Here is a 115,343-nt window from a genome sequence, read left to right on the forward strand (position 1 = left end):
CGCATGGTGCAAGGTAGAGAGCTTGGCCAGTGGATTGTGGATGGTTCAGACACCATGATCAGCTCAGCGATTCTCTCACTGCAAACCATGCCGTTAACGGATTTTGATTTTGAGATACGCCCTGCCCCAACCAAAACCTTTGAAGTTGCGCTGTATTACAACCCGAGTCGGCGCTCGGCGGTGAACATTGTCCCCGGTTTATTGGGCGTGATTCTAACCATGACGATGATCTTGTTCACCAGCGCAGCCATTGTTCGAGAACGGGAACGTGGCAATTTAGAGTTACTGATTACTACGCCAATCCACTCCATCGAACTCATGGTAGCGAAGATCATTCCCTACATCTTTGTTGGTCTGATACAGGTGTTTATCATTTTAGGCTTGGGTCATTGGATATTTGGTGTACCGATAAACGGCGCCATTAGTCAGATACTGTTTGGCACGCTGTTGTTTATCGCCGCGAGTTTAACCTTAGGTTTGGTGATATCCACCATTGCGACGACGCAGCTTCAAGCAATGCAGATGACGGTGTTTATTCTTTTGCCATCGATTCTTCTGTCCGGATTTATGTTCCCTTATGAAGGAATGCCCATCGCGGCACAATGGATATCCGAAGCGCTGCCTGCCACCCACTTTATGCGAATTATTCGTGGTGTGGTGCTGCGTGGTGCAGACCTCATGGAGCTATGGCGAGATACAGTTTGGTTACTTGGATTCACCGTTATCGGCCTTATTGTCGCTTCATTTCGCTTCAAAAAATCACTCGACTAATCCCACGATATTGCGTTCATTCCTTAAAAACAAAAATAGCCCCAACGAAGGGCTATTTTTTGTTTCTGTATTCATACACTGTGCTATCGAGCTCAACTCTCAGACAATATTAATAGTACTCACCGTAGGAACAATCTCGTAAATCGGAAATATTGTAGTTTTTCAAAGAGTTTATTTTAAAGTTGAACACTACCTGTTTACAGACAACGCCTTCGCGATCCGTATACGTGATAATACCTTCACTGTACGCACGCTGACCATCAGAGGATGTCACGTCAGCAACAAGTTCCAAATGGCCCTTATGCGCGTCTACGCGATTCATCATCTCAAACACATCTACCCACTCTTCGCGATTTGCCATTTGTATTAGCATGGACTTCGCCTGTGTTTCCAACTGCTGGGGGTATACATAATAACGGTTGTAACCAAAGTATGCGCACATAAGTAATAAAACGAGTGCAAATGAGGTTGTTCTTGTCATACAAGCTTCCTCTTGTTGTTATAAAAATCTTGCTTCGTTAATTCAGTATAGGAAGCGAGCAAAGTTTAGGTTATAGAACTTGCCCAAATAACAGAGGACAGTCAGAGACAGTCAATTCTATGACAAGCTCAACAACAAACTTTATTGCACTCTCATCATGGGCTTGAACAAAAATACGCCACAGAGACAGCAAGAAGTAAGAAGGGAAAACTAACCGGAGCGCGGTGATAACAGAAAAGTAAAAGGAGTTGGAAGAAAAAGACAATCGAGTGAATGTAGTGAGAGCGGAAATCAAGATTAGATTATCCGCCCATCAACTAGGCTCAAATTGTCAGTGCCCACAACAACGTGACTCGCCGAATTTAAACGTGTTGGTAACTATCTTCGAGAGACTCTGTCTGCGTTGTCTTTTCGCTCACTTCCACTTTAACCGCAGCGACCTTGAACTCAGGGATCTTCGCATGCGGGTCAGTTGCCGTTGTCGTTAGGCGGTTGACTGGCGATTCAACAAAGTGGAATGGAATGAACACCACTCCTTTTTGAATACGCTTAGTCACAAAAGCATCAATCTCAATGCTGCCGCGACGTGTAGACACCGTCAGACGCTGACCATTACTGATGCCAAGCGTTTCTGCGTCTTCCACGCTCACCATCGCGCGAGGGCCAGCAAGATTATCCAACCCTTTGGTCTTACGCGTCATGGTGCCAGTGTGGAATTGCTCAAGTACACGACCTGTAGTAAGCACCAGTGGATACTCTTCATCTGGCAGCTCAGCCGCATAACGGAACGGTACGCCCACCATTTGCCCTTTACCACGAGTAAACTGGGTTTGGTGCATGATGCGAGTACCCGCAGGGTTGTTCTTATTGCTCGGCCATTGCACACCGTTTGGCGTAATGGCGTCCCAACGAAGACCCGCGTATTGAGGTGTCACTCGTGCAATTTCGTTAGTGATATCAGACACACAGTGGTAGTCCCAATCACTGCCCATGGCATTGGCGATTTCTTGAATAATCCACCAATCTTCTTTTGCCTCACCCGGTGCCGTGACAACCGGATTCACACGCTGAACACGACGCTCCGTATTGGTGAAGTGCCCCGCTTTCTCTGCAAACGAGCAAGAAGGCAGAACCACATCCGCGTATTGAGCGGTTTCCGTTAGGAAGATGTCTTGAACAACCAAGAAGTCGAGCGCTTCTAAACCTTCAATCACATGCGCTTGGTTCGGGTCACTCAATACTGGGTTCTCACCCATGATGTACATACCACGAACGTCACGATGGCAAGCCGCGTCAATGATTTCTGTCAGGGTTAAACCTTGCTCAGAAGGCAGATTTGGTGCGTTCCATTCAATAGCAAACTTCTGTCGCACAATTGGGTTGTATACCTTTTGATAGCCCGGGAAGCTGTTTGGCAAAGCGCCCATATCACACGCGCCTTGCACGTTAGATTGACCACGTAGCGGGTTAATACCACCACCTTCAATACCGATGTTGCCACACAGCAATTGCAGGTTAGCGATAGAACGCACGTTGTCATGACCTGTCGTGTGCTGAGTAATCCCCATCGAGTAGTAAACAGCCGTACGATCTGCTGTACCGATCATGCGCGCCATTGCTTGAATGTCTTCGGCTTTTACGCCCGTAACCAACTCCACTTTATCGAGGTTATAAGCTGGTGACATCACTTCTTGCAGTAAGGTATCAAAGCCGTCGACACGTTCTTCGATGTACTCTTGATCGTACCAGCCGTTCTTAATGATCTGCTGCATGACACCGTTTAGGAGCATCACATCCGTACCCGGACGATGCGCCATATACAGCTCAGCATGCTCTGCCATATCGACACGTTTCGGGTCAGCCACAATCAAGCGAGCGCCGTGGTGACGAATTGCTTGTTTGATGTGTGAAGCGATGATCGGGTGCGCCGATGTGGTATCCGAACCGATAATAAAGATCACATCCGAGTGCTTAATGCTTGGAATGTCGTTGGTCATTGCACCACTACCGAGTGATGCCTCAAGACCGGTTACACTCGATGCGTGACACAAGCGCGCACAGTGATCGACGTTATTGGTGCCTAGTTCACGACGGACAAATTTTTGGAACGCGTAGTTGTCTTCGTTGGTGGTTTTCGCTGAAGAGAAACCCGCCAATGCGTTGCTGCCAAAATCTTGCTTGATGCCAGAGAACTTGCTTGCAATCAGTTGAATCGCCTCTTCCCAACTCGCAGGCTGCAACCAACCGTCTTTACGAATCAAAGGCGTGGTAAGACGCTCTTCACTGCCGATGAAATCAAAACCAAAGCGCCCTTTCACACACAGCATGCCTTGGTTCACTGGCGAGTCACCGCCCTTCACGTAACGAATCGTATTGGTTGCTTCGTCCACGAACATAGTCAACTTACAACCCACACCACAGTACGTACAAATGGTGTCGACCGCTTTCAGATCTTCAGTACGGCCTTGCGAACGGTCACGACTATCGACCATTGCGCCCGTTGGACACACTTGAACGCACGCGCCACATTGCACGCAGTTCGAATCACCCATTAGGGTTAAGCCATTCTTGTTACTTCCAAAGTGTGGACGATCGTCAGGACGTAATGCCGGACGACCTTGTTTATCGCACACGAAGTTCAGTACACCGTGTACGGCTTTGTCGCGGCACGCTTGGATGCACTGACCACAGCTAATACAGCGGTTAGCATCAAACTCAATAAACTCAGAGCTGCGGTCAACTTCGTACTTATGACGCAAGTCTTTCGCACGAAGATCTAACCAATCTTGATGCGATTTAATCTGCAAAGAGAAGTCAAAGCTTTGCTCAGCCTCATATTCGGTGGAGTAATCACGCAGCACACAATCAGTATTTGCCTGACAGCCACATTCTAGACAGCGCGCAGCTTCCTTCATTGCTTCTTCGTTATCAAAGCCCAACTCCACTTCAGCGAAGCTTTGCTCGCGTTGTGCTGGAGTCAGCTCAGGCATGATAGATCGAGCAACTTTCTGGATGTTCTCGAAGTGAAGCGGATCGACTTGAGAGAGCTTCTTCTCTTTGCGCGAGTTGAACGCCGCCTTTGGCATGTCTGCCATATCACCATTCAAAAACAGGTCAATGGCTTTTGCCGCAACGCGACCATCACCCACCGCTTCAACTGCCGTTGCTGGGCCGCGGCGGAAATCACCAATACTGAAGATGTTGCCCGTGCCAGTGTGCATGGTCTTTTCATCTGCATCTGAGGTGTTCCAACGCGTAAGCGGAATCGACAAATCTTCACCTTCGAGGAAGCTCAGGTCTGGCTTTTGCGATACTGCTGCAATCACGGTGTCGAACTCTTCGGTGAAGAACTCGCCAGTTGGTTTAGGGCTTCGACGACCAGATGCATCCGGCTCACCCAACGCCATGCGCTCTAGGCGAATCGCACTCACGCGTCCAGTTTCATCGGCAAGGTTTTCTGCCGGGTTGGTCAAGAAGTGGAATTTCACCCCTTCGTGTTCCGCTTCGACAATCTCGTAGTCTTCTGCCGGCATTTCGTCACGGGTACGACGGTAAATCAACGTGGTGTCTGCACCAGCACGACGCGCAGTACGAGCACAGTCAATTGCCGTGTTACCACCACCGATCACCGCGACTTTCTGACCCGTTACATAGTTTTGCTCGGTAACGTAATCTTTTAGGTAATCAACGCCTAAGTAGCAACCTTCAAGGTCACTGCCTGTGTAATGCATTTCGACCGCTTGAGACGCGCCGACCGCCAAACACACCGCGTCGTATTCTTCGCTCAATTGAGAAAGCGTGAAATCCACACCTAGCTTTTGATTGGTGTGAACTTGCATGCCATTGCGGCACATCAGTTCGATTTCTTTATCGAGAATGTCTTTTGGTAAACGGTATTCTGGAATACCGTAACGCAACCAACCGCCCGCTTTTGGCATGGATTCAAAGACCGTAACGTCGTAGCCTTCGTTCGATAGGTAGTAGCCAGCTGTCAGACCACCAGGACCACTGCCGACGACGGCAATGTTCAAACCTTTGCTTGGTTTCTTTTCTGGTACGTAGGCTTCATGCGCAGACAAATCCGCATCCGCGGCATGACGTTTTAGCTGACGAATTGCAATAGGCTCATCGACTAACGAGCGGCGACATTCACTCTCACAAAATGCCGGGCACACACGGCCAATCGATAACGGCATAGGCAACGTACGCTTAATCACTTCAATCGCTTTTTGATGATCGTTCTGTGCGATGTGATATAGGTACGACTGGATATCCACGCCCGCTGGACATGCTGTTTTACATGGCGCTTCACAATCGGCGTAATGATCCGTCATGATACGGTTAAGTGCTTTTCTGCGGTGCTCGCTTAATTGTTCTGATTGCGTGACCACATTAAGGCCGCGGTAAACTTCAAGTTCACACGCACGCTTAGTACCGCCGCTTTCGACTTCAACCACACACAAGTCACACGGTACTTTTTCATTACTTTTGTTCATTCCGCACAGCGATGGGATCTCGACCCCACACACTTTTGCTGCTTCTAAAAGGGTTAGACCCTCTTCTACAATTCTATATTTTCCATCGATGACAATTTCTATCATGCAACCCCCGCAGCAAAGCAAATCCAAATCTGCACAAGTAAAACCATGCATTCTATAAGGATAATCATTTGTAAGACAAGTTAGTGTGATGTAAAACTTATAAACCACATTTTTCACGTGTCATAAAAAGCGAGAGCTTCTTTCGCTAACTTTCAACACTCGGTGTTTAACAAACGTTTAAGTGCGAAAACAGAAGGGTTGGACTATTTTGATAATAAGAGTAATAAATGATTGACCTTACCCTTAGGTTAACCTTTAGAATCGAAGGGTTTTCATCATTTTCATCAAACACATGGGAAAGGGTATGCACTTAAAATCGCTGCATACAATCTGGTTAACTCTCTTCACGACGCTAGTGCTATTGGTATCTAGTGTGGCGAACAGTGAGCCGTTGATGAATATTCAAATGATGTCTATTGGCATGGCTCACCATCCTTCTATGATGAGTGACAGCGAACACTGCGGTATGCCTGGCATGATGGACGTCTCCATGACAGACGCTTCTATGTCCGAAGATGGCGATGCAAGAGAAACCAGCATGAACTGTGGTGGAGGCTCCGGCATGGTTCATACCTGCTGTACTGCCGCGTGTACGATAGTTTTCGTCCCCCTACCGAATCCTATCAATAGCCCAATGCCCGTCGTCTATCGCGCAACTATTACTCCTGAAGTTGCTTCCCCAGTCGTACACGTCAGCCGCGACCTATACCGACCTCCTATAGCCTAAATCCGTCCTAGCATTCGACCCTGCGCGTGTATCGCAGGTTGTTTTAATGCGCCTGAGCGATGAGGTAACAAGGCTTTACTGTTCCCGCAATAAAATCCGCACCTCCATCGATCCGGCGAACACTGGATTTAGATTATGGATATCAAACCATACCGCTTAGCTGCACCTATTTTTATGGTGGCTCTGGTCGCTGCGCCAACCTTGGTTAACGCCGCTGGTAAAGAGACGCACGCAGCGCAAAATTCCGCATCAAGTGAGCGAGCTTCAACGACCAAGCTTGCCCAACTGATCAACGTCGCTTTGAGTAACGATGGCAATCGTAAGCAATACTCTGCGCAATCTGCTGCCATGCGTGAAACGGGCGTCGCGAGCGCGACCTTGATGGACCCAAAACTGAAAGTGGGTTTTGGTGGCTTGCCTGTCGACAGCTTCAAATTCGATGAAGACCCAATGACCAATATCTCCGTTGGTTTAATGCAACAATTTGAGCGTGGGTCGACGCTTGATTTACAGCAGAAGAAAGCCAATCAACAAGCTGACGGCCTTGGGCTTCAAGTCCATGCTCGTGAGCTTGAGGTAGCCAACAGCATGACTCAACTTTGGTTAGAGCTTGGTTACCAGCAACGCGCGGAGCAAATCATGCTTGAGAACCGCAAGTTGATGAAGGAGATGGAAAGCTTTATTCAAACCAACTATTCGATTGGTAAGAGTGAAGCGCAAGACCTACTCAACGCTCAATTACAAGTCAGCAAGTTGGATGAGAAACTGCAAGCCAATGCACAAATGCAACGTCGTCTTATCTCTCAACTCTCCGAATGGTTGGGTTCAGATTGGTTGGCGAATGAACAGGCTCTGCACGCGAGCAACCAACTTAATTGGGACACACTGAACGGCAAACTTGCTGCTAGTCAGGGTTCCACCAAGCATTATCAACAACTCAGCCAACACCCGATGGTTAAGATGGCCGACGTCAGCATCTCTGCCAATAAAACTCAGGTGGAAATTGCTGAGCAAGCCTACAACCCACAATTTGGCGTCGAAGTAATGTACGCCTACCGCCAAGCCGACAACATGATGGGTGAGCCAGCATCAGACTTGGTCAGCGCTTACCTAACCATGGACATTCCGTTGTTTACGGGTGACCGCCAAGATCGCAATCTTGCTGCCGCTCAATACCAAGTTGGCGCGGCACAATCACAAAAAGACACCTTACTAACGCAGATGAATGCCAAGGTGAACACTTTGCTGGTTGATCGCGGCAACTTAACCCAGCGTTTAGAACGTTATCAATCCACCTTATTGCCTCAAGCGAAAGCGCGCATTCAAGCCGTTGAGCGGGGTTATCAAAACAACACAGCGCAGTTTAACGATGTGATTTCTGCCACGACTGACGAGTTGGCTCTGCAATTAGAGCAACAACGTCTGCTGACCGATCTCAACATCGCAAACAGCAATTTAGCCACCCTACTCGGTGGTTTCGACTACCAAGTGGCTTCACCGGAAGCTCGCTCTATTTCGACATATTAATTTGTGATTCCCCAAGACAGTTGGGGCTGCAGCTAGGCGGAAAACGAGAGAATCCCATGAGCATAGATCTGCTATGTGATTTGGGTGAACGAGAGCAGGCAACAACGCTGTAGCGTCAAATGTGAAGGGGAAAATAAGGTAATACAATGAAAACATTAAAAATTGCAACCATCGCGCTGATTGTTGGTGGTGCTTTAGGGTTTGGTGCTAATCATTTTCTTACGGGTTCGGCTCACGACATGAGTGCGATGGGTGGCGAACCTACTGCAAGCTCTAATGATCCGCTTTACTGGGTTGCCCCAATGGATCCGAACTACAAACGCGACAAGCCGGGTAAATCCCCAATGGGCATGGATTTGATTCCGGTTTACGCAGAAGACCTATCCGGTGAACAAGACGCACCGGGTACAGTGACTATTGACCCTTCAGTAGAAAACAACCTCGGGGTTAAAACCGCAAACGCGACACTACAACAGCTATCACCACGCATCGAAACGGTTGGCTATATTGCCTTTGATGAAAGTCTGTTATGGCAAACCAACGTTCGTGTGGCGGGTTGGGTAGAAAAACTCTACATCAATGCCGTCGGTGAGAAAGTGAAGAAAGGCGATGTGCTTTTCACGCTCTACTCTCCTGAACTGGTTAAAGCACAAGAAGAATTGCTAAATGCGTACCGCACTGGCCGCAAAGGTCTTGTAAAAGGCGCGACCGAACGCTTGGTAACGCTTGGGGTTGACCGCGCTCAAATCAAATCCATTACTCGTAGCGGTAAAGCATCGCAAACCATTGAAATCAAAGCGCCTGCTGATGGCGTTATCGCGAGCTTAAACGTGCGTGAAGGTGGCTATTTATCCCCTGCTCAAGCGGTGATCAGTGCAGGTCCTTTGGACAATGTTTGGGTTGATGCAGAAGTCTTTGAGCGTCAAGCGCACTGGATGAAAGCGGGTTCTCAAGCCACGATGACCCTTGACGCGATTCCGGGCAATGAATGGCAAGGTGTTGTCGATTACGTGTACCCAATCCTTGATCCGAAAACACGTACGTTGCGTGTGCGCCTTAAATTCCCTAACCCAGATGGCGCATTGAAGCCAAACATGTTCGCCAATATTGCCTTGCAGCCTGTTACTGACGACGCAGTATTAACGATTCCTAAATCATCTGTTATTCGCTCTGGCGGTATGACTCGCGTTGTTCTGGCGGAAGGTGATGGCAAATACCGTTCTGCTCGAATTGAAGTTGGCCGCGAAGCTGGAGAACAAATCGAAGTATTACAAGGGCTTAAGCAAGGCGACAAGATCGTTACTTCATCTCACTTCATGCTCGATTCTGAATCAAGCCAGTCGGCGGATCTGTCTCGCATCAATGGTGTAGAAGCGGCAGTAGAAACGGCATGGGCTAAAGGTGAGATCACGGATGTGATGAAAGATCACCGTATGCTGACCATCAACCACCAGCCTGTACCAGAATGGGATTGGCCGGGCATGGTAATGAACTTCACTTTCGCAGATGGCGTTGAGATGGGTGACTTGAAAAAAGGTCAGGCTATCGAATTTGAAATGCAAAAGACGGAGTCCGGTCAGTACCAAATCATCGACTATAAGGCAGACAACAGCGTCATTGCCGCAGAAGTTTGGCTAACTGGTGACATTAGCATGCTGATGGCTGATTTTGGCATGATCACCTTAAACCACCTACCGGTTGCAGAATGGAACTGGGATGCAGGTGAGATGAACTTCTCTGTGGGTGAAGATGTTGATCTATCGGGTTTTGAAGAAGGACAGAAAGTTCGGTTTCTAGTTGAAAAACAAGGATCTGACTACGTTCTTAAACAGCTAGTTCCTGCAACAATAGCCGTCGAGGGTTAATTATGATCAATGCAATTATTCGTTGGTCACTGAGCAACCGATTCCTAGTGTTGGTCGCGACCTTAGCCCTTGTATTAGGCGGACTTTACAGTGTAAAGAATACGCCTGTTGATGCGATTCCGGATCTTTCTGATGTGCAAGTGATCATCAAGACAAGCTATCCGGGTCAAGCTCCTCAAGTCGTCGAGGATCAAGTTACTTACCCACTCACCACCGCCATGCTTGCCGTGCCAGGTGCTGAGACGGTTCGTGGCTACTCTTTCTTTGGTGATTCTTACGTTTATATCATTTTCAACGATGATACCGACATGTACTGGGCACGTTCACGCGTGTTGGAGTACTTGAGCCAAGTAGCACCAAAGCTGCCACCGAACGCAAAACCAACCCTAGGTCCTGATGCAACGGGCGTGGGCTGGGTTTACAGCTACGTATTACAAGACAAAACTGGCAAGCATGATTTGGCGGATCTTCGCAGCCTGCAAGATTGGTTCTTGAAGTACGAATTGCAAACCGTTGATGGCGTTTCTGAAGTTGCGACCGTGGGCGGCATGGTGAAGCAGTATCAAGTGCAGATTGACCCTGCCAAGCTGCGTGCGTACAACCTCACTCTGCAACAAGTGAACATGGCAATCCAAAACGGTAACCAAGAAACCGGCGCGTCCGTTATCGAAGTGGCCGAAGCCGAACACATGGTTCGTACCACGGGTTACTTAACCAGCATTGAAGACATCAAATCACTGCCTCTCAAAGTCACCGAGAAAGGCACGCCGTTGCTATTAGGTGATATCGCAGACATTAACCTTGGCCCACAAATGCGCCGTGGTATCTCAGAGCTGAATGGCGAGGGTGAAGCGGTCGGTGGCGTTATCGTGATGCGCTTTGGTGAGAACGCCAGTGAAGTGATTGCGAAAGTCAAAGACAAACTCGCAGACCTACAACGCAGCCTGCCAGAAGGCGTGGAAATTGTTGCTACTTACGATCGCTCTACCCTTATCGATTCAGCGGTAGAAAACCTCTGGAAGAAGCTTGCAGAAGAGTTCATCGTCGTTGCGATTGTGTGTGCGTTGTTCCTGTTCCACATTCGTTCTTCATTGGTTATCGCTCTGAGCCTACCGGTTGGCATTCTCACTGCGTTTATCGTAATGCATTGGCAAGGCATCAATGCCAATATAATGTCCCTTGGTGGTATCGCGATTGCCATCGGTGCCATGGTAGATGGTGCAATCGTGATGATTGAAAACGTTCACAAGCACATTGAACGAACGCCACTTACCGACAAAAACCGCTGGCAAGTAATTGGCAAAGCCGCAGAAGAGGTTGGCGCACCGCTGTTCTTCTCATTGCTGATCATTACTCTTAGCTTCGTACCGGTGTTCGCCTTAGAAGGCCAAGAAGGCAAGATGTTCTCGCCGCTTGCGTTCACTAAGACTTACGCCATGGCAGCGGCAGCAGGTTTGGCGATCACACTCGTCCCTGTTCTTATGGGCTACTTCATTCGCGGTAAGATGTTACCGGAACACAAAAACCCAGTTAACCGCGGCTTGGTCGCGCTGTACCGCCCGCTGTTGAACACCAGCTTAAAATACCCTAAGACCATGATTGTTATCGCATTAGGTCTAATGGCATCGGCTTACTACCCAACCAGTAAACTGGGTAGCGAGTTCATCCCGCCGCTGGATGAGGGCGACTTGATGTACATGCCAACGACCTATCCGGGTATCTCAATTGGTAAAGCGCGCGAGCTTCTACAACAAACCAACAAGCTGATCAAAACCGTTCCAGAAGTGAAAACCGTATGGGGCAAAATTGGCCGAGCTGAGACCGCAACCGATCCAGCGCCACTCACCATGATTGAAACCGTGATTCAGTTGAAGCCACGCGACCAATGGCGCGAAGGGGTAACAACCGAGTCACTGCGCAAAGAGTTCGACAAGTTGGTTCAGTTCCCTGGTCTTACTAACGCTTGGGTAATGCCTATCAAAACGCGTATCGACATGTTGGCAACGGGCATCAAAACCCCTATCGGCATTAAGATCGCCGGACCTGATCTGAAAGTGATTGAGAAGATCGGTTCTCAGCTAGAGCCAATTCTTAATGGCGTACAAGGCACGGCATCGGTTTATGCAGAACGTGTAGCAGGTGGTCGTTATGTCACGATCGACATTAAACGTCGTGCAGCAGCGCGTTACGGCTTGAGCATCAAAGACGTTCAGCAGGTGATCTCCACTGCGGTGGGCGGCATGAATGTGGGTGAAACCATCGAAGGCTTGGAGCGTTACCCAATCAACGTTCGTTACCCACAAGACTACCGTGATTCAGTGGTTAAACTGCAAAACCTACCATTAGTCACACCAAATGGTGCTCGTATTGCGCTGGCTGATGTAGCGGACATTCGTTACGAAGACGGCCCTCCGATGATCAAGACGGAAAACGCGCGTCCAAACGGCTGGGTATTTGTCGACATCGATGATCGTGACCTTGGCTCTTACGTCGTGGAAGCACAGCAAGTCGTGGCTGATCAATTGGAACTTCCTGCGGGTTACTCACTGGCTTGGTCTGGTCAATACGAATACATGGAACGTGCGAAAGACCGCTTGAGTGTCGTGGTACCAATCACCATCGCCATTATTATGCTGCTGCTTTACTTCAGCTTCCGTCGCGTTGGCGAAGTGATGATCATCATGCTTACGCTACCACTCGCTATGGTTGGTGGTTTGTGGCTCATGCATATCCTCAACTACAACTTCTCGATTGCTGTTGGGGTCGGCTTTATTGCCCTCGCAGGCGTCGCGGTTGAAATTGGGGTCATCATGCTCGTCTACCTCAACCAAGCATGGCACTACAAAAAGCTGGATGCGGAAGAGAGCCAACAGAAGCTTGAGGCGAAAGACCTAACCGATGCCATTCGTGAAGGTGCAGGCCTGCGTGTCCGCCCAGTAATGATGACGGTACTGACGGTCATTATTGGTCTGATTCCGATCATGTACGGCGAAGGTACAGGATCAGAAGTAATGCAACGCATCGCCGCACCAATGATTGGCGGTATGGCATCGGCACTGCTGCTGACGCTGTTGGTACTTCCAGCCATCTTCAAGCTGTGGAAACAACGTGAGTTGCGCCCAAACAACTCAACTCCGAGCCAAACAAGCACGCAAACTGGCAACCAAATCGAAAACGCCGACAGCACAGATCGCACTGGCAACAAGGCTTAATCCCTACCTTCCCCTCAATCAATTCGTTTGGGGGGAAGCAACCAAGTTATTAATGAATTAAAACAAGGATATAAAAATGAAAAAGACACTAATCACTCTTGCTCTAGCCCTAACAACAACGACTGCGTTTGCCCAAATGGATCATTCAAACATGGACCACGCGAACATGGCTCATAGCAACATGAAGCATGAAAATATGGACCACGGCAGCATGAAGATGGACCACAGTAAAATGGACCATTCAAACATGATGGATATGCCGGGCATGTCGGCAGTAGGTATGCCAGCAAAAGGGGCAAAGCCAGACAAGGTGGTACACGTTATCTTGGGTGATGACATGACCATCAAGTTCAAAAAAGACGTTAAGATTGAGCCAAACGATGTGGTGCAGTTTGTAGTCATGAACACAGGTAAGATCAACCACGAGTTTACGATTGGTTCGGCTAAAGAGCAGCTAGAACATCGCGAAATGATGAAAACAATGAGTGGTGATCACATGCACGACTCGGGCAACTCTGTGACGGTCGAACCGGGTAAAGCGAAGCAGTTGTTGTGGCATTTCCACGGTGACAACAAGATTGAGTTCGCGTGCAACATTCCGGGCCATGCAGAAGCGGGCATGGTTAAAAAGATTGAACTGTAAGTAATTATCCAAATAGGCAAAAGGAGCTGATGATTCAGCTCCTTTTATGTCTCTGGAGCAAACTATTCGTTAGCTCATGACAAGGAATTCTGAGCCAGTGTCTCACGCTAAGATATTTTTGTGACCGAATCACTGACGTAATATATAAGCCAAACTACAGGCCTTGATAGCAACACTCTTCTCCCCATATTGAGACTGTTTAAGCGTATTGCGAAGAATCCTACATAAAATAGACATAGATTTAACAGTGCTTAGAGTATTGGCTCGTTATAGTTTACGTGACATCGCTATGGTGCGAACTAAAACTAAAATTGAAGAACACGATCCATGAAAAAGTTATTTTTGTTGGCTGGGCTAATGGTTTGCTCAACCCTAAGTTACGCGTCCCAACTGAATGAGGACATTTCTCTCCTCGAGCAACAAACCTCAAGCAGAATTGGGGTGTCAGTTTGGGATACCCAAGCAGACGAGCGTTGGGATTACCGTGGCGATGAACGCTTCCCACTCATGAGCACATTCAAAACCCTAGCTTGTGCCAAAATGCTAAGTGATATGGACAGCGGTAAGCTAAGTAAAAATGCGACCGCAAAAGTCGATGAGCGCAGTATCGTTGTATGGTCTCCAGTGATGGATAAGCTCGCAGGCCAAAACACACGCATAGAGCACGCGTGTGAAGCCGCTATGTTAATGAGTGATAATACCGCAGCCAACTTAGTATTAAATGAAATTGGCGGCCCTAAGGCCGTAACAATGTTTCTGCGAACAATTGGAGATAAAGCAACGCGCCTAGACAGAATAGAACCTCGCTTGAACGAAGCCACACCAGGCGACAGCCGCGACACAACCACACCTAACGCCATACTAAACACTCTTCGAACTTTGGTCGAAGGCGAAACGTTGTCTTATGAGTCTCGTGTACAATTAAAAATCTGGATGCAGGACAACAAAGTTTCAGACTCGTTAATGCGTTCTGTATTACCAACAGGTTGGTCTATTGCAGACCGTTCTGGTGCGGGAGGTCATGGTTCGCGTGGCATTAACGCGATTATATGGAAGGAAAATCATCGACCTGTTTACATTAGTATTTATGTCACAGAAACCGAGCTCTCACTTCAAGCTAGGGACCAACTCGTTGCGCAGATAAGTCAGTTGATTTTACAAAAGTACAAAGACAATTAAGTCACCACTCACCTGACCCTATTTGTATCCTTTTCTAGCCCTTCTATTCCAGAAGGGCTCATTCTGTACTTCCATCTTAAAAACACCACTTATTGAGTAATGACTTACTTATAAATAGGTATAAGATTTACTTATTTAGGGTGAGTTAACGCCCACATTAAGCAACCAAATGCACACAAACGGCGATAATTAAACCATACTCTTACCAAGAAGCACATTTTCTACAAAATAGCTTCACGTAATTTATTGTTGGTATTTGCAACATTGCCAAGGAGATGTCTATTGAGACTTGAAAGAACTTTTAACCCTGATGACTTATCGATGCAAAACATGGAAAGTCCGATATGTATGCCGATAGGGTTTGTTCACTTTTTAGCTCAATCGGAAACACTACAGCAAGTACTTGATACGGTGGCAGAATGGATAAATCGTATATTTAATTCTGACCGTGCGAGTATCACACTTTATGAAAACAATGATCATTTAAAGGTCTACTCTTTCTCTGGTAGTAAAGCGATTCCCGCTGAATTTTTAGTGCCCATTCATCAAGCGTTTGTTGGCCGAGTGTTCAAAAAGCAACAACTGATGATCTGCGACGATGTTACGCAATCTGATGAGATCGATTGTGTGATGCTCGCATCCAATGGTATGGGTACGTGTATGGACGCGCCTTTAATGCACGGTAAAGTCTGCCTAGGAACGCTTAATGTTGCGCATCATCAAACGCACATTTACACAAACGAACAAGCGGCACAGCTTCAGTGCATCGCTAATTGGATTGCTTTAAACATTGCCCTTCATATACAGATTATGAAAATGGAACACCTCGCCACGACGGATGATCTAACAGGTATTCCAAACCGCAGAGAGTTCATGCGACAAATCGAAAGCCGCCTAAATGAATACCGAACCCAGGGCATTGACTTCCATGTTGCTATTTTAGATCTCGACAATTTTAAAAGCCTCAATGACCGATTTGGTCATGACGCAGGCGATAAATCACTGATCCATGCAGTTAATACTATTAAAAGTCATCTACTTGATTGTGACTTACTTGCCAGAGTTGGCGGTGAAGAGTTTGCCATCGTATTAAGAAGTCGCTCATCACAGCAAGCTCTAGACACATTAGAAACGATTCGTAATGCACTAGAAACGACGACCGTTCAACATTCAGGTTGTGATATGAGCTTCACCGCGAGTATTGGGGTAACTCAAGTCTGTCGTCTCGACGACTCATTTGAACCACTCGTTAAACGCGCCGACTTAGCACTTTACAAGGCAAAAGAAACCGGAAGAAATCGCGTTGAGTTTCATATTGGTAAAGAAAGGTAGAAAAAATAAAAAAAGGTAGCGACTCATTGCGCTACCTTTTATCGATTCTAACCCGCTTAAAATAACTAATACGAACTTTAAGCCAGTTAAAAATAAGAATGAGCAAATTTAATTATGCTTTCTTAAGATCTTTAGCTGGGTAAGTTAGTGTTTTTTCGCCTGCTTTTACATGTGTGTAAAAACCGCCACTGCTTAAACCTGTAACAACCATTTCGCCAAGATCGATACCTTTAGTCGCTACTACTACGTCACCGATTGAAAACATATTGAATACCTTGTTTGTTTAGATTAAGACACTAAGTCGTTGCGCGGTATTTAATACGATATTAGGCAAAGCACCTAATCGAGTTTTTTATCGTAAAGATTAATTTATATTTGTCGTGAACTCTAAGTTTCCACATTGAAAATCACAGGATATTTTCCAAAAAAAGATGCGCTATTCTTGTGAAATACGGTAATATTTTCTAGCATCAAGTGCGGAGGTATTCTCCGCCCTCATTGGAGAAAAATGATGAAGAAAGGCCTAAAAATGCGTGCATTAGAACGTTCTGATTTGCGCTTTATTCATGAACTGAATAACAACCGAAATATCATGGCCTACTGGTTCGAAGAACCTTACGAGTCTTATGACGAGCTCGAAGAACTTTATCGAAAACATATACATGATGACGCTGAAAGACGTTTTGTCGTCGAAGATGAAGACGGCATCGTAATTGGCTTAGTTGAGCTGATCGAGATTAACTACATTCACCGCAGCGCGGAATTTCAGATAATCATCGCCCCAGAGCATCAAGGCCGAGGTTATGCGACAGAGATGATTAATCGTGCGTTAGATTACTCATTCTCAATTCTTAATCTACGTAAAATCTACTTATTAGTCGCAGTGGATAACGAAGTCGCTATTCACTTATACAAAAAGTGCGGCTTTATCGAAGAAGGTCACCTTGTAGAAGAATACTTTATTAACGGCGCTTACAGCGATGTTAAGCGCATGTATATATTAAAACACCAGTACCAGAAAAAGATCGAAGAAAACAACTCAATTCACTAGTTCATTCTATCAAAGTAAAAACGCAGCTATTTGGGCTGCGTTTTTATTTATTCAAATTGATATTGATATGATAATACGATGCGCTTGTCTACTTCATCCAAATAGGTGTTGTTGTCCATGACAAACGTCATTACGTTAAAAGAGTGGCGTTTGTTCACAAGGTAACCAAGGCCGATACCACCAAAGAAGCCTTTGTAGTTCTCTCCTTCACTGTTTTCTGAGCCGTAAGTGCCTGCAGCGAAGCTGATTAACGTCAGTTCTTTGGTAAACGATTTCAGCGCAAATGCACCAACGTAACCGCTGCTGCCTGAAGAGCTCATCATATTGAAGCCATTCTCTGCACTTGGAGTGCCCGTAAAGTTAGGCTCGCTACAGTGGCTACTTTCTGCACCGTCACAAACAGGAACATCACCAGTGTTGTACGTATAGCCTGCCATTGGGAAAATTTGGAAGCCTGCTGGCTCAATCCCGAAATAACTTAGCGGCATAAAGGTACCAACGCTGTAGTTGGTTTGATCCGCGCCGTTTACGTATTCATTTTTACCGAAGTTGAAGTTCACGATACCGATCGGAAACAACCACGAGCCACCAATACGCCACTCGCTCGCATCATCATTGATACGCAGGTTAATTTTGCGCGCTTGGTCAAGCGCAAGTGAGCCCGAGAATGAGATGTTTTGATCATCAAAATCGTAGTTGTTTGCGTAAGACGCGCCAAATTTCGTGATGACTTTTGTTGGGTCATCCGCCAACTTGTTTTTATTGTCTTTTACTCGATGCTCGGCACCATGAGCCAGCGTACTGACCAACAAAGTCGTACACACTAACGCTAGTTTATTTTTCATTTTTTAGTCCTTTGAGATGTTGAATACCCGCACTTAGCTGCGCAGATACTTTTTGAATCATCACTCACTGGATGTGACAGAAGCGCCCTAACTACCTTAGATGGCATGACAGCATCCAGTGCAGGTAGTTAGGGTAGAATGGCCTGTAAGGAAGGCGTTTTAGCGATTAGGAATGATTAGTTTTTCCAGTTGTAGCTCATGCTCATGAAGTACAGCGCAGGCTCATCAAAGCCCGCTTGGAAGCGTGGAGTTTCTGACGATTCCATCAAGATCGCTTCAAACGCGAAACCAATTGAGTTTTCTGAATCCAATTTGTAATCAATGCCTGTACCAATGCGGTACGCCTTGCCAGTAGGAACGGTAATGTCACCGTTTGATTGACTTTCATACATGCTGGTATCGAATGCAAAACCTGCATTCCACATCATTTTTTCATTCAGTTTGTACTGAGTACCCAATGCGATTTGGTAAGTGTCTTGTGTCTCTACGTTCAGCGTGGTTGTGTATTCGCTCCAGTCTTGCCAGTTCACGTTCCACATCACCGCTAGGTCATCATTCACTTCATGGTAAGCACTGAAGATCAGTTGTTGTGGAGCAATGGAGTTACTCTTGTCGAATTCAAATTCGGTTTCAGAAGAGTAAGACAGGCCAAGACGCGTGCCTGGTGTTGCTTCATAAAGCACACCTACTCGGCCGTTGAGCTGAGTATCTTGGTCTTCGTCATTGAAGTTCAAGGCTCCCTTCGTTTCCACTTCATACATACCGTACTGAATGCCAAGCGCCGCACCCACAGACCAGTGATCATTGATGCGGTAAGAAGCGGAAGGTTGAATGGTCAAGGCTTGCGTCGTTGCTGTAGGAATATCTAAATGATCACCCAAAAGACCTTCGTACTCGAGGCCAAGACCGTAGTTGCCATACAGACCAATACCCAGCGTCCATTTGTCGTTCACTTGTTGGCTGTAAAATGCCGACGCCATAGGAACAAAACCAATCACGTTGCCCGCATCGCCAGTCATCGTGTCTAGTTGCGCGTCACCGTAAAGGCCAATCAGGTTACCAGAGAAAGATTTACCAGAAACATTCGCCAGACCAGCCGGGTTTGCTGCCATTACTGAGGTATCTTGCGCACGAGCCGCCATACCAGCGGATGCCAAACCAATATCCGATGCTGTAGTTTCGTAAAGGTATAACCCACCCGCTTGCGCGGCAGCACACGTCAGTAGAGAGCTCGCTACGACGATTTTTGAAAGATTTTTCATGCTAAAACCTATTATTGTTAGGGGAACCCACGCTGCGACGGTGGTTGTATATCAATGCAAGGCATTGGCCAATCGCACACAGCGTGGGGGTGTTGTGAAGTCAGTCAGTTGAAATCAGCGTTATTGCTCGCTCACCTCAAGTTCAGTGGGTTTCTTTCGCTTAAACTTCTCGCGCAGAGATTGCATCATCACGAAGAACACTGGCGTCAGTAACGTGCCTACAAACGTAGAGAGAATCATGCCGCCGAATACTGCAAAGCCCAGTGAGTGACGAGATGCCGCACCGGCACCCGATGCAATCACCAACGGGAATACCCCCCAAATGAAGGCGAATGCGGTCATCTGTACTGCACGGAAACGAATTCGAGCAGCTTCTTTGGCAGCATCAATGATGGATAAGCCCTTTTCTTCTCGCAGAACTTTGGCAAATTCCACGATAAGAATCGCCACTTTGGCGGACATACCGATCAAGATGACCACACCAATCTGCACGTACAAATCGAACGGTTGTCCCACCAGCAGTAGCGTGCCCATTGCGCCGAGAATCGCGACTGGAACCGCCATCATTACCGCAGCAGGAATAGTCCAGCTTTCGTACTGAGCCACCAAGAACAAGTAGGTGAACAGCAAAGACAATGCGAACGCGATTGGCGCCATGTTGCCTGCTTTCATCTCTTGGTAAGTCATGCCTGACCACTCGTACGAGTAACCACTTGGCAAAGATTCCGCAGCCAGTTTTTCAATGGCTTTTACAACATCACCCGAGCTGTAACCTGGCGCTGGCGCACCGTTCACGGTTGCAGAACTGAACATGTTGTAGTTCGATAAGGTATCAGGGCCGAAGATCGGCTTCACTTTCACTAGCGTTGCCAGTGACACCATTTTTCCAGAGCTTGAGCGAACAAACAGATGGTCGATGTCGTCGATGTTGTCACGGTATTGCTCTTCTGCTTGCACTTTCACTTGGTACGAACGACCAAACAAGTTGAAGTCAGAAATGTAGGCACCGCCCAACTGCGCTTGCAGTGTGCTGAAGATTTCATTCAACGGTACGCCCATCGAAATCGCTTTATCGCGGTCAATATCGATGTAACGTTGCGGAATGTTCGCACGGAAAATCGAGAACGCACGCGCCACTTCAGGCAGTTGATTGATTTGGCCAACAAAATCAGCGGTTGTTTTTGCCAACTCTTGTGGAGAACGGCCCAAGTTGTCTTGCAGCACAAGGTTGAAACCATCCACCGCACCCATGCCTTTGATTGCCGGCGTCGCGAAAACGAACGAAGCGGCATCTGGCGTTGAGTTCAGCATTTGGTTAACTTTGCTCATCAACGCGCGTTGGTGTAACTCAGGGTCTTTACGTTTGCTCCAGTTATCCAGTTTGATGATCAACATGCCCGAGTTTGGAATCGACGCCATGTTAATTACCGAGAAGCCCGCAACCGAAACCACGTTCTCCACACCTTCCATCTGTTTTAGCTCATCAACGTACTTCTTCATTAATGGTGCAGTACGCTGCAATGCTGCTGCGTCTGGCAAACGCATTTCGACCATGAACACGCCTTTATCTTCGTTCGGAACGAAAGAAGAAGGTACGGTCATGAACGCAAATGCCAGCACCGCAATAAGCGCGCCATACACACCGATACTCAGCACAATGCGGCGGCTCAAGAAGCCAACTAAACCTTGGTATTTGCGCGTTATTGCTTCAAAACCGCGGTTAAACGCACGCAAAGGCGCAATAGGTTGCGAGTGAGTAGATTTCAACATCAACGCACAAAGCGCTGGCGTTAACGTTAATGCGTTGATCGCAGAGATCAGCACCGACACACAGATGGTGACCGCGAACTGGTTGAACATCCGACCAGAAATACCCGGCAATAGCGCAACCGGTACGAATACTGCCAACAAAATGAGCGTTGTTGCCAATACTGGCCCCGTCACTTCTTTCATAGCTTGGATCGTGGCCGGAATCGGGTCTAAATGCTCTTCATGGATAACCCGCTCCACGTTCTCTACCACGATGATCGCATCGTCCACCACGATACCGATGGCGAGGATCAAGCCAAACAACGAGATGGTGTTGATGGTCATGCCCATCACGCCCATGATTGCGAACGTCGCAATGATGGAAACCGGAATCGCTAAGGTTGGTATGATGGTCGCTCGCCAGTTCTGCAAGAAAACGTACACAACGAAGGTTACAAGAAGTACCGCAATCACTAGCGTCTCATACACTTCATCAATCGATGTCTCTACGTATTCGGTAGAGTCATACGCGATGTCGTAGACCAAATCATCTGGGAACGATTTCTCGTACTCTTTCATGGCCTCTTTCACGCGTTCCATCACGTCTAGCGCGTTCGCTGTCGGCAACTGGTACAAGGCCAGAACGGCGGCTGGTTCGTTATTCATACGACCATCAGCTTCGTAACCTTGTGCGCCAACTTCGACACGAGCCACATCTTTCAAGCGAATCAAAGAACCTTTCTTGCTCGCACGGATGATGATGTTCTCGAACTCTTCCGCAGAAGTAAGGCGGCCTTTGGTTTGCAAAACATATTGATATTGCTGGTCACCCGGAGCTGGCATACCACCGATCTTACCCGCCGCCACTTGGATGTTTTGCGTTTTAATTGCGCCGATAACATCGCTAGCAGAAAGCTTCAAGGTGGCCAATTTATTTGGGTTCAACCAAATACGCATTGAGTAGTCTTTCTTACCCAGCAGCGTAATGTCACTCATACCTTCGATACGTTTTAGACGCTCAACGATATTGAGATCCGCGTAGTTAGAAAGGTAGATACTGTCGTAAGACTGTTTCGGAGAACGCAGTGTGATAACGCCCAGCATGTCGGAAGATTTCTTCTTAACCGTCACACCGATTTGGTTTACTTCTTGTGGTAGAGACGACGTCGCCTGTGCCACCAAGTTGTTCACACGAACCTGTGCCATATCGCCATCTGCGCCCACTCGGAAGTAAATACGCAATGTGTATGAGCCATCGTTACCAATCACAGAAGACATGTAAATCATGTCTTCAACGCCGTTGACTTTGGCTTCTATCGGTTGTGCTACCGTCTTTTTAACCACATCCGCGTTTGCACCCGGATACATGGTGCTCACCGTAATTACCGTTGGAGAGATTTGAGGATACTCAGAAATTGGCAAGACTTTCAGGGCGATCATACCCATCAATGTCATCGCCAGTGAGATCACCAAAGCAAACTTCGGCCGGTGAATGAAAAATTTACTTAACATCAGTACTCACTCAGCCTTGTTCACTCTGTAGCTCAACGTCTTTCACCGTTGCACCCGGACGCACTTTTTGTAGACCATTGACGATGACTTTTTCGTTAGCCGCCAAACCAGTCAGTACAGCACGTTTCACACCGTAGGTCTGACCGAGCTCAACGTTACGACGAGACACCACGTGATCATCACCAACCACCATGACGTAGTCACCCGCTTGGTCTTGCTGAACAGCCACCGATGGGATAAGCAAACCATCAATGGTTTTGTTGCGCAGCTTGATGGTCAAGTTGCCATATTCACCCGGCATAAGCGCGTAAGTTGGGTTATCGAATTGTGCTTCTGCTCGAATTGAGCCTGTTTCTAAATCGATCTTGTTGCCAACGGCGTAGATCTTGCCATCCAGCGGATACAATGAACCGTCTGAAAGCGTCAGTGTTAAATCAACATCCAGTTTGTCATCGTTACGATGAGCCACATCAATAGCACTTCTTACGCGGCGGTAGAGCTTCTCATCCACATCAAAGCCAAAGCGAATTGGGTCTATTTGAGTGATCGAAACAAGAGGAACGAGTTGAATTTTCGAAATACGGTCACCTACTCGGAAGTTGCTGAAACCCACACGGCCAGAGAAAGGAGCACGTACAGAGCTAAATTCAAGATCGAGTTTTGATGAAACCAGCGTCGCTTTCGCCTCTTCTACCGAAGCAATCGCTGCGGCTTGCGCGGCAATGGCGTCATCGTATTGCTGCTCACTGATGCTTTTATCTTTGATGAGTTTCTTCACACGTTCTGCATCACGCGTAGTTTGAACGAGTTGCGCTTTTGCTTTTTGCAACGACGCTTTTGCATACGCCAGTGCCGCTTTGTAAGGACGGTCGTCGATTTCAAACAACAATTGGCCTTTTTCGACCATATCGCCATCTTTAAAATAAATCGCGGTTAATTCTCCACCGACTCGCGGCATAATATCAACGTCATTTACCGCTTCAGTTCGACCGATAAAAGTATGATAAGGAGTGATTTTTGTTTCGGTTAGGGTAACGGTTTCAACAGAGGGTGCTTGGGCAGTTTTCGTTGCGATATCGCCAGTTTTGCATCCTGATAGTAATGCAGAAGATATAGCAATAGATACCAACGCAAATTTATATTTTGCTTTCATGATAAACCTACTTTATGTAGAAAGTGCTTTGGCCTAAATATTTAAATATATGGATAAACACACTTTCTATTCTGGAAATAAACGAGGGAGTTAGAATTGGTAGTTAAATTCGATACGGTGATCACCATCACCGAAATTAACGTGCTCATTCCAGTTTGCAAAGTAACGAATATTTGCGCGAGGATTAATTTGATAAGACAACGCAAACTCATGAGTCAAGATATTATCTTCACCCACGTAATAAGTATCTTTATATTGACTAGACCCTGACAACGTATGCATATACATTGGGTTGTAGTTAATCCAGATTTTATCGGTTAATTCAATTTTTGAGTACATACCCACAACGGTGAAAGTACCTGGAATTTCATAACCTTTGTCATCACCACTAAAATCATTAGCAATAGTGACACCCGCACCAGCTAAAGGAAATATCTGCAACATACCAAACTTAGGTAGACCTTGAATAAAGCTGTAAGATGCATCTAATTTATCGTTATCAACGTCGTAGTTTACATCTAATTGACGGCCTAGACCTTTTGCGACTTCTACTTGGAAATTACGTAGTCGGAAAGAGTCAATGCTGTCATCAACGTTGGCATATATTGGATCATCATTGTCGCGAATGCCAAATAGCTCACCACCAATGCCTTTCATTTCAATGATGTTCATCGCCATGGTACCAGGCTGGCTAGATTGGTAAGTTTGACCGATTTTGATGTTCGCGCCTTTATCAGTAATACCAAAGCCCGCTTGGGTGTATACCGCAAGTGGGTCAGACATATCTTGTAGTTCTTCGTTATTGTTTGTCTGCGCATAGGCAGAAGACGCGAGTTGTAGGGCTGCAACCATAATGGCAACAGACGGTTTCACTAAATTCATAAAACTGTATCCATTTTAATGATTATAAAATTATTCACGTCATGAGGTCATCATAAATAGCAAGCAACACAACTCGCTTTGGATAACATAAATTATCAAAGAAAATTCAATAATGACGAAACATTCGACGCTTTAATTAAAATAAAATAAAGAATCGTAAAAGTTCAATCACCGCTACTTATATCTTATATAACTTGAAATTTGGTAATACTAACGAAGAAGGAAATATTAAAACTTATGAAAATTAAATTATCATTAGAACAAATGATTAATTAATTTTACCATATAAATAGAGAGTGCAATGGATTTAGGTGATCGCGATCAATGTTTCATTTCGATCGTACAACACTCTTCAGATTAATTAGAACATTATAATAATTTAAAAAAACCTTAGTTTGATTAGCCTAGCATCAGATTAAAATAGTAGGCCTATAATAAATAAAAAGGGAATCACTCTCTGTGATTCCCTTTTATTATCGAGCGATAAAGCGCAGATGCGTTTCGATAACTAAAACGCAAACAATTCGCACTATTGCAGTTTCTCTATTCCCATATTGAACAGTGCAAAACTATAAATATCTGCATTTGTCTCAATTATTTTACGCGTTGGTGTGCCTGCACCATGTCCTGCATTGGTTTCGATGCGAATTAAGGTCGGATTTGAACCCGCTTGCTTCGATTGCAACTCAGCAGCAAATTTGTATGAGTGAGCAGGAACAACACGGTCATCATGATCACCGGTTGTAATCAATGTTGCTGGGTATTCCACCCCTGCTTTTACATTGTGCACCGGCGAGTAACTTTTCAGATATTGGAACATCTCTTTACTTTGCTCTGCCGTGCCGTAGTCATACGCCCAACCAGCACCTGCGGTAAAAGTATGGTAACGCAGCATATCCAGTACGCCGACTGCTGGCAGCGCCACTTTAAACAGCTGTGGACGTTGCGTCATAACGGCCCCCACTAACAAGCCACCATTCGATCCACCGTTAATGGCTAACTTGTTTGATGACGTTATCTCTTCATCAATTAGGAATTCAGCCGCAGCAATAAAGTCATCAAACACATTTTGCTTTTGCATTTGAATGCCAGCGTTGTGCCACTCTTTACCATACTCCCCACCACCACGAATGTTCGCTACCGCGTAAACACCACCAAGCTCTAACCAAGCCGCACGTGTCGGGCTAAAAGATGGCGTGAGGCTAATGTTGAAACCGCCATAACCATATAGGATGGTTGGTGCACTGCCGTCCATCGGTGTCCCTTTTTTATAGGTGATGATCATCGGCACTTTTGTTCCGTCTTTTGAGGTGTAAAACACCTGGCGAGATTCATACAAAGCAGGATCAAATGGCGCCTTAGATTTGTAGTACACCTCGCTATCACCATCTTTGATGTTCAGACGGTAGGTAGTGCTTGGCATCTTGTAGTTGGTGAAAGAGTAGTAGACTTCGGTTTCTTCTTTTTTCCCCGAGAAACCGTATGCGCTGCCAATATCAGGCAATTTGATTTCTCGGATGAGTTTGCCGTTCATATCGTATTGCTTCACCATTGAGATCGCATCAACAATATAGCTCGCAAACAAATTGCCACCCGCGGTAGAAACACGTAACACGTTCTTTGTTTCAGGAATCACATCTTTCCAGTTTTTGGGCTGCGGCTGACTTGCATCCACCGTCACGACGCGTTTTTTCGGCGCATTAAGGTTCGTAACCAAGTACAGTTTCGTGCCTTGGTTGTCTATCACCCAAGTATCAGAACTGGTGTTATCTAAAATGGTTTTGAGCGAGCTATTTGGCTTACTCAGGTCTTTGAAGAACAGTTTGTTGCCCGACGTCGATACGCTGGCTGAGATAAACAAGTAGCGTTCATCTTCCGACGTGTAACCCCCAACGTAGCGATACTTTTCGTCCTTTACACCACCGAAAATTAATTGGTCTTCACTTTGTTTCGTCCCTAGTTTATGAAAGTAGAGCTTGTGTTGGTCTGTCTTCGCAGAAAGTTCACTCCCTTTTGGCTTGTCATAACTTGAGTAATAGAAGCCTTGATTGCCGAACCAACTGATGCCACTGAACTTAATATCCACCAGCGTTTCGCCGACGGGCTTTTTGGTTTCTGTGTCTAACACAATGACTTTGCGCCAATCGCTACCGCCTTCCGAAATGCTGTATGCAACCAAAGAACCATCACGTGAAAAGCTCACTCCCGCTAACGATGTGGTGCCATCTTCACTAAAAGTATTTGGATCGAGGAAAATTTCTGCTTCGCCATCACCTAACTGCCGATAAAGCACATCTTGGTTTTGTAGCCCGTCATTTTTGTAGAAATAAGTGAACTTACCCTCTTTGAACGGTTGGCTTTGCTTTTCGTAGTCCATGAGCTTAGTGATGCGCTCTTCAATCTGCTCGCGGTAAGGGATTTTCGACAGATAATCAAACGTCACTGCATTTTGTGCCTTAACCCATTCTGCGGTTTCTGGGCTGAGATCGTCTTCCAACCAGCGATAAGGATCACTCACTTTTGTACCAAAGTAGTCATCGACAACATCCACTTTTTGTGTGGTTGGATACGTGATGGTTTTCGGGGTTACCTGTTCAACCGACGATTGCGCCGCTTCATTTGCATACGCCACAGACAACACACTTCCGAGTGCGAGAGCCGTTGTGAGTGCTAGGGTGTTCTTTTTCATGAAATTCCTTTTTATTTTTCTGTTGTCTTTTTGTGCAATACATCAGAACTCTACTATATATCGACAAAATGAATCTAATTTCATTAAACGAGTTGTGAAAGCCATCCTAACTCCCTCATTTCCTTCCAGTTCTACAAACTAGTAAGTGGCGGTGTAGAACTTGGGAACAATACTGAAGAGCTACGATGGCGTTTACTCTCTTTCGTCTAAGTCAGCTCGATTTGGCGCAAAACCCCAGACTCAGAAGCGAAATCTTGGTCGTGACTGATCAGAACAAATCCACCTTTGTATGTATTTAACGCCTGACTAAGCATTATTTTTGACTCGAGGTCGAGATGGTTATCTGGTTCATCAAGCAGCAGCAAAGGCTGAGAATTTTGGTGGCTGACTATCAGCATCGCGAGCTTCATCTTCTCGCCACCGCTCAGTAGGCGCCCCAATCGAAACACAGCATCTCGACGAAAACCGATCCCGGCCAATAAGGTCCTCGCTTCACTTTCCGTCATCTCTTGGCAGCTCTCCATTACGTTCTCAAGTAACGAAAGATTTGGATTCACTGCACCAAAATGTTGGTCGAGATAATACAAAGGCGTATTCACTTGCAACTCACCACTCTGCAACGATAACTCGCCAAGCAACGTCTTTAACAAGGTTGATTTTCCGCAGCCATTTCTCCCTTTGAGATGGACTTTGTCGTTCGCAAAAATCTGCAACGTGATAGGCGTAGAATTCCCAAAAGGTAATATACCTTCTTGTATCGACAACACTTTTCGCGAACGGTTCGGATTATCTGTAAGAGAAAGCTTTTGCGCCTTGAGTTGCTCATGTCGCGATTGCAACGCCTGTTCTTTGGCTTGTAAATGCGCTTGTCTGAGTTGCTCATTCTTATTGCGATTTGAAGCGCTGGCGGTCGCGCTATCCTTTTTTCCATCAAGCAAAATTTTGGGCTGACTGCCGTCTTTGCGCAGTTTGTTCCCTTGCGCGGCGCGTTGGTCTGCTTTTTCGCGATTTTTCTGGGCTTGCTCGGCTAACCGTTTTTTCTGTTTATCGACTTGCGCTAACTGCCTCTCGACCGCTTGCAGTTCAGTGCGTTTTTTCTCGGCGTACACATCGTAATTTCCACCAAAAGCCTGTAAACCTAGGCCCGATAGCTCCCAAATTTCCTCCATCTCTCGCAGCAGCTCACGATCGTGACTGATGAGTAAAATCGCGCCGCTGAAATGCGTCATAGACTCTATCAACCATTGTTTCGCCTCGGTATCGAGGTGATTGGATGGTTCATCGAGAATCAAAAGCTCCGTTTCGTTTTCAAATAACTGCCATAACTGCAAACGCGCCAACTGACCACCACTGAGCCGAGCACAAGAGAAATCAGGATCTTGCGGTAATCCCATCGCAGCGAGCTGCTGTTTGAGTTTTAATTCAATATCCCACTGCTCGCCAACCAGTTCGAACCAATGTTCAGAAACATCACCTTGTTCAATCTGCTTTAAAGCATGCAAGACCGCATCTTTGCCCAGAAACTGGGCGATCGATTGCTGACCTGAAAGCAGGTCAGACGGCTGCTGGCGATACATCATGAAAGAAGAGGGAGCAGTCACAACACCGCTGGCAGGCTGAATTTCTCCCGCTAAAATGGAAGCCAAAAGCGACTTGCCAATGCCATTGCGCCCAACCAAACCAACACGTCGTTTAGTCATGGAACAAGAAATAGACTGGAATAGCGTATCGCCATTATCAAACTGATGGCTAACATTAAAAGCTTGTAAAACTGGCATAATTTGCCTCCTGTATGACAGGGACAACAGCCGTAGCTATGATTTGAAATTGCAACAAAACGCGTGCACAAACGCATTAAGCTCTATGTAAAGTTCGACGATATACGTCAAATCAAAAAGTCGTCTTGTTGCAAAGAAATATCGGAAAGTGAGCTACGCCTACTAACCCTGCAGATCCAAAAAATAAGTAAAAATATGGATGACAGGTTTAGTTCTTCATGTTGGCGTAATCTCCTAGAGAAATGATGCGCAGAGTGTAGCCGCTTTTTTGTTCAAAAAGCAAGCTTTCTAACCAAATGTGAACAAAAAGAAAGTTTCACAGTAAGTTGTTATATCACATTAACTTTTTAACAAGTCTTTGAACAATTTCGAGATCTTAGCAACACAATTTTTATCCAAGCCATACTATGCTTAGGGTAAAGATAATCCACATAAGGGCGTGGTTATGAAATACAAACATATCCTTGTTGCACTCGAACTGTCAGATGAAAGCACCGTGCTTATCGACAGAGCGGTATCAATGGCAAACTATCTCGACTCCGATATCTCCTTTATTCATATTGATGGTACGCACGGAGAAATCTATCGTGAGCTTGTAGACATTAAAGAAAACCCGGATCAAAGGCCGTTGAATGAGCATTCAATGGAATGTTTAAAAACATTTAGTGATTACATGGACTACCCACTTAAACACTTCTTTGTAGGTACGGGTGATTTGGCTGATAAATTGGAAGTCACCATTAAAGAGCAAGAAGTGGATCTGCTGATTTGTGGTCACCACCAAGATTTCTGGAGCAAGATCATTTCTTACTCCAGACACTTAATTAACAAGTCACCGGTGGATATTCTAGTCGTCCCTATTCATGATTAGTAAAACGTAACGCTTCCCAAAACCACCAATTTATTTGGTGGTTTTTTATTGATATTGAAACAGCTTAAACAGTTTTCCAAACTAGCTTGGCGATCATTTATGAGTTACATTTTCTAACCAACCCGCGCTCCTACTGGGCATGGTTACTTAGATAGCAAGGATCCCTATGGCAAATAAAAAAGTACTCATTCTCTTTGCTCATCCTTCCCAGCATCGTTCAGAAGTGAATACTCCACTTTTCAAAGAAGCTCAAAAAATTGAAGGCGTGACATGTGTTGATCTCTATGGCGAATACCCTCGTTTCGATATTAATATCGACCGTGAGCAGCAACGCTTACGTGAGCATGACGTGGTGATTTTCCAATTCCCACTATATTGGTATTCAACGCCTGCGATTTTAAAAGAGTGGCAAGATCTGGTTTTGGAATATGGCTTTGCTTACGGTACAGATGGCACAGCACTGCAAGGCAAGACCATGCTTTGTGTGCTGTCTGCAGGGGGTAAAGAAGAAGCTTATAAGGCAGAGGGCTACAACCACTTTACGATTCGTCAACTGCTTGCGCCTATTGAACAAATGTCCGCACTGACAGGCATGAACTACATTGCCCCTCTCGCGATGTTTGGTGCACGTACAGCAGATGAAGAAGGGCGAATCCCTCGTCATGTTGAGCGGTACAAGAGCCTGCTAACAGCTTTAGTCGAAGATAGGTTGGATGTTGAAGCTGCGGCGTCATTAATCAAGCTTAACAGCGCATTGCCAGAGCTCATTAAGGAGGCTTCATGACAGGAATATTCTTACAAGCCTTCGTATATTTGATTGCTGCTGTAATTGCAGTCCCACTTGCTAAGCGTTTGGGACTTGGGTCCGTTTTAGGCTATCTCATCGCAGGTGTGGTCATTGGCCCAATTATCGGTTTAGTCGGTGAAGAAACAACAACAATCCAGCACTTTGCCGAGTTTGGCGTGGTGATGATGCTGTTTCTCGTTGGCTTAGAGCTCGAACCCAAAATGTTGTGGGCGATGCGCAATCGCTTAATGGGCTTAGGAGGTCTGCAAGTCGGCGGTACCGTCGCGGCGATTATGGGTATTGCCTTATACTTTGACCAGCCTTGGACCATAGCCTTAGCCATAGGTTTGATCTTCGCCCTCTCTTCTACTGCGATTGTTTTGCAAACTTTTAGCGAAAAAGGATTAACGAAGACGGAAGGTGGACAAAACGCTTTCTCCGTGTTGCTTTTTCAAGATATTGCCGTGATACCAATGTTGGCGTTCATTCCCCTATTGGCCTTACCTGAATTAATTGAACAGGCACAGTCCGCGGCTCAAACAGCCGCAGCGCACCATGAAGAATTAAGCCTCGTTGCGGGGTTGCCAGGCTGGGCATACGGCATCGTAATCACAGCATCGATTGCAATCGTCGTCGTTGGTGGACACTTTTTAAGTCGACCTCTGCTCAATTATGTGGCTAGCTCTGGTTTGCGAGAAATCTTTACCGCAACTGCACTCATGCTGGTCATTGGTATCGCTGCGCTGATGAGCTTAGTGGGCTTATCTCCTGCCTTAGGAACCTTCTTGGCTGGCGTTGTATTGGCGAACAGTGAATTCCGCCACGAGTTAGAATCCAACATCGAACCATTTAAAGGCTTATTGTTAGGTCTGTTCTTTATTACCGTTGGCGCAGGGATCAACTTCTCGGTCCTTTTTGGTGATTTCTGGTTGGTCATGGCATTGACCATTGGCGTGATGGTTTTGAAAGCCTTGGTGCTGTTTATTCTTGCACTGATATTTAGGGTGAAAGGCAGCAACCGCTGGCTGTTTACCCTAAGCTTGGCTCAAGCAGGTGAATTCGGCTTTGTGCTTCTAAGCTTTTCAGTGCAAAACCACGTCATCCCATTTGAACTTTCACAAACTCTTGCGTTAGTGGTTGCGATTTCGATGTTCCTGACACCAGGTTTGTTTATTCTGTTTGATAAAGTGATTCTACCGCGCTTTGAAAGCCAGTCAAATGAACGCGAAAGCGATACGATTGAGGAAACAGGCACGGTGATCATCGCCGGCATCGGCCGCTTTGGACAAATAGTGAATCGCCTATTGGTATCAAACGGCGTGACTACCGTGGTACTTGACCATCAATCTGACCAAGTCGATAACATGCGCCAGATTGGCACTCGCGCCTATTTTGGCGACGCGACTCGACCAGATATGCTACATACAGCCGGCATTGAGCACGCCGCTGCGTTGGTTGTGGCGATTGATAACCAAGAATCGAGTGTAGAACTGGTGAAGTACGTTAAGCACACATACCCAAAAGTAACAGTGATTGCACGTGCCTTTGACCGTGGACATGGCTATCTTTTGCGTCAAGCGGGAGCTGATATTATTGAATCAGAGACCTACCATTCTGCATTGGAGATGGGCGGTCACACAATGAAAGCCCTTGGCATTCACCCCTTCTTTGTTGAACAACAGAAGGCGACATATAAGCGTGTTGAAGCACGTAAGTCAGAAATACTCTACAAAGCTTGGGAAGATGATTCTGAAGGTGAACGCTATGACAACAATTTCCGACAACTGTTTATTCAGTTAGAGGAGAAAATGGCGGAAGAGATGCAAAAAGATCGTCATGACAAACTATCGCGGTCAGAACGTGGTTGGACCCCGCCACCTAAAGGTTACGCCGATGACTTTAATGAAGATAACGTCCAAGAGCTAATACCACCAAGAGAAGAGCCTATCCAACGATAACGCACTCCATATTAAAAACCTCCCGCTTGGGAGGTTTTTATTTTTTCAGTACAGAGCCACACGCCGTGCAGAATAAAATGATCTTCTCGATATTACATAAGATCATTCATTAAAATCTCATACTCTTCGTTTGCTTCTTCCACTAAATGAGAAAGCTCTAACGCATCAGTAACTGCAAGATTGAACTGCCACGGAGTTGTGTCTTCTTTACCACAGATTCGAGTTTCACACCCACGACTCTCAAAAGACAAATCATCAAACTCTGTGGTGTGGCGCTCTTGAAGTTCAACAATCTCAACTTCTAATTTACCGACAGGATTGACTTTAACGTGGGCATGTAACTCCGAACTGTTAGACAAACAATAATCTCTATGAACCGCAATCATGGCCGCCTCCTTGGTCTGCCAACTGACAACTCAACATTGAGTGTAGACGAGGGATTTTGAACGTGGCGTGAAATAATAATGAAGATTGATCTGTCTCATTAGAACAGACAATTGTTGTCATGAAGGCATGAGCCAGCATGAATCTCACCTGATTTAAATTGTTCTGAGATCGTAATAGTTGGCATTTACTGAGACTTTCCCTATTATCGAAACAAAATTACTGTGGTCATTCTTTAGAGGTCAGTATGGAGCTTGAAGCCGTTGCTAAAGCACTAAAAGAGTTAGGGCATCCGACTCGTTTAAGTATTTACAAAGAAGTCGTCAAAGCGGGATACAAAGGTATCGCGGTAGGCGGCGTACAAGAAAAGCTTGGCATTCCAGCATCCACTCTCTCTCATCATATCTCTAGCCTTGCTTCAGCCGGTCTTCTCACCCAGCGCCGTGAGGGTAGAACCCTTTTTTGTGTTGCAGAATATCAGTGCTTAGATGACGTAATTGGTTTTTTAAAAGCAGAATGTTGCGTTAACGAGTGCTCATAAATTTCTAGCAAAAACGAGAGAGTTTGAGTTTATATTGAATTTCAGCAGAACGTGAATGACGATGAAAAACATACACACCGAAATTGCTAACCTCGGTGTGTACATCTTCTAGTTCGCGACGAGTAACATTGACGACTTAGATGGTACGATTAACTTACCGTCAGTTGGAATGATTTGTTCTGTCATCAAATCAACCCAATTACCATCGATTTTTAATGTCAAAGACTGTTGACGCTGTGATTTATTAAGCACCACAATACCTTTGTCACCTCGCTTAAGTACGAGCATGTCATCGTTACCTTCAAGAACACTCATCGGCTCGCCATGCGTCATATTATGGAACTGGATCATTTTTGCCATTCTCGGATCGCTCCATGCACCCTGCCATCTTGGCTGACCATTTTTGCCTTTAATACCGCTGGTGTTTAAGTCGGTATAAATCAACGGCACACCACCATCTCGGCCTAGAATATAGGCATAAGCTAACCATTCGTTTTCCTCGTCCATGATGAGATCAAGAAAGACATCATTGTTAGGAATATCATGTGTGATAGCAAATGTAATCGCACGACCGGGGGACAGAGCCTGACCAAAACAATAGGGATCAATCAGAGACTTGAAACTGCCCTTTTTAGCAAACGCCTTAAGCATGGTTGAGAACAAAGGGAAATCGTACGCACCTAGGCGAGTTTCCTGTAGATACGGCTCAAGAAACAGCTGATACTCTTCTTCCGTCGCACCGCCATCGGTAATAATTTCACCAAATATATGCACATCCCGCGTGATGTCGTCTGTCCAAACACGCTTAAGATGCTCTAACGTCATGTGTTTCGCAGCGTCAATACGAAAACCTTTCACACCAATAGCTTTCAGCGCTTTGAGGTACGCTCGCTGCTGCTCAACGACATGGTCACAAACACGAAGAGTTGGCAAGCCAGGGTCGGTTGGCCCACCTGTGATACGTCCATTTTGAACCTGCCACTTATCTTTCCAGTCTTTAATGCCGAATGCTTCAACAAAGTCCTCTTCATCAAAAAGTGGTTGAGATAGATCGCCAAACAACGTTAGCGACTGATATTTCTGTTTGTCGTTCTGGTATTCCTCCAAGACCTCTTGTCTTGGGTACTGAAGGTCTCTGCGAAGGTGGGCCTCATTTGCCATATGGTTAAACACTACGTCGGCATAAACCCACACACCAACTTGCTCCAGTTCACGAACCATATGAATAAAATCTTTGGTATCACCCAAAGCATTATCGATAACACGATAATCCTGTGGTTGATAACGCTGCCACCAGCGCTCATCGTGTGCGCTTTTCATTGGTGGCGAAACCAACACAGAGCCATAACCAAGCTCGCGGATTTCTTTTGCTCGTTGGGCAATGTCAGCATACTTCCAATCAAACGCATGTAAGATAACGTTTGCACCGAATGATTGTGTTTCCTGTGAGCCACTCATGTTGTTCTCCTGCTCGTTTCCACTCACGATTACTTGTTTGCATTTTTTTGTGAGTGAATTCAATAATCGAAATTATAAAAGCTATTCATCAGAGGCACTCACCCTTTTAGCACTAACTCAAGGCTGAAATCGAAGGCGTAGCAACTCATCCATTGCACAGCGATAAATCGTTCTGAGTGAATAACGGGCACACAACATACAACCCAAATAGCCCAACACAAACCTAAAATATTGTTTTTATTGGCAAAAACATCAATCAAAAAAGATGCAACATAAGACCTACGTACGCCCTAAAATAGGCCCAAAGGATAAAAATAGCCAAGCCAACCCGTTTAGTAATCAATTGTTAATAAAACGAAACTGGCAGGTGGATCACGTTTGGCGCGTTTCAAAAATCCAGTAAATCACCATACCTAGCGTTAAAAGACTAAAGATTTCTGTTTGTATCTGTCCCGAAATGACTTCAAAATGCGAAACTTAGCTTATCTCTATGGGGTATGCTCTACCTTGGAGGATAATAATGAATATCAAAGAATTTTCTGACCTCGTCGGGCTATCTGCTCATACACTTCGATACTATGAAAAAATCGGTTTACTTAAACATGTCCATAGAAACGCGAGTGGACATCGAATGTATAGTTCGAAAGATCTAAACTGGATAAGCTTTGTTAAACGTTTAAAAGAAACTGCAATGCCACTTGAAGAGATTCTAGAATATGCCAAATTAAGGGAAGTCGGCTCTCAATCTGTACCACAACGTCAAGCCCTGTTAGAACAACACCAAGAAAACCTCAAACGCCACATTGAGCAACAGAAAAAGCACTTATCGGCTCTAGAAGAAAAAATTGCCTTGTATAAAAGCGGAAAAGTTCGTTGACTTAGAGTTAACTCTAACGATTAAGGTGTGTTTACGTTTATTCACTAGGAACATACCGATGGAACAATCACGCTTTAACAAAGGATTAGAACTACTCTCTCAAATTGATGGCGACGCTGGTCATAATGTCATCGAAACCTTACAAGATATTTGTCCAGATTTAGCTCAGTACACCATTGAGTATCCGTTTGGCGATATTTATGCTCGCCCGGGCTTAGACCTAAAATCGAGAGAAATCGCAACCGTCGCCGCGCTAACGGCAATGGGGAATTGCGCGCCGCAACTAAAAGTGCACTTAAATGCAGCGCTGAATGTAGGCTGTAGCGAGGATGAGATTAAAGAGATCATTTTGCAGATGTCCGTCTACGCAGGGTTTCCCGCGGCATTAAACGGCATGTTTGCATTCAAAGAAGTGTTAGCGGAAAGAGCAGAGTAATAACAACGTTGAAATCAATTTAACCGCAGTTAAAAACGGCCCTTGGGGTTCGGGCCGTGATTAAAACAACGAGTGAATTAGCGCTCAGGAGTTTCAAGCAGTTTAACCGCGCAATCTACCGCGTTGTTAATGCCTTGACTGCTCTCCAACTTGCCTGAACTTGCAGGACCAAGGGCACAAGAATACAAAGCCAGCTGCTTATCGAACGGCAGATCCAACTGTTCATAGAGATTTTGTCGGATTCTTGCATGTTGTTCTGGTTCTTGGTTAGCAAGGCTAATCAACGTTTCATAAATAAGCGTTTTCATGTCTTTCCCTTTTCACTTTATTGCACGGGGTGCATATATATTGTATCCATTTGGGAATCACAAATCAGAAGCTAGGTCACAGAACGCGTCGCTAAAAAAGTTTATGTGCGCGGTAAATTGCAATACAAACCTAAAGCCGTTTAGAAAAAGGGCAACTGATAACTCGATAGATCAGCCGATTAACTAGCATTCGCCGCTGTTTGTTTATAATCGTGTCCGATATAAACAAAAACGTCGCTGTATCAGCGACGTTTTATCTCGACTTTAGCTAATCGAACCTGTTTAGTTGAAGTGCACTAGCATTTCAACGTCATCACCTTGCTCTGGAGCCTGAAGAGCGAAGTACACGTACCCTGCTTCAGTAACAGGAATCGCAAGGTATTCATTGCTGCCTGCATAGTTGGACGCATACTCGTGCTGCTCTACTGTAGGCCAATGTTCCCTACTCGCGTATAGATCGACATTACCAGTTTGAGAGTGAGCCGTTAGCCATACACGAACCTCTTCAACACCTTCAGGCACATAAACTGCTGCATAACGCTGCTTGTGAACGGTAAGCATTTTGGCTTCACCAGACTCTAATACCACAGGTGCTAAATCATCTTGCACTTGGGTTGGCGGTGTTTGCGCTTCCACTTCTAACGCAGCCACAAGATTCACTGAGTCATAGCTATCACGTCCAGTTAAGCTGATGTAGTAACGACCCGCTTTAACGTAACCATCTTGCTTTGGTTCAAACACAATCTCTTCATTGCTGCCATCAGCATATTGACTCATTTCGAAATCATAGTAATGCGCGACTTTGTTGTAGCTCATGTAAAGATCCGCATCACCCGCACCCTCAATAGATACATTGAAGTTAACGGTGTTGGCTGGAACATCAACGTAGAACAGTTTTTCGCTGTATGCTTCGCCACTGAGCTGAAGGCTTTGGTTCGCCGTCAATTCAGTCACTTTTGCTTCAGGGCTTGTTGGTTCTGTTGGTTCTTCTGGGTCTGTATCAGGTTGCTCAGGTTCCACTTTTAATGTGTCCAACCAACGTTCAAACTCAGCATCGTATTGTTGACCTAAAGACGTCACCTGCTGTGCCCATTGTTCGAACTGGCCAGAGCGCGACAATGCCAACAAGCTTTCGACGTCTTGTGGATGATTTTCTAACATGAATCGAACAGCTAGATAACCCCAACGATAGATACGATTGGTATCGTGAGAGTACGTGGTATCAAACACAGTGGAAAGGCTCAGTTTACCATCTGCAATCAGCTCAATCGCAGCTTGGTAACCTTGCTTGTAATGCATGTATTCAGCAAAACCTTCTAGCCACCAAACAATATGACCATGAGCCAAGTTATCGCTGAACGAACCGTATTGGTTAAATCGTGCATCTAAATAGTGCGTGTATTCATGTTCTAGGTTCAAGATAGAGAGATCTTCACCATTCGCGTAGCGATAAGCGACGAAACGCGCAGTATTTTCCGCTTTTGAAGGGTCACCTTCTAGGTACTGACCACCGTTGTCCGTTGTATTACCAAATAGGAATGAAGAGTAATCAACGTAACTAGCGTTACTCGCGAATACCGCCACTTCAACACGATCATTCAAATCATCAGCGACAGGTTGATTACCCGTATTCGCAACTCGATGGAAGTCGGCTTCTTTTGCCGCTAGCACTTCACACGCTTTCGCTGCTTGAGCATCGGTCAGATCTTCAGAGCGAATAATGGCAGGTCCCTGACATTCAAAACGATTTGGCATTACACGTGCAGCTAAATCTTGCTTGGCTTGCTCAATATTCAGACCATTTAGGCCTTCTGGTGCGTAGTAGCTCATCATTTCAACGGCAGCAAGCCATAGTTTGTCATGCTCACTACCCAGTGGATAACGCTGCATCACCTGTTGCATTACTGCCAATGCTTTGCGTTTGGTCTCCTGATCTGGGCTCGCGAGCAAACGACCAGTTTCACGTAATGCATTGAAAACGATAAAGCTTGCATCCGTATCTAATGCCCAAGCATTATCAGATGCGAATTTCACCAACGTATCAATATGGTGTGTATTGTTTGCCATGTATCGGTAGAACGCATCGTTCGCCGCATGGCCTGCCATAGAGCGGAACAAGTTGTTTAAACCATCAACCCATTGCGTGTCCTGCGCGGTTTCACGATTAAAGTGCATCAACGCGGCCATCATGCTATCCATGGTCAGCGGCAACTGCTTAACGTTATCAACCATCAAAGTCAGGCTCTTCATTGCACCAACTTGTTCACGACCTTGATCCAAAGCATGAGGGTTGTTTAGGAATAGGTTCGTCGACTGAGCAAAACGCTGACTCAACGCTTGCGAAAACTCAGGTGTACCAGTACCAGCGTTGTAGCGAACGTAGTAGGCCGCTCGAATAAATTCGCCTAGGTTCTCTAGAATACGAGCTTGATCTACTTCACCACGATAGCGAGCGATTTCTTGATCCAGCGCGACTTGGATACGGCTTAGGCTCGCTTCACTATAGATATCATTCAGCGTTTCTGAAGGTGCTGAAAACCAAGCGTGGTAGCAATCATATTCAGCACCAGAAACGGCAGTAGCCAGATCTCGCGATTGTTGTAAATCAGCAACAGCACACTGATTTTGTGCAAAAGAGAAGCCAGACACACTCGCTAGCATACAAGCAAGCGCCAAACGATGGCGCGGGAAAAAACGGATATGAGACATAACAACACTCATTGATTATTAACATACATTGAGTGGGGGTTTATATTCTTTACAGCTCAAACAGTGAAATCAGTGTCATAAAATTTATGAAACCGCTCCCAAAAATAGGTCTTTTACTCTAATTAAATGGGAGCAATCCCACTCCAAAAAAACTCACAATTATCAATAAAAACATTAATTTACCTTTTTCTAAATAACGACTTTATGAGGAAAATTGCCCTTAAACGCCCCCCTTAACTCTTCCAGATAGAGTTCACGACAATCAAAGGTTCTAAATTAAATTTTGATGCTTGATACCATCTATTTTTATTTGTGACTCATTCCCAATAAGTCATAGAGTGCATATCAAAAGGTTGGCATTAATGGTAAATTCTCCGCCAAATCAAACACATTTACTCCTCCAGTCATTGATGAGTAAATAAAGCAGATATTTGGCTAGGGATAATACATGTCACTTTGGGGATTTTTGGGAGCGGGGATTGCCTACTTCATGACAACGTTTGCCTTTGTTTTTGGCGGCATTTTTTGGTTATGTGCTGAAGGTAATACATTAAGAGAAACAAAGCGCCAATCATCAATAATGTCCGGGGTTATTGCTTGTACTATTGGAACTTGGGTGCTTGCTTTTGGTGTTTACGTTTACGGTTACTTTTGGGATAACTCTTCTCACTATTATTTTTATTTGCTCGCTCCATGGGGACTTGCCATTTTTGGGGTAAAACTTCGTAACCGCTGGGTTAAGCAATACGCGCGTGTAAAACACGCAAAAGAAGAACAGTGGCAAAAGCGCTGGCGAGAATTATTAGGGGAAGATACTGAAGAGCTTCCACCATATACACATGATTACGAGCTCTACTCGGGCATTTGGCAAGCCAATGAAGCGCTCCAAGAACAGTGTTTTGCAGCCCTTCCTCACGGGAAAGCAGTCTACGAGAGAGTGAAAGCCTTCCAAAAGATGGCCTCCCCCGCTGGTGGCATAAACAATCAAGTTTTGCTGAGTAAACTCGATCAACTAGAGGATGAAATCATTCAAGTTCTTGAGCAACACTCGCAAAAGAAAGTAAGCATTGAAACTGGCGCAGGTACTTTACACAAAGAGTCAAAACGCAATGTTTATCACCATGAGAATGGCCCAACAGAAGAGCAACTGTACGACTCAATCAACCTCCAACATGATTTGGATCGAGAGCTACGCAACATTATCTATGATCGGCTCGGTTACGATGGCGAAGATGAGTACTTTTTCCTCCAAGCGCCACTCGAAGAGCTTACCGAGAATGAAACCGCAATCAACTGGATGCTCTGGGGGTTAGTAAGCGACCATTTTGCTGTTGACCCATACCAAACGGCGTTGGATCTCAGCCTAATGAATGCGGAACCAAGATGGGGGCAAAATGAACGGTTTGTAATGATTACGGCTCAATAAACGCAAGTACTAAGTCTAACTTTAATACAACCTATTCTGAGACCACCCTCGCGTTGGTTAACTTAGCCAGTAAGCGGCCAACGCGATCGCGCATTTCACGTCTATCGACAATCATATCTAGCGCACCATGCGCTAGTAAAAATTCACTTCGCTGAAACTCGTCTGGTAGCTTTTCACGTACCGTTTGCTCAATGACCCGTCTTCCCGCAAAGCCAATACTTGCTTTAGGTTCACCAATATTGATGTCTCCTAACATGGCTAAACTCGCCGAGACGCCACCATAAGTTTGGTCCGTCAATACTGAGATATAGGGTAATCTGTGCTCAGATAAGTGGTTTAACGCGGCGCTGGTTTTTGACATTTGCATGAGTGCCACCAAAGACTCTTGCATGCGCGCCCCTCCGCAAGCGGAAAAACATACTAACCCAGACTTTGTATTAATTGCGCTTTCAACTGCTCGGACAAACTTCTCGCCAACCACTGCGCCCATCGAGCCTGCCATGAAAGAGAATTCGAATGCACACGCAACAACAGGCAGCCCCAATAACTTGCCCTCCATCACCACCAACGCATCTTTTTCTCCAGTCGTTTTCTGTGCTAAAGCAATTCGCTCTTTATATCGCTTTAAGTCTTTAAAACCCAAAATATCTTGTGGCTCCAACTCACTTGCCAACTCTTGTTGTGTTCCATGGTCCAGAAAAGAGATCAACCTTTGACGCGCAGCCATTCTCATGTGATATGAGCATTTAGGGCATACTTCCAAATTTTCTTTTAACGAGGCACGATAAAGTATTTGTTCACACTCAGGACACTTTGTCCAAACGCCCTCAGGGATAGACGCTTTGCGCGAACCTATTATATTTTTATTCTCAAATAACCGTTCTAACCAGCTCATAAATTCACCACTATTGATTACGTTCTAGCGCGATATCTCGTTGTTTGTTCGCTTAAACTTGTAAATAAAATTGTATGTAACTTAGTACAGGGATAAAGTGCGATATGCTGGCTTGATAATCCAATAAAGTGGGATAATGAAATGTTTGATAACGTTGACCAAATCTGGTTAAAAAGTTTTCACTGTGTTTATGAGAACAACAGCTTTAAGCGAGCCGCTGAGTGTTTGAATATACCAACATCAAATATCAGCCGACACATTGCCCTGCTTGAAGAAAAGTTAAACATTAGGTTGTTCAATAGAACAACAAGGCGAATGACGCCTACCGAGGCTGGAGAAGAGCTCTATAGCAGCACTCGTCCGTTATTGGAGCAACTCAACGCCGCACTAGAAACTGTAACGCGCCACTCGCACACGGTAACAGGGGAACTGCGAATTCTTATGCCAGACACACCTGTACTGGCCAAAGCGGTTGTCACCTTTTGCACGCAATACCCGTCAATCTCTTTGTCTTGCGATACAACGCTAAACCCTAAAGATGATGTTATTGACAGCTTTGATGTCATTTTGAGTTTTCATAGAGGGACTTTGTCAGACAGTAACTGGGTGGTGAGAGAGATAAAACGCTGGCCCAGTGCCATTTTAGCCGCGCCTCAATTAATTGAGAAATACGCCACCCCTTACAAAATTACGGATCTAAGTCATGTTCCCTGCATCACGACGCTTACCGCAGTAAATGGTGCACCATGGGTATTCAGAAACCCTGCTGGGGGCCATATTACTCAAACTGTGCAATCTTCATTCAAAGTAAACAGCGGTCATCTCGCCAGATATGGCGCGTTATCAGGGCTTGGATACGCAATATTGCCAATTGAGTCATGCCAAAATGAGATCAAAAATGGTGAGCTAGAAATCGTCACTCTAGAGTTCGAACCTGAGGATTTAGTGCTTTACGCCTTTTACTCGTCTAGAAAACATGTAGCTAAGAAAATATCTATGTTTGTTGAACATTTAAAGCAAAACGCAAAACTTAACGCCTAGCTAAGCTTTACTCAACTAATTTATCGTATTCTGTTTTATCGTCTAGAAAGGACAAACACCGCTAAGCGATTTGAGACTCGATTTTTTCAAATAAAAAAGCCAGCAATTAACATTTACTGGCTTTTATTAAAGAGGGTCAGTTGGCGTTTAGATTCTAAACGCTCCTACGTGACGATCGAGTGTTCGCGATAGCTCCGCGAGTTGTTGACTTGATTCTTCTAGTTGCTCACTCGCTGTTAGCGCACTTTTCACTGAGTGGCTGACGGTATCCATGTTCATATTAATTTCGTTTGCTACCGTTGATTGCTGTTCTGTTGCGGTTGCTACTTGAGTATTGATATCTGAAATAGTCGTCACTTGTGCAGCTATTGCTTCTAAAGCCTGTCGAGCTAACTCAGTTTCTGCCGTTCCTTCTTCAATAAGAGTCTTACTATTACTCATTGAATTCACCGCACTTTGAGCTTCAGTTTGTAGCTGGTGAATCATATTGTCAATTTCATCGGTAGAATGAGCCGTTTTAGTCGCTAGGTTGCGAACTTCATCAGCTACGACTGCAAAACCTCGGCCGGCATCACCAGCGCGTGCAGCTTCGATAGCCGCATTGAGAGCCAATAGATTGGTTTGCTCCGAAATACCTCTAATCACCTCTAGAATACTACCAATCGACTGAGTATTTTCAGCAAGACTCACGATAATGTTGGAAGTGCTGTTCATCTCGTTTTCAAGATTAGTCATCGCCGTTTTGGTTCTTTCTAGCGTCGTGTAGCCATCTTGCGCTTCATTACTTGCTGCACTCGCAGCATTTGCCGCTCCAGCAGCATTGGAGGCAATTTCATTGACCGTCGCAATCATTTCGTTCATGGATGTGACAACCAGCATGGTTTGCTCGTTCTGCTCTTGCCCTCTTGTGAGCGCTTGTTGAGATTGCCCACGCAAAGCGACAGCTGAACTATTAAGCTCCACACCAGTATTTACAACTTGTGTAATAATCTCATGTACTTTCCCAACAAAAACGTTGAAAGCAGAAGAAATTTGCGCGACTTCGTCATTACCTTTCGCTGGCAAACGAACGGTTAAGTCTCCGTCTCCTTTTGAGATGTCTTGTAGAGCGTCTTTAAGCGCAGAAAGCGGTCTCATCAGTTTATTTAGCAGAAGTGACAGAATCAAAACACACATAACGAAGATCGCCACCATAGAGATCAACTGGTAAGTAATAATTCCATTCGTCGCTTGGCTCACTTCGGTAATGGGAATACCAATATCAAAAGTACCGTATAACTGACCATCCACATAAATTGGTGCCATGATGTCAAACACCCATACTTTCTGTACATCGGCATACCACTTTGAGTACTGTTGAACACCTCTCGTCGCGCCTTCAACAGTATATTCATCGTTATAGGTTTTGTTCAGCTTGTGCTTATCACTGTGGGCTACTGCCGTCACGTTACGATCAATTACAACGGCATAACTCACGTCTGAACGTTGTTTCAGCCCCTCAACAAGCGATTGTAAATCTTGCATTGGATTGGCTGAGTTCTCCAAAATATAACTCGCATTTCCCGCTAGAAACTCAGCTTGAACTTGGGATTTGTTTAAGATGATGTCATCGATTTTCTGACTCGAAATTAGGTACGTTGATGCCATACTCGCCACGACAGCAATACCAAACATGGCGCAGACTGCTAATAAGATGATTCTTTTCATTATAATTGTCTCAATACAATTCAATTGATGCTCATTAATCGAGCGCTAAGCCTTTCTTCTCCAAAACCAACCAAACTGCATTTTGGGTCTGTTTGGCAGAGCAAGACATAACTTTATAACTATGTATCTGCTTGGTTCCCGATTACTTTAGACAGAAGGAAAAAAAGTCTTCAAAACGTCACATTTCTACGAGGTTTGGCGAAGGGACGAGTACGCAAAAGGAAACGTTTGCATAGTTAAATTTAACTATGCGACCAAATTGGTATCGAACATTAAAGAAAAGAGTTCTAATTAGCGTTTTGCCGTCGGGAGCGCTGTGGTCAGTGCTCCCGTTTTATCATTTAGTATCTCAGGTTCAGATATTAGAGCCACAATTGCAGCGGTTGTAATCCGAGATGCTTGGTGAAGCGAGAATGACTTGGTTTGTAGATATGGCAGCGATGTCGGATCGAGTGATTCTCAATCAAGAATCGGCAGCAAAACATGCAAACCAAGGCATGAAGCCATTACCCATACAAAAAGAAAGGAAAAGAGTCTTTATCACAGAGTTTAACTCGTCAGCGATATGTATCCATGCATACCCATGTATAAACCAACTGCACTGATCAAGACGCCCGATAAGTAAGGAGCTCGACGTGCAACATCATTCAAACCGCTCCATTTAGATGTCGCTTTTTGCACGCCCACTGCTGCCACAACGCCAACTGCAACCAGAGTCAAGGCTAAGCCAATACTGAATGACACAACTAAAGTCGCACCAAGAGTCATTGCCTTAAGCTGCAAACAGATAAGCAAAACCGTTACCGCAGCAGGGCATGGAATCAAACCACCCGTTAATCCAAACAGCAGAATTTGCCCATTCGTCACGTCTCGATTCTCAAAGCGTTTTTGAATGTCTAAAGCGTGAGCGCGTTCGTGAGCATCTTGATATTCCTTATCTTCGCTTTCTAAATGAGAACCAGGACGAAAATGTACATCAAAGTCATGGGTATGATCATGGTGCCCGATGCTCAAAGTGACAGAAAGTCCATTAGAGACTTCAATGCAAGACGCCGATTCCAAGTATCCATCACGCTCTATAAAGTGATAAATATCAGCAGGTTGATAACCATCACTCGATACCGAAACCTTGATACCTTCAGCAGTTAAAGGTTTACCGCTGAGTGTTCGCAACTGGAAACGGTGATGTTCCCCTTCCTCTGTAATCGAAAGCGAAACATGCCCATGTCCTGTATCCACAACTTGCGTCGTCCAGTCGCGAGCATGATCCTGAGCTTTGTTCCAAGCTCGCTCATCGCTCCATGTCCGCCAAAACATCCATACGCCGGTTGTCACGATAATGACCCCAGAGATAAGTTGCATCCATGGTTCAGCCGCTTCAGCGGTGAATTTCTGGCTAATATACATCCCGCCAACAGCGATTAACCATACAATTGCAGTGTGAGAAAGTGTGGCAGCTAAACCCAGCATCACGGCTTGTTTGACCGTTCCTTTCACAGCGACAATGAACGCCGCCATCATCGTTTTAGAGTGCCCAGGTTCTAAACCATGCAAAGCGCCAAGCAAAATGGCACTGGGAATAAAGAACCACCCATTACCTTGTTGTAGTAACGCGACAAAATCCATTGTTGTTCTCTGTTGTTGATTCTAATTTATCGCAAACTATACTCCCCCCTAGTATTAAATACTACCCCCCAGTATAAATTGAGTGCTACATTATCAGTTAGAATAACTCGGCCCGTAACTTAAAGAAGATAAGACATGTCGCATACAACCAGAGATCAAAAGAAGCTCAACACTCGAGTCAGTAAAATACAGGGTCAGGTGAATGGACTTAAAAAAATGCTGGAAGAAGAGCATGAATGCCAAGATGTGTTGCAGCAGATTGCCGCTATTCGGGGAGCAGTAAATGGTTTGATGCGAGAAGTAATTAAAGGTCACTTACTTGAGCACGTTGTACTTGAGGAAGACAAAACTCAACGTGAAAAAGATATGGAAGTCGTATTAAAAGTACTGGACTCTTATATAAAGTAACCCTACTTCGCTAGAGTAAAGTCACTAGGGTTACACTCGAATATATCCTTTATATGTAATCGCTTACTAAGCGGGAAATAACAATTCCATTTCATATTGATTAAGTTGAAAATGGAACCTATATCGGTTCAAGTTAAATAGTTTATTTATAAGAACTAAAACGGCCCAAACATAGGGCCGTTCATATTATTAACAATCTCTAAACCATCTGATAAAAATACATATTGTGATAGGTTTTTACTTTATGGAAGAGTACAAGTAAACCTTTATACCTCTTGTAATTCGACGTGCTTAGCGCTGTAAGATTTTGTAAATGCAACACACCCCAAAAGTACAGCAAGTGGTAACACAGGATCAAAGATTGAACCATGAGATCCGAAGAATAAGTTAAGAATCATGACTAATGAACCACCAATAGCCCAAGCAATTGTTGTTGGAATAGTCCAAATAATGAGTTGTTTCTTAACCTCAGTCACCCCCATTAATCGATTAACAATATGGAATAGCGAGTCATTAAAGTAGCCAGCAAATAGAGATCCCATCGTAGCTGCCGTCGCTGCGAATAAAAGGTTAACGTCAGGAATATTCACTAAAACTGGGGCAGATATAGAAGCAGCGGTTATCATGGAGACTGTACCAGAGCCCTGAATAATACGAACTAACGTCGCAATGATAAATGGAATCATAACCGCAGAAATAGGAAGCCCTGCAACTTGGTTAGCAATCTCTGCGCCCGCACCCGTTTCACGCAATACGGCACCTAACGCGCCACCAGCTCCTGTTACTAACAAAATGATGCCACAAGTGGAGATTCCTTGTTCCATCTTTTCATTCGCTTCTTCTTTGGTAAGGTTATTACCCAATGTGTAAACCGCTAATAACGTCGCTATTGATAGTGCAATAGTAGGGCTGCCGATAAAAGCGATAAATTGACCAAATGTTGTTGCAGTCAGCCCTTCGAAACCGAAAGTCCCCTCTAATAAACCCATCACTGATTTCGCAAGTATAAGTAAAATTGGGATAATAATTGGAGCGATAGATTTACTTAAAGATGGTAGGTCTTTCGCTTCTTTACTTGCAATGTACTCTTTGTGATCATTAATCAGTTGCTCACTAGACTTCGAGAAATGTTCGGTTGGAATGAATTCAGGAAACTGCTTTTCTAACCATCTTGCATACCAAACAATACCCATGACACAAGGCGCTGCGATCATCAAACCAAAACCTAACATGCTGGCAAGATCGACACCAAAGATACCAGCAACTCCCAAAGGCCCTGGAGTCGGCGGAATAGCGTGATGCGCTACGACCAAGCCGCCCGCCAGAGCAACCGTAAGCGTTAAAATCGAGCGATTGGACGTTTTTGACAAAGACTTCGCTATTGGATAAAGAATGATAAGCGCGCTATCCACAAAGATTGGGATGCTAACAATATAGCCAGTTACAGCAAGAGCGGCCTCTTCTTTCTTTTTTCCTAACCACTTTATAAAATTATAGGCAATACTTTCTCCTGCTCCAGAAGCCTCTAAAATAGCCCCCATCATAACGCCGAGACCGATGACAATCCCTATACCGCCTAATGTTCCACCAAATCCTTTGCTAACGGTCGCAATCGTGTCGTCAACACTTAACCCACCAATAATACCTGCGATACATGCCGCAATTAACATCGCAATTAACACATGTACTTTTGTACGTAATACAAGAAAAACAAGGACTGATACGGCTACTATTAGTCCAATTACTGAGGTTGGTAACATTAGACGATCTCCATATTGTTAACAGAAATAAATTGTTGTAATACATCCTTGAAATTACTGTCTGCTTTAAATCCAAGCTCCAGTTCTTTAGTACAATCAATTTTTTGTGGCCAACTACTCACAATACGATCAATACCCGCATCATGCTCATAGGTAATATAATTAGAAAGTTGTTTACCCATTAGAGTGTCCATTGTTTGAATCATCTCAGCTGGTGTAGTTTGAATACCAGGTAAATTAAGCGTTCTATAGGACAGATTATTTAACTGCTCATAAGGCATTAGCCCTGCATATTGAATATTGTCCACCACTCTAGACGAGCTCGATATCCAAAGTTTTAGCGTAGGGTCTACAGGACAATTTGATTCTTGAGCATTCAAAGGCTCACGAATAATTCCGCTTACGAAAGAGCTAGCGGCAAGGTTTGGTTTCCCAGGGCGAATACAAATAGTCGGTAAACGTACGGATACAGCTTTAACAAAGCCTTTACGGGCATAGTCGTTCACCAATAACTCACCTATAGCTTTTTGCGTCCCGTAGGATGACTGAGGATGAAGTGCTGTTATTGGTGTAATCGTTTCCGGAAGATCACCACCAAATACAGCTAAAGATGAAGCAAACGTAAAACGAATATTAGGGTTTACTTTACGGCAACGCTCAAGCAATAACTGTGTGGTCGTCAGATTTACAGCTACGCCTAAATCAAAATCTTGCTCAGCATGGCTCGATACAATTGCCGCTAAATGAAAAATGTGTGTCGTTTCGGCAGTAATAACTTGGTCTATATTTTCTCGCTTTGTCATATCCATGACTAAAGAAACGACTCGGTCATCAATGCCCTCTAAGCGCGACTTTTGAATGTCGACAATAGTAATACTTTCAGCTTTGTTTTCTTTTAGTAGTGATTTGGCAAGTAGGGTTCCGAGAAAACCCGCCCCTCCAGTTATGATAATATTCATAGTCACGACCCTTTGTTTTTGTAATTGGTTTCAAGTTATTTATGGATAGAAATTAAAATTGTTATAGGTATGGTTTAACCCAACTAAGGCCCAGCTGCGTGCTATGCCTTGGGTTGTATTCACAACCGATCCAGCCTTGGTAACCAGAGTCATCCAAAACATAGAATAGGTGTGGGTAATTCAGTTCGCCTTCCGATGGTTCGTGCCTTTCAGGCACAGAAGCAATTTGAATATGGCCTGTGTATGGCGCCACATCGCGAATCAACGTACTCAGATCACCGTCCATAATTTGTGCGTGATAGAGATCGAGCTGCAATTTCACGTTTGGACGAGCCACTTGTTTGATGAGTTCCACCGCTTCACGTTGATGTGCAACAAAGTAGTTCGGTACATCGCGATTGTTGAGTGGCTCAATCATCAGCTCAACACCATGTTCGGCAAACTTATCCGCTGCATAACGAATGTTTGAGATAAAGGTTTCAATATGCTGGTCACGAGTGAAGCGTGAATCAACAATGCCAGACATAGCGTGAACCTTTTTACAGTTCAGTGCCTTGGCGTACATCAACGCAGTCTCGACGCTCGTTTTAAATTCATCCTCACGCCCCGGAATAGCTGCAAAACCTCGTTCACCTGCATCCCAATCACCTGGAGGCATGTTGAATAACGCTTGCTCAAAACCAAACTGCTGTATCTTGCTTGCTAGTTCTTGCGCTTCGAATGCGTATGGAAAAAGGTATTCCACCGCTTTGAAGCCCGCTTGGTGTGCTTTTTCGAAACGATCTAGAAAAGGAACTTCTGTGAATAACATTGTCAGATTTGCCGCGAATTTAGCCATTACTTACCTCTCCCTTTTAGGTCTTGAATCTCAGTATCCGTTAAGTAGCGGATGTTGCTATCTTTAAGAATGAACGCTAGCTTCGCTGTCTCTTCTAGCTCTTCTGCGTTATCCACTGCATCTTCAAAGTCCGTACCCGTGATCACTGGACCATGGTTCGCCAGGAGGAAAGCTCGGTAGTCACTAGCCCGCTGCGCAAGTTCTTCAGCAATCTGAGGGTCGCCCGGGCGCAGGTACGGAATCACTGGCAGTTCGCCAATGCGCATTACAAAGTAAGGTGTGAAAGCTTTGATGGCATTCTCGCGATCTAAACCTTCAAGACAAGAAAGCGCCGTCAAGTAAGTAGAATGCAGATGCACAATCGCATTACACTTTGAGTTATTTCGATAAATCGCCAGATGAAAAGCCACTTCTTTTGATGGCTTTTCACCAGAGATATGGTTGCCATCAATATCCACAACCGAAAGCTCTTCAGCAATCAAGCGGCCGAACGAAGAACCAGTTGGCGTTGCCAGAAAGTGTCCATTAGGCAGTTTTAGAGAAAGGTTGCCAGCGCCGCCAGTCGCATAGCCACGTTCAAACATAGAGCGCGCCATAGTGACCATTTGCTCTCGCAGTTGTTGTTCTGTCATCAATTCTTTATTCATCACAACCTCACCTATTCAAAAAACGACTGTGCTTTGGCAAAGAAGTGTTCATCGCCGAAGTTGCCCGATTTCAGAGCCAAAGAAAGCTCGCCTTCAAGTGACTTCACCCAAGGTACACCTGGTGCGATTTGAGGACCGATATGAAAACCTTTTACGGCTAGGCTTTGGGTTACAACCCCTGAGGTTTCCCCACCCGCAACGATGAAATTTTTCACACCGTGCTGCTGAAGTTTGATTGCAAGTTGGCTAAAGAATTGTTCAACCGCGTGACTTGAAGCATGCGCGCCAAACTCTTGTTGAATCGCTTTTAACGCCGCTGCATCTGCGGTTGCGTAAACCAGTGGTGCGAACTCGCTTTCGATGTTGGTCATGATCCAATCAAACACTTGATTTAAGTAATCTTCTTCCGTCAGACACGCCTTCACATCAATAGCAAAGTGTGGCGCTTTTTCTTTGTAAACAGCGACCTGTTGGTTGGTCATGACAGAACAAGATCCAGATAACACAACGGTTGGTGCCTTTTTAGGGTTCCCCTCTTGCTTCGCATCACTTTGATCTTCAAGGTTCTCTATCCAGTTCTTAGCAATACCCGCAGCCAAACCAGAACCACCAGTTACCAGTTTTAGAGACTTCGCCGCTTGGCCAAGTGTGACAAGATGCTCTGCATTGAATGCATCAACCACTGCATAGCGGTTACCTTGTACTTTTAGCTCTTCAAAGCGCTCAATTACCGCTTTTGGACCTTGTTCAATTATTTGGAAGTTTACCAGGCCAGATTTGCCTTGAGATTGAGCATCCATCATACGAACTAGGCTTGAATCAGTCATTGGTGTCACAGGGTGATTACGCATACCTGAGTCGCTTAGCAAGTCTTGGAATACAAATAGATGGCCGTTGAAAACTGTGCGACCATTCACTGGTAATGATGGGCATACAATGGTGAACGCTTCACCTAGCTCTGCAAGCAGTGCATCCGTTACAGGACCAATGTTACCTTCTGCTGTGCTGTCAAACGTTGAGCAGTACTTGAAGTAAAACTGCTGACAGCCATTTGCTTGCAGCCACTTAAGCGCTGCTACTGAATCCTCGATTGCCTCATCTACAGGACAAGAGCGAGATTTAAGACTGATCACGACCGCATCTGCGTTTACATCAATCTCTTCTTTTGGAATACCGTTAAGCTGAACTGTGCGCATGCCGTTTTCTACAAGAAAACCTGCGATGTCTGTTGCGCCAGTAAAGTCGTCTGCGATAACGCCTAATAACATCATTTTTTCTCCGTTTTACGTGCGCTTATTTCTGTTTGTTTTCTACACCTGGAAGCTCAATACCATCAAAAATCTTGATAACGGCACTGTCGTCCTCCTGCCCAAAACCAGCATTGCTTGCACTCAAAAACATGTTTAGTGCTGTGCTTGATAGAGGAAGTGGAAATTTGAGATCTTTTGCTGTGTCCGATACGAGGTTTAAATCTTTCACAAAGATGTCGACCATAGATTTAGGGGAGTAGTCACCATCAACTACATGCTTCATGCGGTTCTCAAACATCCAAGAGTTACCCGCTGCATTCGTCACCACGTCGTACATCAGGTCAAGAGGAATGTTTGCACGTGCCGCTAATGCCATTGCTTCAGCACCAGCTGCGATATGAACACCTGCTAGCAATTGGTGGATAATCTTCACAGTTGCGCCTAGGCCAATCGCTTCACCGATGTTGTAGACTTTAGCTGCCGTTGCGTTGAGTACTGGTTCAAGTGCATCAAATGTGCTTTGCGCTCCCGACGCCATAATAGTCATCTCACCTAATTCTGCTTTTGCAGCACCACCAGATACCGGTGCATCAAGCATCACAAGATTGTGTTCTGCCAATTTCGCTTCAATTTGTTTTGCGTCTTCTGCTGAGATGGTTGCTGAAACCATTACTGGCGTATTCGGCTTAAGCGCTGTAGCAAGACCGGTTTTGAACAAGACCGTGTTAACTTGAGCTGCGTTCACAACAAGAACTAGAACCGAATCAAGCTTATCTGCAAACTCAACTGCATTTGTAGAAACAGCTTTTGCACCGAATGAACCTAACTCTTCAAGCGCTTGAGAATTTAAATCGAAACCATAGACATCTAGGCCTGCACGCACACATGACTTTGCGGCGCCCATTCCCATAGAGCCTAAACCGATAACACCTACAGATTGAACTTCACTCATAAAAACAATGCCTTCTGGTCTATTAAACTTTGTTAATTCTTGTTTGGTTGATGTGATTATATGTGAAGATTAATACTAAGACCTCGCTTTGAATCACATTTTTTCACACAAATTAACAATGTCGTGATATATACCTCTTTATGGGCAGAGATATTCCGAGCAGTTAACACAAGCGAAGGCTGTTCTTACAACGTTGAGAACATAATTCACAGATATTCACAACAAATGAAAAGATTGGTAGGATACTGAAAAACAAGAATATAGAAGTGAAACTATGATCCCAGCAGAACGTCAAAGAACCATATTATCCCTGTTATCACATCAAGAAGTGTTAAGCATTTCAGATTTAACCGACCACCTTGGCGTATCACATATGACCATTCGTCGTGATATCGTGAAGCTTGAATCCTCAGGTAAAGTCGTTTCTGTTTCTGGTGGAGTGCAACTCGCTCAAGCTCTACATTCCGAACTTTCCCATGATGCGAAGGTCGAGCAACAAGCGGATGAAAAAATTCAAATTGGTAAGCTGGCGGCTACGTTAATTGGTCAAGACGCTACGATTTACTTGGATGCGGGAACAACCTCTCTAGAAATCGCCCATCAAATAGCAAATCGTAATGATCTTTTAGTGATCACCAATGACTTCTCTATTGCTGCTTTCCTTATGACGCACAGTGAATGTGAGCTTTACCACACTGGGGGAAAAATTGACCGCGAGAACCAATCCACCATTGGAGGAAAAGTCGCAGAGTTCTTGAATGGGCTAAATATTGATATCGCCTTTATTTCGACTTCATCTTGGAGCTTGAAAGGCTTATCAACACCTAATGAAAATAAAGTTCTCGTTAAAAAAGCAATCATCAAGGCGGCACAAACCAATTATCTGATCTCAGACTCAACTAAATACGGTCAGATAGCGAGCTTTCATGCATTAGACATCGAGCAATTGGACGGAATTATTACCGATCGAAACCTATCCGAAGTGGTCACTCAAGAATTAACGGATAAAGGATTACGTGTGTATAAAGAGTAACACTACCTAAATATCTGAGTTCGCGTAACTTTTATACTCGTTAATTTATAGGTGCTTCCAATATACATAGACCGTGCTGTGTACTTTCTGGCAGAAAACACATCCTTTTGTTTTCTAAATTACCAAATTACTGATTACATCTGGGATATGGAAGCTCACTTCGCTTTATCGCTGCTCGTCACTTGTCATCAAAAATCAAATTCACCGCAATTGCCATCAAAACCAAGCCTGAGATTGGTAGTAAGACACCTAATGGTGAGCGCTCGATGTAAGGCAGATTCTCTGCAATCAATAAGCCCCATTCAGGTTCTGGTGGCTTAACGCCAAGTCCGATAAAGCTCAGAGAAGTCAGGCTGAGCGTAATGTACGGCAAACGCAGAAACGCGTGACGAATCAATGGCGGCAGCACATAAGGCAACAAGTAGTAGCGGAGTACTCGCCACTGACTGGTTCCCCAAATGGGCGCAAGATGCGTATAAGGCTGCGCTTTGGCTTCCATCAACAAGCTCGCACAGTGCGCCGCTAATGGTGCCCATGACACCATAACAATCGCAATCAAGGCACTGTTTGGGTTCATTCCCGTTAGACCTGCAATCAGCAGACCCGCCACAATGTATGGAACACCTTTGGTGATCTCAATTAAGCCTTGGCTATAACGAGTCACGAAGCCGAGCAACAAACCAATCACTAAACTTAGGAACGTTGCGATGATGCCCATTTTGATTGTCGACATCATACCGCCGCCAACACGAGCAAGCAGATCTCGACCAACCGCATCGGCACCAAACGGGGCAGCTAAGCTTGGCGATTCAAGGCGGGTAAATTGGATGGTATAAGGATCGCGCATTAACGCCCATCCCGCACAACCAATCAGCAAGGCAAAGATTGTCGCACTGACGATGCGTTTGGTGGTGCTTTGGGTAAAACGGAACGTACTGTGACTGCTGATCAGCTTGCCACTTGTGACACTGTGCCCGAGTAACCAGCGTTGCAATAAGATGCTCGCACTGCTGATCAACATCGAGAACACCAGCAACACCAACAAGCCACCTTGCAGCATCGGCAGATCTTGTGATTTCGCTGCGCCTAAGATTAGTCGTCCTATACCCGGAATGGAAAACACTTGTTCCACAGCAACCGCGCCGCCGGTTAAACCAATCACCGTCATTGCGATTTGAGGAATCAAGTTACTAACGGCACGCCACAAGGCAAAGCGTAAGATTTGAAACTTACTGACGTTTGCCGATAGCCAAGTGATCACCCAAGGCTCATCCAATACACGCTTGAGGCTGTCATTGAGCAAGCGTCCGAACAAGCCAGCCGCAGGCAATGCCATTGCCAAACTTGGTAACCAGAGGTTTTGCACGCCTTGCCAACCATAAGGTGGGAACCAACCCAACCAGATGGAAAATACCATGATCAGCAATGAAGCAATCACGTATTCAGGCAATGAAACCAACACCGAACTGAGCGTGTCATGATGCTTGTCTAAACGATTCTGTTGCCAACGACGCACGGTGTAAAGCACACTCGCCATGCACATTACAAATGCCATGCCGAGCGCTGTAAGCATCAGTAATAGTGACGTTTTTGCGGTTTGTTGAACGCTCTCCATGACGGATGCCCCGCTCACCCAAGAGACACCTAAGTCACCTTGCATGGCAAGCGTCAACCAATCCCACAGTCGCTCAGCAGCGCTGCGGTCAAGTTGAAGATCTTCTCGAATGGCTTGTAGAGCTTCTGCCGTCAGCAATTGTTGAGCACCCGCACGGGCACGGAGGATTGATTGGCTTGGGTCGATACCGGCAATATCCGGCATCAAACCCACCAGCACAACCACTACCCCGAGAGACAAGAAGCGCGACAAAAAACGAGTAAACCATTCAGGCATACAAGCGCTCCAACGAGAGCGCATGTTGGCAACAGACGACATCGAGTTAGTTCACCTCAGTAAACTGGTCGATCAGGCGACGCTCACGTGGGTCACGTTGTGCATTCTTCACGCGATCACTCTCACCTTGGATTACACGCTCGTGAAGCAGTGGAATCACAGCGTATTGCTCAAGGATTTTGCTTTCTGCTTCGATGATCGCTTGTTGGCGTTTCTCACCCAAAGGCTGACGATCAGCGTGTTTCAATGCTGCGTCCACTTCTTCAGAGCAGAACTGACCTAGGTTGTAAGAACCTTTACAGCTAAAGTCACTTTGCATGTACGCCACTGGATCGCCAGAATCCAGCACCGTTGCACGTGACAACAAGAACGCATCGAACTTACCTGCTAGTGCATCGTTTTCGATTTGTGCGTATTCACGAACGTCTAGCTCAACCACAAAGCCAGCCGCTTCAAGTTGTTGCTTTAGCAGCACCGCTACTTCTGGCAACTCAGCACGGTCGGTAAATGTACCGATGGTGATCTTCTCTCCGTTCGCGTGGCGCATTTCCATGGTTTCCATACGAGGGTTCGCATCACGAATTGGTTGAGCCCATGCCAATGCAGGACCTAACAAACCTTTTGCTGAATCGGCGTGGTTCTCGTAAACCGTTTTGATGATTTGCTCACGGTTAACCGCTTGAGCCGCTGCTTTACGCAAACCGAACTGGCTAAACACATCTGATTTATTGTTTAGGTAAAGCGTGTTGGTACGTGGCATTGCAACTTCATGCAGTTGTGAAGATTCCATCATCGCGATTTGCGAAACAGGAACGGCTTCAACTACATCCGCCTCACCGGTACGTAGTGCAGCAGCACGAGCAAAACCGTTTGGTACGTATTCCGCAAAAATGCTATCTACTTTCGCTTTTTCACCCCAGTAACCATCAAAACGCTTCAATTTAGCGCTGGTTGTCCCGTTGATTTCTGTCAGAACGAATGGGCCCGTACCCGCATTGATTGGCACAACACGACCGTTTTCTTGATATGCAGCACCAGAAAGGATCGCTAGCTGTGGGCTAGAAAGACGGCTTGGCAACAGTGGATCGTTAAAGGTCGTTTTGATTTCAACAGTGAAGTCGTCCAATGCGCGAACTTGCCATTCGATACCGTCCAAGATGCGTGGTTTAGGTGCGGCATCTAATGCTTTTTGCAGAGAGTTCACGACCGCGTTGGCATCAAGCTCAGAACCATCGTGGAATTTCACGCCTTTACGTACCTTAAATTGCCACGTCATTGGGTCAACTTGTTCCCACTCTGTTGCCAGCATAGGCTCTGCTACCGACTGATCGTTTAGGTTCACTAGCGTTTCTGCCGTGCTCCAACGTGACAGTTTGAACGCGTCATCTGAAAGTGGCGACAAACCTGTGCGTGGTGGTTGCATCATGGCAACGCGAATTTCCGTTGCTTGCGGTGCAGCTGCTTTTCCCGCTTCTGGCTTGCTTTCGCCAGAGTCAAAACAACCCGTCAGCAGTGCGCTTAAAGCCAGCGACAAAGCTAACTTGGGAGTACTAAGGTGCATAAGAAACCTCTCCAATGGTTTTTGTGAATTCATTACTTTTGTGTTGAGCTCTCATCAAGGCTCTCGTGATCAAGTGTGATGGATTATTTGTCACGTTTTGTGCCGTGCCGTGCTCGACAACGCGTCCTTTGTCTAACACTAGGATTTCATCGCATAGGGTTTGTGCCGCATCGAGGTCATGTGTCACCAAAATCAGGCGCATCTGACGACTCTTTTGAATGCCTGCCAACAGGTCGAGAATCTGTTTACGACTGACGGGGTCTAGGCTGCTGGTTGGCTCATCGGCAACCAAAACACAAGGCTCGACAATCAAAGCTCTGGCGATAGCCACACGTTGCGCTTGCCCAACCGATAACTGCTGCGGGTTACGCTCCAACAATGTGAGATCTAAACCGACATCCGCCAAAACCTTTTCCACCTTCTCGTTAAGCTCTTGCGTTAAACCAATATTGCTTAGCGGCTCCAGTAAGATCTGACGAACGGTGTAATAAGGATTCAAGCTCGACTGCGGCTCTTGCGGAATCAATTGAATGTGCTGACACAACTCTTGGCGCTGCTTAGCCGAGCTACGCGATAGCGGATAGCCACACACATACACTTCACCAGATGTGGGTTTACGAAGACCAAATAGAAGTTCAATCAAGGTCGATTTACCCGCGCCAGAAGGACCAACAATCGCAATGTTCTTTGTGTCGATGGCAAGATCCAATTGTTCGAGCGCTTTAAACGGTTTGCCCCCCAACCAATTTGGTTTGGAGTAATAGTGAACACTGGCTTGCTCAAAGCGAACTTCCGCCGATTTAGGCTGCGTGTGCCCGCTCAAGTTGTGCTTAGTCAAAATAGGCTCCAGAGATGAGGTTAAGGCAGCAGTTGCGCAAGTTGTTGGCAGAAAGGATGCGAACTTTGCTGAATGGCTTGCCATGGTGCGCCATAAGCCACCATGGTGTTGTCCGCAATCACCAAGACTTTGTCACACGCCAAAGCCGCAGATAGGTCGTGCGTGATCAACAAACCACTGATGTTGCGTTGCTGAACACTACTGCGAAACAACTCAAGGATCTCCGCTTCGGTGATTGGATCGAGCGCACTGGTGGGCTCATCCGCGATGATCAAGTTGGCACTACCAAGCAACGCGATCGCAATACAAATACGCTGGCGCTGACCACCAGATAGCTGGCTTGGATGCTGCGCCAATGCTGCTTTTGGATCTGCAAATCCGAGTTGAGACAACAAGGTCGTCACCGTGTCTCGGTTTGCTGAAGACAAGCGTGTTTTGTTGCCCGTCAATGCCAAACACAGTTGTTGTTCGACAGACGCCAATGGATTCAGCGCTTTAAGTGCATCTTGGAAAATGACCGCAGGACGCTGCGATTGACTGCGTTGCAGCATGGCAGTTTGTGCGACTTCACTGCTGTTAAGCTGGATACTTCCGTCTACCCAAATATCAGACGGCAAAAAACCTGCGACGGCTTTCGACAACATGGATTTACCAATGCCGGAAGGTCCCATAATGGCAAGAACTTCACCTTGAAACAGCTCAAAAGAAATGTCTTTGAAGAGTGTGCGTTCTGAGTCTATAAGGCTGAGATTATTAACGGAGAGTATTGGTCGAGAAATCACGGCATCAAACTAAATGTAATAATATAACATCACAAATAATATCATGCGGGTTAAAGCAAGGAAACCAGTCGGAAAGGTTATTTCATCACCTTTTTCAGATTTATCAACAAGGGCAGATAGCTCCCCCCCTTGTGATAAGAACATCTAAGTTAGGTCATTTGTGACAGTGTGTATTAAAGACACTTTTGTTTAACTTGACCGAGGTATGGAAACAAGAAGACAAAGCGCCCAACGTAGAACAACGTGAATGCCAGCCATAAACCGTGGTTGCCCCAATATTGCACCGCAATAAATTGAGTCACTAAGAACAACACCATGGTTAGAAAGGTAGAGTTACGCACTGGTCGCGTCGTCCCTGTACCGGTAAAGATTCCGTAAAACGTAAGACCAAAACCAGCAACCAACGGGAATGCCAATAACCAAGGGCTCATGTCCAAATACAGCTCAACAAGATTTGGCAAAGTGGTAAATAACGACACCACTTGGTGTTTGAACTGCACTAGCAGCAAGGTCAAGACAACAACGAACGCTGCGGTCCATTGCGTGTTTAGCTTAATCACGTTATCAAGCAATGTCTTATTCTTCTGCCCTACTGCTTTACCTGCAAAGACGCTCGACGCATTCGCCACACCGTCGAACATGTAGCTGACGATAAAGGTCACTTGCATCAAGATTGCGTTCGCAGCAAGCACATCAGAACCAAGCTGAGAGCCTACACGCGCCATCATGTTGAAGAACACCAATAGACACACAGTACGAAGCAGCAGATCCATATTGGAAGACGCGATGACTTTGAGATCTTTACGCGTCATTTTTGCGGTCTGAATGTAATCAAACAGCGGGAAGCGACAGGTTTTCAACACCAGCACTGCACCGATAACAAACGTCGAGATTTGCGCGATAAGTGTCGCCACCGCAACACCAGCAATCCCCATATCGAAGTACAACACAAATACGATATCCAGCACGATGTTCAGCACGTTACCAAACACTTGCGTGAACAAGGTTTCTTTGGCTTTCGCCTGCCCCATCAACCAACCAATCACGGTGTAGTTCAGCAGTACAAATGGCGCACCAAAGATCATAATATCGAAGTAAATCTTAGCGTTTTCGGCCACGACTGCATCAGGGGAGATAATCAGCTCTGCCCCCATCCAAATCACGGACTGCAACGCAATGAAAATCAAGCCAAGGCAGAGCGAAAGCACGAAAGGACGCAATAAGCTACTCGCTTGATCCTCTGGGCTATTTTTACCTAATGCGATTGCACTTTGCCCGGTAGTACTGACGCGGAAGAAGCCAAACAGCCAATACAAGGTATTCATGATGACGGTGCCGATCGCTACACCACCAATCATCTCAGCCACACCGAGTTTACCGATCACCGCGGTGTCCACCGCCCCCAATAATGGTTGGGTAACAGTAGAAACGATGAAAGGAAATGCGATTTTAAAATAGTCTTTATGAGTCAGGGACATCTTAAATTATGAACAGGGTTAATTTTTATAAGGTCGCTATCATATGCGAATGGCGTCCGAACATGAACCAAAGTTCGCCAGCAAGGAATAGCATTGATTATTGATACAACCAGCAAACGTATTCTCATACCAAAGCTTGAAATAGGATAACGACTTATGAGAAAAGCCAAGTTAACTGCATATAAATGAGTTTCTAGTTTGGAAAGATTAGCGTTTGGTTGAGCATGGCAGATCAGAATGTATCTGCCATGTCATAACGGTAGTGATTGGTGAAAAGAGACCGTACAGATGATATTTAATGCTTGTGGGTTTCATCTGACAATGTTTAGGTCGATACCAAGCCTTATGTTCTGTAAAGCACCTTTACAACATGCCAACCGAACTTGGTTTTAACTAGATGCGGCGTTAACACTTCGCCAGAAAAGCACACTTTGTCGAATTGAGGTACCATTTGACCACGGCGGAATTCACCAAGGTCACCACCGCGTTTGCCTGACGGGCAAGTTGAATACTTCTTCGCTAATGTCTGAAACTTTGCGCCTTTTTTCAGTTGCTTGATTATGTCTTCCGCTTGCTCTTTGTGCTTCACAAGAATATGTAATGCGGCTGCTGTATTTGCCATTGTTCTATCTCTCACTATTCTGGTCGCGCAAGTGTACCCAATCCTTTTTAACAGACCAAACATTTCTTAATAATAGCTCAGCGGTAAAGGCCCAAATACACGAGGAATATAAAATCGTCTACATAATGAGTTTAAAATACAAACAAGTTTTGCTCAGTTAATCACTATTCTCTAAAAGATTGTCTAAAAAGCTCACATTTGTCTCTCCGATGGTTGAAGCCTTCGTCTGATAAGATTAGATTAGACACAATTCGGTGGTATTTATAAGGTTATTTTCATGGCAAAAGTCGTTAGCAAAGCGAATCAGTCTCAGGGCATGTTGATGTTTAAGCTCACCCTGCAACAGAGTTTCGCTATCGGTACGCTAAAAGTCCGTGAAATCGTCCCGTACATGCCAACGACAAAGATCCCTTACTCGCATCATCACGTCATTGGAACCGTTACGATACGTAACTTAACAGTACCAGTGATCGATATGTCAGCGGCTGTTGGCTTTCGTCCTATTAGTGAAGAAGAATATAAAAGCTGCTACTTGATCGTGACAGATTGCTTGCGAACCGTGGTTGCGTTTATGGTTCGTAGTATAGAGAAGATCATTGAGTGCGATTGGAAAGCTATTGAAACGCCACCTCCGAGCGCTGGAAAAAATATCTTCGTGACTGGAATTACTCGCTACGAGGACAAAACTGTTCAAATGCTGGATGTGGAACTGCTACTTTCCAAAATTTATCCGCAGTACGAGAATTCAAAGATCCCAATGCTGACAGATATTGAGCGAGAACGCCTAAAAGCACTCAGTATTCTATTGGTGGATGACTCTTCCATCGCTCGTAAACAGCTGTGTGACGCACTCGATAGCATCAATATTGGGTATCAAATCTGTAAAAATGGTTTAGATGCATTGGAACTGATGAAAAGTGACGCTGCGGCTCATCGCCCAATTGATATTCTGGTCAGCGATATTGAAATGCCCGGATTAGACGGTTATGAATTAGCATTTGAAGTTCAGAATAATTCCTCTCTGAACCATTCATACCGCATTTTACATACATCGTTATCGAGCGAAATCTGTGTAGACAGAGCTCACCAAGTTGGCGCGCATGAGGCACTTGAGAAATTCAATGCAGGAGAACTAATCGAAGCGATGCTTCGCGGAGCAAAAGAGCTAGAAGCCAAAGCTATGACTTCTTAACTCTTATTGGACGAGTTGATTTGAGAATATAATGCAGTGCTTGTCCTATCCCTGATGCTCACATCCGCTAATTTCTCAGCTCACTTCTTTGGCATCGCGTAACTACGAGAAACGAATTCCGTCTCTTTGACTTGATGAGTATGATTAATATAAGAAGCTAGGCTGTAAAGTACATTCGCTAATAAGTTCGCGTAACGAAACAAAATAGGTGCGGGCTGCTTCTTACCTGTATGTTCAACGGCAACTAATGCTCGTACCGTTTTTTTAGCTTGGCAACGGCACAAATGCAATTGACTGGCTGCCGGGTGCCCTCCGGGTAGAACAAAGCCTTTGAAGCCGCCATCAATGCGTTGTTTGAGCAAAGCATAATCGGCCTTTAACTCTTCAACTTCCGCTTCCGTAATCGCTAATTTTCCGCGAACCGAACCATTTAGATGATAAACATTAGGCTGCATTCTTGTCAGTACATCGCGGCTAAACTCGTCCAACTCCATAGCGAGAACAAGGCCAATACGACTACAAAGTTCATCTGCTGTAATTTCAAAGTCACAAACCGGACTGTCCTCGTAAATAAACGGATAGCAAATCTCGCTCAATTCCTTGCTTACAGGTTTCATGCTTTTGTTCCAATATAAAAAAGGGAGTCAGTATAACCTAACTCCCTTTAAACGTTCATTATGCCAAATAATCGACATTCATATGATCGGTTTACAATCAGGCACTTTCGACTTTCTTGTGACCTTCTTGAAGGTGAACAAAATCGACTAAATCATCACCAGACACTTGATACGCCTGACCAAAACCTTTAACAAATAGCCCCGATTCTGGCTTTAAGTTGAACAAAACGAAATCCTCTAGCTGGCTTAGACCATCAATAATCTCACCAAAACGCTCTTTCATTTGTCCAACAACTTGTTGCCACATCTCTGTGTCTCGCTCAACTACATTTGCTACCGCATCAAAAGTTAAGCGCTTACGAGCAAACAGCTGCTTTGAAGACTCTTCATCTTCGATCATCATCAATGAAACATTTGGATTTTCTAAAAGGTTACGGGCATGACGAGCGATTTTAGAAATGAGAACGAAATAACCTTCCTGGTTTTGGACATAAGGCGCGTAGCTTACATTCGGGCGACCTTCTGCATCGACAGTTGCAAGCTGAAGTGTACGACGCTCCTGACGGAACTCTTTGATCTCTGGCCCTAAACGACCTTGCAAACGCTCTTGTTTAACTTGTTGATCCATATTGATACCTGACTTTACTAATTAGTATTCGAGTTAAGCCTCGATTATGTTTGTGATTACTTTTTTAATTCGGCTTGTAGGGCGCGAAATGCGGTGACTTGCTCTTCAATCAACTCGCGCTTTTCGTTACGGCCTAAATAAATCTTGAAAATATTGCTTCCGCACTCTGAGAAAAAACCAAAATAGTGACTCTCTCTACCCATAAACGGTTTACTGACTAATGCGACATTTTTAACGTTATCTAATTTAAGGTGGCCGTGCAGTTCACCTTCTCTACCCATTAAATTGTAATAGCCACGCGCCACTTTTCCTTTTGGAAACGGCGCTTTAACTTCAAAGATAGAACCAAAAGAGTGGACGATGGTCGTCACCGGGCCAAAACCAACCAAACTTTCTAAGATGCTTTGCGCTTGCTCTCCTGGTGCAATAGCCACCATTTCCTGAGGTAGAGCCGCAACAACCTCAAACTCTGAAATGCCAAGACGCTCTGCCATCGCAGCTGGCAATAATTGTGGTTCTTGCTCTAGTAATACTTCAACTTGTTGCTTGATTGATTCCATTGTGTCTTCCGTTTTTGTTCAATTTGTTTTCATTAATTATTGGATGCTTTCGGTACGGTTTCGTTCATCTCTGACGTGAGTACCTGAATACAACTTTGAGCCAATGACACAGCCCAGAAGCTGCCTGCAAGAGTAAGGACTGCGCTACGTTCATGTAGTTGTACTAAGCCTTTCGCTTGCCACACTTTAAATAGAGGCAATAAAAACCCGAACGCGTCCTCTCCCATAAATGATGGAAGTTGATTTGCTTGAACAATGCCACGGTCAAACGCAGATTTGAGTGCAGAAAAAAGTGGTTCTAGAGGGCTTTGCTTCATCATCATCGCGATGGTGCTTTGACCTTCTTTGACCGCTTTAATATAGGTCTCTAGTGTGCGGTGTTGCATCATCCCGTAGCCACCGATATTACCTCCAGCACCACAGCCAATTGGCAATACCTCTGCATAAGTCTTGGCTAAACTATTGTATAAACTACGCTCGCGGTTATCGATTGCCCAATGGTTCACACTCAGTTGCTTCATATGGTGTTTGGCCATAAAGTTCACACCGAGCTCATACATTCCCGCTTTTACTGGTGTGGTCGCAGGTGGCGGGATTTTTCCCTTTTCTACGAGGTTGAGCATGGGAGCTGACCCACCAACCACTAACTGATACAAATCCAGTCCGTGTGCGCCAGTCGAGAGGAAATCATTTAAATCTTGCTCTAACACTTCTTTGGTTTGATAAGGTAAGCCATAGAGTAAATCGATAATGACCGGAATTTTGTCTTCTTTGGCGATCTCGCTCACTCGTTTGAGGACATCTTCCCTATCATCTAAACGTTTTGCGCTGCGGCGCACTTGTGTATTAAAACTTTGCACACCAAAAGAGAAACGATTAAACCCACCCTCTAAAGCGCCTTGATACAACTCATCAGAAAAACGATTGATGCGACCTTCTAAGGTGATTTCGCAGTCTGCAGCCAAAGGAAAGTGGTCTCGGATAGCCTGGCCTAACACACGAACCTGTACTGGAGATAAATCCGTTGGCGTTCCGCCCCCGATATATACGGCGTGAAAAATACCATTTCGTGTCCAAGGTAATGCCGCTTTCTCTCTAAGCTCCTGCATTAATGCTTCAAAGTACTCATCAACCAGTGTGCGACTTGCAGCATTTTGAAAGAAGTTACAAAAAGTGCAACGAACGCGACAAAACGGAACATGAATATAAAGACAGCGTTTATTGGTCGCTTTAATTGAGTTAGCCGTAATACTCGAAAAAATCGCCTGTTGTTGAGACGAGGGCACAGGTACGCTCGCTCCCCCGGCATGTGCAGAATGCTTCTTAACAAAAGCAAATCGCAATGGATCAGGACTATCACTGCCCAACACTGATTCATCAAGCTTATCGATATCGACGCTCATATATACTCGCTTAGCTCCCATCATGTAAGGGATGGAAGCTGATCTTAAAAATTCTGCAAGAATCATAATTTGAGCGTAATGATAATGCAATTGATAATTGATCTTATTTCCATTGTAAGTAATAATCTGCCCAAGTTTTCATAGTTTCCCGAGATATTCCGTGAACGTACAAAGATATGTCATTGCAGGAGGTGCTTCCCTTGCCATCCATGCCGCACTTCTTTTTGTTTCTCAAGAGACAAAGGTGTTCGCGATGCCGGCTGGAAACCCAGCAAGTTCGGTAAGTCTAAATCTTGTGTCTGCTCCTCCCACTGTCGAAAAATCTACACCAGAAAATGTAGCGCCACCAAAAGAGCAGCCTCAAGACCAACCTGAACCAGAAAAGAAGATTGTAAAAAAACAGGTCGTCAAGAAAGACGCTGTTAAGAAGAAGGTAGTAGAGAAAAAACCTGAACCGGTTAAACAATCTAAACCTAAAGCGGTCGAGCCCACCAAAACCGTAACAAAGCAAAAGGTTCAGCCCGAAGCGAAACCAAAGAAAAAAACGGAACCGGTGAAGAAAGAGACGGTAGCTCAACAATCCGCACCTGCGAGCCAATCCAAAGGGGCAACATCTCAGCCTGTCTTGGTCGACAAACCAACGTTTGTGAGTCAACCAACACAACCCCGTTACCCAAGGTCTGCACAAAGACGCGGTATTGAAGGTGTAGCCTTGTATGAGATATGGCTAGATGAGAATGGTAACCAGATTAAACAGGTTTTGATTGAGTCTTCCGGCACAGAGTCGCTAGATGCCTCAGCACTTCGTGCGATCAAACAGTGGCAATTTACACCACATATTTCAGGTGGGCTAAAAGTCGCTCACCGAGTACAAGTACCTGTTCGTTTTAAGTTGGATGGATAATGGAACAACTACAAGAATTACAAACTCAATTTGGGCTGATGACATGGCCTTTGATCATTTGCTCAGCTCTAACCGTGATGATCATCGCCGAGCGATTATTCCATGTGTTAATTAGCCTTGGTGTAGGAAAGCGAGCCATTCGCCAAAAGCTCACAGGATTAGACCCAACAAATGGGAGCGAGCTTGAAGCACTTGCTGAAGAGTTGTCGAATAAGAGGCCGCTTCTGTACCGTGGTGTTGCGATGTTGCTTGCTCATCATTCTTTCTCGAAATCTTTAAGAGAAGATGCCGCAGGTATTTGGCTGCAAGAAAAACGCCATCAGCTGCATTCCGGCCTTCGTTTGCTGACGCTGATTGGTGTCATCAGTCCTTTAATTGGCTTGCTTGGTACGGTACTTGGCCTAATTGACATGTTCAAAGGCATCGCGGTTTCAACGGGGAATATCACTCCGAATGATTTGGCTGACGGCCTAGGTCTTGCTATGCGCACCACTGCCGCGGGTCTCATTATCGCACTTCCTGCTATTTCAGGAGCGCAGATCATTGGTTTGTGGGCGGATCGTGTAATCGCCAAGCTTGAGCACACTTTAAACTACGTCAACTTATGGCTTGAAGGTATATCGTTACAGCATGTCTCGCCAGACCACTCAAAAGTAACACTGCGCTCTTCTGGGAAGATTGAGGCCGCAAGTCAATGATTAAAACACCACAAGAAAATAGTCGTAACGGTTTAACCCCCGATTTAACACCGCTGTTAGACATTATTTTTATCGTCATGGTTTTCCTGATGTTAACCGCAGCGGTCAAACTCGATTCATTAGACGTCAATTTACCGAGCACAGAATCTCAGGCTGTTGCAGATGTCGATAAGCAATCCATCACGGTAAATATTCTTAAAGACGAGCCTTACTGGGCTATTAACGGCAAGACATATATCGATTGGGACAACTTTACCCTCGCGCTGTTAGAAGAGAGTAAGTCAAGCGATAAACCGATTGTAATTGGAGCAGAAAAAAACGCGAATATTCAGTCGCTAGTACAACTTCTCGGCTTTTTACAAGAAAACGGAATTCAAGCAACTCAGTTACTCACTGAAGAGCCATCATAAAAATAAGTAAGATAGAGATCCTTTCAAAATGAAGAACACACGCATCACTATTCATGCTGTTGTCACGGCAGCTATTTCCCTACTTGCGAGTAGTCAACTTTTTGCCAATGCAACGCCATCCTCAGAGCGCGTTGTTAGCGCAGGCAGCGCCGTCACTGAACTCTTGCTTGAACTCGACGCTAAAGATAGCTTGGTTGCTATCGACGTCACCAGTCAATTACCAAAAGGGATGGAACTGCCTAAAGTGGGCTACCATCGTCGTCTTTCAGCGGAGGGGTTGCTCGCCTTACGTCCGACAAAAGTCATTGGTTCTGATGAGATGGGGCCGAAAACAACATTGAGCCAATTGAAATCGGCTGGCGTAGAGGTAGAAATTGTTAATACTGATGCAAATGTCGAGGGCCTTTATCAACGTATTGATCAAATTGCGAACCTTATGGATCGCAAGGCTCAAGCTGAAAGCTTAAAGCAAGATGTCCAGGCGCAAGTACAAGCACTCAATGCAAACCAGCCTAATCAAGCAAAGAAAAAGAAAGTGCTCTTTCTGCTGATCCATGAAGGGCGACCTGCAAATGTTGCGGGCTCACAAACGACACCCGATGCAATTATTCAACTCGCCGGCGGACAAAACCCAGCCGCTACACAACTCTCGTCTTACAAGCCTCTATCCACAGAAGCGATGGTAGAGATGCAGCCTGACGTGATTATTGTTAGTGGTCGCAGCTATGAAACGTTGGGTGGTGCCGATGCAATTTTAAAAGCAATGCCGCTTCTTGCTGCAACACCCGCTGGAAAGAACAAAGACATCATAACGATTGATGGCCATGCTCTGGTAGGTGGTTTGGGCCTTAAAAGCCTTGCAGAAGCTAAACGCTTGAATGCACTGCTTTACCCATAGAGACATGACATGTTGTTAAGACGCATCCCCCTTTCAACGACGTTATCAGTGCTTAGTGGATTTTTAGCATTTATTGCTATCGCCTCTATTACCGTTGGCCCAATGAACATTAGCTTTGCTGACAGTTTGCGTAGCCTAACGGGAGGCAGTTCTGATCTCGCTCCTCACATTCAGTTGGTCATTAACGAAATCCGATTGCCTCGCACCATTTTGTGTATGTTCATCGGCGCCATTTTGGCAATTTGTGGTGTGGTTATGCAGGGCTTGTTCCGTAACCCATTAGCCGAGCCTGGTATCATTGGTGTGTCTGCTGGCGCTGCTCTTGGTGGTGCATTCGCTATTGTTGTATTTGCTGAATTTAGCCAAAACTATCCGCAACTAATGAACTTAGCGGCTCTGCCTCTTTTTGCTTTCCTTGGCGGTGCACTAACGACTATTCTCGTTTATAAACTCGGCACAAGTAAGTTTGGTACCTCAGTTACAATTATGTTGTTAGCCGGCGTTGCCATCAGTGCGCTCTCGGGGGCTGCGATTGGCTACATGAACTTTATCGCAGATGATCAGATGCTGCGAGATTTGACGCTTTGGTCGATGGGCTCATTAGCTGGTGCAAATTGGTCAGGGATTGCTCTATCTGCTATAACACTCGTCATCCTATTGCTCTGGTTTCAGAAGAAGTCGATGGCGCTGAATGCTCTGTTGTTAGGGGAATCAGAAGCAAGACACTTAGGAGTTCCGGTTCAAAAACTCAAACGTCAGCTTATTTTACTTTCTGCACTGGGTGTTGGTATTACGGTGAGCATCAGTGGTGCAATTGGCTTTATTGGGCTCGTGATTCCTCACTTAGGGCGCATGCTCGCTGGGCCTGACCATCGAACGCTATTACCAATATCTGCCTTAATGGGAGCACTGCTTCTTACTGCCGCAGATATGTTTGCTCGTGTTGCCGTGGCACCAGCTGAATTACCAGTTGGAATCGTGACCGCATTGATTGGCGCGCCCTTTTTCATCTACTTATTGTTCCAGCAAAAAGGGAAGATTTTGTAATGAACCAGATCGTTTTATCGGGGAAAAACATTTCGATGACGTATGGCAACCGTGTGGTGCTCGATGACATCAACATTGATATCCGAGCTGGTGAAGTGACCGCCCTACTCGGCCCCAATGGCGCAGGTAAAAGTACTTTACTCAAGCTTCTATGCGGTGAGATCTCTTCGAATCATCACATCACCTACTTCGGTAAACAAAAGCATGATTGGGAGCCTGAAAAAAGCGCCAAACATATTGCAATGCTCCCGCAGCACAGCACCTTAACCTTCCCATTTCTAGCCAGAGAAGTAGTAGAGCTGGGGGCAATACCGCTATCACTGTCCAATAAAGAAACCACTAAACTGGCTTTACATTACATGGAACAAACCGACGTATTGCATTTAGCAGAAAGCCTGTACCCGTCTTTATCTGGTGGAGAAAAGCAACGACTGCATCTAGCACGAGTGATGACACAACTACATCAATCTGGCGAAAAACGAATCTTAATGCTTGATGAACCTACCTCAGCGTTGGATCTCGCCCATCAACACAACACGTTAAAAATTGCTCGTGAAACGGCAAAAGCACAGAACGCTGCGGTGGTTGTGGTGTTACATGACTTGAATCTAGCCTCTCAGTACGCAGACCGCCTTGTACTCTTGCATAACGGGAAACTAGTTTGTGATGACACGCCATGGAATGCACTAACGTCAGAGCGCATTGAGCAAGTTTATGGCTATCGATCTATTGTGACAAAACATCCGACGCTAGACTTCCCTCAAGTGCATGCCGCAGCATAAAGCGTATCTCCTCTAAGCCGTCTCTAAAACACTTTGATACGACAAAGGCCCGCAATATGAGAATTGCGGGCCTTTGCTTTGATAGTGGCAGAATTTGGGGCTTTAAAGGCTATTACTTGCTCATTTGGATCAATGATCGACCAATCAACCACTCAAGCTCTTTGTCACCACCCGCACCAAACTGGCTTTCAACCATTTTGTATAAGCGGTCAATACCATTAGCAGCAAATTCTTGCGCATTTTCAGCGGTGACAATGTGATGGAATAGCAGTCGTAAAATCGCGAGAAACTCAGCATCTTCCAGCGCTTTAATCCAACTTTGTGAAAATGCATTTAATCCTTTATCAAACTCTAAGTGTTCAATAAACATTTTAAAGATACGGCCATCCAGTGCGGCGGTGAAGTCCGTTTTCTTAGGGAAGTGATGGCTAATACCGGTACGCGATATACCTGTCTGCTGGCTTAGCGTCGTGTACGACATTTTGTCGTAACCTAATCTGAGTAGCTGATCAATAACGGCATCCATGATCTTTTGGATAGTGATTTCGGTATCTTCTTTACTACGCTTTGGCATATTTTAAGCTCTTCTCTTTGTAAATCCATCTAACTCACTATTAAATGAGGCCAGAATGAAATCATTCTTAGCATTATACCCGGCTCGCCGATGCGGTTCGATTAGCGAAAACCTAGAAATCAGGTTGCTAAGCACTGCACTTGAAAGCGCTTTGGGTATATGTATTGCGACTATTTAATATCATGTCGAGTTCCAAACCATAACGTCTTTACACTGCGTAATGTGTAATTTTCAGTTATGTTTTTGTCAATACATGCTACTCAAAATAAGGCGAAAAGTTAGTCTCATCAAAACCTTGCGCCAATTATTCATCGAAACTATTCAAAGACCAAGAATGATAATTATTAAAAATAATCAATCAAGAAATAGTCTTATAAATTAACCATTAGTTCAACTGGACTGAGCAAAATCTCGTCACTATGTTCGTTAATTGATTTTAAATGTTGATATATATCACATTAACGTTCTTGATGATTTAGTAATCCAATCTTTAACCCTTACTTAACAAGTGCCTACTCTGTTCCTTTTTTACGCAAAAGTCGTCATTTTTGTAGATACAGATCAAATACCTGATAGAATACCCTTAGTATTTACAAGAGGATTCGTTATGAGTGTCGAATTAGAAAAAAACCAAGTATGTGAGGCCTGCGGCTGTGCTGGCGAGATAGGCTTTATCATCAAAGAAGGTGACGAAGTTGCCGACGTAACGGTTTTCGCACAGACAAAAACAGAGCTAGAGTCTGAACTACAAAAATACATCGAGCTCGCTAAATCAGTATGTGCTGATGTTGAATACAATGTTTCAGAAATAACCGAAGAATCGAACCAAGCGACGGCTCGATTCAAATTTGAAGTAAGTGCTGAAAAACTTATCTTTGAATTAAAAACTCGCTCACTCGCGCGTTAATGAAAAAAGCGAGCATGATGCTCGCTTTTTATTTTTCCAATCTCTTAATCTTAAACCGCTCTAAATGAAACAGACAACTTCGGCGCGTTTATTTATCTTTTTTGAACACGACCCACTTTAACGAGCCATTGGTTTCAAAATCGTTCTCAGCGGTACACATCAGTAATACGCCTTCAACATTAATCACGGCCCCTGTGGTGTAGGCTTTATCATCGTAGTAACAGATACGCTGACCTACCTTACCGTCAGCAACTATTAGCGCTTTGTTTTCTGGTGTACTGTATGATTTAGCAAAAACGGAACCCGACAGCAGTACTGCAAAAACACCAGCGGTAAAAATAGATACACTTTTTAACTTCATGAAAATCTCCCTCAAACCTCAATAATACTAACAAGGACCCTTGTGAAGTTCTTGGAAGAATCTCATATTATTCAAATATCTACTGATATTTTTCTCACCTCTACACTTGGGTCTGCTTCACATTCAATCATTTAATTTATCTCATTTTAGTAAGCTTGAAGTTACTTAGCTCAGTAAAGAAGCGCACACTTTTAACGTGTATCTCTAATTTGAATATTTAAGTTATGAATCAAAAACTGTGAGCAAAAAATGCATAATAGGTTTATTTAAGTATAAGATAAGCACCTGTTGATCTCGGTATTTAACTAACTCTTTGACTATGCGTTTTGTTTCCCTATGCCTTACTTCAATCCTGCTCTGCTCGTCTCCTTTGGCATATGAGCTAGATTACTATTCTAAGTTTGGTCACATCGATAATTACGGCAATCTTGATCTTAGAAACAAGCCTTACACCCAACTACCCTCTGGCCTAGTGGTAAAGGGCAACTTAAACATCTCACAAACCCCTATCAAAACCTTGCCTAAAGGGCTTGATGTTGAAGGCAGTCTGGAAGCAACTAACAGCGCACTCAAAGTTATTCGCTCAGGAACAAAGATAAAAGGCTATGCAAACCTACTAGGTAGTAAGATCGAAAACTGGCCTAAAGGCATCAAACTAGGCGGTTACCTAAATCTGACAGATACACCGTTAAAAGCGCTTCCAGCTAAACTTCGAGTAAAAGGTGATCTAAGTGTTATTCGCACTCCCATTTCTGAACTTCCTGAAGGATTGGTGGTTGATGGTAATCTTTATATTGGAGGATCAGCGCTGAAAGTATTTCCAGACACAATGACGGTGAAAGGGAATATCTATTTAGGTGGTAACAGGATCACCAAATGGCCTAGCAATTTAACCCTTGGTGGCGCCGTCGCACCTTAAAGAGCAGATAAACAAAAGCCCCGGCAGACCGAGGCTTTAAGGCATTCTGAATCAACAGAGTTCAGTGACGAAAGTTACTCTTGGTTATTCACAGGATTGGCATAGCTCGCCACCAAATAAGGTCTTGCGCCTTCAGGTAGCTGATCCAACTTATCCGCGAGATGACGCTTAACCGCTTCCGTAATGATGCTCGAATCTTCATGCCCAGCAGCTAACAAGTTGATTGGGTACAACTTGTAGTTGTTGTGAATTTGGCGGTCGATTTCACCAGCAAGAGATTCCGGCGTTTCAAACTCTTGCTCAATCACATCACCAAACGCAACATGTACACGGCCTTTATAGCCAACGATACCTTGAATGATGCTTTCAATATCTTCAAATTCGCCTTTTTCATAGCGGCCATTTTCTGCTTTTTCGTACAGCTCTTTTGCTTTGGCAATGTCACATGGATCATTTTCATAGGCAATCGAGACAGGAACGATTTTCAGAGAACGCGTGTACTCACCAAAGCTGATCTTTTGTTTACGACCTTCAACATGGAACATTTTTAAAATCGCAGGATCAGTAAAGTCGTTTCCATCTTTAGCACGGCCTTCCTTTTGGGCAATCCAAATTGAATTGCCAGTATCAAGCGAATGTTTGATATAGCTTGACAGTTGCCCCAATGCTTTCATCATTTCTCTAGGCGCTTTAGCAGAGCGCTTAACGATGAAGCTCTTATTGAGTCGCATCAATTCTGTCGCACATGGCTTCTTCAGCAGGTTATCGCCAATCGCTATACGAACTGTACGGTGCCCACTTTGGTACAAGCCATAATTTACGAGCGCAGGGTCCATCGCAATATCACGGTGGTTAGAAACGAATAGGTATGACGTGTTTTTATCCAGCTTATCCAAACCAGAAAAAGTGACGCCATCCGTTGTCTTATTCAATGTATCTTTCAGATACTTCTTCACTTCAATCTGAATTGCTTCGACAGAATCAAGCTTGCTCCACTTGGCTTTCAGGTAGATGCGCAGGATCGGGCTCATTAGCGTTTTGAACCATGCTGCTTTATTAGCAAAGCGATGTTCTAGGATAGCAGTGATAAATTCATCATCTTGGATTAGACGATCCAGCGCTGCTGGAATTTCTTCGTCGTTGTAAGGACGAATTTCAATATAAGGATCGGTATTGGCTGTCATTGTTCATTACATATCAAAAAAAGCTGGCACATTTTACGCATAGTTTTGCTGACAAGCAGCATTTCAACCCATACTTTTAACATGGTCATACCAGTTAAGCCACCATTTATCATGCTAAAAAATTCTCTCAGCCGGTTGGAATCGTATGGGTTTAACGTTACCCTTAGCGCCAAAAAACACTGGTACTCATAATGAACTACGCAATTGAATTTCACGACGCTAAATACCCCTTTCTTGATGTAGCTGCGCGTAAAAAAGCACTGAAGCACAGTCTACTATCTGTCATCGAAGGGTTAGCCGTCATTAAATTGGGTAAGCAGGAGTATGCCATTGAACCAGGCCAATATTTTTGGATTCCTCAAGGATGTTTGAGCTCCCTCACCTTTTTACCTAATTCTCGTGTATATCGTTGTGATTTTTCTGTGCGTTTAAATGACGACTTCTCACAACAAGCGGGCTTTGTGAAGCCTTCACCGCTACTAAAAGCGCTCGTCGAGAAGCTAGCAACAACTGCCGAACGCTCGGATCTGCAAACCGATCTACTGACAGTAGTAAGACATGAAGTATTGACGCTGTCTCCTAAACTAGCGCACTCAACGTTAACGAGAACCATCAATCAATGGACTCCTGGCTGTGACATGAATATTTCTAAAGAGCTTTGCTTGGTACTAACACTACGTGAAGCAAGAAAAATGAAACTGTCGGGGAAGAAGGAAGAGCAAATTGTTGACTCTCTTTTTGCTGGTAACACCGAAGAATATGAACAGCTTTGCTTTTTAGTCTTTGGAGAAGCGCTATAACTTGCTCTTTAACAAGCTACGTTTTCAGCATTACGTAGAGTTACGGATACAGAAAGTAGAGATTCAAGTAAAAGCAAAAAGGGCGTACATTGATAATGTACGCCCTTTTTTCATTTGCTTGAGATGTCTAGAAAGGTACTTCTATCTGCATCATCCAGTCAGCGTCATAATATTCGTGCCAACGATAATCAAACCGCATTCTTGGCTGTCCGTCGGATTTATCCCCAAAACCAACGCTGAACATCAACCCGTGACTACGAAGCCACTCTTCTGTATCCATTTTACTCTCTTCGTCTCGAAGTTCTTCCGGCATCCAAAAACCAAGACCAAAGTAATTCTTTTCTAAGTTTTGAGTTAGAAGTGGGGTGTCTTCCGGCTTAATCGCCCACTCCTCCCAATAGTTTTCTGTTGGTCCTTCAAGCTTCGCTTCCGCTGCATACCAAATCAATGCTTCAGTACTTAACACGCCGATGGAATCTAAAATTTCTTCACAGATTGGAAGCGTGTTATCTTCAAACACCACGGAACGATCAGAAAAATAGTTACACGCGGAATGAGCTTGTGTCACCACAAGCAGCGCACATGCACTAAATAAAACGACTCTGACCATGAAAATCTGACCTCTCAGTTCCCAGACAATGTTTCTCTGTATAAGCCTTTACTAAGTAATAAATCACGTACGGAAGGTGTTGTATAGGCGCCGATCTCTTCACCCTCGGCCAATGCTTTGCGAATATCTGTGCTTCTGACTTTTACTTTTTCAGGACATGCCATAACAGTCCAACGTTCCGTAATCTCTTCAGCTCTACTAAATTTAGCAAATTTGAAGAAATTATCAGGACCAATGACAAAAGTTATATCGGCAGTTGGGTAGATTTCTTGAATTTTTTCTAACAACGCACAGGTCGTCACACTTTGTCCAGGTTGGTATAAAGCTTGCTCTGCATCAGAACGCTGAACATTAGAAAGCCCCATATCCTTGATGAACGCGTCAACCATTTCGCACCGAGTTGGGTAATCAAGCATGTTCTTGCCCCAAGCGTGTGCAATGCTTGGCTCAAGTAACACAAGATCAAAGTGGCTCAAAGACTCAATAACACTTTTATGCCCTAAACTAGGTGGGTTAAATGCACTACCAAAAATGGCGATTTTTTTCATATCCGGTGATTACCTGGTTGAAGAGAGTTTTCTAATCTGATGATTTCGGTATGATACTACTAATCTTTACAGCTTTTGACCCTAAAGTCGCGTTTAATGAGCCTCAACTGTATGGTTTATCACCATTTGAGCAAATGTGCTTTAGAGTCTGAAATATTTGCAGGAAAAGGAACCCTAAATGGAACAATCCATCCGTGACGAAATGCGCGTACTCCCTTCAATTGATCCGCATTTTGAAATTGAACGCCGTGTCGCTTTTATTAAGCGTAAATTGCAAGAAGCGGGCTGTAAGTCTCTTGTTCTTGGCATCAGCGGTGGCGTTGACTCAACGACATGTGGTCGTTTAGCTCAGTTGGCTGTAGACCAGCTGAACGAAGAAGCGGGCAACAATAGCTACCAATTTATCGCAGTTCGCCTGCCTTATGGGGAGCAAAAAGATGAAGATGAGGCTCAGCTCGCTCTGTCTTTTATCCAGCCAACCCATTCTGTATCGGTGAACATCAAAGCAGGTGTTGACGGGCTTCATTCGGCTTCTCACGTTGCATTAGAAGGCACAGATCTTCTACCAACTGATGCAGCAAAAGTCGACTTCGTAAAAGGCAATGTAAAAGCGCGTGCTCGCATGGTTGCTCAATACGAGATCGCGGGCTACGTAGGCGGCCTTGTTCTTGGTACTGATCACTCAGCAGAAAACATCACTGGTTTCTACACTAAATTTGGTGATGGCGCTTGTGACATGGCACCTTTGTTCGGATTAAGTAAACGCCAAGTTCGTGAAGTGGCTGCTACATTGGGTGCACCTGAGCAACTAGTGAAGAAAGTGCCAACAGCAGACTTAGAAGAGCTTGCTCCACAAAAAGCAGATGAAGATGCCCTAAGCTTAACTTACGAGCAAATCGACGATTTCTTAGAGGGCAAACCCGTTCCACAGCAAGTGAGTGACCGTCTGGTAGCGATTTACAAAGCAACGCAGCACAAACGCCAGCCAATCCCGACGATTTACGACTAAGCGATATTTTCAGCTCTCTTTAAAACTCAAAACGCTGCTAAAAATAGCAGCGTTTTTTTGTCTAGGAACAGTTTTTGTCGAAGGACAAAATTGCTCTCGCCTAGTTGGTTACTGTTACGTCCGTCTCTGGCACAGCACAACACGCCAATACGGTTCCCATTGCACGTTCCTCATCTGTCAACGCAGGCACGTCCGGATGATGTACTTGACCCGACGTAAGCTGAACCTTACACGCGCCGCATAAGCCAGCACGACAGCTATTGCTAACAACCTTCCCTGCGTCTTCAAGCTGATCTAACAACGTTTTCTGATTATTCCCTACAACTTTCGTCCCATTGAAATCGATCGCTATGCTCTTCTCTGGTCTTGAAGTGACTGAAGATACGCCAAACGCTTCTTGATGGTAGTTTTCTTCTGGCAGCCCTTTTCTTAGCAGGAGATTTTTCGCTTTCTCCATAAAACCATCAGGACCACACACAAACACTTGGCGCTGTTCAACATCTTTGATTTGCTTAATGTGTGACAAACTTAAACGCCCTTTCAAACCAAACCAATCAACAGCAGGTTGCGTTAAACAGACTTTTACTTCTAGCGCTGGGTGCTCACGCTTTAACTGCTCCAACTCTGAGCGACAAGGAATATCATTCTCGGTGCGACATTGATGGTAGAAAACCACGTTATCCAACTGATTGTGATCCGCTAAGTAACGCACCATTGATAACATTGGTGTTACTCCACTACCCGCAGAGAGTAACAACAGAGGCTGCGCTTCATGCGTTTTAAGGTGGAACTGACCGTCAGGTTGTTCTGCCTCTAAAACATCACCGACTTGTAAGTTGTCTAAGAGTGAGTTAGAGACTCTTCCACCCGCGATACGCTTTACAGAAATAGCATAACGACCCGGGCGAGAAGGACTGGATGACAAGGTATAGCGTCGACCCACTTTCTTACCATCAATATTCACCTCTATTGGCAGGTGTTGTCCTGGCAAGTAATTAGGCAACGAACCTTTGTTTGGCTCTAACCATAAGGTCACAAAGTCTTGGGCAATTTCTTCACGCTCAACACATGTAAGCTTCATGCGCACTGGCGAGTTATCTGCGTAAAACTCCGGCTCTTTGTACTCCAATACTTCAACTTTATCGCCTTGACGAATAATGCCTTCATTTCGCGCGACAAGATTCTGGCCAAAGAACACACCACCGACATCGTTTGCACGGAACTGTTGCAAAGTTTTGAGCGGCTCTTTGCTCTCACGGAATGTGCCTCTTTGGGTATTCACCGTAGTCAGGATACAGCGCTCGCAAGGTTTGAGAGACTCAAACTCTACCTCACCGATTCGTATGCGCTTCCATGAATCTTCTTCAAATGGCTTAGTATCAGAGACAACTAAGTTAGTACGAAACTGATCCATTGAGTGTAGCTCTGAACTTCTTCGGTTCAGCTCATCAAGTGAAGCTTGGCTGATCACTAAAACCGGATAACCATCAGCAAAACTGACGTTTTGACCTAGCTTTTCACGGACACGATTCGATTGCTCACCACTAAACAACAACTCAACGCGCTGCCCCAACACACGACTAAACCAGTCATCTGCATCATCTGTCGTGGTATAGGCAGTAAACGTATCTTTCCAAACCGTTGCAGGTGTCTCCTGCATTTTGAAATCTTGGTAACGGATTTTAAGTGGCTCCATACCCAAACTACTAAACACCACTCCATCGGACAATAAGGCAGACTTAATGGTTACCATTTGCGGATACTTTCGCGCAGTGATCATCGAGCCATCAGCTTTCGCAATCATAAAGCGACGATCGAAGCTCAATCCTTGCTTCTCAACCCATACGGACGACAGCGATAATCCGCCAACTGACTTAACCGGAAAAACATTAATTTGGGATAAAACGGGTTGCGACATGGCCTTCTTCCTACGGGTGTTTTTTATTTGTTGCGGTATTGTATACTCAAATCACATTAAGTTGCAGAGTCTACTGCCTCTTCATCCATCGCAACTTTCTCGAAACCATATTCTTATAAATTTGGTTTTAGTGACAAGTATTTACTACACTCAACATTCGCGTTTTTTAACACCGTTCTGACCAAATACCGTTTGATAAAGTGTGATACGACACACATAATTCACCCAAGTTATCACTACTCCCATTTATCGATTTGGAGCTTAATTATGGATACAAGAAAACTGGTTCTGATTTTGTTATGTATCTTTCTTCCGCCTGTCGCGGTGTTTATGGAGAAAGGTCTAAATAAAGACTTTTTGATTAATCTAATATTGACGTGTTTCTTCTTTCTACCAGGTACGATCCACGCGCTTTGGTTAACAATGAAGTAACCACTTACACTCTCACTCTTTATAAAATTGAAAAATGGGATGAAATATGAGGGCAATTCCTCTATCATCCTGTCGCCTAAGCGCAAGCGTTTGCTCAAAAGCAAATACGGCGCTTAGGCTCCAATCAGACAACTTTTCAATGGTGGGAGCAATTAATGACAACACTGACTATCACTCGTCCTGACGACTGGCACGTTCACTTACGCGATGGGGAAGTTCTTAAAGACACCGTTCGCGACATCAGCCGCTACAATGGCCGTGCGCTGATTATGCCAAATACCGTCCCACCTGTTACTACAACTGAGCTCGCCCTAGCCTACCGTGACCGAATTCTCAAAGAGCAACATGGCGAACAGTTTGAGCCTTTAATGGCGCTTTACCTTACAGATAACACGACACCAGACGAAATACGTAAGGCTAAAGCAACCGAACACATTGTTGCTGCCAAGCTCTATCCTGCAGGCGCTACCACAAACTCAGATTCCGGTGTGACCAATGCGAAGAACATTTACCACGTTCTCGAAACGATGGAAGAAGTAGGAATGTTACTTTTGGTTCATGGGGAAGTAACACATCACGATGTTGATATCTTCGACCGAGAGAAAGAATTCCTTGATACTGTCCTCGCTCCTATCGTCAATGACTTCCCTAATCTTAAAATCGTTCTAGAACATATCACCACCGCCGACGCAGCAAACTTCGTTAACAACGCCTCAGACAACGTAGCGGCTACCATCACTGCCCACCATCTTCTTTTCAACCGTAACCACATGCTTGTGGGTGGTATTAAACCTCATTTCTACTGTTTGCCAATTCTTAAGCGCGGAACCCACCAGCAAGCGCTGATCGAAGCAGCAACTAGTGGTAGCAAGAAGTTTTTCCTAGGTACAGACTCAGCGCCACATGCGAAAGGGGCAAAAGAATCGGCTTGCGGTTGTGCTGGTTCTTACACTGCACACGCAGCGATAGAGCTTTATGCAGAAGTCTTCGAAAAAGAAGGCAAGTTGGAAAACTTGGAAGCTTTCGCAAGCTTCAACGGTCCTGATTTTTACGGCATTGCACGTAACACAGATACAGTAACGTTAGAAAAATCCGCTTGGGATGTGCCAGAAACGATGCCATTTGGCAATGATATCGTTGTGCCTATTCGAGCAAATGAACAGATCGAGTGGAAAGTGAAGTAAGTACTTTACTGACGTTTCACCCATAAAACAGGGTCATGCTTTTTGTAAAAAGAAGTCATGACCCTTGTTATTATCGTCTCATGTTTTAGATGTGATTATTGACCACGAAGCTTTTCAACCATCGTCCATACCGCAACCACAACCAACCCCGCCACAAAGCCGATAATACCGTTCAGTAAAATAGGCAAAATGGCTGTAGCAACCGAATGACCACTAAAGTTCATAATAATCGGCTCTACAAAGTGATGAATGGCTGGCACGTTGTGCACCACAATTCCTCCACCCACCAAAAACATCGCAGCAGTTCCTACAATGGTTAACAACTTCATCAACTTTGGTGCAAAAGCGACCAAGGCCCCTCCGACTTTCGCCACCCAACCTTTACCGTTTGAGCGACTTTCAAGGTAAAGGCCTAAATCATCTAGCTTCACAATCCCAGCGACTAGTCCATAAACTCCAACCGTCATAATCACTGCAATTAAACTGACAACTAAAATTTGCGTAACAAGACTGGCTCCTGTCACGGTACCTAACGCAATCACGATGATTTCTGCTGAAAGGATAAAGTCTGTCCGAATCGCACCAGAAACTTTACGCTTTTCATACTCTTCTATCGACTCGCCAGTATTAACTAGCTCATCTTCTTCTTCGTGCGGATGCGAGTGAGGAAACACTTTCTCAAGTACTTTCTCTGCCCCTTCAAAGCAGAGAAATAAGCCGCCAATTAGCAATAATGGCATGATAAGCCATGGAATAATCGCGCTAATAAGTAAAGCTGAAGGAACTAAAATCAATTTATTTTTGAATGAGCCTTTTGCAACCGCCCAAACCACTGGAATCTCTCGCTCAGATGCAACACCAGACACTTGTTGAGCGTTTAACGCTAGATCATCTCCCAACACACCTGCGGTTTTCTTTGCCGCCATTTTTGACATTAAGGCGACATCATCAAGCACCGTGGCAATATCGTCCAACAGTGTGAGTAAACTTGCTCCAGCCATTTTTTGTCTCTTATATGAAATTGAGTAAGTAACAAAATGTAACACCAATGAATAACTCATCAAAGTGATGATTTTGCAAAGAATACCACCCCAAATGGTGTTTTATATTGCCGTAAAGATAAGACAGGTCTAGTCTTGTGATACCTTTCAGCAGTCAAAAGAAAAAGTATAGATGAAAAGTGGATACATTTACCCGATCGGTACTCCTGGCCAACCTTGGAACGAAGAAGAACGTAAAGCTTGGTTAGCAACGCAAGAAGTAAAACGTAGCTACCAAGATGAAGTCGTCAGTAAAATCGATGCCCTACGCGAGCGTTTTGATGTTGAACAATATGGTGCGCTCTCATACAACGAGGCACGCTTCCCTCTGTTTTGTATCAAAACACGCAATTGGGATTCAACTAAGCCTGTTGTGTTGGTCACAGGCGGCGTGCACGGTTACGAAACCAGCGGTGTACATGGCGCATTAAAGTTTGTAGAAACAGAAGCAGAGCGCTATGCAGAGCATTTCAATATTGTCGTTGCACCCTGCGTAAGCCCTTGGGGTTACGAGGTGATCAACCGCTGGAATCCAAACGCGATTGATCCAAACCGCTCTTTCTATAAGTATAGCCCTGCCGAAGAGTCCGCTAACCTCATAAAGCTCGTTGCAACTTTAGGCGATGTGTTAATGCACATTGATCTACATGAAACGACAGATTCTGACGAAACTGAGTTCCGTCCAGCCTTAGCTGCTCGTGATGGTATTGAGTACATTGAAGGTATGATCCCAGATGGCTTTTACACGGTGGGAGATAGTGAAAACCCTCAGCCTGACTTCCAAAAAGCGGTCATTGAGTCAGTTGCAAAAGTGACTCACATTGCACCAGCAGATGAAAACGGCGAAATCATTGGTTCACCCGTCGTACAGTTTGGCGTTATCAACTACCCAATGGTAAAACTGGGCCTGTGTGGCGGCGTAACAAATTGCGTTTACGGCACGACAACGGAAGTGTACCCAGACAGCCCAACAGTGACCGACGAAGAATGTAACGATGCACAGGTTGCAGCCGTGGTGGGTGGTTTGAATTACATAATCGCTCAGCTATAACAATCGATTCTTGTATTGCTCCGGTGTCATGCCGGAGTATTTCTTGAACATCGCGATAAAAGGGCTGGCTTGGTTATAACCTAACGTCAGAGCGACTTCTTTTACGGTCTGCCCTTTACGCAGCAACTCCATAGAATGTAAATATCGCACACGTAAGCGCCACTCAGTAAAGCTCATTCCTAATTCACTCTGGCAATGTCTCGCTAACGTGCGTTCTGTAGTATGCACTTTTGCCGCCCACTCCGCCAAACTAATTTCATCGGTTGGCGATTCTTCTACTGCTTTTAAGATTGGCTGAAGATATTTGTTGTCGGTTGTCGGTAAAAAGTGATGTTCCACTTCTTGTTTCGCCAGTTGATCCAACAACACTCGCACCAAGCGTTTGTCTTCATCGCTCTGCGCGACGTTAATGTCACGCTGACGAAAGTCCTCAATGATGGCAGAAACGATGGGGGTGACTTTGATTAAACTGGTTTTGGTTGGAAAATGCGCCGTCAATTCAGGGGCAATGTTCAAAGAACAATATTCGATTGGCTTACGGTTGTAGCTAGTGTGACGAACTCCGGCGGGAACCCAAATAGCAAGATGTGGAGGTGCTAGAAATCTTGTGTCTTCTGCATCCATCTCCAGAATCCCACCGCTGATCAGTTGCACTTGCCCCCAAGGGTGGCTATGAATTCGTGTTTCTGTATTAGAGAGAAACGCTTCGAAATTCATAAACACATCTGATGGCGCACGATCGATTGATAAGGAGGGGTGAAGATTTCTGGCGCTCTTTTTCAAAATTGTCTTCCTATCGCTTACGATGTCTTTTAAGAGATACTTTTTATTATAAAGACCTGCCAGACTAGCGCCATCAATAATTGTGCTATAGGGTTCTCATGATTTATTTACTTCCGTTTTTCACCGTTATGATTTGGGGTGGTAACTCAATTGTGAACAAGATGGCTGCGAGCGCCATTGAACCAAGTGCGATGAGTTTCTACCGTTGGTTTGTCGCAATGGTACTCCTAACGCCATTTTGCCTGCCTGCAATCATCAAACAACGACACATTATTCGACCTTACTTAGCTAAGTTGGCGTTTCTTGCGTTACTTGGTATGGTTCTCAACCAGTCACTTGGATACTATGCCGGTTTAACAACAACGGCCTCTAATATGGCCCTGATCACCTCTTTAGTTCCGTTGATCAGTGTGTTTTTAAGTGTCCCATTGCTCGGCAAATCTATATCAATGTTAAGTATCGTCGGTGGTGTCATTTCGCTCGGCGGCTTGGCATTTATGCTTGGTCACGGTGATATCACTTACTTTTTACATCAAGACTTAACGCAAGGTGACAGCTTAATGCTCGTTGCTGCCATGGTATACGCGGCTTATTGTGTTCTGCTAAAACGCTGGAAAATGCCATTCAGTAGTTTGACTCTGGTTTACATGCAGGGCTTCTTTTCTGTTTTGATGCTCACACCACTTTGGCTCTCTAGTGAACAACTGTTACCAAGCCAAGACGCGCTACCATTAATCGCTTATGCTGGTATTGCTGCTTCCATTTTCGCGCCGCTGATGTGGGTAAAAGCGATTGATTCAATTGGTGCTGATTCAAGTGCTATGTTCATGAACCTAATGCCTGTGGTTTCCGTCATACTTGCTTCAACACTAATTGGTGAGAAAATTTACGCTTACCATATTATTGGTGGGTTGTTAGTCATCTCTGGCGTTATCCTGTCGCAAATAAAAGTAAGACAGAGAAAACCATTGTCCAATTCTGAGGTTGCCTCTACCGCCAATTAACATCTACACCCCAAGCCACAGAACTACGCTGTGGCTTGTCACTTCCAGCGTTCGAATAAAAGTTAATATTTTGTTTCATTCGCTATTCCCGAAAATTCATCTTGCTGCTAAATTGGGAAAACAATAACCCATCAAGGAAAGACAGATGAGCAGTGGTCAAAGAGACATTACCCTTCGCTTTTTAGCAGAACCCAGCGACGTAAATTTTGGCGGAAAAGTGCACGGCGGCGCCGTAATGAAATGGATCGACTTGGCAGCGTACGCCTGTTCTGCAGCGTGGAGTGGTAAATATTGCATTACCGCATATGCTGGCGGCATTCGGTTTGTTGCTCCGATTCATGTCGGCAACTTAGTCGAAGTTAGCGCGAAAGTCATTTATACCGGACGAAGCTCAATGCACATTGCGATTGACGTGCAAGCTAGTGATCCAAAGCAAATGAAAAACAGACTCACCACTCACTGTATCGTTATCATGGTTGCTGTAGATGAAAACGGAAAACCAACCGATGTACCGAAATGGATTCCAGAGTCAGATGAAGACAAAGCCTTAGAGCAATCCGCTATCCGTCTTATGAACATGCGTAAAGAGATTGGGGAAGAAATGGAAGCACACGTTAAATACCTCAAGTAACTGGCATCCGTTAAGAACGCTATTAAGTACCTCAACGTTACCTAGACCCAGAGTGTGGAGCAACATCATGGTTTTGCCATTTGTTTCACGCTCGCCCTTCTCTGTCATAAATCCTTCACCTAGCTTTGCTTAAATCCATCCATTATTTTAGAGTTGGATAGAGTTTGGATCTTGAGACTAAAAGAAACGACCTTAAGTGAAGAGACGTTGACCAATTTAAAAGCGGTCGAGTACCAGTGGGTGAGAACCATGTACGTCGAGGGGTATAACGAAACAGAAATTAATCATTACATTCAAACTTGCTTTGGCGGTGACGTTACCTTTGCTAATCTATTTCGTCGCGTCGCACTGCAGCAAGAAAGTTTGTACACGCTGCTTCAATACGTTGGATGCGCACCTTCCAGCCGAGAGTTTTAATCTCTTCCTTCCCTACCTCAATTTAGCTTTTTACTAAGCTCTAGTTATTTATGTGAAGTGCTACGCAGGGCATTATTCAAGCCCTGTGTAATCCATTGCAAAGCCGCTAATCTCTATCTATTTATTGCACAATTGCCTTTAACAGGCATAAAAAAACCTGAGTCTAAACTCAGGTTATGGTTACAAAAACTGTTAGTGATTGAATCGTAAGGAACTAAGCTAACAGCCAGCTATGCGTAACGCCAATAAAAGCCAAGATATTACTGATCGGCGGCCAAACCAAAATTGTAATATCCGTGCTAAGTATAAGGGCGACCATGTGGTCGCCCTTTTCTAGTTATTCTTATCAATCTCAGACCACAAGAGATTATCCTTTCACACCACCAGCGGTTAGACCACCAACCAACCAGCGCTGCGCAAGTAAGAATACGGCAGTGATTGGCACTGCTGAAAGTACAGCAGCTGCGGCAAAGTCACCCCACAAGTAGTTTTGTGGATATAGGTATTGCTGCATACCCACTGCAAGTGTGTACGAGTCTACATCAGAAAGCAGTAGTGACGCTACAGGAACTTCACCAATTACCATGATGAACGACAATATGAAGACTACCGCTAGGATTGGCACAGACAGTGGCAGCAATACCAAACGGAATGCTTGCCATGGTGTAGCACCATCAAGAGCCGCCGCTTCTTCTAGAGACGAGTCAATACTTTCGAAGTAGCCTTTAATGGTCCAAACGTGCAGTGCGATACCACCTAAGTAAGCGAAGATCAGACCGCCATGCGTGTTCAGACCAAGGAAAGGAATGTACTGACCCAGTTTGTCGAACAACGCGTACAGAGCAACCAGTGCCAACACCGCAGGGAACATCTGGAAGATCATCATCGCTTTAAGAATGGTGTTCTTACCTTTGAACTTCATACGAGCAAACGCGTAAGCCGATGTGGTTGATAGCGCCACGATTAGGATTGCAGAAATACCACCCACTTTTACCGAGTTCCACAACCATGTCATTACTGGGAATGGTGGCGGTGTAACTGTACCGTCTGGATTAGTCACCGAGAAACCTAATGCCAATTTCCAGTGATCAAGTGTTGGGTTGTCTGGGATCAGGCTACCCGTTGCAAAGTTACCTTCACGGAATGAAATCGCGATGATCATCAGTAAAGGGAAAATAATCAGTGCCAAGAATGCCCACATTGCAATATGAGTAGCCCAAACACGATACTTTAATGACTTACCTTGTACCATTGCCATTGTAATTTCTCCTTAGTCCTGAGCTACTTTAGTTACGCGTAGGTTGATAAGTGCCAATGCGCCAACCAATAGGAAGATAAGCGTTGCTACTGCACTTGCTAGACCGAAGTCTTGACCACCAGCACCTTCGAATGCGATTCGGTAGGTGTAACTTACTAGCAGGTCGGTGTAACCCGCAGGCTCTGATGTACCAATCATGTTTGGACCACCGCCAGTCAACAACTGGATAAGTACGAAGTTGTTGAAGTTAAATGCAAAACTCGCGATCAACAATGGTGTTAACGGCTTCAACATCATTGGTAGTGTGATACGTGTGAAGTTCGTGACAAAGTTCGCACCATCAATTGCTGATGCTTCATATAAATCGTCTGGAATCGCTTTTAGTAAGCCCATACACAAAATCATCATGTAAGGGAAACCAAGCCAAGTGTTAACAATTAAGATCATGGTTTTCGCCATGAACGGATCAGAGAACCAAGCCGGGCTAATGCCGAATAAGCCTTCCAACAACATGTTGATCTCACCAAAGCTTTGGTTAAACAAACCTTTAAAGATCAAGATAGAAATAAACGCCGGAACTGCATAAGGCAGGATTAGCAACAAACGGTAAACTGAGCGACCTTTAAGTGCTTCCCACTGAACCACACTGGCAAGGACAAGACCAATAACAAGCGTAAACAATACGGTTAGCGCAGAGAAAACAATGGTCCAGATAAAGATACTGATAAACGGCTCTTTGATACCATCATCTTTCCAAACACGCTCAAAATTGTGGGTACCAATGTTCACCACGAAACCTGGTGACACTGTGCTACCAACAAATTGACCATTTTCATCGACAGGCTGGTAGTAACCTACTTCCATATTTGGACGTAGCGTTTCTTCAGTCCGGTTGTTGTAAAGCGTTTCACCATCTTCTTGTAATGTGTACAAAGGTACAACTGCAGCAAATTTGCGCAGCCCACTCATGCGGATATCATCACCACTTGGCAAATGTAAATCGACACTGCTCAACGCACTGCGGTTCTTAACAATCGCCTTGATTGATTCTTTTTCACCCGTTACTTCTTCAATTGGTGAAAGATCAAACTCCGATGCTGAAAGGTTATCAAGCTGAAAAGTCGGGCTTGCAAGTAGCTCACCATCTTTTTCAACCACAAGTTGATGGCCTTGCTCCGTTTTATACAAAGTGAACGGGTAGCTATCACCACTTTGGTAAGTTCGGTCCAAAAGTACGTTCTGAGCGCGATCAAAAGAGAGTTGGTTCTTCGCGCTATAGTTGGTAAACGCCAAACCTATGGTGTACGCCAAAGGAAAAAGAATGAAAAGGATCATCCCTGCTATACCAGGGTAGATGTAACGGTGTGCGTACGTCTTTTTGCTACCAAAGATGAACAACGCTAAAGCGGTAAGAATGAGCGTAAGTAGTGCAAACGCAATCTCACCGCGAGAATACATAAGGATTGTTGCGTAGCCATTGATGATGCCGACTGTGCCTAAAAGTGACCATTTCATGAACACTTTTTTGCTGCTCGGAAGGCTGGCTTCTGGTGCTGTCATAGCATTTGTACCTTGAACTGACTGCATAGGGAACCTGCTAGCGAATATAGAATAAATATAGAAAAGTAAGGAGGAGTTGCCTCCTCCTTAAAAAGGTCTTACTTAATTATTTAGTCATTTGTTTTTCTGCATCTGCAAGAGCTGCATCGACAGTTTGACGACCGTCAACTACGTTGATGATTGCGTTCTTAGCCGCACCCCAGAATGCGTTCATTTGAGGGATATTTGGCATGATTTCGCCGTTCATCGCATTGTCCATTGTTGCTGCGATACGAGTATCTGAATCAAGCTCACGTTGGAACGAGTTAAGTGCTACCGCACCTAGAGGCTTATCGTTGTTAACCATACGTAGGCCATCGTTTGTTAGTAGGTAGTTCTCAATGAACTCAACTGCTAGGTCTTTGTTTGGAGACGCAGTGCTGATACCAGCCGTTAGAACACCAACGAATGGCTTAGAAGATTGACCTTGGAACTTAGGTAGCGTAGTCACGCCGTAGTTAACGCCTGACTTCTCAATGTTGCCCCAAGACCATGGACCGTTAATCGTCATCGCTGTTTTGCCTTGGTTGAACGCAGACTCAGACACGGAGTAATCCATATCCGCAGAGATTACGCCTTTATCAACTAAGCCTTTTACGAAGCTCATTGCGTCTTTAACGCCTTCTTTCGCGATACCAGCGTCTTTAACATCGTAACCTTCAGAAGTGTATTTGAACGCGTAGCCGCCATCAGCCGCCATTAGTGGCCAAGTGAAGTACGGTTCTTTTAGGTTCCACATGATTGCAGACTTGCCGTCTTTTTTAAGTTTTGCATCTAATGCTGCAACCTCTTCCCAAGACTTTGGTGGGTTTGGAACTAGGTCTTTGTTGTAGATTAGAGATAGAGACTCAACCGCAACTGGATAGCCGATCAATTTGCCGTCGTAACGTACTGCATCCCAAGCGAAATCAACGATACCTTCTTGAATATTCTTAGAAGGTTTAATTTCTGCTAGCAGGCCAGCTTCTGCGTAACCACCGAAACGGTCGTGAGCCCAGAATACGATATCAGGACCGTCGCCAGTCGCTGCAGTTTGAGGGAATTTGTCTTGAAGGCCATCTGGGTGAGCCACAGTCACTTTAATGCCTGTGTCTTCTTCAAATTTCTTACCAACTTCAGCAAGGCCGTTGTAGCCTTTATCACCGTTGATCCAGATAGTAAGTTGTCCTTCTTCGATGGCAGCATTAGCACCAAAAGAACCCAAAGCAACAAGAGTACCTAGTGCTACAGCGCTTAACTTTTTCATGTTCGTATCCTTTTTATATTTTTGATGTAGGGCTAGTCCATTGAGGTTCAGCCGTATTTCGACATATATCATCTGAAATAATCCAATATGTCTCATCCTCCTAATCCCTACGCCCTTACAATTATGACGTATTTTCGTGATCTAAATCGCCAAGGGTAAGAGACTCAAATCACAAAATGGATAGTTCCTGTGATCGGTTTCAACTTTAGGTGGTGCAATAATGTGATTTCCGACCAACTGCTTTCTTCCTCCTCCTTTTTTACTCCTCCCTTTCTACTCCCCCTACAATTATTTCTATTAGGAGGATGTCGCACTACGCACAATCTTAGAAACTGCAGTCATCCAAGAGTGGATGGTAAGAACCCTTTCCCAGCAGTGCCTACGTATTAGGAAAAAGATTTGCTGGTTTTGCATTGCCAGACGAGTGGAATGTCATTATTAGTGTTGTTTGTGGTAATTATTTCACGGGGGAGACAATACGAATAATGTGGGGGAGAGAAACTCGTACTTGGCTATGATGGGTAGCACTTCTATTCAGGACATTTTATTGAAGTGCTACCCTACTTTTCTTACCAACCGCAAGAACTTACCGATTCCTACTGTTACTGCTCGCTAGATAATTCATATAATGATGAGCGGTGAATAATAAAAAATTGATCGAGGACGAGCTACATGGCGAGTGTCACGTTAAAAAATGTTTGTAAAGCGTATGGCGACGTACTGATTTCTAAGAACGTAGACCTAACAATCAACGAAGGTGAATTTGTTGTTTTCGTAGGTCCATCAGGTTGTGGTAAATCTACCCTTTTACGTTGTATTGCCGGTCTTGAAGACATTACTTCAGGTGATTTGTATATTGGTGACCAGCGCATGAATGACGTCGAACCATCCAAACGTGGTGTTGGTATGGTATTCCAGTCTTACGCTCTTTACCCGCACCTTAACTTATATGACAACATGTCATTTGGCTTGAAACTAGCAAAAGCAGACAAAGCAGAAATCGACAAGCGTGTTGAACAAGCAGCAGAAATCCTACAACTAGGCCACTTGCTTGAGCGCCAACCAAAAGCACTTTCTGGTGGACAGCGTCAACGTGTGGCGATTGGCCGAACATTGGTATCGCAGCCAAATGTATTCCTTCTAGACGAGCCACTATCAAACTTGGATGCGGCACTGCGTGTAAACATGCGTGCACAAATTACTAAGCTACAACGCCAACTTGGTTGTACCATGATCTACGTAACGCACGATCAGGTAGAAGCGATGACAATGGCAGATAAAATCGTTGTACTAGACGGCGGTTATGTATCGCAAGTTGGTAAGCCGCTTGAGCTTTACCATTACCCACAAAACCGCTTTGTAGCTGGCTTTATCGGTTCTCCGAAAATGAACTTCATGAGCGTGTTCATTGATGAAGTAGAAGCAGAGCGCGTCAAAGTTCAACTATCTAACGGCGTATCTTTCTGGATTCCGGTGGATGGTACAACAGTTAACCGCGGCGACCGAATGTCTTTAGGCATTCGCCCTGAGCACCTATTATCCGCTTCTGAAGCTGATGCAAGTATTCACGGTGAAGTGATGATTGTTGAGAAGCTAGGTAACGAAACTCAAGTATACCTAAATCTAGAAGGCGCGGACGCCGACGTTATTTTCCGTCAGCCGGACACGCTTGCAGTCGACACTGGCGATAAAATCGAGATCGGTATTCCAGCTCATCGTTGTCACCTGTTCCACAGTGATGGTCGCGCATGCCGCCGCCTATACAAAGAAAACGGCGTAGAAGTCGAATAGTTCATTCGTCCTTACTCAAAAATCCCTCTCACTTGAGAGGGATTTTTTTATCTTAATAAATATCAGCAATTCGATACTAAATCATTAATCGTGAACGAATCAAATCACCCGTTTCTTCTACCCTCACATAAACCATTGTCTTTGTACTGATACTTCATTTTTAATACTTTTCCTCATCCCTCATAAGTAAGTACCAGCTTTTTCCTAACCCGCCAAACTTAGCCAAAGGGCTAAATATCATTCTTATTTCCACTTACCTCAACAACGCAAATTTTTACACTTATCAACGAAATTACACGTGACAAAAAACTCAGCAGCATTCCACAGAATGCTCTGTGCACTAACTACTAATAACGTTCACGACACGGCAATTGGGGAAGACACCCAAGGGCGGTAGCGTGTCAGAAGGGAAACTGAGTCATGAAACAAAAAGGACTTATCCGCTCTCATGAGATGGAGTTCGCTTTTTTATATCGCATCTCAGATCTTGCTGTCATCGTCTCTTTTATGCTGCTTTTAGTGTTCAAAGACATGAATACTGCGATGGGGAAAGATTACGTCATATTGGCTTTCGTTGGAGGCATCTCTTTTCTATTTATGGCAGAAAGCGGCAATCTGTATCGCTCTTGGCGAACCAGTTCGTTTAAAGAGCAGATGTTTATTGTCTGTGTTTCTTGGGCGGTGACTTCTGCACTTATCTTTATTGTGCTGTATTTTTCTGAAGTCCATACCTTATTTGATAACACAATTTTAGTGCTGTGGTTTGCGATTACGCCCGCTCTGCTCTTAGCATGGCGAGTAACATTCCGTACCGGATTAGCCTATTTGAGAAAGAAAGGATTCAACACTCGCACTGCGATCATCATCGGCCAAACTCCTCACGGCATTACCCTAGCTAACGAAATTCAAAACCACACAGAACACGGCGTGCTTTTTGATGGCTTTTACGACGAACGATCTTCCGACAGATTGCCAAATTCTGATTATCCTATTAAAGGAGCTGTTGACCACGCCCTTGAGCGAGCTAAAAAAGGGGAAGTAGATTACGTCTATATCGCGATGCCAATGCACGCAAAAGAGCGCATTGCGTCACTTCTTAACCAATTCTCAGATACCACCGCAAATACGTATCTGATTCCCGACTTCTTCACTTATAACCTTTTACATTCTCGTTGGGCGCAGATCGGCCAAGTTCAAACACTAAGTGTCTTTGATACACCTTTTGCTGGAATTTCTTCTTGGGTAAAACGGTTTGAAGACATCTTGTTTTCGAGCATTATTTTGGTCTTAATCGCCCCTATTCTATTCGTCATTGCGATTGTCATTAAGGCAACGTCTAAAGGCCCTGTCATCTTTAAACAACATCGGTACGGTCTTGATGGACGCAAGATTGAAGTCTGGAAGTTCCGTTCAATGACAACCATGGATCAAGGTTCCAACGTGAAACAGGCGACAAAGAACGATCCTCGTATTACGCCTTTTGGCGGATTTCTACGTCGCACCTCTTTGGACGAACTACCTCAATTTATCAATGTACTGCAAGGGACCATGTCTATTGTCGGCCCACGCCCTCATGCCGTGGCACACAATGAAGAATACCGTCAGATCGTGGATCGCTACATGCTACGTCACAAAGTAAAACCAGGCATTACTGGCTGGGCGCAGATTAATGGTTATCGCGGCGAAACCGACACCTTAGAAAAAATGGAAAAGAGAGTCGAGTTTGATTTGGATTACATCCACCATTGGTCGGTTTGGATGGACATCAAAATCATCTTTATGACCGTTTTCAAAGGCTTCACTGGTGCTAACGCTTACTAAGGTTGAGATTATGAAGAAACTGACAATGGCAATAGCATTGAGTCTGTTTTCTACTGACTTGCTCGCAGAACCGATGGCTTACCAAACCGAGTCTGGTATAGAGTTGATTCCCCTCGTAAAAACTTTCTACGAGGGAGATGACAACATCAATAAAGCGGAAAAATCCGGCAATGTAGAGTCAGTCAATATTTGGGGTATAGAACCAAGCTTACTAGCACGTATAGAACGGAATCGCTATCGCGCAGATATTTTATATAAGTTAAAAGCTGGCTTTTCATCTGACGATCGCAACGACTTCGACGACCACACTTTTCAGTTTTCCAACTTTTTCGAATTTAATCATCGTCATCGTTTAGTGGTTGATTACCGTTTTCGCGGCCAGCATGAAGTTCGAGGAGAAGATATTACCGAAGGTAATGGTAGCGCAATCGACGCACCAATAGAGTTCAACCGTAACGATGTAAAAACCAATTATGTCTTTGGATCTAACGGTGCCAAAGGCAGACTCGAATTCGGTTTAGGCTATAGTGATAAAACCTATCAAAACTATCGTGACGGCTTGCCTGGTCGCCCAAACGCTAAAACTAAATACAACGATTTTCGAGCTCCCAATGCACATTTGGAGTTCTATTTAAGAGCGACGCCAAGAACCTATTGGTTAGTCGGAACAAACCAAATCGTAACCGAGTATCAGCACCGAAATTCTGCGCAGCCATCGAAAGATAACAACACCAGTTTCTATTACACCGGTGCCGAATGGGAAGTCACAGGAAAAACCAAAGGCATCGCTCGACTCGGTTATCAAATCAAAGATTTTGACAGCGCTAAACGAGAGACATTTAAAGGCTTTAGTTGGGATATCGGCTTTGAATGGTTGCCTCAAGAACAAACTCTAGTCAGCGTGAAAACCACTCAAGCGGCGGTTAACCCCGATCAAGATGGCGATTACAACCTACAAACTCGTTACCGACTGAACCTGAAGCACGATTGGAATAGTTACCTTGCAACTCGCTTAGGTGCTGTTTATCAACAAGATGATTACACGGGAATCTCCAGAAACGACGATCGGTACACTCTATCTTTTGGTATCGATTATCAGATCAAACGTTGGATACAGCTGCAAGCCGATTGGCAATACCAAGATAAAAACTCTAGCCGATCGGATTATAGCTTCGAACAAAATATTTGGACTTTAAGCGCACAGTTTTCTCTGTAAAAAGGATTATTAATGAAGGCATTCATCAAATTCATGAGTGTAGCGTTGTTGCTATTTAGCACTTTGGTCAACGCTGACTCAAACGAGGAAGATTACTTACTCGATACTGGCGATACCATTTCCGTGCAGGTCTATGGTGAAGAAGATCTTACGATTAAAAATATTCTAATAACGTCAGATGGCTACTTTGATTACCCCTACCTTGGCCGAATTAAAGCAATCAAAAAAACACCAAAACAACTCAAGTACGAAATAGAAACGGGCTTAAAAGGCGATTATCTCATCAATCCAAAAGTGATGGTCACCATCAATAACTTTCGTCTGTTTTACGTTAATGGCGAAGTCAGGAAACCTGGTGGATTTGAGTACCGTCCAGGGTTAACCATAGAGAAGGCCATCGCTCTAGCAGGTGGCTTGACCGACAGAGCCTCACGCAAAGGCATTAACCTAACCAAGCATAAAACGGGTCAAACGATGGAAGGAGTCAGTATGCACCGCAACGTTGAACCTGGTGACATTGTATTTATTGACCAGAGCTTCTTTTAAGTGACAGGGAATCAAATGAACGGGACTCATCCAAATAATCTCCAGATGAACAAAGTAGAACTGATTCGTTTTGGCCATCACTTCAAAGCGATTAAAAAGAATTGGCTAAGCATCGCAGCATTCACGCTTCTGTTCTCATTAACTTGTACTTGGTATATCTACTCCAAAGCATCGATATACCAAGCTACAGCTACGCTACTCATCCAAGAGGAGCAAAAAAGCGCCCTTTCAATCGAGGAAGTATATGGCGTCGACACGACAAAAAAAGAGTACTTTCAAACGCAAATCGCCATTTTAAAATCGAATCATATTGCAGATAAGGTCATTAGAGAGTTGAACCTCACCCAATTACCTGAGTTCACAAGCTCAGGGGGGGTAAATAAAAAAATCGACCAAATAAAGTCGATTCCTTTTGTTCAAGACCTACTGAATGTTGCACCAAGCCCAAAAGAAACCGCCCAGTTTTCAGAGTCCTATTATCAGGCACTTCAAGCTTTCAGAAGTAAACTCGATATTGAGCCAGTACGTAACACCCAATTAGTCAGAATTCGCTTTCGTTCTACCGATCCTAAGCTTGCGATGACAATCGCCAACGCGGTCGGCCAAGCCTATATTGACGCAAATTTTGAAGCCAAATTGGTCGTTACACAAAATGCGGCTACTTGGTTGACAAATAACTCTCAAAAATTGGAGGAGCGATTACGTAACTCGGAGCAAGCGCTGCAAGAATTCTTGTTAAAAGAAGGGTTGATCGATATAAACGGTATTGATGAAATTTACGCAAATGAGCTAGAAGAACTCACTCGCAAGCTGAATATCGCTGTTAATAAGCGTATTGAAGCGCAGACGTTAATCCAACTGTTACGACGTAAATCTTCGCAAAGTTTAGACAGCTTGTTGTCAATTGATGAATTCGCTAATCAAGCGCAAATCCGCGATCTAAAATTGTCGGAAGCACAGGCAGCCAAAAATCTCTCTGAACTGGCACAGCGCTACGGACCTAAACATGATCGAATGATTCAGGCGAAAGCACAGCTTGCTGAAATTCAATCAAGAACCCAGCAACTCATCCGTGACATTTCCTTCAGTAAGCAACAAGACCTTCTTGCTGCAAAAGCGCAAGAGGACATGCTTCGAGCAGAACTCGATAACAAAAAGTCAGACTTCCAATCGTTAGGGTCACAAAAAGCGCGTTACGAACAGTTAAAACGCGAGGTTGAATCCAATAAGGCACTCTATGAAGCGTTCTTAAATCGTGAGAAAGAGACCAACGCCACCAGCGACTACAAGAATGTCACTGCTCGCTTTACTGATAAAGCCATCATTCCTCTATTCCCGGTGGCACCACAACGAATCAAACTGGTACTGATTGCCACCTTTTTTGGCTTTGCCATTGCTTGCGCTCTAGTCATCATCTTAGAAACGATGCGAGAAGTTATCCGAAGCACAGCTGATGTGCAGGAAAAACTTGGTGTTACGTGTTTAGGTGTGATTCCTATGGTCAAAAAACGCAATTTGCGTAAAAACGGCGTCAGTTATAGCGCGTATTTAGATGATGAAGAAAAACTATTTAGTGAAGCTTGCCGCTCGGTCAGAACCTCGCTTCTGCTCAGATTAACCAACACGAAGCAAAAGATATTGCCCTTTACCTCTGCTATTCCAGAAGAAGGAAAAACATCGACCAGTATCAATATGGCGGTGTCGTTTTCAAAAATGGAAAAGGTGTTGATCATCGACTGCGATTTACGTCGACCTTCCATCGCAAAGCGATTCGGTATTGCTGAATCAAGCCCTGGCTTAACGCATATCCTGACGATGGATACGCCAATCAAAGATTGTGTTACACATATAAAAGAAGCCAACTTAGATGTATTACCGGCCGGCCTAGTTCCGCCAAACCCACAGGAATTACTGGCTTCTGATCGCTTTAAAAAGTTGCTCGAACATTTTCAAAATAAGTATGACCGAATCATTATCGACACACCGCCCCTATTGTCAGTGAGTGACGCACTTATTCTTGGTAAGTATGCCAATGGTCTGATCACCGTCATTCGCTCAGAATCAACAAAATCATCACTGGTTAACCTTGCGTTATCTAAACAAATACAACACTCAGTTCCATCTCTTGGCGTCTTAATCACACAAGCCAAGGCCAAGGAAGGAGAGACGCTTTATGTCCAGAAATACGCCTACTAACGTAAACCTATCTTGGTACCAAACGTTGAAAAGCCAAGAACAGCCGGTATTGATCTATCAAATGGGCAAGGTAGGTTCGAGTGCATTAGAGCATTCCATTCCTAACTCGATTCACTTGCACGACCTTATGACCGTCGATGCGCAAAAACAAATATCCCCCGTTAGAGCGCAATTGCATAAGCCTCAGATCAATGCGTTAAAGCGACGACTAAAGCGTATAACGATGAGCCATATGTTAAAGCGCAAGAAAAAAGTTCGAATTATCTCTCTGGTGCGTGAACCGATCGGACGAAATGTCTCAATGTTCTTTCAAGCACTTCCTTTTTGGATGGCGGACAAATATCTAAAGGATGACAGCGCAATACGTACCGAACGACCGCAATTACTCCAAGAAGCATTTGATAAGCACATGAATCATCAATATGCGCTGCAGTGGTTTGACAACGAGATCAAACAACTAACAGGGATTGATGTGTTTAACGAGTCTTTTAATCACGAAGTAGGCTATCAAACATACCATAACAATAACTTCTCACTGTTGGTCATTCGAAGTGACAAGCTAACGAAGGCTAACTCCGCAGTTGAAGACTTTTTAGGTTACCCCGTGGATGTTGTTTATGAAAATCAATCAGACAACAAATGGTACTCGCCACTAATGAAAGAATTCAAAACGCAATTTCAACCTACACCCGAGTACGTTGAAGAAATGCTGAATTCTAAATTGACGAAGCACTTTTTCTCAAATGCAGAAATCACCGACCTTAAACAGCAATATCTGACCAATTAATCATGAAAACCAAGATTCTACATATTATCAATGATCTTTCTCAGAACGGCGGTGCTCAGAAGTTCTTAGTCGACCTTGTTTTAGAACATAAGCCTGAATACGAAATCAAAATTTTGGTCTTGTGTGATGAAAATGATTACTTACCAATGCTATCCGCCCAAGGCATAGAGTGTTTTAACTGGCGCACATTGCCATTGAGTGAGAAATTCTCTTTGCTGCGTTGGCCGGATGTCGTTCACGGGCACCTCTACCCTTCCATTTACCTAGCGCTATTGGCGGTAGGTAAAAAACGAATCCAGACTGAGCACTGTTCTTATAACCGTCGACGTGACTATCCGCTGTTTAAGTTCATGGAATACGTCTTATATTGGGGCCACGACTTGACGGTCAGTATTAGTGAAAAAGTACAAGATGAACTGGTGAAGTTCATGCCTCGCTACCAACACAAATATCACGTGGTGCACAATGGCGTTGATTTAAAAAGGTTTTCTATGACGCCAAGATGCGCCAGCCACCTAATCGACAAACAAGTTATCAAGATTGGAATGGTGGGCCGACTTCACCAACATAAAGATCATGAAACACTTATCCAAGCACTTATCCATTTACCAAGACGATACGAACTCCACCTTGCGGGAGATGGAGAAAAAAAATCGTCACTGCAAGCATTGGCAACAAAAATCAACGTCGCGCAACGTGTTCACTTTCATGGCGTAGTTTCTGACATTCCAGCCTTTTTGAACAACATGGATATTTACGTGCAATCGTCGCACGTCGAAGGCTTTGGTTTGGCGGCGGTTGAGGCGATGGCAGCAGGCTTACCCGTATTATCATCGGACGTACCTGGTTTGGATGACGTCACCGGACGTGCCGAATATTTATTTCAAGTTGGTAACGCCACTGAACTGAGCCAAAAAGTCCTCCAGCTGTGTGAAAGTGTTGAGCGGTATGACGCTGCAAGTCAATACTCAGTCAATAGGGCCTCTCTCTACACCATCGATAAATTTCGTGAAGGTTACTATGGAATCTACCAGCAGCTTTGCGCCAACAAATAGTTCCGCGCCATCGAGCCATCGCGCCTCATTGCTTGCAGCATGCCTATTAGCATTGTTCTTTATTCCTATGAAGTTTCGTGCTGGAGGAATAGCGCTAGCCCCATCTGACATCGCAAGCCTTTTGTCCATTGGTTTTACTGCATTAGTGGTATTGGAAGGAAAAGCTGAAAAACTCATGCATCCCTGTATGGGGTTCCTCATATTGTTCACTGGGTATGTGTTCATAAATGGTCTGCTAAATCGCGTCCCTTTAATGCCGCTAGTTATAGAAACTGTGCAATGGTTAGCGATTTTGTGCCTACTCAGCCTAATGTACGCCTATGGCGTGTTTGATGACGAACGGGTAATGGTTTATTTCACGTATCTGTTGTTTTTCATCTGTACGCTCGTTGCCTTATGGCACTTTGCTCAGGGCTATCAAAGCGGGTTTAAGTTACTCGGGGTAAGTAAATACGGGTTCGGTGTACTGTGCTCGCTACTGTACCTTTATCGAGATAAAATTCGCGCTTTCCACCTTTTGATGCTCGTAGCTTTAGTATTACTGGTGTTGTCACAAGAAAGAAAAGCGCTACTTGGTTTTTGTCTGCTTTTCTTCTTTGACCAACTGCTCGTAAAAAACTTAATGAGAAAATCGCTCAGCGAAACGTACACGTGGACAATTTTATTAGCCTTGAGCTTCATTGTGTTTACTGCCGTCACAACCACACTCTACGTTGGGTTTGAAACGCTAGCAGACACATTGGAAATAACCCAAGAAGACGTCTTATTTGCCAACCAAAGTGAAGCGCGCTGGGTATCGAATCTTCATAGAAAACTTTTACTTGCCAATGGGCTAGATATTTTACTTCAACACCCAGTGTTAGGTGTCGGCGCGAAAATGTTACCCAACTTTATGATCAGTTACTTTAATTATGATGAGCTGGCGATCTACACCCACAACTTTGTGTTAGATACCGCAATTGAATACGGATTGCTTGGTATCGGTCTGCTGTTTGGTGGTTATTTTCTTTTTATTCGCTTTTGCTTCCGTAGTCTTAATGAAAACAGAAAAAGCCTATTACTTGCGATATACGCCCTCATCATGGTGTTTTTCGTTGCGGTAAACACCACCATAATTTTAATACTCTTATTACCCGTCATGATCAGCATGAGCAACGACTCAAGGGCCATTGCTCATACTTTTCCGGTAAACCATCACCACGAATATGAATAATCAAGGATAGGATAGATGAAGTATTCAATCTCTCGACAATTTGAAAAGAACCGAGAACTCCAAGCTGATAATTTTGTTTTAGTTTACCAAATGGGCAAAGTTGGCTCCTCATCAATTGAGCACACGCTAGGGGAGAAAAATATCCCGAGCTATCACATCCACACCTTTGATGATCACGAAGAATTTCACATGTATCACAATAAAAAAGACGTGAGTAAATTCTTCGACTTCCGAAACCGCGCACTCTATCGCTTAGTGCTCAAGCAGCGAAAACGTATCTTACAAAAACGCGAGCAGATTAAAATCGTTACGCTGGTCCGCGATCCAATCGCAACTGTCTTTTCTCGTTTCTTTCAAGACCTCCATTTGCAATTTATCGAAGGCAAAAAGAATGATGCAATTCACCGAGATATGGAAGTCACGTATCAGCACCTCGAGCATTGCTTTGATAACTATATCAATCTCAACTATTTTGCGGACTGGTTCGACAACGAGTTAAAGCGTAATTTCAATATCGATGCGATGCGCCAAGAGCTGGACAACACTCAACCTTTCTTCACATTCCAGAACGATCAGGCCAACGTCATGCTAATCAAATGCGAACAGCTCAGTTCTCTTGATAAAGAAATCGGTGAGTTTCTTGAGTTGCAAGACTTCGTACTGAAAAACAGCAACGAAGCGAAAAACAAGTGGTACTCCAATATCCACCAACACTTTAAGAATCACTACGACTTCTCAAAACTGTTCTATATGTACGATCTTCCCTTGTATCGCCACGTTTATTCAGAGCAAGAGCGTGATGCTTTTAAACACAAATGGATGCAAACACCAGGGACAAAATCATCATGAAGAAAGTACTCCATGTTACAGAAGCGTTTGGAGGTGGCGTTCAAACCGCCCTCTATAGTTATGTTCACTCATCCAGAGACGAGCCTTATCAACATTTCTTGCTAGCCAGAGCCCGAGAAAACGACTTGACCAATGAGAACAACCACCACATTTTCGTACAGACAAAGTGGGTAGAAGGCGGCTTGCTTCAATTTATTCGCGATGCAAACCACATGATTGCATCACTTGCTCCCGACGTCGTGCATTTGCACTCGAGTAAAGCGGGATTTCTCGGCCGATTTCTAAAGCTTGGCAAGGCACGCTTGGTTTACACACCGCACTGTTATGCCTTCGAACGTGAAGATATCTCAGAGCTTGCACGCCAGATCTATAAAGCACTAGAGAAAGTAAAACTGAGCAAAATTGATGTGGTTGCAGGCTGTAGCCAACGAGAGTGTGACCTAGCCATTAGCATTGGTGCGAAACGTGCCGAACTGCTCAACAACTACGTGTCTTATCAAAGTGAAGATCGTATAGAGCGAAACAAGCAAGAAGCCCTGAAGCTCGTTGTACTTGGTCGTGTCGCGCCCCAAAAAGATCCTCAGTTTCTTATCAGCACATTGCAGTTCCTTAATCGGTATGCGCTTAACCGCCCGATAGAGATCACATGGATAGGTGGTGGTGACCACGTACTCGAACAGAAATTACGCACTGAAAATGTGGATGTAACGGGCATGCTGCCTCGCGATGAGGTAGTTGAAAAGCTCAAGGGGTCAGACCTTTATCTACATACTGCAGCATGGGAAGGGATGCCGTTAACCATTCTAGAAGCATCCAAGTTACATCTTCCTATGGTTATTCGGACCATCGGCGCAACCAAAGATCTCAACTACCCGTTTTTAGCGCTCACACCTGAAGAAATGGCCAAGCAGATCGCGCATTGTGTCAATCATTATGAAGAGATCGATTTTCGCCAATATACAGCAGAATTAAACGATGCCTTCAGTGAAGAAAAACAGCGCCTCGCACTCAATAAACTTTACGGTTAAATGCCCCTATGTTTCACACTGTTCAACAAAAATTACTGTTGATGCCCAGCGGTAAAAAAAGCTTGTTATCTACTGGATTAAAAACCGCAATCACGCGTGTGTTGAGTGCGCTATTTGCTTTTTTACTGACTCTGATTGTATCGAAGACCAGTGACGCTTCGACGGCCGGTCAATTCTTCTTTTTATTCAACCTAGTCTCGCTACTCGCCATCGTTTCTCAGCTAGGTTTTGATGTCTCGTTAGTTCGTTACAATGCGATCGCTTTTAATAACAAAGAGAAGCTTGAACAAAGCCAAAACTATAAAACCGCACTTTATCGAAGTATGGCATTTTGCTTGCTCGCCATAGGCGTTTTGTTGGCAGGGTTTAATCTGTTTCCAGAGCAGCTAAACCAAACTCAATCACCAATGTATGCGATTACTCTATGCTTGCTTTGCATACCTTTCTTGGTGCTTGCGCAAACCAACAGTCGGGTGCTTCAAGCATGTAGAAAAGTTGTATCATCTCTGTTTGCGTTGCAGCTTGGGGTAAGCATGTTGATGGTCATTTTTGTCTTTGCCCTAGACTATATGGGTCAGCAAAATATCAACAATCTAATGACCGCACTGCTTTTAGCGAGCATAGGTGTCGCGGTCATATCTAGTGCCAATTGGCTGGGCTCAGATCAATATCAAACATCGGCTTTCGTACCAAACAAAAAAATGGTCGCTTCTGCCAAGCAAGTCTGGGTTGGCAGTATCTTCACGAATGTTCTTCAATGGGGAAGCCTTGTTATTGCGGGCTTTTTTATCTCAACAGCGGAAATCGGTTTGTTAGCCGCAGCCCAACGCACATCACTACTGATTGGCTTTGTGCTGATTACCATTAACTTTGTGGTCGCCCCGATGTTTGCCTCTCTCTACAAAGAGCGTCAAATGCGCAAACTACAGAACCTGAGCCGCTTGGCGTGCCGAGCCAATGTTGGTTTAGCGATTGTACCCGTAATTATTTGCACCCTCTTCCCCGAGTTTGTAATGCAGTTTTTTGGTGAGGAGTTTCTCGCCGCGGCACCACTATTAGTCGTCCTTTCTCTGGGGCAGTTAGTCAATGTTGCGACTGGTTCAGTAGGTTTTTTATTATTAATGAGTGGTCATGAGAGAACCATGAAATACATTACAATTTCCTCCGGTACGGTGTCCATCTGCCTACTTGTTACGCTTTGCCAAATATTTGGTGTGATTGGTGCAGCGTGGGCAATGGCAATTGGCATGGCTATCCAGAATTTAGCTGCACTGTACTTTGTAAAACGTTACTTAGGCTTCTTTCCAATAGGTTAATTATGGCTTTAATACTGGCACGCACGAGTTTTGTTTTAGTCCTGATGCTAACCGCTTCACTCTCTTTGTGGAAAAGCTCTGACCTACACCATACTGCTTACCTGCAAATGGAAACCTACTTAGGCGGATCAAGTACGCTTCACTTTACTTTCAGTTTATTGATCGGCTTTTTATCGGTCTTCACGTTCCCTTCTCTGGTGAGCTCGAATAAAACCGACGTTTTTGGGATTCGTCTTTTGCTACTGCTGTTAGCTATCGTTTCAATGGAAGAAATAAGCCAACTTTTTATTCCAAATCGATCATTTAGTTTTGATGATCTCAGCACCAACTGGATAGGCGTTATCTCAGGTTACTTTAGTGCCAAGTTAATTCGCTTCATCCGCGCTCGATCGTTCTAGTAATACAGGAATCTCTGGGGGATTTGGGTATATAATTACGCCAAACAACCAGACTAACGAGTACATCATGCCATCTCATCCAACCAAGATTACTTTTTTTGAATTCTTAACCCCGTTGATCACGTCAGGCAAAAAGACGATAACGATTCGAGATGAATCAGAAAGCCATTAGTTCCCAATACAGAAGTCGAAGTTTTTACCTTAGAAACGGATCGTAAAGTCTGCGATATCAAGATACGTTCTGTAGAACCACTTCACTTTGAAGATATTAATGAGTTTCATGCAGAACAAGAAGCCATCGAACTACCAAAACTCAAGCAGCTAATTCGAGAAATCTACCCAAATACCGACACGCTCTTTGTTATTGAGTATGAGCTGATTAAATAACCCACAACAAATACTAGACGACTGGTCTAATTCATTCTATAGTACACTTCATGAACGCAAAGACGAATGACACACGCCAACATATTCTCGACGTCGGATACGAGTTGATCGTAAACCGAGGGTTCACGAGTGTTGGTCTTTCAGAGCTATTAAAAAAGGCCGCAGTGCCAAAAGGGTCGTTTTATCATTACTTCAAATCCAAAGAACAATTTGGTGAAGCGATGATTCAAGACTACTTTACTAAGTATTTTGAGCGTTTAAACGCACGCTTTACCAATACTGAACTGAGTGGCTACCAACGCCTAATGAGCTATTTCGAAGAAATGGTCAAAGTAGAAGACGACGTGTGTAATGCGAACAAATGTTTATTGGTTAAGTTAAGTGCAGAAGTCTCCGATCTCTCTGAGTCAATGCGCTTGGCATTACGCCAAGGAGCAGACAAAACCATTCAAGCGATAGCGGATTGCATTGACATCGGCATTCAAGATGGCTCAATCCCCAATGGTGACAGTGCGTTATTAGCAAGGCAGATATACTACCTTTGGAATGGCGCTAGCTTGCTGAACAAACTTTATCAAGATCAGGCAGCATTGACGCAAAGTCTGACCTATACTCAACACTTACTGCAGAATACGCGCACTTGCCCATAACGGGCGGCGTGGAAGCAGAATGAACACCCTACACACGTTTCACTGTCAGAAAAAGCGTCAGTGTTAACACAGTAAACCTTCCCGCTTTACATAAGCGGGATATTTTGAAACAAATGCTAGACGACCGGTCTAATCAACAAGTGAGATAGATATGACTAACGCAACAAATCGCAGAATAGTACTCGCGTCACGTCCCCATGGTGCACCGACACAAGAAAACTTTCGTTTAGAAGAGGTAACGAAACCGACTCCGAAAGAGGGTGAAATGCTATTGAGAACGGTTTATTTATCTCTAGATCCATACATGCGTGGTCGCATGAGTGATGCCGAATCATACGCTGACCCTGTTGCAATTGATGACGTAATGGTCGGTGGTACAGTTTGTCAGGTAGAAGCATCAAACCACCCAGATTACGAAGCAGGTGAATGGGTTCTTGCCTACACTGTTGGCTGGCAAGACTACGCTATCTCAACTGGTGAGATGGTCATTAAACTTGGTAAAGAACCGAAAAATCCTTCTTACGCGCTAGGCGTTGCAGGTATGCCAGGATTTACCGCGTACATGGGTTTACTCGACATTGGTCAGCCAAAACCAGGGGAAACCATCGTGGTAGCAGCTGCTACGGGGCCTGTAGGCGCAACAGTTGGTCAAATTGGTAAAATCAAAGGTTGCCGAGTTGTTGGTATAGCAGGCGGAGAAGAAAAATGCCGTTACGCTAAAGAGGTGCTTGGTTTCGATGAGTGTATTGATCACAAAGCTGAAGACTTTGCAGAACAACTGAAAAATGCCTGTGACAAAGGTATCGATGTTTACTTCGAAAACGTAGGTGGCAAAGTATTCGAGGCTGTATTGCCACTTCTGAATACAAATGCGCGTATCCCACTTTGTGGTTTGATTTCTCAGTACAACGCGACAGAGCTGCCTGAAGGTACCGACCATCTTCCATTACTAATGGGTAAGCTCCTGACCAAACGAATCAAGGTGCAAGGCTTCATCATTTTTGATGATTACGGACATCGTTACGGTGAATTTGCGCAAGATATTAATCAATGGTTGGCAGAAGGAAAGATCCAATACCGCGAACATCTAGTACAAGGACTGCATAATGCGCCAGAAGCATTCATCGGTCTGTTGGAAGGTAAGAATTTCGGCAAACTTGTAGTACAGATTAACGACCCATTATAAAAAGGGATATGTAAATGATTAAACTTCACCACCTCAATCAGTCTCGTTCAAAGCGCATCATTTGGTTACTTGAAGAGCTAGATGTAAATTACGAAATTGTACCCTATGTCCGTGATTCCGTGACCTTCATGGCACCGCCAGAACTAAAAAGTGTTCACCCATTAGGAAAGTCACCTGTTCTTGAAGATAACGGCGAGATTATCATTGAGTCAGGTGCAATGACCGAATATTTGATTGAGAAATACAGTGACGGAGCCTTTGCTCCTGAGCGCGGTACAAAAGCACACACAGAATATTTGCAATGGATGCACTTTGCAGAAAGCTCCGCAATTTTACCTATGCTGCTAAAAATCTTCGTAAGCAAAGAGCCAAATGAAACTCAGTTTTTATCAGGCTATGCCGACAAGGAAGCAATGAATGTACTAGGCTACTTCGAGCAATCCTTAGAAGGCAAAACTTACCTAGTAGAAGAGCGTCTGACTGGCGCAGACATCATGATGTCTTTCATTGTCGAATTGGTTCAAAAGTTTGGTTTAGTTAATCACTTCCCTAATATTGAACGTTATGGGAAACAGCTCGCGACACACCCAGCATTTGCAAAAGCTGAACAACTTGAAGTGAAGTACTCTTAATTACTTCCCCCTTTCGCCCCTTTGATGACACGTAAAACTTCATTTAAGGGGCGATATTACTAGCATCGCAGACACGCTAACTGGATAGCGCTCCCCCCAGTCAATCGTATTCGAGAACGTCGATTGTTATGTCAATCAAGCTAATGTAGTAAATTTCTGATTCTAATATAGTTTCGACCATAGTCACCATCTATTGAATTGATAAGCAATATCAGTTTTTTCCTCCAGCTTTTCCGTAATAACCTCCTCTACAGTTTCTAAGGTATTGAGCCCTGGAGGGGGAAGAAAAATGACAAACAAGAAATTGACTACAGCAGCAGGTTGCCCTGTCGCACATAACCAAAACGTTATGACTGCAGGTCCTCGTGGCCCTCAACTATTACAAGACGTTTGGTTCCTTGAAAAATTGGCACACTTTGACCGCGAAGTGATCCCTGAGCGTCGTATGCACGCAAAAGGTTCTGGTGCTTACGGTACGTTCACAGTAACGCACGACATCACAAAATACACTCGCGCTAAAATCTTCTCTGACATCGGCAAAAAAACAGAACTATTTGCTCGCTTCACTACCGTAGCTGGTGAGCGCGGTGCAGCAGACGCAGAACGCGACATCCGTGGTTTCGCACTTAAATTCTACACTGAAGAAGGTAACTGGGACTTGGTTGGTAACAACACACCAGTATTCTTCCTACGTGACCCACTAAAATTCCCAGACCTAAACCACGCAGTAAAACGCGACCCTCGCACTAACATGCGTAGCTCTACCAACAACTGGGATTTCTGGACATCACTACCAGAAGCATTCCACCAAGTGACTATCGTAATGAGTGACCGAGGTATCCCTGCGTCTTACCGTCATATGCATGGTTTTGGTAGCCACACATTCAGCTTCATCAACGCAGAAAACGAGCGTTACTGGGTGAAATTCCACTTAAAAACTCAGCAAGGCATCAAAAACCTAACTGACCAAGAAGCAGAAGCAATCGTAGGTAAAGACCGCGAAAGCCATCACCGTGACCTTTACGAAGCGATTGAACGTCAAGACTTCCCTAAATGGAAGATGTACGTACAGATCATGCCTGAGCTAGAAGCGGATGAAGTCAACTTCAACCCATTCGACCTAACACGTGTATGGTCTCAAAAAGACTACCCACTGATCCCAGTTGGTGAGTTTGAACTGAACCGTAACCCAGAAAACTTCTACGCAGAAGTTGAGCAATCAGCGTTCAACCCAGCTGCAGTAGTACCTGGCATCGGCTTCTCTCCAGATAAGATGCTACAAGGTCGTCTGTTCGCTTACGGCGATGCTCAGCGTTACCGTCTAGGTGTGAACCACCATCAAATCCCAGTGAACGCACCTCGTTGCCCTGTTCACAGCTACCACCGCGATGGCGCAATGCGCGTTGATGGCAACTTTGGTTCAACACTAGGTTACGAGCCAAACTACAAACAAGAATGGGCAGAGCAACCAGATTACTCCGAGCCACCTCTACGCATCAACGGCAACGCTGATCACTACGATCACCGTGTAGACGAAGACTACTTCAGCCAAGCGGGTGACCTATTCCGTCTGATGAGCGAAGAGCAACGTCAAACTCTGTTCGACAACACAGCTCGCGCAATGGACGGTGTGCCAGAGTTCATCCAACAGCGCCACGTTCAACACGCATACCAAGCGGACGAAGCGTACGGCAAAGGTCTTGAAATTGCACTAGGCTTAAACAAGTAAGCGAACGCTGCAATCATTACACTGTGTGATTTAAAGACGAAAAAAAGGAGGTACTCTACAGTACCTCCTGATTTCAAATCACTAATCCTTAATCACAAGTCACAAAACATGCTCAAGGTGATTCATTATAATTAACTTAGATTTCTTTAAGCTCTTTAATACCAAAGAACTGTTTATCTATTACTGATTCATCAACTACTGATTTTTAGCGACCGCTTTGATCAGTACTGATGTATCCATGCGACCTAAACCATCACGTTGAAGGTCTGCGTATTGCTCATCCACTTTCTTAGTCAGTGGAAGTTCTAGACCCACTCGCTCAGCTTCTTGCAGACAGAAACCTAAGTCTTTGCGCATCCAATCAATAGCGAAGCCAAAATCGAACTTGTCTTCAGCCATCGTATTTGCGCGGTTTTCCATCTGCCAAGAACCTGCAGCGCCATGCTTAAGCGTTTCTACAACTTGAGCGATGTCCAAGCCTGATTTTTGTGCCAGCAGCAAAGCTTCACTCAGGCCTTGTAAAACGCCTCCAATACAGATTTGGTTTACCATCTTACAGCGTTGACCCTGACCGTTTTCACCCAGTAGCGTCATCTGCTTCGCGTACACATCCATCGCCGGAGACACACGGTCAAAAATGCTTTGTTCACCACCACACATGATGGTTAGAACACCATTTTCTGCGCCCGCTTGACCACCAGAAACTGGCGCATCAATAAAGTGACTACCGTACTTAACACACGCTTCAGCCAGCTCAACCGCTAGGTCTGCAGAAGTCGTCGTGTGATCCACTAACACTGCATCCGCTTTCAAACCGACCAGAATGCCTTCTTCACCGTAAACAACGCTACGAACGTCATCATCATTACCCACACAGGTAAAAACAATGTCACAGCCTTCTGCGGCTTCACGTGGTGTTTCACAAGCCACACCTTGGTATTCTTCAGCCCACTTATCGGCTTTCGCTTTTGTGCGGTTGTATACTTTGGTTTCAAAGCCCGCTTTACTTAGGTAACCAGCCATTGGGTACCCCATCACACCCAGACCAATAAATGCTACTCGTTGTTTTTCCATTGCACGCTTCCCTTAGTTCACCTGACTGAAATGTTTCGTAACATGCTACTAAAGAATTGAAATCATTACTCGTGATTTCTCTTTCCACGGTCTCGATGATCCAGTATTTCAGTCCGTTTATTGCGCCTTCTACACCCCTTTACTTGACGATTAGCGTAACAGTCAAAGCACTTACAAAGGTTCACTACTACTTAGCGTGGAACATCGCTTGCCCACTCTTGTCCTTGTTCGACCAGAAATTGATGTTGAACTGAGCATCATCGCTCATCTCAATGCGGTGCCAGTACTGCGGTGGACTTGTAGCAAACTGGCCTGCATTAATCACCACCACTACTTCTGCTTCTGTGGCATTTTCATCAGCAAAGCCGTAGTAAGTCACTTGCCCTTCCATGACGCACAACTGCCCAAACACACCCTCAGCAGTATTGTGATGAGTCAGTAGCGCTGGTGGCACATTGTCTTTAGTGAAGAAAGGCGTTGAACGTTGAACAGTCCAGTCTTTAGGAATTCGTAGATGCGACATAATAATACCCTCTCTAATTACAATTCTTTTCGTTTAAATCGGTTAAGCCTGACCGGCTTGAGACAACTCTCGAAGCAATGGAAATGCTTGCGTAACTTGTTCTCCCGTCACGACGAAGCCCATAAGTCGGCTATTTTCATCTTCTGCTTTCGCGGCAATGCCAGTTTGAGAAATCTGCACGCTCCAGTTCGTCACCGAACTAAAATCGCCTGCCAATTGAATTGGGTAGCTCGGCGTTTTGACCTTTACCATCATGGGCGGTAGTTTCAACTCTGCTTCTTGCCCCAGTAGTTGTTTGCCCAAAGCATTGGCACTTAGCACGATCGGTTGGAGGTACGGCATCATTCGACCTTGGATCTCAGCACAATCGCCTAATGCGAACACATTGGCTGCTGATGTCTGTAATCGAGCATCCACCTCGATGCCTTTATTGACACTCAACCCACAAGCCTTCGCTAACCAAGTGTTAGCACGTAAACCCGCAGCTGAAATCGCTACATCGGCTTCGATTTCCTTACCTTTGCTCAAGCTTGCCACAAGCGAATCATCCGAGTGATTGATCGCGACAACTCCAGTCTCCAAGGCAAGTTGAATACCTTGCAGCTTAAGTTGGTTTTCAAGCGGCAATGCAACGAATTCAGGAATCAAGTTAGCGAGCAAACGGGGATTTGGCTCAACCACCGTAACTGCTTTACCACTGGTTGCGAGATCCATGGCGATCTCGACGCCGATCAAACCACCACCCATTACTAGAATTCGTTTCGCCCGACTGATTTGCTCTTCCGCTAATTGATATTCTTGTAGCGAGTTCAGCGTTATCACCTCAGGTGCTGCATCACCAGATATTGGCGGCACAAAGGCTTTCGCGCCTGTCGCAAAGACCAGTTTGGAGTAAGGATAGGTTTGGCCGTTGGCGACCACTTGCTGAGCTTGCACGTCGACATGCTCAATCATGGTATGGGCGAACAGTTCGATGTTGTGTTCCTGTGCAAACTCCTCACCACTTTTAACTACCAAATCTTGGGCAGTTTGCTTGTTACTGAATACATGACTCAAATCAGGCTTGTTGTATTCCGCGCCATCATCAGCAGTAAACACTTGCAGCGGAATATGTGCGTCCATTCGACGCACTGTTTTCACCAATTGGTAAGCCGCAAAGCCGCTACCAATAATCACAATAGGTGCTTGCATATTCGCCCCCTTACCCGTTGTATTCGACAAAGACGTCTTTACCCAAGTGACATTCTGGGCACAAGAAGTAATCTGGCACTTCAGACCATGCCGTACCCGGTTCAACGCCTTGATTAGGCTCGCCTTTAGCTGGGTCGTATACCCAATTACAAACGGTGCAAACCATGCATTGACAATCTGCAGGATGCGCCTCGGCACTAGGGTTGCTAGGAGCAGCATCTACTACCGCCTGTGTTGTCGCTGCCGCAGCGGGTTGTGATTGAACTTGTGGTGCAGACGCCACAATCGCCGGAGAAATAACAGGACTTGTCAGGTCATGCTTTGCCCACAATTTCGCGATGTTCTGACCATGCTCACGGCACTCACGCATCGCTTTACCATCTGGTCGCCATTTGGTTTTCAAGCTCACTGCGGTTTCAAAGCCTGCGTCGGTCAATCGAGCATGGATACGATCTACCGCACCACCGTTCCAACCGTAGCTACCAAACGCAGCGGCTTTCTTCGCTTTGAAGCGCAGACCGGTAATTTCTTCTAGCATGCCTGCGATCTTCGGCATCATGACGTTATTCATGGTAGACGAACCAACCAAGATGCCTTTTGAGCGGAATACGTTGGCGAGAATTTCATTCTTATCATGCTTAGAGACATTAAAGACTTTGACCGCCACGCCAGGGTCGACATCGTGAATGCCTTGCGCGATTGCATCGGCCATCATTCGGGTGTTATTTGACATAGAATCGTAGAAAATCGTAATGCGATCTTCTTGATAATTGTCTGCCCATGCTAAGTATTGCTCGATGATTTGAACCGGATTATCGCGCCATACAATACCGTGTGACGTGGCGATCATGTCGACAGGCAAATTGAAGCTCAGCACTTCTTTGATTTTTGCGGTTACCAAGCTGCTGAATGGCGTTAAGATATTTGAGTAGTAACGCAAACACTGTTCCATCAACTCATTTTGATCCACTTCATCATTGAACAGACGTTCATCGCAATAGTGCTGACCAAATGCGTCATTGCTGAATAACACTGCATCGCCCGTTAGGTAAGTCATCATGCTGTCTGGCCAATGCAGCATCGGTGCTTCCACGAAGACCAATTGCTTACCGTTACCAATATCGATGCTATCGCCCGTTTTTACGGTTTTGAAGTTCCACTCAGGATGGTGGTGATGACCCACAATCGAATCAATCGCCGCTTCTGTACAGTAAATTGGCGTGTTCGGAATTTTCTCCATCAATGCCGACAATGCGCCTGAGTGATCTTCTTCTGCATGGTTTACCACAATAAAGTCGATAGACTTAAGGTCGATTTCCATTTCTAAATTTTGGATGAATTGTTGACTGAATCGATGATCGACCGTATCAATCAATACGGTTTTCTCTTCACGAATTAGATAACTGTTGTAGCTGGTACCTTTTGTCATTTTGTATTCTGTACCGTGGAAGTCTTGAACTTCCCAATCGCGTTGACCTACCCAGTGAATGTTGTTTTTTACGTGAATTGTCATAATTACTACCTTGAATGACGGGATAAACAAAAATAATTTCTTCTTGTATTGCACCGGGCGTGCCAACTTTTAATTACTATATATTTCAACACCTTAATTAAAAATCAACTTTAACAAGTGTCATTTAGACACAGTTGAAAATTGTCATTAAGACACTACAATAGTCATATTGACACAATCGGTATTGGCTATGACTTCTTTAATCGCGCAATGGCTACACATCACGCAAGACCTTAACTCGGCGCTCACTCAACAAGCTCGCTTTGACACGTTATTAACCACGATTCGAGAGGTATTGAAGTGTGACTCTTCTGCCCTTCTTTTGTATGAAGACCAGCACTTTAAACCTTTAGCGATCAATGGATTGGCGAAAGAGGTCCTTGGACGCCGTTTCTCCATTGAGCAGCACCCAAGGTTAGAAGCCATTGCCCGAGCAGGCGATATCGTGCGCTTTCCCTCCGACAGCGACTTACCTGATCCATACGACGGCTTGATTCCAAACCACGATGACAAACTGCATGTCCATTCCTGCATTGGTTTACCTCTGCTGATCGACGATCAACTGATTGGTGCCATTACGATTGACGCCTTCGACCCCAACCAATTTGATGGGCTACGCAACCAAGAGTTACGTTTTGTCAGCGCGTTGGCAGCAGGTGGCCTTCACACTGCACTCCTACTAGAACAACTAGAGACACAAGCGAGCCTGCCACGCGACTCTTACGCCGAGAAGCGCACCTTAAGTAACGAAATCATTGGCAACTCTCAGGGCATGAAGAATCTTCAAGAGCAGATTGATGCAGTCGCCGATACGGAATTGTCTGTGTTGGTCATGGGAGAAACGGGCGTAGGTAAAGAGTTGGTTGCCAGCGCTATTCACCATCGCTCTAGCCGCTCGAACAATACTTTGGTTTACCTCAACTGTGCAGCGCTGCCGGAATCAGTCGCGGAAAGCGAGTTGTTCGGCCATATCAAAGGCGCATTTACAGGCGCAATCAGCAATCGTAAAGGTAAGTTCGAACAAGCCGATGGCGGCACACTGTTTTTGGATGAAGTCGGCGAACTGTCGTTAGAGCTGCAAGCCAAGTTACTTCGAGCCCTACAATACGGCGACATTCAACGTGTGGGTGATGACCGCCATATTCGAGTCAACACACGCATTGTCGCCGCCACTAACCGTATATTGCATGAAGAAGTGACTGCTGGTCGCTTCCGAGCCGACTTGTATCATCGTCTAAGCGTCTTCCCGCTTCATGTTCCACCTCTTCGTGAACGTGAAGACGATGTGGTATTACTCGCAGGCTTTTTCGCTGAGAGCTTAAGAAGCAAATTGGGATTGAACAGCATTCGTTTGTCCCCCACTTTGGTGCAGGCACTCAAAGACTATTCATGGCCAGGCAACGTGCGAGAGCTTGAACATGTCATTAAACGTGCCGGTGTTTTGGCAAAAGCGCGTACTCACGCCTTGGACATTGAGTTGGTTGAGCAAGATTTTGATATTAGAACGCCGAATCAGAACATCAAGAACATTGAAGAAGCGGAACAAAACTCTTGGCTTGAGCTACCAGAAGGCGGATTGAAGCCTGCCACAGATGCCTTCCAAAAAGCGATGATTGTTCGAGCTCTGGAAGAGAACCAAGGTAACTGGGCAGCAACTGCACGTCAGCTTGAATTAGATAACGGTAATTTACACCGCTTAGCAAAACGCCTAGGGATAAAATAGACACTAACGAATATCACCTAATATGGCATATTCATCGCCAAATAATGTGCCTGATGCCCAACCGTGCACTCAGCCCACCATAAGTAGTGGGCTGAGTGCTCAGATAGAATAGCTACCTAAGTTTGACGGTATTTTCTTCTAAATTTTATTGTCTTGAACCACCTCACAGATTTAATAACCCTTAACAATAAACACAATAATAGTTAAGGTATTTTTATGAGCTAGATCTAATAAAATTAAATATATAGTATTTATTTTAAGAATCTAAACTTTCAAAGTTCATCATAATAAATACAACCTCTATATATACACTTTACCTTCAAAAAACATCAAAATATAATCCCTTCGATAAAAAACACTTAAATGAATTTAACTGTATAAAAGTGAGGAGAATAAAATATGGGATATGGGGCGACAGTATATTCATTAGATACTGAAAAGGTTTTTAACGTACTAAAGAATGAGCGTAATCCAGAGCTAGAAAAAGCCATAATGGAAAGGTGTCAAGACTCCTTTAAGGTGATTAATGAAATGCTGGAAAGTAGTGGCGAAAGCATCCGAGCTGAAGAGCTTCTTATGCAAATGTTGTCTGAAGAGATAAAA

102 protein-coding genes and 1 pseudogene (2 of these 103 only partly in view) are annotated in these 115,343 nt (G+C 44.7%); 55 read left to right on the forward strand and 48 right to left on the reverse strand.

Translation table 11 applies throughout. From position 1 onward, the window contains the following. Window positions 1-771: the 3' portion of an ABC transporter permease gene (locus MTF70_RS03920; protein WP_031778897.1), read on the forward strand. Its footprint begins 327 nt before the window's first position; 771 of the gene's 1,098 nt are visible here — the last part of the coding sequence; its start codon lies beyond the left edge, outside the window; its stop codon occupies window positions 769-771. Between the two features lie 109 nt (window positions 772-880). Here the strand turns inward: MTF70_RS03920 and MTF70_RS03925 are convergent, their stop codons facing one another. Together MTF70_RS03925 and fdhF are read right to left on the reverse strand one after the other, a co-directional pair. Next, the gene (locus tag MTF70_RS03925) at window positions 881-1,252 is read right to left on the reverse strand and encodes a hypothetical protein (protein WP_005375433.1); all 372 of its coding nucleotides are present in this window, start codon (window positions 1,250-1,252) and stop codon (window positions 881-883) included. A 362-nt stretch (window positions 1,253-1,614) separates the two neighbouring features. Continuing rightward, window positions 1,615-5,853 carry a formate dehydrogenase subunit alpha gene (gene fdhF, locus MTF70_RS03930; RefSeq protein WP_248393854.1) on the reverse strand — a complete coding sequence of 1,413 codons (4,239 nt, stop codon included), beginning with the start codon at window positions 5,851-5,853 and terminating at the stop codon, window positions 1,615-1,617. Window positions 5,854-6,157: 304 nt separating this feature from the next. Here fdhF and MTF70_RS03935 point away from each other — a divergent pair, with 304 nt between their 5' ends. The 7 genes from MTF70_RS03935 (at window position 6,158) to MTF70_RS03965 (ending at window position 16,338) form a co-directional block, all read left to right on the forward strand. Then, entirely contained in the window at window positions 6,158-6,580 is a 423-nt protein-coding gene (locus MTF70_RS03935) for a hypothetical protein (RefSeq protein ID WP_205461304.1), read from the forward strand. Window positions 6,581-6,715: 135 nt separating this feature from the next. After that, entirely contained in the window at window positions 6,716-8,107 is a 1,392-nt protein-coding gene (locus MTF70_RS03940) for a TolC family protein (RefSeq protein WP_065275409.1), read from the forward strand. 146 nt (window positions 8,108-8,253) lie between these two features. Next, window positions 8,254-9,972 (forward strand): efflux RND transporter periplasmic adaptor subunit, encoded by a 1,719-nt coding sequence (locus tag MTF70_RS03945; protein ID WP_205461302.1) that lies wholly within the window; start codon window positions 8,254-8,256, stop codon window positions 9,970-9,972. A gap of 2 nt (window positions 9,973-9,974) precedes the next feature. Next, complete coding sequence (locus tag MTF70_RS03950) at window positions 9,975-13,184, forward strand: efflux RND transporter permease subunit (RefSeq protein WP_205461300.1); 3,210 nt, start codon at window positions 9,975-9,977, stop codon at window positions 13,182-13,184. A 76-nt stretch (window positions 13,185-13,260) separates the two neighbouring features. After that, window positions 13,261-13,827: a hypothetical protein gene (locus MTF70_RS03955; protein WP_064354568.1), complete on the forward strand. Its 567-nt coding sequence runs from the start codon at window positions 13,261-13,263 to the stop codon at window positions 13,825-13,827. Between the two features lie 327 nt (window positions 13,828-14,154). After that, window positions 14,155-15,006: a carbenicillin-hydrolyzing class A beta-lactamase CARB-42 gene (locus tag MTF70_RS03960; RefSeq protein WP_005375420.1), complete on the forward strand. Its 852-nt coding sequence runs from the start codon at window positions 14,155-14,157 to the stop codon at window positions 15,004-15,006. A 282-nt stretch (window positions 15,007-15,288) separates the two neighbouring features. Next, complete coding sequence (locus MTF70_RS03965; RefSeq protein ID WP_205461298.1) at window positions 15,289-16,338, forward strand: sensor domain-containing diguanylate cyclase; 1,050 nt, start codon at window positions 15,289-15,291, stop codon at window positions 16,336-16,338. A 112-nt stretch (window positions 16,339-16,450) separates the two neighbouring features. Here the strand turns inward: MTF70_RS03965 and MTF70_RS03970 are convergent, their stop codons facing one another. Beyond that, entirely contained in the window at window positions 16,451-16,603 is a 153-nt protein-coding gene (locus MTF70_RS03970; protein ID WP_005375418.1) for a hypothetical protein, read from the reverse strand. A gap of 246 nt (window positions 16,604-16,849) precedes the next feature. On the opposite strand from MTF70_RS03970, the gene speG reads away from it, so the two are divergent. Continuing rightward, complete coding sequence (gene speG / locus MTF70_RS03975) at window positions 16,850-17,389, forward strand: spermidine N1-acetyltransferase (protein ID WP_005375417.1); 540 nt, start codon at window positions 16,850-16,852, stop codon at window positions 17,387-17,389. Window positions 17,390-17,436: 47 nt separating this feature from the next. Here speG and MTF70_RS03980 read toward each other — a convergent pair whose 3' ends face one another. From MTF70_RS03980 to MTF70_RS04010, 7 genes are all read right to left on the reverse strand, one after another. Continuing rightward, the gene (locus MTF70_RS03980) at window positions 17,437-18,234 is read right to left on the reverse strand and encodes a hypothetical protein (protein ID WP_025768491.1); all 798 of its coding nucleotides are present in this window, start codon (window positions 18,232-18,234) and stop codon (window positions 17,437-17,439) included. A gap of 176 nt (window positions 18,235-18,410) precedes the next feature. Next, window positions 18,411-19,496, reverse strand: coding sequence for an outer membrane protein transport protein (locus tag MTF70_RS03985; RefSeq protein WP_025768492.1), 1,086 nt, complete (start codon window positions 19,494-19,496; stop codon window positions 18,411-18,413). A 120-nt stretch (window positions 19,497-19,616) separates the two neighbouring features. After that, on the reverse strand, window positions 19,617-22,757 hold the full coding sequence (vmeQ, locus tag MTF70_RS03990) for an efflux RND transporter permease subunit VmeQ (RefSeq protein WP_182016428.1): 3,141 nt from the start codon (window positions 22,755-22,757) through the stop codon (window positions 19,617-19,619). Window positions 22,758-22,767: 10 nt separating this feature from the next. Next, window positions 22,768-23,910 carry an efflux RND transporter periplasmic adaptor subunit VmeP gene (gene vmeP, locus MTF70_RS03995; protein ID WP_025768494.1) on the reverse strand — a complete coding sequence of 381 codons (1,143 nt, stop codon included), beginning with the start codon at window positions 23,908-23,910 and terminating at the stop codon, window positions 22,768-22,770. Window positions 23,911-24,000: 90 nt separating this feature from the next. Beyond that, a complete protein-coding gene (locus MTF70_RS04000; RefSeq protein WP_025768495.1) occupies window positions 24,001-24,792 on the reverse strand; it encodes a hypothetical protein in 792 nt (263 codons plus the stop codon). A 529-nt stretch (window positions 24,793-25,321) separates the two neighbouring features. Further along, window positions 25,322-27,481 (reverse strand): prolyl oligopeptidase family serine peptidase, encoded by a 2,160-nt coding sequence (locus MTF70_RS04005; protein ID WP_205461296.1) that lies wholly within the window; start codon window positions 27,479-27,481, stop codon window positions 25,322-25,324. Window positions 27,482-27,687: 206 nt separating this feature from the next. Continuing rightward, window positions 27,688-29,259 (reverse strand): ATP-binding cassette domain-containing protein, encoded by a 1,572-nt coding sequence (locus MTF70_RS04010; RefSeq protein ID WP_205461294.1) that lies wholly within the window; start codon window positions 29,257-29,259, stop codon window positions 27,688-27,690. 445 nt (window positions 29,260-29,704) lie between these two features. Here MTF70_RS04010 and MTF70_RS04015 point away from each other — a divergent pair, with 445 nt between their 5' ends. From MTF70_RS04015 to MTF70_RS04025, 3 genes are all read left to right on the forward strand, one after another. Continuing rightward, on the forward strand, window positions 29,705-30,130 hold the full coding sequence (locus tag MTF70_RS04015) for a universal stress protein (protein ID WP_005375398.1): 426 nt from the start codon (window positions 29,705-29,707) through the stop codon (window positions 30,128-30,130). A gap of 166 nt (window positions 30,131-30,296) precedes the next feature. Next, window positions 30,297-30,914: an NAD(P)H-dependent oxidoreductase gene (locus tag MTF70_RS04020; RefSeq protein ID WP_005375391.1), complete on the forward strand. Its 618-nt coding sequence runs from the start codon at window positions 30,297-30,299 to the stop codon at window positions 30,912-30,914. Continuing rightward, window positions 30,911-32,875: a monovalent cation:proton antiporter-2 (CPA2) family protein gene (locus MTF70_RS04025; protein WP_025768498.1), complete on the forward strand. Its 1,965-nt coding sequence runs from the start codon at window positions 30,911-30,913 to the stop codon at window positions 32,873-32,875. Before MTF70_RS04020 ends, MTF70_RS04025 begins: the two co-directional genes overlap by 4 nt. 92 nt (window positions 32,876-32,967) lie before the next feature. On the opposite strand, the gene MTF70_RS04030 is transcribed toward MTF70_RS04025, so the two are convergent. Then, on the reverse strand, window positions 32,968-33,261 hold the full coding sequence (locus tag MTF70_RS04030) for a hypothetical protein (RefSeq protein WP_005375389.1): 294 nt from the start codon (window positions 33,259-33,261) through the stop codon (window positions 32,968-32,970). A 245-nt stretch (window positions 33,262-33,506) separates the two neighbouring features. Between MTF70_RS04030 and MTF70_RS04035 the strand changes: the two genes are divergently transcribed. After that, a complete protein-coding gene (locus MTF70_RS04035; protein WP_005375388.1) occupies window positions 33,507-33,800 on the forward strand; it encodes a metalloregulator ArsR/SmtB family transcription factor in 294 nt (97 codons plus the stop codon). Between the two features lie 108 nt (window positions 33,801-33,908). Here the strand turns inward: MTF70_RS04035 and MTF70_RS04040 are convergent, their stop codons facing one another. Beyond that, entirely contained in the window at window positions 33,909-35,258 is a 1,350-nt protein-coding gene (locus tag MTF70_RS04040; RefSeq protein ID WP_053303801.1) for an alpha-amylase family protein, read from the reverse strand. A gap of 520 nt (window positions 35,259-35,778) precedes the next feature. Between MTF70_RS04040 and MTF70_RS04045 the strand changes: the two genes are divergently transcribed. Both MTF70_RS04045 and MTF70_RS04050 read left to right on the forward strand, forming a co-directional pair. Further along, window positions 35,779-36,135: a MerR family transcriptional regulator gene (locus MTF70_RS04045; protein ID WP_005375386.1), complete on the forward strand. Its 357-nt coding sequence runs from the start codon at window positions 35,779-35,781 to the stop codon at window positions 36,133-36,135. A 58-nt stretch (window positions 36,136-36,193) separates the two neighbouring features. Further along, the gene (locus MTF70_RS04050) at window positions 36,194-36,571 is read left to right on the forward strand and encodes a carboxymuconolactone decarboxylase family protein (RefSeq protein ID WP_005375385.1); all 378 of its coding nucleotides are present in this window, start codon (window positions 36,194-36,196) and stop codon (window positions 36,569-36,571) included. A gap of 77 nt (window positions 36,572-36,648) precedes the next feature. Here MTF70_RS04050 and MTF70_RS04055 read toward each other — a convergent pair whose 3' ends face one another. Both MTF70_RS04055 and MTF70_RS04060 read right to left on the reverse strand, forming a co-directional pair. Further along, window positions 36,649-36,879, reverse strand: a complete 231-nt coding sequence (locus MTF70_RS04055) for a PAS factor family protein (RefSeq protein WP_005375384.1) — start codon at window positions 36,877-36,879, stop codon at window positions 36,649-36,651. 282 nt (window positions 36,880-37,161) lie between these two features. Next, window positions 37,162-39,588, reverse strand: coding sequence for a M9 family metallopeptidase (locus MTF70_RS04060; RefSeq protein WP_025768500.1), 2,427 nt, complete (start codon window positions 39,586-39,588; stop codon window positions 37,162-37,164). 448 nt (window positions 39,589-40,036) lie between these two features. Between MTF70_RS04060 and MTF70_RS04065 the strand changes: the two genes are divergently transcribed. Continuing rightward, window positions 40,037-41,014 (forward strand): hypothetical protein, encoded by a 978-nt coding sequence (locus tag MTF70_RS04065; RefSeq protein WP_205461290.1) that lies wholly within the window; start codon window positions 40,037-40,039, stop codon window positions 41,012-41,014. Window positions 41,015-41,045: 31 nt separating this feature from the next. Here MTF70_RS04065 and accD read toward each other — a convergent pair whose 3' ends face one another. After that, window positions 41,046-41,909: an acetyl-CoA carboxylase, carboxyltransferase subunit beta gene (accD, locus tag MTF70_RS04070; RefSeq protein ID WP_025768502.1), complete on the reverse strand. Its 864-nt coding sequence runs from the start codon at window positions 41,907-41,909 to the stop codon at window positions 41,046-41,048. Window positions 41,910-42,050: 141 nt separating this feature from the next. Here accD and MTF70_RS04075 point away from each other — a divergent pair, with 141 nt between their 5' ends. Beyond that, window positions 42,051-42,950 carry a LysR family transcriptional regulator gene (locus MTF70_RS04075; RefSeq protein WP_205461288.1) on the forward strand — a complete coding sequence of 300 codons (900 nt, stop codon included), beginning with the start codon at window positions 42,051-42,053 and terminating at the stop codon, window positions 42,948-42,950. Between the two features lie 147 nt (window positions 42,951-43,097). On the opposite strand, the gene MTF70_RS04080 is transcribed toward MTF70_RS04075, so the two are convergent. Further along, entirely contained in the window at window positions 43,098-44,657 is a 1,560-nt protein-coding gene (locus tag MTF70_RS04080) for a methyl-accepting chemotaxis protein (protein ID WP_017635256.1), read from the reverse strand. 549 nt (window positions 44,658-45,206) lie between these two features. After that, window positions 45,207-46,283, reverse strand: a complete 1,077-nt coding sequence (locus tag MTF70_RS04085) for a nickel/cobalt efflux protein RcnA (RefSeq protein ID WP_042521547.1) — start codon at window positions 46,281-46,283, stop codon at window positions 45,207-45,209. Between the two features lie 135 nt (window positions 46,284-46,418). On the opposite strand from MTF70_RS04085, the gene rcnR reads away from it, so the two are divergent. Beyond that, window positions 46,419-46,691 carry a Ni(II)/Co(II)-binding transcriptional repressor RcnR gene (gene rcnR, locus MTF70_RS04090; protein ID WP_005375370.1) on the forward strand — a complete coding sequence of 91 codons (273 nt, stop codon included), beginning with the start codon at window positions 46,419-46,421 and terminating at the stop codon, window positions 46,689-46,691. Between the two features lie 266 nt (window positions 46,692-46,957). Here the strand turns inward: rcnR and MTF70_RS04095 are convergent, their stop codons facing one another. The 6 genes from MTF70_RS04095 to ltnD form a co-directional block, all read right to left on the reverse strand. Then, entirely contained in the window at window positions 46,958-48,451 is a 1,494-nt protein-coding gene (locus tag MTF70_RS04095) for an SLC13 family permease (protein ID WP_005375369.1), read from the reverse strand. Continuing rightward, window positions 48,451-49,410: a D-erythronate dehydrogenase gene (gene denD / locus MTF70_RS04100; protein WP_042521548.1), complete on the reverse strand. Its 960-nt coding sequence runs from the start codon at window positions 49,408-49,410 to the stop codon at window positions 48,451-48,453. Before denD ends, MTF70_RS04095 begins: the two co-directional genes overlap by 1 nt. Before the next feature lie 61 nt (window positions 49,411-49,471). Then, complete coding sequence (otnI, locus tag MTF70_RS04105; RefSeq protein WP_042521549.1) at window positions 49,472-50,248, reverse strand: 2-oxo-tetronate isomerase; 777 nt, start codon at window positions 50,246-50,248, stop codon at window positions 49,472-49,474. After that, complete coding sequence (locus tag MTF70_RS04110; protein WP_005385078.1) at window positions 50,248-50,895, reverse strand: aldolase; 648 nt, start codon at window positions 50,893-50,895, stop codon at window positions 50,248-50,250. Before MTF70_RS04110 ends, otnI begins: the two co-directional genes overlap by 1 nt. A gap of 11 nt (window positions 50,896-50,906) precedes the next feature. After that, window positions 50,907-52,163: a 3-oxo-tetronate kinase gene (gene otnK / locus MTF70_RS04115; protein ID WP_205461378.1), complete on the reverse strand. Its 1,257-nt coding sequence runs from the start codon at window positions 52,161-52,163 to the stop codon at window positions 50,907-50,909. Between the two features lie 25 nt (window positions 52,164-52,188). Then, entirely contained in the window at window positions 52,189-53,097 is a 909-nt protein-coding gene (gene ltnD, locus MTF70_RS04120) for an L-threonate dehydrogenase (RefSeq protein WP_005375356.1), read from the reverse strand. A 274-nt stretch (window positions 53,098-53,371) separates the two neighbouring features. On the opposite strand from ltnD, the gene MTF70_RS04125 reads away from it, so the two are divergent. After that, entirely contained in the window at window positions 53,372-54,130 is a 759-nt protein-coding gene (locus MTF70_RS04125; protein ID WP_005375354.1) for a DeoR/GlpR family DNA-binding transcription regulator, read from the forward strand. 178 nt (window positions 54,131-54,308) lie between these two features. On the opposite strand, the gene MTF70_RS04130 is transcribed toward MTF70_RS04125, so the two are convergent. The 6 genes from MTF70_RS04130 to ppiC all read right to left on the reverse strand — a co-directional run bounded on the left by MTF70_RS04130 (window position 54,309) and on the right by ppiC (window position 61,365). Then, window positions 54,309-56,021, reverse strand: coding sequence for an ABC transporter permease subunit (locus MTF70_RS04130; RefSeq protein ID WP_165935332.1), 1,713 nt, complete (start codon window positions 56,019-56,021; stop codon window positions 54,309-54,311). 46 nt (window positions 56,022-56,067) lie between these two features. Beyond that, window positions 56,068-57,582 (reverse strand): ABC transporter substrate-binding protein, encoded by a 1,515-nt coding sequence (locus MTF70_RS04135; protein ID WP_205461286.1) that lies wholly within the window; start codon window positions 57,580-57,582, stop codon window positions 56,068-56,070. Next, on the reverse strand, window positions 57,572-58,420 hold the full coding sequence (locus MTF70_RS04140) for a dipeptide/oligopeptide/nickel ABC transporter ATP-binding protein (RefSeq protein WP_193837192.1): 849 nt from the start codon (window positions 58,418-58,420) through the stop codon (window positions 57,572-57,574). Before MTF70_RS04140 ends, MTF70_RS04135 begins: the two co-directional genes overlap by 11 nt. Window positions 58,421-58,440: 20 nt before the next feature. Then, the gene (locus MTF70_RS04145) at window positions 58,441-59,202 is read right to left on the reverse strand and encodes an ATP-binding cassette domain-containing protein (RefSeq protein WP_193837191.1); all 762 of its coding nucleotides are present in this window, start codon (window positions 59,200-59,202) and stop codon (window positions 58,441-58,443) included. A 173-nt stretch (window positions 59,203-59,375) separates the two neighbouring features. Next, entirely contained in the window at window positions 59,376-60,680 is a 1,305-nt protein-coding gene (locus tag MTF70_RS04150; protein WP_193837190.1) for an MATE family efflux transporter, read from the reverse strand. A gap of 343 nt (window positions 60,681-61,023) precedes the next feature. Then, window positions 61,024-61,365, reverse strand: coding sequence for a peptidylprolyl isomerase PpiC (gene ppiC / locus MTF70_RS04155; protein WP_081007916.1), 342 nt, complete (start codon window positions 61,363-61,365; stop codon window positions 61,024-61,026). Between the two features lie 214 nt (window positions 61,366-61,579). On the opposite strand from ppiC, the gene MTF70_RS04160 reads away from it, so the two are divergent. Next, window positions 61,580-62,494, forward strand: coding sequence for a chemotaxis protein (locus tag MTF70_RS04160; protein WP_005385059.1), 915 nt, complete (start codon window positions 61,580-61,582; stop codon window positions 62,492-62,494). 80 nt (window positions 62,495-62,574) lie between these two features. Here the strand turns inward: MTF70_RS04160 and MTF70_RS04165 are convergent, their stop codons facing one another. The 4 genes from MTF70_RS04165 to hutW form a co-directional block, all read right to left on the reverse strand. Continuing rightward, window positions 62,575-63,111 carry an ATP:cob(I)alamin adenosyltransferase gene (locus MTF70_RS04165; protein ID WP_205461284.1) on the reverse strand — a complete coding sequence of 179 codons (537 nt, stop codon included), beginning with the start codon at window positions 63,109-63,111 and terminating at the stop codon, window positions 62,575-62,577. Between the two features lie 97 nt (window positions 63,112-63,208). Beyond that, complete coding sequence (gene hutZ / locus MTF70_RS04170) at window positions 63,209-63,739, reverse strand: heme utilization protein HutZ (RefSeq protein ID WP_005375331.1); 531 nt, start codon at window positions 63,737-63,739, stop codon at window positions 63,209-63,211. A 56-nt stretch (window positions 63,740-63,795) separates the two neighbouring features. Then, complete coding sequence (gene hutX, locus MTF70_RS04175; RefSeq protein ID WP_005375329.1) at window positions 63,796-64,299, reverse strand: heme utilization cystosolic carrier protein HutX; 504 nt, start codon at window positions 64,297-64,299, stop codon at window positions 63,796-63,798. A gap of 32 nt (window positions 64,300-64,331) precedes the next feature. Continuing rightward, window positions 64,332-65,702: a heme anaerobic degradation radical SAM methyltransferase ChuW/HutW gene (gene hutW / locus MTF70_RS04180; protein WP_053303817.1), complete on the reverse strand. Its 1,371-nt coding sequence runs from the start codon at window positions 65,700-65,702 to the stop codon at window positions 64,332-64,334. A gap of 160 nt (window positions 65,703-65,862) precedes the next feature. Here hutW and MTF70_RS04185 point away from each other — a divergent pair, with 160 nt between their 5' ends. From MTF70_RS04185 to MTF70_RS04210, 6 genes are read left to right on the forward strand one after another with little or no spacing between them, the layout of a single operon-like run. Beyond that, complete coding sequence (locus tag MTF70_RS04185; protein ID WP_081007917.1) at window positions 65,863-66,606, forward strand: energy transducer TonB; 744 nt, start codon at window positions 65,863-65,865, stop codon at window positions 66,604-66,606. After that, window positions 66,606-67,304 carry a MotA/TolQ/ExbB proton channel family protein gene (locus MTF70_RS04190; RefSeq protein WP_017821236.1) on the forward strand — a complete coding sequence of 233 codons (699 nt, stop codon included), beginning with the start codon at window positions 66,606-66,608 and terminating at the stop codon, window positions 67,302-67,304. Before MTF70_RS04185 ends, MTF70_RS04190 begins: the two co-directional genes overlap by 1 nt. Continuing rightward, a complete protein-coding gene (locus tag MTF70_RS04195) occupies window positions 67,301-67,714 on the forward strand; it encodes a biopolymer transporter ExbD (RefSeq protein WP_205461282.1) in 414 nt (137 codons plus the stop codon). Before MTF70_RS04190 ends, MTF70_RS04195 begins: the two co-directional genes overlap by 4 nt. Window positions 67,715-67,742: 28 nt before the next feature. After that, window positions 67,743-68,612, forward strand: coding sequence for a helical backbone metal receptor (locus tag MTF70_RS04200; protein ID WP_205461280.1), 870 nt, complete (start codon window positions 67,743-67,745; stop codon window positions 68,610-68,612). A gap of 9 nt (window positions 68,613-68,621) precedes the next feature. Further along, window positions 68,622-69,659 carry an iron ABC transporter permease gene (locus MTF70_RS04205; protein ID WP_053350537.1) on the forward strand — a complete coding sequence of 346 codons (1,038 nt, stop codon included), beginning with the start codon at window positions 68,622-68,624 and terminating at the stop codon, window positions 69,657-69,659. Continuing rightward, the gene (locus tag MTF70_RS04210) at window positions 69,659-70,441 is read left to right on the forward strand and encodes a heme ABC transporter ATP-binding protein (RefSeq protein WP_005385036.1); all 783 of its coding nucleotides are present in this window, start codon (window positions 69,659-69,661) and stop codon (window positions 70,439-70,441) included. Before MTF70_RS04205 ends, MTF70_RS04210 begins: the two co-directional genes overlap by 1 nt. A gap of 112 nt (window positions 70,442-70,553) precedes the next feature. On the opposite strand, the gene MTF70_RS04215 is transcribed toward MTF70_RS04210, so the two are convergent. Beyond that, a complete protein-coding gene (locus MTF70_RS04215) occupies window positions 70,554-71,015 on the reverse strand; it encodes a TetR/AcrR family transcriptional regulator (RefSeq protein WP_005385033.1) in 462 nt (153 codons plus the stop codon). A 607-nt stretch (window positions 71,016-71,622) separates the two neighbouring features. Here MTF70_RS04215 and MTF70_RS04220 point away from each other — a divergent pair. Beyond that, entirely contained in the window at window positions 71,623-71,922 is a 300-nt protein-coding gene (locus MTF70_RS04220) for a YfcZ/YiiS family protein (protein WP_005375307.1), read from the forward strand. 88 nt (window positions 71,923-72,010) lie between these two features. Here the strand turns inward: MTF70_RS04220 and MTF70_RS04225 are convergent, their stop codons facing one another. After that, the gene (locus tag MTF70_RS04225; protein ID WP_005375306.1) at window positions 72,011-72,283 is read right to left on the reverse strand and encodes a YnjH family protein; all 273 of its coding nucleotides are present in this window, start codon (window positions 72,281-72,283) and stop codon (window positions 72,011-72,013) included. 319 nt (window positions 72,284-72,602) lie between these two features. Between MTF70_RS04225 and MTF70_RS04230 the strand changes: the two genes are divergently transcribed. Next, a complete protein-coding gene (locus tag MTF70_RS04230) occupies window positions 72,603-73,202 on the forward strand; it encodes a hypothetical protein (protein ID WP_017821237.1) in 600 nt (199 codons plus the stop codon). A gap of 74 nt (window positions 73,203-73,276) precedes the next feature. Here MTF70_RS04230 and MTF70_RS04235 read toward each other — a convergent pair whose 3' ends face one another. Next, window positions 73,277-74,386, reverse strand: coding sequence for a 1-acyl-sn-glycerol-3-phosphate acyltransferase (locus tag MTF70_RS04235; RefSeq protein WP_005385027.1), 1,110 nt, complete (start codon window positions 74,384-74,386; stop codon window positions 73,277-73,279). A gap of 191 nt (window positions 74,387-74,577) precedes the next feature. On the opposite strand from MTF70_RS04235, the gene MTF70_RS04240 reads away from it, so the two are divergent. Beyond that, window positions 74,578-75,186 carry a hypothetical protein gene (locus MTF70_RS04240; protein WP_005375302.1) on the forward strand — a complete coding sequence of 203 codons (609 nt, stop codon included), beginning with the start codon at window positions 74,578-74,580 and terminating at the stop codon, window positions 75,184-75,186. A gap of 127 nt (window positions 75,187-75,313) precedes the next feature. On the opposite strand, the gene MTF70_RS04245 is transcribed toward MTF70_RS04240, so the two are convergent. Both MTF70_RS04245 and MTF70_RS04250 read right to left on the reverse strand, forming a co-directional pair. Beyond that, entirely contained in the window at window positions 75,314-75,796 is a 483-nt protein-coding gene (locus MTF70_RS04245) for a hypothetical protein (RefSeq protein WP_017635276.1), read from the reverse strand. 14 nt (window positions 75,797-75,810) lie between these two features. Further along, on the reverse strand, window positions 75,811-76,344 hold the full coding sequence (locus tag MTF70_RS04250) for a nicotinate-nicotinamide nucleotide adenylyltransferase (protein WP_205461278.1): 534 nt from the start codon (window positions 76,342-76,344) through the stop codon (window positions 75,811-75,813). Window positions 76,345-76,522: 178 nt separating this feature from the next. Between MTF70_RS04250 and nadE the strand changes: the two genes are divergently transcribed. Then, the gene (gene nadE / locus MTF70_RS04255; protein WP_005375299.1) at window positions 76,523-77,353 is read left to right on the forward strand and encodes an ammonia-dependent NAD(+) synthetase; all 831 of its coding nucleotides are present in this window, start codon (window positions 76,523-76,525) and stop codon (window positions 77,351-77,353) included. Window positions 77,354-77,453: 100 nt separating this feature from the next. On the opposite strand, the gene MTF70_RS04260 is transcribed toward nadE, so the two are convergent. Then, window positions 77,454-79,271 (reverse strand): hybrid-cluster NAD(P)-dependent oxidoreductase, encoded by a 1,818-nt coding sequence (locus tag MTF70_RS04260; RefSeq protein WP_065275434.1) that lies wholly within the window; start codon window positions 79,269-79,271, stop codon window positions 77,454-77,456. A 267-nt stretch (window positions 79,272-79,538) separates the two neighbouring features. Here MTF70_RS04260 and MTF70_RS04265 point away from each other — a divergent pair, with 267 nt between their 5' ends. After that, window positions 79,539-79,703, forward strand: coding sequence for a YqaE/Pmp3 family membrane protein (locus MTF70_RS04265; protein WP_005375297.1), 165 nt, complete (start codon window positions 79,539-79,541; stop codon window positions 79,701-79,703). A gap of 155 nt (window positions 79,704-79,858) precedes the next feature. Next, complete coding sequence (gene pyrC / locus MTF70_RS04270) at window positions 79,859-80,887, forward strand: dihydroorotase (RefSeq protein WP_205461276.1); 1,029 nt, start codon at window positions 79,859-79,861, stop codon at window positions 80,885-80,887. 95 nt (window positions 80,888-80,982) lie between these two features. Here pyrC and MTF70_RS04275 read toward each other — a convergent pair whose 3' ends face one another. Next, window positions 80,983-81,888: a DUF808 domain-containing protein gene (locus tag MTF70_RS04275; protein WP_025768513.1), complete on the reverse strand. Its 906-nt coding sequence runs from the start codon at window positions 81,886-81,888 to the stop codon at window positions 80,983-80,985. A 172-nt stretch (window positions 81,889-82,060) separates the two neighbouring features. On the opposite strand from MTF70_RS04275, the gene MTF70_RS04280 reads away from it, so the two are divergent. Next, a complete protein-coding gene (locus MTF70_RS04280) occupies window positions 82,061-82,978 on the forward strand; it encodes a M14 family metallocarboxypeptidase (RefSeq protein WP_054728741.1) in 918 nt (305 codons plus the stop codon). Here MTF70_RS04280 and MTF70_RS04285 read toward each other — a convergent pair. Beyond that, the gene (locus MTF70_RS04285) at window positions 82,973-83,761 is read right to left on the reverse strand and encodes a helix-turn-helix transcriptional regulator (protein WP_025768515.1); all 789 of its coding nucleotides are present in this window, start codon (window positions 83,759-83,761) and stop codon (window positions 82,973-82,975) included. The two genes, MTF70_RS04280 and MTF70_RS04285, sit on opposite strands and share 6 nt — an antisense overlap. Before the next feature lie 98 nt (window positions 83,762-83,859). Between MTF70_RS04285 and MTF70_RS04290 the strand changes: the two genes are divergently transcribed. The 3 genes from MTF70_RS04290 (at window position 83,860) to MTF70_RS04300 (ending at window position 85,813) form a co-directional block, all read left to right on the forward strand. Further along, window positions 83,860-84,765, forward strand: a complete 906-nt coding sequence (locus MTF70_RS04290) for a DMT family transporter (protein WP_017635281.1) — start codon at window positions 83,860-83,862, stop codon at window positions 84,763-84,765. Window positions 84,766-84,910: 145 nt separating this feature from the next. After that, a complete protein-coding gene (locus MTF70_RS04295; protein WP_005375279.1) occupies window positions 84,911-85,396 on the forward strand; it encodes an acyl-CoA thioesterase in 486 nt (161 codons plus the stop codon). A gap of 171 nt (window positions 85,397-85,567) precedes the next feature. Beyond that, window positions 85,568-85,813 (forward strand): hypothetical protein, encoded by a 246-nt coding sequence (locus MTF70_RS04300; RefSeq protein WP_005375277.1) that lies wholly within the window; start codon window positions 85,568-85,570, stop codon window positions 85,811-85,813. A 367-nt stretch (window positions 85,814-86,180) separates the two neighbouring features. On the opposite strand, the gene malG is transcribed toward MTF70_RS04300, so the two are convergent. From malG to malE, 3 genes are all read right to left on the reverse strand, one after another. Continuing rightward, window positions 86,181-87,071: a maltose ABC transporter permease MalG gene (malG, locus tag MTF70_RS04305; protein ID WP_005375275.1), complete on the reverse strand. Its 891-nt coding sequence runs from the start codon at window positions 87,069-87,071 to the stop codon at window positions 86,181-86,183. Window positions 87,072-87,083: 12 nt separating this feature from the next. Continuing rightward, entirely contained in the window at window positions 87,084-88,658 is a 1,575-nt protein-coding gene (gene malF / locus MTF70_RS04310) for a maltose ABC transporter permease MalF (RefSeq protein ID WP_005375273.1), read from the reverse strand. 79 nt (window positions 88,659-88,737) lie between these two features. After that, window positions 88,738-89,916 carry a maltose/maltodextrin ABC transporter substrate-binding protein MalE gene (gene malE, locus MTF70_RS04315; protein ID WP_005375272.1) on the reverse strand — a complete coding sequence of 393 codons (1,179 nt, stop codon included), beginning with the start codon at window positions 89,914-89,916 and terminating at the stop codon, window positions 88,738-88,740. Window positions 89,917-90,588: 672 nt separating this feature from the next. On the opposite strand from malE, the gene malK reads away from it, so the two are divergent. The 17 genes and pseudogenes from malK to MTF70_RS04400 all read left to right on the forward strand — a co-directional run bounded on the left by malK (window position 90,589) and on the right by MTF70_RS04400 (window position 108,716). Next, entirely contained in the window at window positions 90,589-91,707 is a 1,119-nt protein-coding gene (gene malK / locus MTF70_RS04320; RefSeq protein WP_005375271.1) for a maltose/maltodextrin ABC transporter ATP-binding protein MalK, read from the forward strand. Between the two features lie 420 nt (window positions 91,708-92,127). Further along, window positions 92,128-93,528, forward strand: coding sequence for an undecaprenyl-phosphate glucose phosphotransferase (locus tag MTF70_RS04325; RefSeq protein ID WP_005375269.1), 1,401 nt, complete (start codon window positions 92,128-92,130; stop codon window positions 93,526-93,528). A 10-nt stretch (window positions 93,529-93,538) separates the two neighbouring features. Then, window positions 93,539-94,744, forward strand: coding sequence for an outer membrane beta-barrel protein (locus MTF70_RS04330; protein ID WP_248393856.1), 1,206 nt, complete (start codon window positions 93,539-93,541; stop codon window positions 94,742-94,744). Window positions 94,745-94,777: 33 nt separating this feature from the next. Beyond that, the gene (locus MTF70_RS04335) at window positions 94,778-95,290 is read left to right on the forward strand and encodes a polysaccharide biosynthesis/export family protein (protein WP_005385846.1); all 513 of its coding nucleotides are present in this window, start codon (window positions 94,778-94,780) and stop codon (window positions 95,288-95,290) included. 15 nt (window positions 95,291-95,305) lie between these two features. After that, entirely contained in the window at window positions 95,306-97,486 is a 2,181-nt protein-coding gene (locus MTF70_RS04340; RefSeq protein ID WP_025768518.1) for a polysaccharide biosynthesis tyrosine autokinase, read from the forward strand. Continuing rightward, window positions 97,464-98,273 carry a putative capsular polysaccharide synthesis family protein gene (locus MTF70_RS04345; protein WP_005375261.1) on the forward strand — a complete coding sequence of 270 codons (810 nt, stop codon included), beginning with the start codon at window positions 97,464-97,466 and terminating at the stop codon, window positions 98,271-98,273. The genes MTF70_RS04340 and MTF70_RS04345 overlap by 23 nt, the downstream gene beginning before the upstream one ends. Before the next feature lie 2 nt (window positions 98,274-98,275). Beyond that, the gene (locus tag MTF70_RS04350; RefSeq protein WP_025768519.1) at window positions 98,276-99,328 is read left to right on the forward strand and encodes a glycosyltransferase; all 1,053 of its coding nucleotides are present in this window, start codon (window positions 98,276-98,278) and stop codon (window positions 99,326-99,328) included. Further along, complete coding sequence (locus MTF70_RS04355; protein WP_025768520.1) at window positions 99,294-100,541, forward strand: O-antigen ligase family protein; 1,248 nt, start codon at window positions 99,294-99,296, stop codon at window positions 100,539-100,541. The genes MTF70_RS04350 and MTF70_RS04355 overlap by 35 nt, the downstream gene beginning before the upstream one ends. Before the next feature lie 15 nt (window positions 100,542-100,556). Next, on the forward strand, window positions 100,557-101,390 hold the full coding sequence (locus MTF70_RS04360; protein ID WP_054578646.1) for a putative capsular polysaccharide synthesis family protein: 834 nt from the start codon (window positions 100,557-100,559) through the stop codon (window positions 101,388-101,390). Further along, on the forward strand, window positions 101,387-102,418 hold the full coding sequence (locus tag MTF70_RS04365) for a glycosyltransferase family 4 protein (protein ID WP_053303830.1): 1,032 nt from the start codon (window positions 101,387-101,389) through the stop codon (window positions 102,416-102,418). Before MTF70_RS04360 ends, MTF70_RS04365 begins: the two co-directional genes overlap by 4 nt. Before the next feature lie 8 nt (window positions 102,419-102,426). Continuing rightward, a complete protein-coding gene (locus tag MTF70_RS04370) occupies window positions 102,427-103,734 on the forward strand; it encodes an oligosaccharide flippase family protein (RefSeq protein WP_054578645.1) in 1,308 nt (435 codons plus the stop codon). 2 nt (window positions 103,735-103,736) lie between these two features. Continuing rightward, window positions 103,737-104,132 (forward strand): VanZ family protein, encoded by a 396-nt coding sequence (locus tag MTF70_RS04375; protein WP_033906760.1) that lies wholly within the window; start codon window positions 103,737-103,739, stop codon window positions 104,130-104,132. Window positions 104,133-104,199: 67 nt separating this feature from the next. After that, window positions 104,200-104,519: pseudogene (yqfB, locus tag MTF70_RS04380) on the forward strand (N(4)-acetylcytidine aminohydrolase). A 50-nt stretch (window positions 104,520-104,569) separates the two neighbouring features. Beyond that, window positions 104,570-105,169 (forward strand): TetR/AcrR family transcriptional regulator, encoded by a 600-nt coding sequence (locus MTF70_RS04385; RefSeq protein WP_005385858.1) that lies wholly within the window; start codon window positions 104,570-104,572, stop codon window positions 105,167-105,169. Window positions 105,170-105,320: 151 nt separating this feature from the next. After that, a complete protein-coding gene (locus MTF70_RS04390) occupies window positions 105,321-106,355 on the forward strand; it encodes an NADP-dependent oxidoreductase (protein WP_042521588.1) in 1,035 nt (344 codons plus the stop codon). A gap of 14 nt (window positions 106,356-106,369) precedes the next feature. Then, on the forward strand, window positions 106,370-106,987 hold the full coding sequence (locus MTF70_RS04395) for a glutathione S-transferase (RefSeq protein WP_005375238.1): 618 nt from the start codon (window positions 106,370-106,372) through the stop codon (window positions 106,985-106,987). Between the two features lie 289 nt (window positions 106,988-107,276). Then, window positions 107,277-108,716 carry a catalase gene (locus tag MTF70_RS04400; RefSeq protein WP_025768524.1) on the forward strand — a complete coding sequence of 480 codons (1,440 nt, stop codon included), beginning with the start codon at window positions 107,277-107,279 and terminating at the stop codon, window positions 108,714-108,716. Window positions 108,717-108,911: 195 nt separating this feature from the next. Here MTF70_RS04400 and MTF70_RS04405 read toward each other — a convergent pair whose 3' ends face one another. The 4 genes from MTF70_RS04405 to norV form a co-directional block, all read right to left on the reverse strand. Continuing rightward, window positions 108,912-109,790 carry an NAD(P)-dependent oxidoreductase gene (locus tag MTF70_RS04405; protein WP_025768525.1) on the reverse strand — a complete coding sequence of 293 codons (879 nt, stop codon included), beginning with the start codon at window positions 109,788-109,790 and terminating at the stop codon, window positions 108,912-108,914. A 187-nt stretch (window positions 109,791-109,977) separates the two neighbouring features. Further along, entirely contained in the window at window positions 109,978-110,313 is a 336-nt protein-coding gene (locus MTF70_RS04410) for a DUF1971 domain-containing protein (protein ID WP_025768526.1), read from the reverse strand. 42 nt (window positions 110,314-110,355) lie between these two features. Further along, window positions 110,356-111,504 carry an NADH:flavorubredoxin reductase NorW gene (gene norW / locus MTF70_RS04415; protein ID WP_205461274.1) on the reverse strand — a complete coding sequence of 383 codons (1,149 nt, stop codon included), beginning with the start codon at window positions 111,502-111,504 and terminating at the stop codon, window positions 110,356-110,358. A gap of 10 nt (window positions 111,505-111,514) precedes the next feature. Continuing rightward, a complete protein-coding gene (norV, locus tag MTF70_RS04420; protein WP_025768528.1) occupies window positions 111,515-113,017 on the reverse strand; it encodes an anaerobic nitric oxide reductase flavorubredoxin in 1,503 nt (500 codons plus the stop codon). A gap of 190 nt (window positions 113,018-113,207) precedes the next feature. Here norV and norR point away from each other — a divergent pair, with 190 nt between their 5' ends. Then, window positions 113,208-114,740 carry a nitric oxide reductase transcriptional regulator NorR gene (gene norR / locus MTF70_RS04425; RefSeq protein ID WP_025768529.1) on the forward strand — a complete coding sequence of 511 codons (1,533 nt, stop codon included), beginning with the start codon at window positions 113,208-113,210 and terminating at the stop codon, window positions 114,738-114,740. A gap of 399 nt (window positions 114,741-115,139) precedes the next feature. Next, window positions 115,140-115,343 carry the beginning of a hypothetical protein gene (locus MTF70_RS04430; protein ID WP_005375218.1) on the forward strand. 315 nt of this gene lie beyond the right edge of the window, so only the first 204 of its 519 coding nucleotides appear in the window; it begins with the start codon at window positions 115,140-115,142; its stop codon lies off the right edge, out of view.

The sequence above is a fragment of the Vibrio sp. 2CM40D genome, assembly GCF_023161825.1.
GTDB classification, from domain to species: Bacteria; Pseudomonadota; Gammaproteobacteria; order Enterobacterales; family Vibrionaceae; genus Vibrio; species Vibrio alginolyticus.

Bases quoted from the DNA above. Each gene is read 5' to 3' on its own strand.
- MTF70_RS03940 (WP_065275409.1), top strand. From the start codon at position 6,716: ATGGATATCAAACCATACCGCTTAGCTGCACCTATTTTTATGGTGGCT.
- MTF70_RS03945 (WP_205461302.1), top strand. From the start codon at position 8,254: ATGAAAACATTAAAAATTGCAACCATCGCGCTGATTGTTGGTGGTGCT.
- hutX (WP_005375329.1), bottom strand. From the start codon at position 64,299: ATGGAATCAATCAAGCAACAAGTTGAAGTATTACTAGAGCAAGAACCA.
- MTF70_RS04410 (WP_025768526.1), bottom strand. From the start codon at position 110,313: ATGTCGCATCTACGAATTCCTAAAGACTGGACTGTTCAACGTTCAACG.
- MTF70_RS04265 (WP_005375297.1), top strand. From the start codon at position 79,539: ATGGATACAAGAAAACTGGTTCTGATTTTGTTATGTATCTTTCTTCCG.
- norV (WP_025768528.1), bottom strand. From the start codon at position 113,017: ATGACAATTCACGTAAAAAACAACATTCACTGGGTAGGTCAACGCGAT.
- MTF70_RS04045 (WP_005375386.1), top strand. From the start codon at position 35,779: ATGAATATCAAAGAATTTTCTGACCTCGTCGGGCTATCTGCTCATACA.
- MTF70_RS03980 (WP_025768491.1), bottom strand. From the start codon at position 18,234: ATGAAAAATAAACTAGCGTTAGTGTGTACGACTTTGTTGGTCAGTACG.
- MTF70_RS04210 (WP_005385036.1), top strand. From the start codon at position 69,659: ATGAACCAGATCGTTTTATCGGGGAAAAACATTTCGATGACGTATGGC.
- MTF70_RS04125 (WP_005375354.1), top strand. From the start codon at position 53,372: ATGATCCCAGCAGAACGTCAAAGAACCATATTATCCCTGTTATCACAT.
- MTF70_RS04390 (WP_042521588.1), top strand. From the start codon at position 105,321: ATGACTAACGCAACAAATCGCAGAATAGTACTCGCGTCACGTCCCCAT.
- MTF70_RS04095 (WP_005375369.1), bottom strand. From the start codon at position 48,451: ATGTTACCAACCTCAGTAATTGGACTAATAGTAGCCGTATCAGTCCTT.
- MTF70_RS04110 (WP_005385078.1), bottom strand. From the start codon at position 50,895: ATGAATAAAGAATTGATGACAGAACAACAACTGCGAGAGCAAATGGTC.
- MTF70_RS04245 (WP_017635276.1), bottom strand. From the start codon at position 75,796: ATGGTCAGAGTCGTTTTATTTAGTGCATGTGCGCTGCTTGTGGTGACA.
- ltnD (WP_005375356.1), bottom strand. From the start codon at position 53,097: ATGAGTGAAGTTCAATCTGTAGGTGTTATCGGTTTAGGCTCTATGGGA.
- malE (WP_005375272.1), bottom strand. From the start codon at position 89,916: ATGAAAAAGTTAAGCGCTGTAGCACTAGGTACTCTTGTTGCTTTGGGT.
- MTF70_RS04355 (WP_025768520.1), top strand. From the start codon at position 99,294: ATGGAATCTACCAGCAGCTTTGCGCCAACAAATAGTTCCGCGCCATCG.
- MTF70_RS04215 (WP_005385033.1), bottom strand. From the start codon at position 71,015: ATGCCAAAGCGTAGTAAAGAAGATACCGAAATCACTATCCAAAAGATC.
- MTF70_RS04325 (WP_005375269.1), top strand. From the start codon at position 92,128: ATGAAACAAAAAGGACTTATCCGCTCTCATGAGATGGAGTTCGCTTTT.
- MTF70_RS04365 (WP_053303830.1), top strand. From the start codon at position 101,387: ATGAAGAAAGTACTCCATGTTACAGAAGCGTTTGGAGGTGGCGTTCAA.
- MTF70_RS04335 (WP_005385846.1), top strand. From the start codon at position 94,778: ATGAGTGTAGCGTTGTTGCTATTTAGCACTTTGGTCAACGCTGACTCA.
- MTF70_RS04370 (WP_054578645.1), top strand. From the start codon at position 102,427: ATGTTTCACACTGTTCAACAAAAATTACTGTTGATGCCCAGCGGTAAA.
- vmeP (WP_025768494.1), bottom strand. From the start codon at position 23,910: ATGAAAGCAAAATATAAATTTGCGTTGGTATCTATTGCTATATCTTCT.
- MTF70_RS04230 (WP_017821237.1), top strand. From the start codon at position 72,603: ATGCGTTTTGTTTCCCTATGCCTTACTTCAATCCTGCTCTGCTCGTCT.
- MTF70_RS04000 (WP_025768495.1), bottom strand. From the start codon at position 24,792: ATGAATTTAGTGAAACCGTCTGTTGCCATTATGGTTGCAGCCCTACAA.
- MTF70_RS04085 (WP_042521547.1), bottom strand. From the start codon at position 46,283: ATGGATTTTGTCGCGTTACTACAACAAGGTAATGGGTGGTTCTTTATT.
- nadE (WP_005375299.1), top strand. From the start codon at position 76,523: ATGGAACAATCCATCCGTGACGAAATGCGCGTACTCCCTTCAATTGAT.
- denD (WP_042521548.1), bottom strand. From the start codon at position 49,410: ATGAATATTATCATAACTGGAGGGGCGGGTTTTCTCGGAACCCTACTT.
- MTF70_RS04225 (WP_005375306.1), bottom strand. From the start codon at position 72,283: ATGAAGTTAAAAAGTGTATCTATTTTTACCGCTGGTGTTTTTGCAGTA.
- MTF70_RS04260 (WP_065275434.1), bottom strand. From the start codon at position 79,271: ATGTCGCAACCCGTTTTATCCCAAATTAATGTTTTTCCGGTTAAGTCA.
- MTF70_RS04190 (WP_017821236.1), top strand. From the start codon at position 66,606: ATGGAACAACTACAAGAATTACAAACTCAATTTGGGCTGATGACATGG.
- MTF70_RS04160 (WP_005385059.1), top strand. From the start codon at position 61,580: ATGGCAAAAGTCGTTAGCAAAGCGAATCAGTCTCAGGGCATGTTGATG.
- MTF70_RS04385 (WP_005385858.1), top strand. From the start codon at position 104,570: ATGAACGCAAAGACGAATGACACACGCCAACATATTCTCGACGTCGGA.
- MTF70_RS04025 (WP_025768498.1), top strand. From the start codon at position 30,911: ATGACAGGAATATTCTTACAAGCCTTCGTATATTTGATTGCTGCTGTA.
- accD (WP_025768502.1), bottom strand. From the start codon at position 41,909: ATGAGCTGGTTAGAACGGTTATTTGAGAATAAAAATATAATAGGTTCG.
- hutW (WP_053303817.1), bottom strand. From the start codon at position 65,702: ATGAGCGTCGATATCGATAAGCTTGATGAATCAGTGTTGGGCAGTGAT.
- MTF70_RS04150 (WP_193837190.1), bottom strand. From the start codon at position 60,680: ATGTCCCTGACTCATAAAGACTATTTTAAAATCGCATTTCCTTTCATC.
- otnI (WP_042521549.1), bottom strand. From the start codon at position 50,248: ATGGCTAAATTCGCGGCAAATCTGACAATGTTATTCACAGAAGTTCCT.
- MTF70_RS04135 (WP_205461286.1), bottom strand. From the start codon at position 57,582: ATGCACCTTAGTACTCCCAAGTTAGCTTTGTCGCTGGCTTTAAGCGCA.
- MTF70_RS04005 (WP_205461296.1), bottom strand. From the start codon at position 27,481: ATGAAAAAGAACACCCTAGCACTCACAACGGCTCTCGCACTCGGAAGT.
- MTF70_RS04050 (WP_005375385.1), top strand. From the start codon at position 36,194: ATGGAACAATCACGCTTTAACAAAGGATTAGAACTACTCTCTCAAATT.
- MTF70_RS04295 (WP_005375279.1), top strand. From the start codon at position 84,911: ATGAGCAGTGGTCAAAGAGACATTACCCTTCGCTTTTTAGCAGAACCC.
- MTF70_RS04240 (WP_005375302.1), top strand. From the start codon at position 74,578: ATGAACTACGCAATTGAATTTCACGACGCTAAATACCCCTTTCTTGAT.
- ppiC (WP_081007916.1), bottom strand. From the start codon at position 61,365: ATGTTTGGTCTGTTAAAAAGGATTGGGTACACTTGCGCGACCAGAATA.
- hutZ (WP_005375331.1), bottom strand. From the start codon at position 63,739: ATGGATCAACAAGTTAAACAAGAGCGTTTGCAAGGTCGTTTAGGGCCA.
- MTF70_RS04165 (WP_205461284.1), bottom strand. From the start codon at position 63,111: ATGAAACCTGTAAGCAAGGAATTGAGCGAGATTTGCTATCCGTTTATT.
- MTF70_RS04350 (WP_025768519.1), top strand. From the start codon at position 98,276: ATGAAAACCAAGATTCTACATATTATCAATGATCTTTCTCAGAACGGC.
- MTF70_RS04010 (WP_205461294.1), bottom strand. From the start codon at position 29,259: ATGCCAGTTTTACAAGCTTTTAATGTTAGCCATCAGTTTGATAATGGC.
- malF (WP_005375273.1), bottom strand. From the start codon at position 88,658: ATGCAGTCAGTTCAAGGTACAAATGCTATGACAGCACCAGAAGCCAGC.
- MTF70_RS04345 (WP_005375261.1), top strand. From the start codon at position 97,464: ATGTCCAGAAATACGCCTACTAACGTAAACCTATCTTGGTACCAAACG.
- MTF70_RS04035 (WP_005375388.1), top strand. From the start codon at position 33,507: ATGGAGCTTGAAGCCGTTGCTAAAGCACTAAAAGAGTTAGGGCATCCG.
- MTF70_RS04280 (WP_054728741.1), top strand. From the start codon at position 82,061: ATGAAAAGTGGATACATTTACCCGATCGGTACTCCTGGCCAACCTTGG.
- MTF70_RS04290 (WP_017635281.1), top strand. From the start codon at position 83,860: ATGATTTATTTACTTCCGTTTTTCACCGTTATGATTTGGGGTGGTAAC.
- MTF70_RS04060 (WP_025768500.1), bottom strand. From the start codon at position 39,588: ATGTCTCATATCCGTTTTTTCCCGCGCCATCGTTTGGCGCTTGCTTGT.
- fdhF (WP_248393854.1), bottom strand. From the start codon at position 5,853: ATGATAGAAATTGTCATCGATGGAAAATATAGAATTGTAGAAGAGGGT.
- MTF70_RS04340 (WP_025768518.1), top strand. From the start codon at position 95,306: ATGAACGGGACTCATCCAAATAATCTCCAGATGAACAAAGTAGAACTG.
- vmeQ (WP_182016428.1), bottom strand. From the start codon at position 22,757: ATGTTAAGTAAATTTTTCATTCACCGGCCGAAGTTTGCTTTGGTGATC.
- MTF70_RS04400 (WP_025768524.1), top strand. From the start codon at position 107,277: ATGACAAACAAGAAATTGACTACAGCAGCAGGTTGCCCTGTCGCACAT.
- pyrC (WP_205461276.1), top strand. From the start codon at position 79,859: ATGACAACACTGACTATCACTCGTCCTGACGACTGGCACGTTCACTTA.
- MTF70_RS03925 (WP_005375433.1), bottom strand. From the start codon at position 1,252: ATGACAAGAACAACCTCATTTGCACTCGTTTTATTACTTATGTGCGCA.
- MTF70_RS04015 (WP_005375398.1), top strand. From the start codon at position 29,705: ATGAAATACAAACATATCCTTGTTGCACTCGAACTGTCAGATGAAAGC.
- malK (WP_005375271.1), top strand. From the start codon at position 90,589: ATGGCGAGTGTCACGTTAAAAAATGTTTGTAAAGCGTATGGCGACGTA.
- malG (WP_005375275.1), bottom strand. From the start codon at position 87,071: ATGGCAATGGTACAAGGTAAGTCATTAAAGTATCGTGTTTGGGCTACT.
- MTF70_RS04195 (WP_205461282.1), top strand. From the start codon at position 67,301: ATGATTAAAACACCACAAGAAAATAGTCGTAACGGTTTAACCCCCGAT.
- MTF70_RS04330 (WP_248393856.1), top strand. From the start codon at position 93,539: ATGAAGAAACTGACAATGGCAATAGCATTGAGTCTGTTTTCTACTGAC.
- MTF70_RS04235 (WP_005385027.1), bottom strand. From the start codon at position 74,386: ATGACAGCCAATACCGATCCTTATATTGAAATTCGTCCTTACAACGAC.
- MTF70_RS04040 (WP_053303801.1), bottom strand. From the start codon at position 35,258: ATGAGTGGCTCACAGGAAACACAATCATTCGGTGCAAACGTTATCTTA.
- MTF70_RS03955 (WP_064354568.1), top strand. From the start codon at position 13,261: ATGAAAAAGACACTAATCACTCTTGCTCTAGCCCTAACAACAACGACT.
- MTF70_RS04405 (WP_025768525.1), bottom strand. From the start codon at position 109,790: ATGGAAAAACAACGAGTAGCATTTATTGGTCTGGGTGTGATGGGGTAC.
- MTF70_RS04275 (WP_025768513.1), bottom strand. From the start codon at position 81,888: ATGGCTGGAGCAAGTTTACTCACACTGTTGGACGATATTGCCACGGTG.
- MTF70_RS03960 (WP_005375420.1), top strand. From the start codon at position 14,155: ATGAAAAAGTTATTTTTGTTGGCTGGGCTAATGGTTTGCTCAACCCTA.
- MTF70_RS04360 (WP_054578646.1), top strand. From the start codon at position 100,557: ATGAAGTATTCAATCTCTCGACAATTTGAAAAGAACCGAGAACTCCAA.
- MTF70_RS04205 (WP_053350537.1), top strand. From the start codon at position 68,622: ATGTTGTTAAGACGCATCCCCCTTTCAACGACGTTATCAGTGCTTAGT.
- MTF70_RS04200 (WP_205461280.1), top strand. From the start codon at position 67,743: ATGAAGAACACACGCATCACTATTCATGCTGTTGTCACGGCAGCTATT.
- MTF70_RS04130 (WP_165935332.1), bottom strand. From the start codon at position 56,021: ATGCCTGAATGGTTTACTCGTTTTTTGTCGCGCTTCTTGTCTCTCGGG.
- MTF70_RS04250 (WP_205461278.1), bottom strand. From the start codon at position 76,344: ATGAAAAAAATCGCCATTTTTGGTAGTGCATTTAACCCACCTAGTTTA.
- MTF70_RS03970 (WP_005375418.1), bottom strand. From the start codon at position 16,603: ATGTTTTCAATCGGTGACGTAGTAGTAGCGACTAAAGGTATCGATCTT.
- speG (WP_005375417.1), top strand. From the start codon at position 16,850: ATGAAGAAAGGCCTAAAAATGCGTGCATTAGAACGTTCTGATTTGCGC.
- otnK (WP_205461378.1), bottom strand. From the start codon at position 52,163: ATGTTATTAGGCGTTATCGCAGACGACTTTACTGGCGCAACAGACATC.
- MTF70_RS03935 (WP_205461304.1), top strand. From the start codon at position 6,158: ATGCACTTAAAATCGCTGCATACAATCTGGTTAACTCTCTTCACGACG.
- MTF70_RS04055 (WP_005375384.1), bottom strand. From the start codon at position 36,879: ATGAAAACGCTTATTTATGAAACGTTGATTAGCCTTGCTAACCAAGAA.
- rcnR (WP_005375370.1), top strand. From the start codon at position 46,419: ATGTCGCATACAACCAGAGATCAAAAGAAGCTCAACACTCGAGTCAGT.
- MTF70_RS04395 (WP_005375238.1), top strand. From the start codon at position 106,370: ATGATTAAACTTCACCACCTCAATCAGTCTCGTTCAAAGCGCATCATT.
- MTF70_RS04080 (WP_017635256.1), bottom strand. From the start codon at position 44,657: ATGAAAAGAATCATCTTATTAGCAGTCTGCGCCATGTTTGGTATTGCT.
- MTF70_RS04020 (WP_005375391.1), top strand. From the start codon at position 30,297: ATGGCAAATAAAAAAGTACTCATTCTCTTTGCTCATCCTTCCCAGCAT.
- MTF70_RS04030 (WP_005375389.1), bottom strand. From the start codon at position 33,261: ATGATTGCGGTTCATAGAGATTATTGTTTGTCTAACAGTTCGGAGTTA.
- norW (WP_205461274.1), bottom strand. From the start codon at position 111,504: ATGCAAGCACCTATTGTGATTATTGGTAGCGGCTTTGCGGCTTACCAA.
- MTF70_RS03985 (WP_025768492.1), bottom strand. From the start codon at position 19,496: ATGAAAAATCTTTCAAAAATCGTCGTAGCGAGCTCTCTACTGACGTGT.
- MTF70_RS04375 (WP_033906760.1), top strand. From the start codon at position 103,737: ATGGCTTTAATACTGGCACGCACGAGTTTTGTTTTAGTCCTGATGCTA.
- MTF70_RS04075 (WP_205461288.1), top strand. From the start codon at position 42,051: ATGTTTGATAACGTTGACCAAATCTGGTTAAAAAGTTTTCACTGTGTT.
- MTF70_RS03950 (WP_205461300.1), top strand. From the start codon at position 9,975: ATGATCAATGCAATTATTCGTTGGTCACTGAGCAACCGATTCCTAGTG.
- MTF70_RS04220 (WP_005375307.1), top strand. From the start codon at position 71,623: ATGAGTGTCGAATTAGAAAAAAACCAAGTATGTGAGGCCTGCGGCTGT.
- norR (WP_025768529.1), top strand. From the start codon at position 113,208: ATGACTTCTTTAATCGCGCAATGGCTACACATCACGCAAGACCTTAAC.
- MTF70_RS04065 (WP_205461290.1), top strand. From the start codon at position 40,037: ATGTCACTTTGGGGATTTTTGGGAGCGGGGATTGCCTACTTCATGACA.